The organism is Tatumella sp. JGM91 (assembly GCF_018257575.1).
Lineage (GTDB): Bacteria > Pseudomonadota > Gammaproteobacteria > Enterobacterales > Enterobacteriaceae > Tatumella > Tatumella punctata.
In genome coordinates this window covers 1-115,343 of sequence record NZ_JAERJP010000008.1, presented here as the reverse complement: position 1 = coordinate 115,343, position 115,343 = coordinate 1, and the positions used below count along the sequence as shown (strand labels likewise).

The 115,343-nt window shown below is 50.8% G+C and carries 107 protein-coding genes and 2 tRNA genes (1 of these 109 running past the window's edge); 56 read left to right on the top strand and 53 right to left on the bottom strand.

Annotated features, from left to right (window positions below):
• The 6 genes from mreC to tldD all read left to right on the top strand — a co-directional run.
• Nucleotides 1-817, top strand: the 3' portion of a protein-coding gene (gene mreC, locus JK198_RS07500) for a rod shape-determining protein MreC (RefSeq protein ID WP_212710932.1). The gene continues 194 nt to the left of window position 1, outside the view; the window shows 817 of its 1,011 coding nt (coding positions 195-1,011); its start codon lies beyond the left edge, outside the window; the stop codon is at nt 815-817.
• Nucleotides 818-876: 59 nt separating this feature from the next.
• A complete protein-coding gene (gene mreD, locus JK198_RS07495) occupies nt 877-1,305 on the top strand; it encodes a rod shape-determining protein MreD (RefSeq protein ID WP_249213077.1) in 429 nt (142 codons plus the stop codon).
• 8 nt (nt 1,306-1,313) lie between these two features.
• Nucleotides 1,314-1,907: a nucleoside triphosphate pyrophosphatase gene (locus JK198_RS07490; RefSeq protein ID WP_212710931.1), complete on the top strand. Its 594-nt coding sequence runs from the start codon at nt 1,314-1,316 to the stop codon at nt 1,905-1,907.
• Nucleotides 1,897-3,366: a ribonuclease G gene (gene rng / locus JK198_RS07485; RefSeq protein ID WP_212707591.1), complete on the top strand. Its 1,470-nt coding sequence runs from the start codon at nt 1,897-1,899 to the stop codon at nt 3,364-3,366. The genes JK198_RS07490 and rng overlap by 11 nt, the downstream gene beginning before the upstream one ends.
• Nucleotides 3,367-3,519: 153 nt before the next feature.
• A complete protein-coding gene (gene yhdP / locus JK198_RS07480) occupies nt 3,520-7,338 on the top strand; it encodes an AsmA2 domain-containing protein YhdP (protein WP_212710930.1) in 3,819 nt (1,272 codons plus the stop codon).
• Between the two features lie 68 nt (nt 7,339-7,406).
• A complete protein-coding gene (tldD, locus tag JK198_RS07475) occupies nt 7,407-8,852 on the top strand; it encodes a metalloprotease TldD (protein ID WP_212710929.1) in 1,446 nt (481 codons plus the stop codon).
• Between the two features lie 51 nt (nt 8,853-8,903).
• On the opposite strand, the gene aaeR is transcribed toward tldD, so the two are convergent.
• Entirely contained in the window at nt 8,904-9,824 is a 921-nt protein-coding gene (gene aaeR / locus JK198_RS07470) for an HTH-type transcriptional activator AaeR (RefSeq protein ID WP_212707594.1), read from the bottom strand.
• Between the two features lie 243 nt (nt 9,825-10,067).
• On the opposite strand from aaeR, the gene aaeX reads away from it, so the two are divergent.
• Genes aaeX through aaeB form a run of 3 tightly spaced genes read left to right on the top strand, consistent with a single transcriptional unit; the run spans nt 10,068 to nt 13,178 of the window.
• Nucleotides 10,068-10,271, top strand: a complete 204-nt coding sequence (gene aaeX / locus JK198_RS07465) for a p-hydroxybenzoic acid efflux pump operon protein AaeX (RefSeq protein ID WP_212707595.1) — start codon at nt 10,068-10,070, stop codon at nt 10,269-10,271.
• A 7-nt stretch (nt 10,272-10,278) separates the two neighbouring features.
• Nucleotides 10,279-11,211 carry a p-hydroxybenzoic acid efflux pump subunit AaeA gene (gene aaeA, locus JK198_RS07460; RefSeq protein ID WP_212707596.1) on the top strand — a complete coding sequence of 311 codons (933 nt, stop codon included), beginning with the start codon at nt 10,279-10,281 and terminating at the stop codon, nt 11,209-11,211.
• Nucleotides 11,212-11,222: 11 nt separating this feature from the next.
• Entirely contained in the window at nt 11,223-13,178 is a 1,956-nt protein-coding gene (aaeB, locus tag JK198_RS07455) for a p-hydroxybenzoic acid efflux pump subunit AaeB (RefSeq protein WP_212707597.1), read from the top strand.
• Between the two features lie 362 nt (nt 13,179-13,540).
• Here the strand turns inward: aaeB and JK198_RS07450 are convergent, their stop codons facing one another.
• The 5 genes from JK198_RS07450 to zapG all read right to left on the bottom strand — a co-directional run bounded on the left by JK198_RS07450 (nt 13,541) and on the right by zapG (nt 18,093).
• Nucleotides 13,541-13,804: a YdgH/BhsA/McbA-like domain containing protein gene (locus JK198_RS07450; protein WP_212707598.1), complete on the bottom strand. Its 264-nt coding sequence runs from the start codon at nt 13,802-13,804 to the stop codon at nt 13,541-13,543.
• A gap of 398 nt (nt 13,805-14,202) precedes the next feature.
• The gene (argR, locus tag JK198_RS07445; protein ID WP_212710565.1) at nt 14,203-14,673 is read right to left on the bottom strand and encodes a transcriptional regulator ArgR; all 471 of its coding nucleotides are present in this window, start codon (nt 14,671-14,673) and stop codon (nt 14,203-14,205) included.
• Between the two features lie 384 nt (nt 14,674-15,057).
• Entirely contained in the window at nt 15,058-16,137 is a 1,080-nt protein-coding gene (degS, locus tag JK198_RS07440; protein ID WP_212707600.1) for an outer membrane-stress sensor serine endopeptidase DegS, read from the bottom strand.
• A gap of 93 nt (nt 16,138-16,230) precedes the next feature.
• Complete coding sequence (locus JK198_RS07435; RefSeq protein ID WP_212710564.1) at nt 16,231-17,607, bottom strand: Do family serine endopeptidase; 1,377 nt, start codon at nt 17,605-17,607, stop codon at nt 16,231-16,233.
• 84 nt (nt 17,608-17,691) lie between these two features.
• Nucleotides 17,692-18,093, bottom strand: a complete 402-nt coding sequence (zapG, locus tag JK198_RS07430; protein WP_212707602.1) for a Z-ring associated protein ZapG — start codon at nt 18,091-18,093, stop codon at nt 17,692-17,694.
• A 211-nt stretch (nt 18,094-18,304) separates the two neighbouring features.
• Between zapG and zapE the strand changes: the two genes are divergently transcribed.
• The 5 genes from zapE (at nt 18,305) to sspB (ending at nt 21,968) form a co-directional block, all read left to right on the top strand.
• The gene (gene zapE / locus JK198_RS07425) at nt 18,305-19,438 is read left to right on the top strand and encodes a cell division protein ZapE (protein WP_212710569.1); all 1,134 of its coding nucleotides are present in this window, start codon (nt 18,305-18,307) and stop codon (nt 19,436-19,438) included.
• A 245-nt stretch (nt 19,439-19,683) separates the two neighbouring features.
• The gene (gene rplM / locus JK198_RS07420; RefSeq protein ID WP_038016830.1) at nt 19,684-20,112 is read left to right on the top strand and encodes a 50S ribosomal protein L13; all 429 of its coding nucleotides are present in this window, start codon (nt 19,684-19,686) and stop codon (nt 20,110-20,112) included.
• Between the two features lie 15 nt (nt 20,113-20,127).
• Nucleotides 20,128-20,520: a 30S ribosomal protein S9 gene (gene rpsI, locus JK198_RS07415; RefSeq protein WP_038016832.1), complete on the top strand. Its 393-nt coding sequence runs from the start codon at nt 20,128-20,130 to the stop codon at nt 20,518-20,520.
• A 309-nt stretch (nt 20,521-20,829) separates the two neighbouring features.
• On the top strand, nt 20,830-21,471 hold the full coding sequence (sspA, locus tag JK198_RS07410; protein ID WP_212707604.1) for a stringent starvation protein SspA: 642 nt from the start codon (nt 20,830-20,832) through the stop codon (nt 21,469-21,471).
• Nucleotides 21,472-21,473: 2 nt separating this feature from the next.
• The gene (gene sspB, locus JK198_RS07405) at nt 21,474-21,968 is read left to right on the top strand and encodes a ClpXP protease specificity-enhancing factor (RefSeq protein WP_212710563.1); all 495 of its coding nucleotides are present in this window, start codon (nt 21,474-21,476) and stop codon (nt 21,966-21,968) included.
• 235 nt (nt 21,969-22,203) lie between these two features.
• Here the strand turns inward: sspB and JK198_RS07400 are convergent, their stop codons facing one another.
• Both JK198_RS07400 and gltB read right to left on the bottom strand, forming a co-directional pair.
• A complete protein-coding gene (locus JK198_RS07400) occupies nt 22,204-23,622 on the bottom strand; it encodes a glutamate synthase small subunit (RefSeq protein ID WP_212707606.1) in 1,419 nt (472 codons plus the stop codon).
• A gap of 9 nt (nt 23,623-23,631) precedes the next feature.
• The gene (gltB, locus tag JK198_RS07395; protein WP_212707607.1) at nt 23,632-28,098 is read right to left on the bottom strand and encodes a glutamate synthase large subunit; all 4,467 of its coding nucleotides are present in this window, start codon (nt 28,096-28,098) and stop codon (nt 23,632-23,634) included.
• A 749-nt stretch (nt 28,099-28,847) separates the two neighbouring features.
• Between gltB and arcB the strand changes: the two genes are divergently transcribed.
• Complete coding sequence (gene arcB, locus JK198_RS07390) at nt 28,848-31,184, top strand: aerobic respiration two-component sensor histidine kinase ArcB (protein WP_212710562.1); 2,337 nt, start codon at nt 28,848-28,850, stop codon at nt 31,182-31,184.
• 919 nt (nt 31,185-32,103) lie between these two features.
• Entirely contained in the window at nt 32,104-32,802 is a 699-nt protein-coding gene (gene mtgA / locus JK198_RS07385) for a monofunctional biosynthetic peptidoglycan transglycosylase (RefSeq protein WP_212710568.1), read from the top strand.
• Nucleotides 32,803-32,820: 18 nt separating this feature from the next.
• Here the strand turns inward: mtgA and npr are convergent, their stop codons facing one another.
• The 10 genes from npr to JK198_RS07335 all read right to left on the bottom strand — a co-directional run bounded on the left by npr (nt 32,821) and on the right by JK198_RS07335 (nt 40,600).
• The gene (gene npr, locus JK198_RS07380; RefSeq protein ID WP_212707609.1) at nt 32,821-33,093 is read right to left on the bottom strand and encodes a PTS phosphocarrier protein NPr; all 273 of its coding nucleotides are present in this window, start codon (nt 33,091-33,093) and stop codon (nt 32,821-32,823) included.
• A complete protein-coding gene (rapZ, locus tag JK198_RS07375) occupies nt 33,090-33,944 on the bottom strand; it encodes an RNase adapter RapZ (RefSeq protein ID WP_212707610.1) in 855 nt (284 codons plus the stop codon). The genes npr and rapZ overlap by 4 nt, the downstream gene beginning before the upstream one ends.
• Before the next feature lie 42 nt (nt 33,945-33,986).
• Nucleotides 33,987-34,478, bottom strand: coding sequence for a PTS IIA-like nitrogen regulatory protein PtsN (gene ptsN / locus JK198_RS07370; RefSeq protein WP_212707611.1), 492 nt, complete (start codon nt 34,476-34,478; stop codon nt 33,987-33,989).
• Between the two features lie 252 nt (nt 34,479-34,730).
• The gene (rpoN, locus tag JK198_RS07365; RefSeq protein WP_212710561.1) at nt 34,731-36,164 is read right to left on the bottom strand and encodes an RNA polymerase factor sigma-54; all 1,434 of its coding nucleotides are present in this window, start codon (nt 36,162-36,164) and stop codon (nt 34,731-34,733) included.
• Between the two features lie 51 nt (nt 36,165-36,215).
• Nucleotides 36,216-36,941: an LPS export ABC transporter ATP-binding protein gene (gene lptB / locus JK198_RS07360; protein ID WP_212707613.1), complete on the bottom strand. Its 726-nt coding sequence runs from the start codon at nt 36,939-36,941 to the stop codon at nt 36,216-36,218.
• Nucleotides 36,942-36,946: 5 nt separating this feature from the next.
• Entirely contained in the window at nt 36,947-37,498 is a 552-nt protein-coding gene (lptA, locus tag JK198_RS07355; RefSeq protein ID WP_212707614.1) for a lipopolysaccharide ABC transporter substrate-binding protein LptA, read from the bottom strand.
• Nucleotides 37,473-38,045 carry an LPS export ABC transporter periplasmic protein LptC gene (gene lptC / locus JK198_RS07350; protein WP_212707615.1) on the bottom strand — a complete coding sequence of 191 codons (573 nt, stop codon included), beginning with the start codon at nt 38,043-38,045 and terminating at the stop codon, nt 37,473-37,475. Before lptC ends, lptA begins: the two co-directional genes overlap by 26 nt.
• The gene (kdsC, locus tag JK198_RS07345; RefSeq protein ID WP_212707616.1) at nt 38,042-38,605 is read right to left on the bottom strand and encodes a 3-deoxy-manno-octulosonate-8-phosphatase KdsC; all 564 of its coding nucleotides are present in this window, start codon (nt 38,603-38,605) and stop codon (nt 38,042-38,044) included. The genes lptC and kdsC overlap by 4 nt, the downstream gene beginning before the upstream one ends.
• Nucleotides 38,606-38,618: 13 nt before the next feature.
• Complete coding sequence (kdsD, locus tag JK198_RS07340; RefSeq protein ID WP_212707617.1) at nt 38,619-39,605, bottom strand: arabinose-5-phosphate isomerase KdsD; 987 nt, start codon at nt 39,603-39,605, stop codon at nt 38,619-38,621.
• Nucleotides 39,606-39,619: 14 nt separating this feature from the next.
• Complete coding sequence (locus JK198_RS07335) at nt 39,620-40,600, bottom strand: calcium/sodium antiporter (RefSeq protein ID WP_212707618.1); 981 nt, start codon at nt 40,598-40,600, stop codon at nt 39,620-39,622.
• Between the two features lie 226 nt (nt 40,601-40,826).
• On the opposite strand from JK198_RS07335, the gene mlaF reads away from it, so the two are divergent.
• The 7 genes from mlaF to murA all read left to right on the top strand — a co-directional run bounded on the left by mlaF (nt 40,827) and on the right by murA (nt 45,655).
• Nucleotides 40,827-41,642: a phospholipid ABC transporter ATP-binding protein MlaF gene (mlaF, locus tag JK198_RS07330; protein WP_212707619.1), complete on the top strand. Its 816-nt coding sequence runs from the start codon at nt 40,827-40,829 to the stop codon at nt 41,640-41,642.
• Nucleotides 41,643-41,646: 4 nt separating this feature from the next.
• A complete protein-coding gene (mlaE, locus tag JK198_RS07325) occupies nt 41,647-42,429 on the top strand; it encodes a lipid asymmetry maintenance ABC transporter permease subunit MlaE (protein WP_212707620.1) in 783 nt (260 codons plus the stop codon).
• 4 nt (nt 42,430-42,433) lie between these two features.
• Nucleotides 42,434-42,970: an outer membrane lipid asymmetry maintenance protein MlaD gene (gene mlaD / locus JK198_RS07320; RefSeq protein WP_212707621.1), complete on the top strand. Its 537-nt coding sequence runs from the start codon at nt 42,434-42,436 to the stop codon at nt 42,968-42,970.
• Nucleotides 42,971-42,982: 12 nt separating this feature from the next.
• Nucleotides 42,983-43,630, top strand: coding sequence for a phospholipid-binding protein MlaC (gene mlaC / locus JK198_RS07315; RefSeq protein ID WP_212707622.1), 648 nt, complete (start codon nt 42,983-42,985; stop codon nt 43,628-43,630).
• Nucleotides 43,630-43,935 carry a lipid asymmetry maintenance protein MlaB gene (gene mlaB / locus JK198_RS07310; protein ID WP_212707623.1) on the top strand — a complete coding sequence of 102 codons (306 nt, stop codon included), beginning with the start codon at nt 43,630-43,632 and terminating at the stop codon, nt 43,933-43,935. The genes mlaC and mlaB overlap by 1 nt, the downstream gene beginning before the upstream one ends.
• Before the next feature lie 114 nt (nt 43,936-44,049).
• On the top strand, nt 44,050-44,304 hold the full coding sequence (ibaG, locus tag JK198_RS07305) for a BolA family protein (RefSeq protein ID WP_212707624.1): 255 nt from the start codon (nt 44,050-44,052) through the stop codon (nt 44,302-44,304).
• Nucleotides 44,305-44,374: 70 nt separating this feature from the next.
• Nucleotides 44,375-45,655: a UDP-N-acetylglucosamine 1-carboxyvinyltransferase gene (gene murA / locus JK198_RS07300; RefSeq protein WP_212707625.1), complete on the top strand. Its 1,281-nt coding sequence runs from the start codon at nt 44,375-44,377 to the stop codon at nt 45,653-45,655.
• A gap of 68 nt (nt 45,656-45,723) precedes the next feature.
• Here the strand turns inward: murA and JK198_RS07295 are convergent, their stop codons facing one another.
• Nucleotides 45,724-46,020, bottom strand: coding sequence for a helix-turn-helix domain-containing protein (locus JK198_RS07295; protein ID WP_212707626.1), 297 nt, complete (start codon nt 46,018-46,020; stop codon nt 45,724-45,726).
• A gap of 322 nt (nt 46,021-46,342) precedes the next feature.
• Nucleotides 46,343-47,314 (bottom strand): octaprenyl diphosphate synthase, encoded by a 972-nt coding sequence (gene ispB, locus JK198_RS07290; protein ID WP_212707627.1) that lies wholly within the window; start codon nt 47,312-47,314, stop codon nt 46,343-46,345.
• A gap of 341 nt (nt 47,315-47,655) precedes the next feature.
• Between ispB and rplU the strand changes: the two genes are divergently transcribed.
• The 3 genes from rplU to cgtA all read left to right on the top strand — a co-directional run bounded on the left by rplU (nt 47,656) and on the right by cgtA (nt 49,690).
• Complete coding sequence (gene rplU, locus JK198_RS07285) at nt 47,656-47,967, top strand: 50S ribosomal protein L21 (RefSeq protein WP_038016880.1); 312 nt, start codon at nt 47,656-47,658, stop codon at nt 47,965-47,967.
• 15 nt (nt 47,968-47,982) lie between these two features.
• A complete protein-coding gene (gene rpmA / locus JK198_RS07280) occupies nt 47,983-48,240 on the top strand; it encodes a 50S ribosomal protein L27 (RefSeq protein ID WP_212707628.1) in 258 nt (85 codons plus the stop codon).
• A 271-nt stretch (nt 48,241-48,511) separates the two neighbouring features.
• Nucleotides 48,512-49,690, top strand: a complete 1,179-nt coding sequence (gene cgtA, locus JK198_RS07275) for an Obg family GTPase CgtA (protein ID WP_212707629.1) — start codon at nt 48,512-48,514, stop codon at nt 49,688-49,690.
• Nucleotides 49,691-49,753: 63 nt separating this feature from the next.
• Here the strand turns inward: cgtA and JK198_RS07270 are convergent, their stop codons facing one another.
• From JK198_RS07270 to JK198_RS07250, 5 genes are read right to left on the bottom strand one after another with little or no spacing between them, the layout of a single operon-like run.
• Nucleotides 49,754-50,173: a hotdog fold thioesterase gene (locus JK198_RS07270; protein ID WP_212707630.1), complete on the bottom strand. Its 420-nt coding sequence runs from the start codon at nt 50,171-50,173 to the stop codon at nt 49,754-49,756.
• A gap of 4 nt (nt 50,174-50,177) precedes the next feature.
• Complete coding sequence (dhbA, locus tag JK198_RS07265; protein ID WP_212707631.1) at nt 50,178-50,936, bottom strand: 2,3-dihydro-2,3-dihydroxybenzoate dehydrogenase; 759 nt, start codon at nt 50,934-50,936, stop codon at nt 50,178-50,180.
• Nucleotides 50,933-51,784 (bottom strand): isochorismatase, encoded by an 852-nt coding sequence (locus JK198_RS07260; RefSeq protein ID WP_212707632.1) that lies wholly within the window; start codon nt 51,782-51,784, stop codon nt 50,933-50,935. Before JK198_RS07260 ends, dhbA begins: the two co-directional genes overlap by 4 nt.
• Nucleotides 51,785-51,813: 29 nt before the next feature.
• A complete protein-coding gene (locus tag JK198_RS07255) occupies nt 51,814-53,412 on the bottom strand; it encodes a (2,3-dihydroxybenzoyl)adenylate synthase (protein ID WP_212707633.1) in 1,599 nt (532 codons plus the stop codon).
• 11 nt (nt 53,413-53,423) lie between these two features.
• Nucleotides 53,424-54,605 (bottom strand): isochorismate synthase, encoded by a 1,182-nt coding sequence (locus JK198_RS07250; RefSeq protein WP_212707634.1) that lies wholly within the window; start codon nt 54,603-54,605, stop codon nt 53,424-53,426.
• Between the two features lie 197 nt (nt 54,606-54,802).
• Between JK198_RS07250 and fepB the strand changes: the two genes are divergently transcribed.
• The 4 genes from fepB (at nt 54,803) to JK198_RS07230 (ending at nt 58,608) form a co-directional block, all read left to right on the top strand.
• Nucleotides 54,803-55,729 (top strand): Fe2+-enterobactin ABC transporter substrate-binding protein, encoded by a 927-nt coding sequence (gene fepB / locus JK198_RS07245; RefSeq protein ID WP_249213280.1) that lies wholly within the window; start codon nt 54,803-54,805, stop codon nt 55,727-55,729.
• Nucleotides 55,730-55,829: 100 nt separating this feature from the next.
• Nucleotides 55,830-56,822, top strand: a complete 993-nt coding sequence (fepD, locus tag JK198_RS07240; protein ID WP_212707636.1) for a Fe(3+)-siderophore ABC transporter permease — start codon at nt 55,830-55,832, stop codon at nt 56,820-56,822.
• Nucleotides 56,823-56,866: 44 nt separating this feature from the next.
• On the top strand, nt 56,867-57,805 hold the full coding sequence (gene fepG / locus JK198_RS07235) for an iron-enterobactin ABC transporter permease (RefSeq protein WP_249213081.1): 939 nt from the start codon (nt 56,867-56,869) through the stop codon (nt 57,803-57,805).
• Nucleotides 57,802-58,608 (top strand): ATP-binding cassette domain-containing protein, encoded by an 807-nt coding sequence (locus JK198_RS07230; RefSeq protein WP_212707638.1) that lies wholly within the window; start codon nt 57,802-57,804, stop codon nt 58,606-58,608. Before fepG ends, JK198_RS07230 begins: the two co-directional genes overlap by 4 nt.
• A gap of 48 nt (nt 58,609-58,656) precedes the next feature.
• Here the strand turns inward: JK198_RS07230 and JK198_RS07225 are convergent, their stop codons facing one another.
• From JK198_RS07225 to fes, 3 genes are read right to left on the bottom strand one after another with little or no spacing between them, the layout of a single operon-like run.
• Entirely contained in the window at nt 58,657-62,583 is a 3,927-nt protein-coding gene (locus JK198_RS07225) for an enterobactin synthase subunit F (RefSeq protein ID WP_212710560.1), read from the bottom strand.
• Entirely contained in the window at nt 62,576-62,797 is a 222-nt protein-coding gene (locus JK198_RS07220; RefSeq protein ID WP_212707640.1) for an MbtH family NRPS accessory protein, read from the bottom strand. The genes JK198_RS07225 and JK198_RS07220 overlap by 8 nt, the downstream gene beginning before the upstream one ends.
• A gap of 1 nt (nt 62,798) precedes the next feature.
• Nucleotides 62,799-64,040: an enterochelin esterase gene (gene fes / locus JK198_RS07215; RefSeq protein WP_212710567.1), complete on the bottom strand. Its 1,242-nt coding sequence runs from the start codon at nt 64,038-64,040 to the stop codon at nt 62,799-62,801.
• 255 nt (nt 64,041-64,295) lie between these two features.
• On the opposite strand from fes, the gene JK198_RS07210 reads away from it, so the two are divergent.
• Nucleotides 64,296-66,629, top strand: a complete 2,334-nt coding sequence (locus tag JK198_RS07210; protein ID WP_212710559.1) for a TonB-dependent siderophore receptor — start codon at nt 64,296-64,298, stop codon at nt 66,627-66,629.
• 73 nt (nt 66,630-66,702) lie between these two features.
• Here JK198_RS07210 and dacB read toward each other — a convergent pair whose 3' ends face one another.
• Entirely contained in the window at nt 66,703-68,139 is a 1,437-nt protein-coding gene (gene dacB, locus JK198_RS07205) for a serine-type D-Ala-D-Ala carboxypeptidase (RefSeq protein WP_212707642.1), read from the bottom strand.
• 244 nt (nt 68,140-68,383) lie between these two features.
• Here dacB and greA point away from each other — a divergent pair, with 244 nt between their 5' ends.
• Nucleotides 68,384-68,860, top strand: coding sequence for a transcription elongation factor GreA (gene greA, locus JK198_RS07200; protein WP_212707643.1), 477 nt, complete (start codon nt 68,384-68,386; stop codon nt 68,858-68,860).
• Between the two features lie 224 nt (nt 68,861-69,084).
• On the opposite strand, the gene yhbY is transcribed toward greA, so the two are convergent.
• Nucleotides 69,085-69,378: a ribosome assembly RNA-binding protein YhbY gene (gene yhbY / locus JK198_RS07195; RefSeq protein ID WP_212707644.1), complete on the bottom strand. Its 294-nt coding sequence runs from the start codon at nt 69,376-69,378 to the stop codon at nt 69,085-69,087.
• Between the two features lie 125 nt (nt 69,379-69,503).
• On the opposite strand from yhbY, the gene rlmE reads away from it, so the two are divergent.
• The 16 genes from rlmE (at nt 69,504) to JK198_RS07110 (ending at nt 87,463) form a co-directional block, all read left to right on the top strand.
• The gene (rlmE, locus tag JK198_RS07190; protein ID WP_212707645.1) at nt 69,504-70,133 is read left to right on the top strand and encodes a 23S rRNA (uridine(2552)-2'-O)-methyltransferase RlmE; all 630 of its coding nucleotides are present in this window, start codon (nt 69,504-69,506) and stop codon (nt 70,131-70,133) included.
• A 55-nt stretch (nt 70,134-70,188) separates the two neighbouring features.
• Nucleotides 70,189-72,135 (top strand): ATP-dependent zinc metalloprotease FtsH, encoded by a 1,947-nt coding sequence (gene ftsH / locus JK198_RS07185; protein WP_212707646.1) that lies wholly within the window; start codon nt 70,189-70,191, stop codon nt 72,133-72,135.
• An 80-nt stretch (nt 72,136-72,215) separates the two neighbouring features.
• Complete coding sequence (gene folP, locus JK198_RS07180) at nt 72,216-73,061, top strand: dihydropteroate synthase (protein WP_212707647.1); 846 nt, start codon at nt 72,216-72,218, stop codon at nt 73,059-73,061.
• On the top strand, nt 73,054-74,388 hold the full coding sequence (glmM, locus tag JK198_RS07175; RefSeq protein ID WP_212707648.1) for a phosphoglucosamine mutase: 1,335 nt from the start codon (nt 73,054-73,056) through the stop codon (nt 74,386-74,388). The genes folP and glmM overlap by 8 nt, the downstream gene beginning before the upstream one ends.
• A gap of 266 nt (nt 74,389-74,654) precedes the next feature.
• Nucleotides 74,655-74,990, top strand: coding sequence for a preprotein translocase subunit SecG (secG, locus tag JK198_RS07170; protein ID WP_212707649.1), 336 nt, complete (start codon nt 74,655-74,657; stop codon nt 74,988-74,990).
• A 56-nt stretch (nt 74,991-75,046) separates the two neighbouring features.
• A tRNA-Leu gene (locus tag JK198_RS07165) sits at nt 75,047-75,133 on the top strand.
• A gap of 57 nt (nt 75,134-75,190) precedes the next feature.
• Nucleotides 75,191-75,267, top strand: a tRNA-Met gene (locus JK198_RS07160).
• Between the two features lie 202 nt (nt 75,268-75,469).
• A complete protein-coding gene (rimP, locus tag JK198_RS07155) occupies nt 75,470-75,922 on the top strand; it encodes a ribosome maturation factor RimP (RefSeq protein ID WP_212707650.1) in 453 nt (150 codons plus the stop codon).
• A gap of 24 nt (nt 75,923-75,946) precedes the next feature.
• Nucleotides 75,947-77,452 (top strand): transcription termination factor NusA, encoded by a 1,506-nt coding sequence (nusA, locus tag JK198_RS07150; RefSeq protein WP_212707651.1) that lies wholly within the window; start codon nt 75,947-75,949, stop codon nt 77,450-77,452.
• Between the two features lie 18 nt (nt 77,453-77,470).
• The gene (infB, locus tag JK198_RS07145) at nt 77,471-80,167 is read left to right on the top strand and encodes a translation initiation factor IF-2 (RefSeq protein WP_212707652.1); all 2,697 of its coding nucleotides are present in this window, start codon (nt 77,471-77,473) and stop codon (nt 80,165-80,167) included.
• Nucleotides 80,168-80,233: 66 nt separating this feature from the next.
• A complete protein-coding gene (gene rbfA, locus JK198_RS07140) occupies nt 80,234-80,638 on the top strand; it encodes a 30S ribosome-binding factor RbfA (protein WP_212707653.1) in 405 nt (134 codons plus the stop codon).
• A complete protein-coding gene (truB, locus tag JK198_RS07135) occupies nt 80,638-81,579 on the top strand; it encodes a tRNA pseudouridine(55) synthase TruB (RefSeq protein WP_212707654.1) in 942 nt (313 codons plus the stop codon). The genes rbfA and truB overlap by 1 nt, the downstream gene beginning before the upstream one ends.
• A 106-nt stretch (nt 81,580-81,685) precedes the next feature.
• Nucleotides 81,686-81,955: a 30S ribosomal protein S15 gene (rpsO, locus tag JK198_RS07130; RefSeq protein ID WP_212707655.1), complete on the top strand. Its 270-nt coding sequence runs from the start codon at nt 81,686-81,688 to the stop codon at nt 81,953-81,955.
• A 316-nt stretch (nt 81,956-82,271) separates the two neighbouring features.
• Nucleotides 82,272-84,404, top strand: coding sequence for a polyribonucleotide nucleotidyltransferase (gene pnp / locus JK198_RS07125; protein ID WP_212707656.1), 2,133 nt, complete (start codon nt 82,272-82,274; stop codon nt 84,402-84,404).
• A 131-nt stretch (nt 84,405-84,535) separates the two neighbouring features.
• Nucleotides 84,536-85,420, top strand: a complete 885-nt coding sequence (gene nlpI, locus JK198_RS07120) for a lipoprotein NlpI (protein WP_212707657.1) — start codon at nt 84,536-84,538, stop codon at nt 85,418-85,420.
• A gap of 177 nt (nt 85,421-85,597) precedes the next feature.
• The gene (locus tag JK198_RS07110; protein WP_212707658.1) at nt 85,598-87,463 is read left to right on the top strand and encodes a DEAD/DEAH family ATP-dependent RNA helicase; all 1,866 of its coding nucleotides are present in this window, start codon (nt 85,598-85,600) and stop codon (nt 87,461-87,463) included.
• 112 nt (nt 87,464-87,575) lie between these two features.
• Here the strand turns inward: JK198_RS07110 and JK198_RS07105 are convergent, their stop codons facing one another.
• From JK198_RS07105 to JK198_RS07095, 3 genes are all read right to left on the bottom strand, one after another.
• On the bottom strand, nt 87,576-88,592 hold the full coding sequence (locus tag JK198_RS07105) for a luciferase-like monooxygenase (RefSeq protein WP_212710558.1): 1,017 nt from the start codon (nt 88,590-88,592) through the stop codon (nt 87,576-87,578).
• Between the two features lie 96 nt (nt 88,593-88,688).
• Nucleotides 88,689-89,588 (bottom strand): U32 family peptidase, encoded by a 900-nt coding sequence (locus JK198_RS07100; protein ID WP_212707660.1) that lies wholly within the window; start codon nt 89,586-89,588, stop codon nt 88,689-88,691.
• Nucleotides 89,589-89,597: 9 nt separating this feature from the next.
• Nucleotides 89,598-90,593: a peptidase U32 family protein gene (locus tag JK198_RS07095; protein ID WP_212710557.1), complete on the bottom strand. Its 996-nt coding sequence runs from the start codon at nt 90,591-90,593 to the stop codon at nt 89,598-89,600.
• 155 nt (nt 90,594-90,748) lie between these two features.
• Here JK198_RS07095 and JK198_RS07090 point away from each other — a divergent pair, with 155 nt between their 5' ends.
• Together JK198_RS07090 and JK198_RS07085 are read left to right on the top strand one after the other, a co-directional pair.
• Entirely contained in the window at nt 90,749-91,273 is a 525-nt protein-coding gene (locus JK198_RS07090; RefSeq protein WP_212707662.1) for an SCP2 sterol-binding domain-containing protein, read from the top strand.
• Entirely contained in the window at nt 91,267-91,764 is a 498-nt protein-coding gene (locus tag JK198_RS07085; protein ID WP_212707663.1) for an N-acetyltransferase, read from the top strand. Before JK198_RS07090 ends, JK198_RS07085 begins: the two co-directional genes overlap by 7 nt.
• Here JK198_RS07085 and JK198_RS07080 read toward each other — a convergent pair.
• Nucleotides 91,755-92,042, bottom strand: coding sequence for a GIY-YIG nuclease family protein (locus tag JK198_RS07080; RefSeq protein ID WP_212707664.1), 288 nt, complete (start codon nt 92,040-92,042; stop codon nt 91,755-91,757). The two genes, JK198_RS07085 and JK198_RS07080, sit on opposite strands and share 10 nt — an antisense overlap.
• Before the next feature lie 86 nt (nt 92,043-92,128).
• On the opposite strand from JK198_RS07080, the gene JK198_RS07075 reads away from it, so the two are divergent.
• Together JK198_RS07075 and JK198_RS07070 are read left to right on the top strand one after the other, a co-directional pair.
• Nucleotides 92,129-92,557: a YhbP family protein gene (locus JK198_RS07075; protein ID WP_212710556.1), complete on the top strand. Its 429-nt coding sequence runs from the start codon at nt 92,129-92,131 to the stop codon at nt 92,555-92,557.
• A gap of 398 nt (nt 92,558-92,955) precedes the next feature.
• On the top strand, nt 92,956-94,161 hold the full coding sequence (locus JK198_RS07070; RefSeq protein ID WP_212707666.1) for an acyltransferase: 1,206 nt from the start codon (nt 92,956-92,958) through the stop codon (nt 94,159-94,161).
• A 49-nt stretch (nt 94,162-94,210) separates the two neighbouring features.
• Here the strand turns inward: JK198_RS07070 and nrdG are convergent, their stop codons facing one another.
• From nrdG to argF (JK198_RS07010), 12 genes are all read right to left on the bottom strand, one after another.
• Complete coding sequence (gene nrdG / locus JK198_RS07065) at nt 94,211-94,675, bottom strand: anaerobic ribonucleoside-triphosphate reductase-activating protein (protein ID WP_212707667.1); 465 nt, start codon at nt 94,673-94,675, stop codon at nt 94,211-94,213.
• Nucleotides 94,676-94,685: 10 nt separating this feature from the next.
• Nucleotides 94,686-96,818 (bottom strand): anaerobic ribonucleoside-triphosphate reductase, encoded by a 2,133-nt coding sequence (gene nrdD, locus JK198_RS07060; RefSeq protein ID WP_212710555.1) that lies wholly within the window; start codon nt 96,816-96,818, stop codon nt 94,686-94,688.
• A gap of 183 nt (nt 96,819-97,001) precedes the next feature.
• Entirely contained in the window at nt 97,002-97,388 is a 387-nt protein-coding gene (gene ridA, locus JK198_RS07055; protein WP_212707669.1) for a RidA family protein, read from the bottom strand.
• Nucleotides 97,389-97,467: 79 nt separating this feature from the next.
• Nucleotides 97,468-97,932 carry an aspartate carbamoyltransferase regulatory subunit gene (gene pyrI, locus JK198_RS07050; protein ID WP_212707670.1) on the bottom strand — a complete coding sequence of 155 codons (465 nt, stop codon included), beginning with the start codon at nt 97,930-97,932 and terminating at the stop codon, nt 97,468-97,470.
• Nucleotides 97,933-97,947: 15 nt separating this feature from the next.
• The gene (pyrB, locus tag JK198_RS07045) at nt 97,948-98,883 is read right to left on the bottom strand and encodes an aspartate carbamoyltransferase (protein WP_212707671.1); all 936 of its coding nucleotides are present in this window, start codon (nt 98,881-98,883) and stop codon (nt 97,948-97,950) included.
• Nucleotides 98,876-99,061: a hypothetical protein gene (locus JK198_RS07040; RefSeq protein WP_212707672.1), complete on the bottom strand. Its 186-nt coding sequence runs from the start codon at nt 99,059-99,061 to the stop codon at nt 98,876-98,878. Before JK198_RS07040 ends, pyrB begins: the two co-directional genes overlap by 8 nt.
• A gap of 65 nt (nt 99,062-99,126) precedes the next feature.
• Nucleotides 99,127-99,606: an ArgR family transcriptional regulator gene (locus JK198_RS07035; protein WP_212707673.1), complete on the bottom strand. Its 480-nt coding sequence runs from the start codon at nt 99,604-99,606 to the stop codon at nt 99,127-99,129.
• Between the two features lie 78 nt (nt 99,607-99,684).
• On the bottom strand, nt 99,685-101,088 hold the full coding sequence (locus tag JK198_RS07030; RefSeq protein ID WP_212710554.1) for a YfcC family protein: 1,404 nt from the start codon (nt 101,086-101,088) through the stop codon (nt 99,685-99,687).
• A 47-nt stretch (nt 101,089-101,135) separates the two neighbouring features.
• The gene (argF, locus tag JK198_RS07025) at nt 101,136-102,140 is read right to left on the bottom strand and encodes an ornithine carbamoyltransferase (RefSeq protein ID WP_212707674.1); all 1,005 of its coding nucleotides are present in this window, start codon (nt 102,138-102,140) and stop codon (nt 101,136-101,138) included.
• Nucleotides 102,141-102,218: 78 nt separating this feature from the next.
• Nucleotides 102,219-103,133, bottom strand: a complete 915-nt coding sequence (gene arcC, locus JK198_RS07020) for a carbamate kinase (RefSeq protein WP_212710566.1) — start codon at nt 103,131-103,133, stop codon at nt 102,219-102,221.
• Nucleotides 103,134-103,150: 17 nt separating this feature from the next.
• Nucleotides 103,151-104,371, bottom strand: coding sequence for an arginine deiminase (arcA, locus tag JK198_RS07015; protein WP_212710553.1), 1,221 nt, complete (start codon nt 104,369-104,371; stop codon nt 103,151-103,153).
• 628 nt (nt 104,372-104,999) lie between these two features.
• A complete protein-coding gene (argF, locus tag JK198_RS07010; RefSeq protein ID WP_212707676.1) occupies nt 105,000-106,004 on the bottom strand; it encodes an ornithine carbamoyltransferase in 1,005 nt (334 codons plus the stop codon).
• Between the two features lie 177 nt (nt 106,005-106,181).
• Here argF (JK198_RS07010) and rraB point away from each other — a divergent pair, with 177 nt between their 5' ends.
• From rraB to JK198_RS06990, 4 genes are all read left to right on the top strand, one after another.
• Entirely contained in the window at nt 106,182-106,607 is a 426-nt protein-coding gene (gene rraB / locus JK198_RS07005; RefSeq protein ID WP_212707677.1) for a ribonuclease E inhibitor RraB, read from the top strand.
• Nucleotides 106,608-106,710: 103 nt separating this feature from the next.
• Complete coding sequence (gene miaE / locus JK198_RS07000) at nt 106,711-107,472, top strand: tRNA isopentenyl-2-thiomethyl-A-37 hydroxylase MiaE (RefSeq protein ID WP_212707678.1); 762 nt, start codon at nt 106,711-106,713, stop codon at nt 107,470-107,472.
• A gap of 281 nt (nt 107,473-107,753) precedes the next feature.
• Nucleotides 107,754-107,963 (top strand): YdgH/BhsA/McbA-like domain containing protein, encoded by a 210-nt coding sequence (locus tag JK198_RS06995; RefSeq protein WP_212707679.1) that lies wholly within the window; start codon nt 107,754-107,756, stop codon nt 107,961-107,963.
• A 349-nt stretch (nt 107,964-108,312) separates the two neighbouring features.
• On the top strand, nt 108,313-108,522 hold the full coding sequence (locus tag JK198_RS06990; protein ID WP_212707680.1) for a YdgH/BhsA/McbA-like domain containing protein: 210 nt from the start codon (nt 108,313-108,315) through the stop codon (nt 108,520-108,522).
• 71 nt (nt 108,523-108,593) lie between these two features.
• Here JK198_RS06990 and JK198_RS06985 read toward each other — a convergent pair whose 3' ends face one another.
• The 7 genes from JK198_RS06985 to JK198_RS06955 form a co-directional block, all read right to left on the bottom strand.
• Complete coding sequence (locus JK198_RS06985; RefSeq protein ID WP_212710552.1) at nt 108,594-109,616, bottom strand: C45 family peptidase; 1,023 nt, start codon at nt 109,614-109,616, stop codon at nt 108,594-108,596.
• A gap of 23 nt (nt 109,617-109,639) precedes the next feature.
• Nucleotides 109,640-110,365 carry a glutamine ABC transporter ATP-binding protein GlnQ gene (glnQ, locus tag JK198_RS06980; RefSeq protein ID WP_212707693.1) on the bottom strand — a complete coding sequence of 242 codons (726 nt, stop codon included), beginning with the start codon at nt 110,363-110,365 and terminating at the stop codon, nt 109,640-109,642.
• A 2-nt stretch (nt 110,366-110,367) separates the two neighbouring features.
• Entirely contained in the window at nt 110,368-111,024 is a 657-nt protein-coding gene (glnP, locus tag JK198_RS06975) for a glutamine ABC transporter permease GlnP (protein ID WP_212707682.1), read from the bottom strand.
• A gap of 58 nt (nt 111,025-111,082) precedes the next feature.
• Nucleotides 111,083-111,832, bottom strand: a complete 750-nt coding sequence (gene glnH / locus JK198_RS06970; RefSeq protein ID WP_212707694.1) for a glutamine ABC transporter substrate-binding protein GlnH — start codon at nt 111,830-111,832, stop codon at nt 111,083-111,085.
• Nucleotides 111,833-112,109: 277 nt separating this feature from the next.
• Nucleotides 112,110-112,667, bottom strand: coding sequence for a carboxymuconolactone decarboxylase family protein (locus JK198_RS06965; RefSeq protein WP_212710551.1), 558 nt, complete (start codon nt 112,665-112,667; stop codon nt 112,110-112,112).
• A 3-nt stretch (nt 112,668-112,670) separates the two neighbouring features.
• Entirely contained in the window at nt 112,671-114,008 is a 1,338-nt protein-coding gene (locus JK198_RS06960) for an aspartate aminotransferase family protein (protein WP_212710550.1), read from the bottom strand.
• 134 nt (nt 114,009-114,142) lie between these two features.
• On the bottom strand, nt 114,143-114,997 hold the full coding sequence (locus JK198_RS06955; protein ID WP_212707685.1) for a MurR/RpiR family transcriptional regulator: 855 nt from the start codon (nt 114,995-114,997) through the stop codon (nt 114,143-114,145).
• Nucleotides 114,998-115,343: the final 346 nt, after the last annotated feature.

Sequence of the window (115,343 nt, the reverse complement as noted above, 5' to 3'; positions counted from 1 at the left end):
AACCTTTGCCTCACGGCAAATGCTGGAACAGCAAAATACCGCATTACGCCGGGAACTGATGCTGAAGAATAGCCAGTTGCTGCTGCTGGATCAGTATAAAGAAGAAAATATCCGGCTGCGGGAGCTGCTCGGTTCCCCCTTGCGTCCGGGTGAGCGTAAAATGATTACTCAGGTGATCTCCGCCGGGGCAGATCCTTACAGTGACCAGGTGATCATTGACCGGGGCAGTGATAGCGGGGTTTATGAAGGTCAGCCGGTGATTAGTGATAAAGGCGTCGTCGGTCAGGTGGTCTCTGTCGGAAAATTCAGCAGCCGGGTGATGCTGATTTGCGATGCATCCCATGCTTTACCGGTTCAGGTATTACGTAATGATGTCCGTGCTATCGCCTCCGGGACCGGGTGTTCAGAAAGTCTGCAACTGGAAAATATGTCCGGTACCCCTGATATCCGGGTGGGTGATATGTTAGTCAGCTCCGGGCTGGGCGGGCGTTTTCCTGAAGGGTATCCGGTGGCCGTTGTCTCTTCGGTAACAGTGGACACCAGACAGGCAGCAACAATTATTCAGGCCAGGCCGACGGCCGGGTTACAGCGTCTGCGTTACCTGTTGTTGCTGTGGGGCGCGGGTGATACAGACAGCAATTTAGTAACGCCGGAAGCGGTACATCAGGCGGCGGATCAGCGACTGATGCAAATGATGCCACAGGTACTGCCACCGGCAGGTGAAGCAGGTAAGACGGCCACCAGTGATTATTCAGCCGGCACCGGCAGCACCAGCACCACGCCATCAGCAGATACTGTGCGTGGAGAACGTCCTTGAGCAGCCGTTACCGCAGCCAGGGCCGCTGGGTCATCTGGCTATCTTTTATTATTGCTCTGATGCTGGAAGTGATGCCGTGGCCGGAGCAAATTTATATGTTCCGGCCATCATGGGTACTGCTTATTCTGCTGTACTGGGTACTGGCTTTACCCCACAGAGTGAATGTGGGGACGGGTTTTTTCCTCGGGGCGGTAATGGACCTTATTGTTGGTTCGACCCTCGGTGTCCGTGCACTGGCATTAAGTCTGGTCGCCTATCTGGTGGCTTACAAATTTCAGCTATTCCGTAATCTCGCCCTCTGGCAACAGGCCTGTATGGTGACGGTATTGTCGTTGTTTGTCGATGTCGTGGTGTTCTGGGCAGAATTTATGGTCAGCGATGTTGCCTTTCGTCCGGAAATTTTCTGGGGTGGGCTGGTTAACGGTATTCTCTGGCCGTGGTTATTTTTGCTGATGCGTAAAATTCGTTATCAGTTTGCTGTTCAGTAAGGAACCCTATGCACAGCTTATATCTTGCTTCCGGTTCTCCGCGGCGTCAGGAACTGCTGGCCCTGTCAGGGCTTACTTTTGCTCGTTTAGTGACTGACGTTGAAGAGTGCCGTCATCAGGACGAATCTCCGCAGGATTATGTGTGTCGTTTGTCGGTCGATAAGGCACAAGCCGGTGTCCGTATTGCACCGCAGGACTTACCGGTGATTGGCGCGGATACCATCGTAGTGACTGAAGGCAGAGTGCTGGAAAAGCCACGTGATGAAGTCCATGCCCGACAGATGCTGGCGATGCTTTCTGGAAAAACGCATCAGGTGATAACGGCGGTTACTGTGGCAAACCGGAAATTTTCTCTGACCAGTAAAGTCATTACTGAGGTTACCTTTCGTCAGCTCAGCACGGAAGATATTGATCAGTATATTGCCAGCGGAGAACCGATGGATAAAGCCGGTGCTTATGGCATTCAGGGCAAAGGGGGGCGCTTTGTCCGCTCTATCGCTGGCAGTTATCACGCGGTAGTCGGACTTCCGTTGGTTGAGACGGAAGAATTACTCGGGCAGTTACAAAAGTTAGCGGCGGAAAAGGATAATCATGACGGCTGAATTACTTGTAAATGTGACTCCTTCGGAGACACGGGTTGCCTATATTGATGGCGGTATCCTGCAGGAAATCCATATTGACAGGGAATCCAAACGGGGGATAGCGGGTAATATTTATAAGGGCAGGGTCAGCCGGGTGTTACCTGGTATGCAGGCGGCATTTGTTGATATTGGTCTGGAAAAGGCGGCATTCCTGCACGCGTCGGACATTATGCCCCATACTGAGTGTGTTGCCGGCGAAGAACAGAAAAAATTTAATGTCCGTGATATTGGCGAACTGGTACGCCAGGGACAGGACCTGATGGTACAGGTGGTGAAAGATCCGCTGGGTACCAAGGGTGCACGGCTCACCACGGATATAACCTTACCGTCGCGCTATCTGGTTTTTATGCCAGGGGCTTCTCATGTCGGTGTTTCTCAGCGCATAGAAAGCGAGCAGGAACGGGAGCGGCTGAAAAATGTCGTTGCAGACTATTGTGACGAAAACGGCGGTTTTATTATCCGCACGGCGGCAGAAGGCGTCGGTGAAACAGAGCTGGCGCGGGATGCGGCATTCCTGAAACGGCTGTGGGGTAAAGTGTCTGAGCGCAAAAAAAGGAATCAGACCCGTTCGTTACTTTACGGTGAGCTGGCGCTGGCACAGCGGATCTTGCGCGATTTTGCAGAAGCAGAATTAGATCGTATCCGTATCGACTCGCGTCAGACCTACGAGCTACTGCTGGAATTTACCGCAGAATATATGCCGGAAGTGACTCAGAAACTGGAACTGTACAGCGGTAAGCAGCCAGTATTTGACTTGTATGATGTCGAGAACGAAATCCAGCGGGCGCTGGAGCGTAAAGTGGAGCTGAAGTCCGGCGGTTATCTGATTATCGACCAGACTGAAGCCATGACCACCATCGATATTAATACGGGAGCATTTGTCGGCCACCGTAATCTCGAAGAGACGATTTTTAATACCAATATCGAGGCGACACAGGCTATTGCCCGCCAGCTACGGTTACGTAACCTGGGGGGGATTATTATTATCGACTTTATTGATATGGCAAACAGCGAGCATCGTCGTCGCGTGCTGCACTCCCTGGAGGGGGCTCTGAGCCGTGACCGGGTGAAAACCGGTATTCATGGCTTCTCTGCGCTGGGACTGGTGGAAATGACCCGTAAACGTACCCGCGAAAGCCTTGAGCATGTGCTCTGCGGACAATGTCCCTCCTGTCAGGGGCGAGGTTCCGTCAGAACGATTGAAACCGTGTGTTACGAGATTATGCGTGAAATTGTCCGCGTACATCATGCCTACGATACGGACCGCTTCCTGGTGTATGCTTCACCGGCGGTGGGTGAGGCATTAAAGAGTGAAGAGTCTCACGCACTGGCTGAGCTGGAAATTTTTATCGGCAAACAGGTCAAAATTCATGCCGAACCACTGTACACCCGCGAACAGTTTGATGTGGTTATGATGTAATCTTCCCTGATCTGACGGGGGAAGTATTCTCCGCTGGCGGGGGGATGTTAAGCCGCTGATCGGCTATACTGCAGGACGGGCAGGGATATCTGCCAGCCATATTGGTTGTGTATTGTCGGATTCGTGTACTGAGTGCATCTCAAGGAGAATTGTGTGAGGCGTTTGCCCCGGATATTATCGCTGATCGTTGCTGCGCTGATAGTGATTGTTGCGTTGCTGATCAGCGGATTACGTATCCTGATGCCTTATATGAACGACTACCGGCCCCGTATTATGTCAGTTGTCTCTGCCATCACTGACAGCAACCTGAGCGCCGGTGAACTGACCGGACGCTGGGAAAACTTCGGCCCCGCCATCGAAATCAAAGATCTGCACAGTACCCTTGATGATGGCACCGAACTGGAAGTCTCTCATGTCCGGCTGGCACTTGATGTCTGGCAGTCATTACTCCATGCCCGTCTGCAATTCCGTGACCTGACTTTCTGGCAACTGCAACTGACGCTTCCTGCTTTACCCGCCACCTCCTCTGCCGGCAGCGGGCATCTGGCTTCCGAACAGCTGAATAACCTTTTTTTGCATCAGTTTGACCACTTTATCCTGCGTGACAGCAGCGTTACCTTTCCCGCCCCGTCCGGGCAAATAGTCAAACTGGCCATCCCCAGTCTGACCTGGTTTAATGAGCGTAAACGGCACCGTGCTGAGGGTGAAGTCAGCCTGAGCAGCTTTACCGGACAACATGGTGTGGTGAAAGTCAGGCTGGATCTGCGGGATGTTAAACAGACCATTGATAATGGCCGTATCTGGTTACAGGCGGATGCAGTTGATGTAAAACCCTGGCTGGGGCGCTGGATGCATGACAACACAACACTGCAAACTGCAAAATTCAGCCTGAATGCCTGGGTGACTTTAAAAGATGGCGTTATGGATTCAGGAGATTTACTGCTGAGTAAAGGCAGTGCCCTCTGGCAGGCAGGACCTCAGCAGCATCAGTTAACGGTTGATAATCTGACCGCACATCTGTCCCGGTCCGGTCCTGGCTGGACTCTGGCGATCCCTCAGACGGGGCTGGAAACGGATCAGCAGCGCTGGCCGCAGGGGCTTTTATCCTTATACTGGCAGCCTGAAGGGAACAATCTGCTACCGGCGGCAGATGCCTCTGAAATCAGGTTACGGGCCACGCATCTTGATTTACAGCGTCTCGCACCACTGATGCCACTGGTTTCTCCGCTGGCACCTGAGCTTGCCGAACACTGGCAGGCACTGCAGCCTCAGGGCAGTGTGGATAGACTGGCGGTCGATTTTTCGTTACAGCATCCGCAGCAAAGCCGTTTTCAGGCCAGCTGGCATGATCTGGGGTGGCAGCAATCCCAGTCAGTACCAGCGGTCAGCGGACTATCAGGTAGCGGCAGTGGCAGTTTCGATAATGGCCAGCTGACGATTGCCGGGGGACCTCAGAATATCACGATAGGGGATATGTTCCGCGCACCGCTTGAAATGCAGTCTTTTTCCGGGGATCTGACGTGGGATACCCGGCAGGGGAATTTGTTGCTGGACGGAAAAAATATGAAAGCGGTTGCCCGTTCGGTTAACGCGGGTGGTGATTTTCGTTATCAACAGTCGGCCAAAGGGCAGCCGCGTCTGGATATCCTGGCGGGCATCAGTGTGTCTGATGCCGGAGATGCCTGGCGGTATTTTCCCCATCATCTGATGGGGAAAGGGCTGACCGATTATCTGAGCGGGGCGATTAAAGGGGGGAATACCCGTAATGCGACACTGCTTTTTGCCGGTAATCCCCATGATTTTCCGTTCAGGCATAACGAAGGGATGTTTCAGGTCAGTGTACCGTTACGTGATGCCACCTATGCCTTCCAGCCGGACTGGCCGGCGCTCAAAAACCTGAATATCGACCTTAATTTTTCTAACGACGGTCTGTGGATGAAAGCACCGCGGGCACAGCTCGGTAACGCTGTCGCGACGAATGTCACCGCAGATATTCCGGACTACAGTAAAGAAAAGCTGATTATTAATGGGGATATCTCCGGCAGCGGCAGCGATATCCATGACTATTTTAAACAAACGCCGCTGGAAACATCGCTGGCAGCAGCCTTAGCTCAGTTACAGATTAAAGGTGATGTCAGCGGCCATCTGAATCTGGATATTCCGCTGGACGGAAAAGCGGTGACAGCCACCGGAAATGTGGTATTTAACCACAATGATTTATTTATCCGGCCCCTGAAAACCACCCTGAAGAACCTGCGTGGTAATTTCCGCTATAACAATGGCGCATTAAGCAGTGATCCTGTTCAGGCGACATGGTTTGGGCAGCCAGTGACTTTCAGTTTTTCCACTCAGCAACAAAAAGACGACTTTACCGTCAACGTCGGTCTGCAATCTGTCTGGTCTCCGGCAACATTAACGGTACTGCCGGATGTTCTGCGCTCACGACTCAGAGGACGTTTTCCGTGGCAGGGTAACGTGGATATTCGTTTACCCTATCACGGTGAAGCCAGCTATAAAGTGAATATCAGCGGCGATGCCGGTGGTGTAAGCAGTCACTTACCTGCTCCGCTATCGAAACCAGCTGGCGGTCAGTTCCCGTTTTCGGTTAACGTGACGGGTGACCTGCAGAGTTTTATTCTGAATGGCAGTGCCGGTAACGCTCAGCGTTTCACCAGCCGCTGGCTGCTGGAGCCGGAGCTACGACTTGAGCGCGGAATCTGGAAAAATAATACCACTAAGATCCCTGCGCTACCTGCCACAGGGGCGATGGTACTGAATTTACCGCCACTGGAGGGTGAACAATGGCTGTCATTATTCGGCAGTAATCACCTGTCATCCGCGAAATCAATACCATCTTCAGTGCCAGCTGTCGGACAGCTGAAACTGCCGGGGAATATAGAGTTACATACACAGTCACTGAATCTGGGCGGGCAGTATTGGAATGATCTGACGGTCTCCCTGTCACAGTCAGTTGCGGGGAATACACAGGTTACAGCTTCGGGTAAAGAAATTCGTGGTCAGTTACGGATAAACCAGCGTCAGCCATGGCAGCTGGATCTGAATTATCTGTATTACAATCCGCAGTCAGTATCAGGGGCGCTGTTGAATCGTCAGGATACAGATACCCCGGCACTCAATTTCAGCCAGTGGCCAGCTCTGCAGATGAATTGCCAGCAGTGCTGGTTTGCCGGGCAGAATTTTGGCAGAGTTGCCGGTCGCCTGACCCCCTCAGGAAGCAAGTTAGTACTCACTAATGGCCAGGTAGATTCCGGCCAGGCCCGGCTGAAGATCAGCGGAGAATGGGACAATATTCCGGGGGCTCCGCGTTCGGCCCTTAAAGGTCAGCTGAGCAGTAAGGATATTGGTCAGACCAGTCAGTGGTTTGGTGTGACTACCCCGGTCAGGGAAGCTCCTGTGACTCTTGATTATGATTTACACTGGCGGAATGTCCCCTGGAAACCGGACATTTCAAGCCTGAGCGGTATACTGAAGCTGAACACTGGTAAAGGTGTGGTTGAAAATATCAGCACCGGCAGAGCCGGTCAGTTACTGCGGCTGGTGAGCGTGGATGCATTATTACGTAAACTCAGCTTTGATTTTAAAGATACTTTCAGCAATAAAGGCTTCTACTTTGATTCGGTCTCAGGCACCGCATGGATTGAAAACGGGGTATTACAGACTGACAATTTGCTGATCGACGGGCTGGAAGCGGATATTGCTATGCAGGGCAAAGCTGATTTTGTCAGACGGCGCTTAGACTTTGAAGCGGTGGTTGCGCCTGAACTTTCGACCTCGGTCAGCGTGGCTACTGCATTTGTGATCAATCCGGTGGTTGGCGCGGCGGTATTTGCCGCCAGTAAAGTACTGGCGCCGCTGTGGAATAAAATTTCACTGCTACGCTATCATATTGGTGGCACGATGGACGATCCGCAAATAGAAGAAGTACTGCGTCAGCCACGGTCTGAGAAATGACTCAGATTTGACGACAGAGCAGAATTACAGCAGGCTATATCTAAACGCGATAATACGAGTGAGAAACGATGACACTGAGTCTGGTAAGTGAGCACCTGCTAACTGCTAATAACATTACACAGCAGGATCTATTTTCCCGGTTAGGCCAGCTTTCAGAACGCCGTCTGGATTATGCCGACCTTTACTTTCAGTCGAGTTACCATGAATCCTGGGTACTCGAAGACGGTATTATTAAAGACGGATCGTGGAATATCGATCAGGGTGTGGGCATCCGTGCCATCAGTGGCGAAAAAACCGGTTTTGCTTATGCCGATCAACTGACGCTGAAAGCACTGACCCGGAGTGCAGAAGCTGCGCGCAGTATTGTCCGTGAAGCGGGTAACGGAAAAATAAAAACACTGGCGAAAGTGGATCATACTCCGCGCTATCCGGTACTGAATCCGCTGGATAGCCTGACCCGTGATGATAAAATAGCCTTATTACACCGGGTGGATAAGGTCGCCAGAGTAGCTGATCCGCGGGTACAGGAAGTCAGTGTCAGTCTGACAGGTGTTTATGAACAGGTACTGGTGGCTGCGACTGACGGTACTCTGGCGGCAGATATTCGCCCGCTGGTCAGATTGTCGGTCAGTGTACAGGTCGAGGACCAGGGTAAACGTGAACGTGGTGCCAGTGGTGGTGGTGCGCGTACCGGTTATGACTTTTTCCTTGCCGACGAAGACGGGGATGTCCGTGCCGATGCCTGGGCAAAAGAGGCGGTCCGTATGGCTCTGGTCAACCTCTCGGCAATCGCCGCACCGGCAGGTACCTTGCCGGTAGTACTGGGTGCAGGATGGCCGGGAGTGCTATTGCATGAAGCCGTAGGCCATGGTCTGGAAGGCGACTTTAACCGCCGCGGAACATCGGTTTTTAGCGGGAAACTAGGACAGCAAGTGGCCTCAGAACTCTGCACTATTGTTGATGATGGCACCATGTCCGGACGCCGTGGCTCTCTGGCCATCGATGATGAAGGCGTACCTGGTCAGTATAATGTACTGATTGAAAACGGTATTCTTAAAGGTTATATGCAGGATAAGCTGAATGCCAGGCTAATGGGTGTGTCACCGACCGGTAACGGCCGCCGTGAATCTTATGCGAATTTACCGATGCCACGGATGACCAATACTTACATGCTGGCAGGGAAATCAACGCCACAGGATATTATTGAAAGTGTTGAATTCGGGCTGTATGCGCCAAACTTTGGTGGTGGTCAGGTAGATATTACTTCCGGTAAATTTGTATTCTCGACCTCTGAGGCGTACCTGATCGAAAAAGGAAAGATTACTTCACCTGTCAAAGGGGCGACCCTGATTGGTTCCGGTATCGAAGCGATGCAGCAGGTTTCGATGGTCGGTAATGACCTGGCGCTGGATAAAGGAGTTGGTGTCTGCGGAAAAGACGGGCAGAGCGTACCGGTTGGCGTAGGACAACCGACATTGAAACTGGATAAACTGACCGTCGGCGGGACCGCCTGAGCAGCGTTTGCTCTCTGAGGCTGACCCGTAGTGCTGATAAAGTGATGCGGGTCAGAGTCTGGCACGATATTCCTGATACTTTACTGCCATTTCCCGGAAGTATTCTGTCAGATAATCAATACATACCTGTACTTTCAGGGGTAATTTGTCCCGTTCGGTGAACAGCGCATAAACAGGGCGGGGTTCCGACTGATACCGGGGATACAGGATCTCAATTTCACCGCGTTTGATTTCATCAAGTACCCACATCAGCGGCATATAAGCGATCCCCGAACCGGCTTTCAGCCAGCCAATCAACGTCAGGGGATCATTGGTCGCAAACCGTCCTTTCGGCGACATCTTCAGGTGATGACCGTCGGGGGCTATCAGCCTGAATTGGTTATAAGGCGAAACACTGTATTCCAGCCAGACAAAACGTTCTAATTCTTCGGGGCTGGCCGGTAAATTACGCAGTTCCGGAAAATGTGCGGATGCACAGAGTACCATTGGCATACTTCCCAGCCGTCGTGAGAATAAAGCCGAATTCTCCAGTTTGCCGGCTTTGATCACTAAATCCAGCCCATGAGCAATCAAATCCGGAGAAGGGTTACCGGTGATCAGATTAACGCTCAGTCCCGGGAAGTCATTCAGCAGTTTGGCTGTCATCGGTGACAGTACGTTCCGGGCCATGGTAGTGGTACTGCCGATACGCAGCATACCAATTGGCGTGTTATTAAACGCATAAATTTGCTCATGGACCTGCGATGCCTCGTTTAGCATCCGTTTGCAGCCCTGATAATAAATCCTGCCTGCTTCGGTTAAACCAATACTGCGGGTACTACGGTTGAGTAATTTAACCTGTAAGTCATCTTCCAGTTTCGCGATTGTCTGGCTGACTGAGGAAACACTTTGCCGGAGCTGACGAGCCGCGGCTGTGAAGGACCCCAGGTCGACAACCTTCGCAAAAACTGACATACCTTTTAACCGTTCCATTATTAACTCTGACTTAAAAGTGATTTATGTCACATAATGTAGAAAACTAACTATCAGACACGTTACTATAATGAGATCCGGTCGATAATTTATGTGCTTACCGTAACTTCTGAAATTATACGAATCCATGTGTTCTGACACAGGCTTGTGGTTAACCTGCCATCAGGCAACGTTTGCTCTGATGTTAACGACTATCGGTTACTGGTTGGCCGGGTGTAAGATATTTATTCCAAAGGATTTAAAATGAGTGTGCATCCGGTTTTAGTCGTTTTTGGGCTATCTTTTCCGCCTATTTTTGTCGAGCTGATCCTGTCATTGCTGCTGTTCTGGGTAGTGAAAAGGATCCTCACACCCAGCGGGATCTATGATCTTGTCTGGCATCCTTCTCTTTTTAACACAGCGCTGTATTGCTGTGTCTTTTATTTTGTCTCCAGTTTAATGGTCTGAGGTTTCAGTGAAAACGCTTATAAGAAAAATCGCACGCTATGGGATAACCCTGATTCTGGTGATTGTTGCCATTATTATTGTCTTCAGGGCATGGGTTTATTACACCGAATCCCCCTGGACCAGAGATGCTAAGTTTGCGGCAGACGTGGTGGCGATTTCACCCGATGTCACCGGCCTGATTACGGATGTTAATGTGCGTGATAACCAGTTTGTGAAAAAAGGTGATACGCTATTTATCGTTGACCGTCCGCGCTTTCAGGAAGCCTTAGATGAAGCTCAGGCGAATGTGGATTACTACCAGGCCGTGGTCAGTGAAAAACGCCGTGAGGCCGCACGACGCAATAAAATAGGGACTCTGGCGCTGTCTAAAGAAGCCGTAGAGCAGGCGAATAATGATCTGCAGACCAGTGAGCATCAGCTGGCTCAGGCAACGGCTGCCCGTGATTTGGCGCAGATAGACCTGACGCGTACTGATATCCGGGCGCCCTCTGATGGCTGGGTGACCAACCTGACGGTATACGGTGGTGAATTTATCAGCCGTGGCTCGGTTGCTGTTGCACTGGTGAAAGCTGACTCTTTCTATGTCCTTGCATATATGGAGGAAACCAAGCTGGATGGGGTTAAACCGGGCTACCGCGCCGAGATTACTCCGCTGGGAAGTAATAGTGTACTGCGGGGTACCGTAGACAGTATTGCTGCCGGGGTCACCAATAGCAGCAGTACTGTCGATTCAAAAGGGATGGCAACGGTTGATTCGAACCTTGAATGGGTCAGGCTGGCTCAGCGTGTACCGGTCCGTATCCGTCTGGATAAGCAACCCGGTAATCGTTTTCCTGCAGGAACCACTGCGACAGTCGTTGTGACCGGTGATAAAGATCGTCCCCATGAAAAACCTTCTTTTGTATCAGATATGCTGAACAGATTAAGAGAATTTGGTTGATTGGGGGGGCTATGGTTCAGTATCTGCGTTTCCCGGTTAAGCTGACTTTCGCCATCCTGTTAGCGCTGATGCTGGGCTTCTATTGTAATTTAGAAACCCCGCGCTGGGCGGTAATGACAGCCGGAATTGTGGCCGGCGGACAGGCCTTTGCGGCAGGGGGTGATCCTTATTCAGGAGCCCTGAGACACCGTGGGGTATTGCGGATTATCGGTACTTTTATCGGTTGTATTGCCGCCCTGACCATTATGATTTTTACCGCACAGGCACCGGTGGTGATGCTGATGCTTTGCTGTGCCTGGGCAGGACTCTGTGTCTGGCAGTCATCCCTTATTCGAGCCGAAAATTCTTATGCGCTGGGACTGGCAGGTTATACGACCCTGATTATTGTGGTGACAGTGAATGCCAGCGGTACACTGCAGCTGGTACCGCGTTTCGCCGTAGAACGGTGTTGTGAAATCATTATTGGTATTGTCTGCGCCATCCTGGCGGACATGATCTTTTCTCCCCGTTCGATAAAAAAAGTTATCGACCAGGAAGTGGAGTCATTACTGTTATCTCAGTATCAGTTGCTGCAGTCAGGGGTCAGACATAACAGTAAAGAAGAACTTGATAAGGCATGGAGTACTTTGGTTCGCAGGACCAGTGCTTTCAGCGGTATGCGCAGCCAGTTACGTATGGAATCCAGCCACTGGCAAAATGCCAGCCGGCGAATGAAGATGTTACATACTCTGTCACTGACCATGATTACCCAGGCGGCAGAAACGTTCCTTATTCAGAATACCCGCGAAAACTATATTCCGGCTTCCTTCCGGGAGTTAATCGGGCAGGATGTCAGCAATATTGTCGATCTGCGTAAACAATTAAAAGAGCTCAGGCGTCTGCTGACACTGAATACTAATGCAGATATCCCGGTCACACTCAGCAGCTGGATCGGGGCTGCGTCTGAGTACTTGTTATTAATGAAAGGTATTCAGACCAACGCACGTATTAATAAAATCGAAGAAACCATCCTGCAACGGGAAGGTGAAGTTCACGTACGCTCTGCCGAAACGCATCCGGCGATGATTAACGGTATCCGTACCTTTGTGGCGACGGCCCTTGGGTCATTATTCTGGTTATATTCGGGCTGGAATGCAGGCAGTGCCTGTATGGTGATGCTGGCAGTGGTCACTTCATTAGCGATGCGTTTACCTAACCCGCTGATGCTGGCGAAAGATTTTCTGTACGGGATGTCTGTCGCAGTACCACTCGGGGCGCTGTATTATGTTTTTCTGATGCCGGGTACCCAGCAAAGCCTGTTCTTACTGTGTCTGATTATTGGTGCACTGGCATTTGTCTCGGGTATTTTTATCCAGCGCCGGCAGCTAGGCACCCTCGGGGCTTTTATCGGAACGCTGAATATCATTGTATTGAGTAACCCGATGAGCTTCGGGATTAATACCTTTCTTGATAACGCACTGGGACAGGTGATTGGCTGTTTTCTGGCAATGCTGGTGATACTGTTAATCCGTGATAAATCCAAAGGCCGTACTGGCAGAAAAATACTGAACAGGTTTATGTATGCGGCGGTTTCTGCATTAACAACTAACCCTGACAGACGCAGGGAAAATCATCTTCCCTCACTGTATCAGCAATTATTCCTGCTGCTTAATTTATTTCCCGGGGATATTAATAAATACCGTCTGGCATTAACTCTTATTATTAGTCATCAGAGATTACGTCAGGCTAATATTCCCTGCCAGGAAGAGTTATCAGAATTTCATCGTCGTCTGAGATATACGGGAGACCGGATAATTTCGTCACACGGTGAAGAAAAAAAACGTTACTATTACCAGCGGCTATTGCAGGAGTTTGATATTTATCAGCAGAAGTTACAGCAATATGCAGCACCATTATCTGTCACCGAACCGGTTCGCCGGCTGGTGGACATACTGACCCGCTATCAAAATACGCTGATTAATATCTGATATTATCTTTGCCCCCGGGCTTTACTGGCGGAGATCATTGCAGATTTGAGCATCCGAAAAAGGCCCCCCTGACAAGGGGGCTAATATGACGTTACGATGGTTCTTTATGTAATTCCCGGGGCAGCCCCGAAGAATTAACTTTATTATGATTCTTTACTGATGATTACTATTCTTGCCGACGTTCCCTGTCCGGCTACGATATTGAGGTGTTTTTATATTTACCGAAGGTAATAAATACCCTTCCTCCTGAATATCGTTATTCTATAAACAACATTGCTTACTTTTGACGTATTGATAAACCTGCTCAGTAAGATAATAACTGACGCTATTTCACAGGTGAAAATTTAACATATCTGCTTTTATTATTTGTAGATACTTGCAGTCTCGTGATAATTACCGTTCATATAGGCTTCCGTGATACGGTAGGCCGTTGCTCCCATTGCATCTGCTTTATGACTTAATTGTTCACTGATCTCAGAAGGAGAAGCGTCCAGACCACTGACAGAGATAACACCGATAGACTGCATCGCTTGTGCTTGTTCGCTGGTTACTGATTGTGCAGCAGATACACCAAACGACAGTGCGGAAAGTACACCCATCATAGCCAGACCGGCTTTTATACTCACAATTTATTCCTCGTTGATTTATTCATTTTTGTGATTCAGATCACGAAGCGCATTATAGGTCTGGTAACGTAAGAAATTAATACATTGCTAATAATGTTTTTTCAAATGTAACCGTTTACCTGATATTTTTTATAACAAATTCAACTAAAAGATGACCATGTTTTAAACAATGATGTTATTTTTACATTTAAAACATAGGCATATAACAATTTATCAATTTGTGCTGTTTGGTTGATGTGTAATGCTGGCTTCATAGTTTCCTGAGTGATTATCTCTGCAGAAAGCAGAAAGCAGAAAGCAGAAAGCAGAAAGCAGAAAGCAGAAAGCAGAAAGCAGAAAGCAGAAAGCAGAAAGCCTTTATTCCCCCCGACATCCGGCTGAGGCCGGGGGACAGAGACTCAGAGCTCTTGTTCAAACAACGTCAGAATGGCGTCGTAGAGTTTTTTCACGGTAAAGCTTCTGGAAGGGGTTACGAAAATAGTGTCATCGCCGGCAATGGTACCGAGGATCCCTTCCGCTTTTCCTAATGAATCAAGTAATCTTGCAATCAATTGTGCCGCACCAGGACTGGTATGAATAACAATCAGTGCATCGTTATAATCAATATCTAATACCAGGTTTTTGAGCGGACTGCTGGTGGTCGGTACGCCAAGTTCAGCGGGGAGACAATAGACCATCTCCATTTTTGCATTACGGGTACGTACTGCGCCGAATTTGGTCAGCATCCTTGAGACTTTAGACTGGTTAATGTTAGTAAAGCCATCGTCCTGCAGAGCAACAACAATCTCACCCTGAGAACTAAACTTTTCTTCTTTTAGCAGTGCTTTAAAAGCCCTGATTAAATCTTCTTGTTTAGAGGTGGTTCGCATAGGCTACCATGTTTGTTTAAAGAGGATCCCGCAGAGACAATTACATTATTATGCACCTGGATGAATTTTTATGCAATGCGTGGTGTTGGTATCAAGGGGCGGGATAATACAAGGCGCGGATTCTAACAAATAAAACCCTGAGAGTCCAAATTACTAAATAAGCATTTTTTCGCAGTTTTTTATATTGTAGCTGACCGAAGGATAGCGTATTCGCTCTGCTGTCTGCAGGGCGTTGACAGTGAAAATAATGGACAGTGCCGGCCGGATAAGTGGGGGTTAATCTGGATAAAAAGTCAGACAATGATGAAACAGGTCGCGGATTACCAGGCTGGGACAGAGAGTGCAGCCAGCACAGGGTTGTGACTGGCTGCTATTGAATACTAATTAGTTCACTGCCGGGGTATCTTGCGGAAATTCACGGAGAGTTACCGGGATAGTCAGTTGTTTATCGTTACGCAGCAGCCGGACCTGGACCACTGACCCCGGACGGATCTCAGCCACCTGATCCATCGTCTCCTGGGCAGAAATAGCCGGTTTGCCATTAACACTCAGCAGCAGATCGTTGGCCTGAATACCCGCCAGCTCAGCAGGCCCGCCGGGGGCGACTTTACTTACGATAATTCCTTGTATCTTATCCACTGAGTTTCCGTGACCATTAAGCGCCGGGATCTCCCGCGCCGTAATACCGATAAAGCCACGTATTACACGGCCATAACGGATGAGTTTATCCATAATCTGGGTTGCCAGTGCTGTGGGTATAGCGAAGCCGATGCCTTCGGGCGTTTCTCCGTCACTGCTTTTGTCAAAGGTCAGTGTATTTATCCCCATCAGTTCTCCGCGGGAATTAATTAATGCGCCACCAGAATTTCCCTGATTGATCGATGCATCTGTTTGCAGGAAATTTTGCCGGCCGGAAGAGCTCAGTCCTACCCGTCCTGTGGCACTGATAATGCCCTGGGTGACTGTCTGTCCCAGGTTATAAGGATTGCCGATCGCCATCACGACATCGCCGATATGTGGAATACGCTGCGAATTAATCGGAATAACCGGTAAATTGGTGGCAGAAATTTTCAGTACCGCAAGGTCAGTCATTGCATCGGACCCCACCAGCGTCGCCTCATAAAACCGGCCATCCTGCAATGCTACAATAATCTGGTCAGCATTATTAATCACATGCTTATTCGTCAGGATATAGCCTTTATTGTTCATGATCACCCCGGAACCCAGCGTGGTGATCCCGTGGCTGTTGTCGGTCTGGGTATTACGGTTATAGACATTGACCACTGCCGGAGCTGCACGCCGGACACCCTGACTGAAACTGACGATAGGTTCTTCGGTACTGGTATCTGAATGATTAACTAACGCCAGCAGGCGGCTGCCGACATGGTATTCAGGCATAGCCAGCAGTATTACCACTGCCACAATAAGGCCGATAATCACTGAACGTAATAATTTGAGTAGCATACCGATAGTATAATTGCCGGGAAAGGATGGTTAAGGATAACACGATAACAGCGGGCACAGGTATTCGCTTGTGCCCGCGTCATTTGCGTTTTTCTAACGCATTAACAGATAGATACTCTCTTTACCGCGGATCACATTTAATGCAATCACGTCTGGCTTCGTGTCGAGTACTTTTTTCAGAGCTTCCAGGCTTTGCACACGCTGGTGGTTAATACTGACGATAACATCACCGGGCCGGAACCCCGTCTGTGCCGCAGCACTTTGCGGGCTTACACTCAGTACTTGTATACCTTTCTCTTTGGCCGCTGTTTGTCCGTCGCCGAACTCAGCACCCTGTAAGGCAGGGAGTGATAATTCTTTTGTCACCGGCTGAGACGCTGTGCTCTGGTCCAGAGTTACCACCAGGTTCAGTGGCTTGCCGTCGCGCAGCAGGCCGAGGCGTACCCGTTCCCCGGGGGCACTGGTTGCTACTTTGGCCCTGAGTTCGCCAAAACCGGAAATTGCCTTATCATTGAGTGTTGTGATGATATCACCGGCTTTTATACCGGCTTTTTCGGCCGCCGAACCTGGCAAAACCTGCGCAACAAAGGCTCCGTGATTGACATTAACCCTGAACGCTTTTGCCATATCAGCCGTGAGTTCAGTACCTTTAATGCCCAACTGTCCCCGTTTTACCTGACCATATTTTATTAGTTGGTCGGCGATATTAAGGGCCATATTACCGGGAATCGCAAAGCCAATACCAATGTTACCGCCACCCGAAGCCAGAATTGCCGTATTGATACCGATTAGCTCACCGCGTAGATTCACCAGTGCCCCGCCGGAGTTACCCCGGTTAATGGCGGCATCAGTCTGAATAAAATTCTCCAGTCCTTCGATATTTAACCCGCTACGGCCAAGGGCTGAAATGATCCCGGAAGTTGCCGTCTGACCTAAACCATACGGATTACCGATAGCAACCGCAAAATCGCCTACCTGTAACTGGTCTGAATTACCGGTTTTTATCTGGGTCAGATTTTTCGGGTTGCTTATCTGAATCAGTGCAATATCTGACTGGCTGTCGCTGCCAGTCAGTTTTGCATTGTACTCACTGCCGTCGCTTAATTGCACCGTGATTTTGCTGGCACCGTTAATAACATGGTAGTTGGTCAGAATATAGCCTTTTCCGGCATTAATGATTACCCCTGATCCCAGTCCTTCAAACGGCGTGCCCTGCGGATTTTGCGGGGGTTGCTGACCATAGAATTTTTTCAGGGGGCCGGGTAGCTGAGCTGTAGCTGAAGGGGTCTGGATACCGCTTACTTTTACGCTGACCACTGAGGGTAATACCTGAGCCAGCATCGGTGCCAGTGAAGGAAGCTGCTGTCCCTGAACTTTAACCGGCAGGCTGGCATGTGCAGCAGGGGTCAGGGACAGATTTAGCCCGGCACTTAGCGTCATGGCGAGCAATAGCGGTGATAGTTTTTTCATTATGCAAGTATTCTCACGGTTAAAAGCAAAGACCAGAGGCTGAGAGCAGCAGAAAAAAACCGGGCGCCTGAAGCGCCCGGAGGATTATTTCTGGTTTACCGGGCCGCTTCTGAGTAATCCGGAAGCCCCTTCGGAGTAATCCCGCGGGATTTGTACCGGAGCCTGATCGTTATCCGCTTCAGCTTCGGTTTCCTGCCATGCAAACGGGTTTTGATCTCCGGGCAAATCCGGCAGCAGATCACTGGAACCTTTCGCCATATGCTGATAAAGCTGGCGATAATCATGGGCCATATTGTCCAGTAATTCCGCACTGCGGGCAAAATGTCCGGTCAGTTCCTTGCGATAGTCTTCCAGCTCAGATTTAGATTTTTCCAGCTCATATTGTACGTTACGTTGCTCACGTAATTTTCTGTTACCAAAGCGCATGCCGACGGCACCAATAATCAGGCCGGCAACCAATCCGATTAGCCCGTATTCCCAGGTCATAATAACTCCCCTCATTTCCGTTGTTGTCCAGGGCACAACGGTTTTCTTCTTTATGCCAGTCAGTTAACAACAAGAAGATAACCTACTTCAATACCCGTCACTATACCCGTTAATCTTCCGGAAGTGGAATCCTGCGTCAGCCTGGCGTACTGTATAACGGTTTTTTTTTCGTCAAATAACACCAAACGGACTTTTCCGGACAGCTGAGAAAATACAAATGACATCACCCCTGGCCCTGTATCAGCAAGAGCTTACCCGTGGTAGTTTTCAGCCTGATGACGTACAAAAGGCTGCAATAACCCGACTTGATGAAATTTATCAGTTACTTACAGAAAAAAGTCTTGCCAGTACTCAGCCTAAAAAAGGCGTCTTTAGCCGGTTATCCGGTTTACTGGGTAAAGGAAAAGCAGATCTGCTTGCACCGGTCACAGGATTGTATATGTGGGGCGGAGTAGGACGGGGGAAAACCTGGATTATGGATCTGTTTTTTCAGTCTATTCCGGGTGAACGTAAGCTTCGTTTACACTTCCATCGTTTTATGCAGCGGGTACATCAGCAACTGACCGAATTACAGGGGCAAAGTGACCCTTTACTGATTATTGCTGACCGTTTTAAAACACAGGCCGATATACTGTGCTTTGATGAGTTTTTTGTTTCGGACATTACTGACGCGATGCTGCTTGGTACCCTGATGGAAGCGCTGTTTGAACGGGGGATTACCCTGGTAGCAACTTCAAATATCCCCCCGGACCAGCTTTACCGTAATGGTCTGCAACGGGCGCGTTTTTTACCGGCAATTGAGCAGATCAATCGCCATTGTGAAATTATGAATGTCGATGCGGGGATCGATTACCGTTTACGTACCCTGACTTCTGCACATTTATGGAAAACCCCTCTGAACACACAGACCACGGAAGAGATGGTTTCAATGTTTGGATCACTGGCCGGGTGTGACTATCAGACGGCGGAATCACCGGTACTGGAAGTCAATCATCGTCAGATGCAAACTCTGAAATCGGCACATGGTGTGGTCGCGCTGGACTTTATTACCCTGTGCGGTGAGGGGCGCAGTCAGATGGATTACATTGAGCTTTCCCGCCATTATCACAGTGTATTGTTATTTAATGTACCGGTGATGAATTATGCTCAGGAAGATCAGGCCAGACGATTTTTGGCATTAGTCGATGAGTTTTACGAACGACATGTTAAACTGATCGTCAGTGCAGAAGCAGCGTTGGAAGAGATTTATGCCGGCAACCAGCTGAAATTTGAATACCAGCGTTGCCTTTCACGTTTGCAGGAAATGCAAAGTGAAGAGTTTCTGCGCCGCCCTCATTTGCCCTGAATGCGAATGCCGGGAAGAGGGAGCGCAATTTTATCGCAAAAAGAGTCGACCTTTCGCGGTGACTTCTCTATAATCTTGCGACCCCACGTTACGGCAAATGGTTTTTTTTCCCAAAAACCTTTGTGATCCGGTAACTCTATCCGAAGGGGTAGGCTTGCTGGCAAAATGGTCGTGTGAGCCTCAATCGTTTACTTAAGCGTTTGGGATTTCACCAACGTGTAACTTATATTTGGGTAAGCTTTTCAATGAAAACTTTTACAGCTAAACCAGAAACCGTCCAGCGTGACTGGTATGTTGTTGACGCGACAGGCAAAACTTTAGGTCGTTTAGCGACTGAACTGGCTCGTCGTCTGCGTGGTAAGCATAAAGCGGAATACACTCCGCATGTTGATACCGGTGATTATATTATCGTTCTGAACGCTGATAAAGTTGCTGTTACCGGCAACAAGCGTAGCGATAAAATTTATTACCATCACACCGGCCACATCGGTGGTATCAAGCAAGCGACCTTCGAAGAGATGATTGCTCGCCGTCCTGAGCGTGTGATTGAAATCGCGGTTAAAGGCATGCTGCCAAAAGGCCCGCTGGGTCGTGCTATGTACCGTAAACTGAAAGTTTACGCAGGTAACGAGCACAACCATGCGGCACAGCAACCGCAAGTTCTTGACATTTAATCGGGATTACAGGCAATGGCTGAAACTCAAAACTACGGCACAGGTCGCCGCAAAAGCTCCTCCGCTCGCGTCTTTATCAAGCCGGGAAGCGGTAACATCGTTATCAATCAGCGCTCTTTAGAGCAGTATTTCGGTCGTGAGACTGCACGTATGGTCGTGCGTCAGCCGCTGGAACTGATCGATATGGTTGGAAAATTTGATCTGTACATCACTGTTAAAGGTGGTGGTATCTCTGGTCAGGCTGGTGCGATCCGTCACGGTATCACACGCGCTCTGATGGAGTATGACGAATCTCTGCGTTCAGAACTGCGCAAAGCGGGCTTTGTTACCCGTGATGCACGTAAAGTTGAACGTAAGAAAGTCGGTCTGCGTAAAGCACGTCGTCGTCCACAGTTCTCCAAACGTTAATTGTTTGCTGCTTATGCAGCATCGCAATTGGCATCAAAAACCCGCTTCGGCGGGTTTTTTGTGTTTTTATCCTCTGTTTTTCTGTTGTTTCAGGCATTTTATTGGCAAATCTTTAATCACCCGCCACAAACAGGCGAAGATCTGATAAACTAGCGAACTAATTTATGCTTGTCAGCAGTTAAGCGATGCGCTCAATTCAGGCAACAGTTGAAAACAACGCATCAGCACAGGTTGCAAGCGCCATGTTTACTGGCTAGTCGGCTGTGGTTGACTATTCGCAGTATCTTTTTGAGCAAAGTGGAGGTTTTCATGGCTGTCGCTGCCAACAAACGTTCGGTAATGACACTGTTTTCCGGACTCACTGATATTTTCAGTCACCAGGTACGTATTGTACTGGCTGAAAAAGGCGTTAGTGTGGAGATTGAACAGGTCGATATGGATAACCTTCCACAGGATCTGATTGATCTGAATCCGTATTGTACGGTACCGACTCTTGTTGACCGTGAGCTTACTCTGTACCAGTCCCATATTATCATGGAATATCTGGATGAACGTTTTCCCCACCCGCCATTAATGCCGGTTTACCCGGTGGCCCGTGGTGAAAGCCGTTTAATGATGCACCGTATCGAACAGGACTGGTATAGCCTGATGTTCCGGATCGAAAACGGTACGGCTCAGGAAGCAGATGATGCCCGTAAACAGCTGCGTGAACAGCTGCTGGCCATTGCACCATTATTCTCCCGTACGCCGTTCTTTATGAGTGAAGAATTCAGCCTGGTTGATTGCTATCTTGCGCCGCTGCTGTGGCGTCTGCCGTCCATGGGTGTTGACCTGAGTGGCGCAGGCTCGAAAGAACTTAAAGGTTATATGACCCGCGTATTTGAACGTGATTCTTTCCTGGCTTCCCTGACCGAAGCTGAACGTGAAATGCGCCTGCACTTCCGGGGTTGATTATGGAAATGACAGAAATGACGGCACGTCGTCCTTATCTGCTGCGTGCTTTCTATGACTGGTTACTGGATAACGATCTGACCCCGCATCTGGTGGTTGATATTAATCTGCCGGGAGTGATGGTTCCGCTGGAATATGCAAGGGACGGGCAGATTGTCCTGAATATTGCACCACGTGCGGTCGGTAATCTGGAACTGACTAACGAAGAAGTCCATTTTAATGCCCGCTTCGGCGGGGTGCCGCGTCAGGTAGTGGTACCTATGATTGCTGTTATGGCTATCTACGCACGGGAAAATGGTGCCGGAACGATGTTTGAACCTGAACCGGCTTATGAGTCAGAAGAAGGAGCCGCCTCACAAATGGCTACTGCTGATCCTGTTATGTCTGTCATTGACGGTGATCGGCCGGATGAAACTGTTGAGGCAGACACCGACGACGATAATGAGCCTCCTCAGCCTCCGCGCGGTGGCCGTCCGGCTTTACGGGTCGTGAAATAACCCGCGACATTCTGCTGATATCAACAGATATTCTCTGAAGCCGGCCATATTCCAGTATGGCCGGTTTTTTTATCCGGGCATAAGGACAGGGCTGCTGAGGGAGATGCACGGCTACGGTTCCTCTCTGCCATCTGTACAGCAGTATTTGACAGTAAAAACGGCTATTCAGGACGGGTCACAGGCAATAAAAAAAGGCACATGATTGTGCCTTTTCACATGAATACTCTGTATATGACTACACTTCGAGGAAGTCCATAATACCTTCAGCAGCTTTACGACCTTCTGCGATAGCGGTGACGACCAGGTCAGACCCGCGGACGGCATCGCCCCCGGCAAAGATTTTAGGGTTACTGGTCTGGAAAGGGTTATCACTGCCTTCAGCAGCAATGATCCGTCCCTGAGCATCAAGCTCTACACTGAAATCACTCAGCCATTCCATTTTGTGCGGACGGAAACCGAACGCCATAACTACCGCATCTGCCGGGATGATATGTTCCGAACCTGCGACAATCTCAGCCCGGCGGCGTCCGGCGGCATCCGGCGGTCCCATCTCGGTGCGGGCCATTTTCACGCCACAGACACGGCCATTGCCATTAATCTCCACCCCCAGAGGCTGCAGGTTAAACTGAAACTCTGCACCCTCTTCACGGGCATTTTTAACTTCCCGTTTGGAGCCCGGCATATTTTCTTCATCACGACGATAGGCACAGATGACGTGACTGGCGCCCTGACGAATCGACGTGCGTACACAGTCCATCGCTGTATCACCGCCCCCCAGAACCACCACGCGTTTGCCCTGCATGGAAATATAGGGCTGGTCATCGAGAGCAGCGAAGCCCATGGTATGACGGGTATTGGCAATCAGAAATGGCAGCGCATCATATACTCCGGGGGCAGATTCATTTTCAAGCCCGCCACGCATTGACTGATAGGTTCCCACGCCGAGGAATACTGAATCATACTCGACCATCAGGGTATTCAGGTGAACATCACGGCCGATTTCTGTATTCAGCCGGAATTCAATACCCATCTCAGTGAACAATTCGCGCCGTTTTATCATCACTTCTTTTTCTAATTTAAAAGAAGGGATACCAAACGTCAGCAATCCGCCAATTTCCGGGTGACGATCGTATACCACGGCTTTAACACCGTTACGGGTCAGGACATCAGCACAGGCCAGTCCGGCCGGACCGGCACCGATGATAGCCACACGTTTACCTGTCGGGGTGACGTGTGACATATCCGGCTTCCAGCCCATTTCCATCGCTTTATCATTGATATAACGCTCAATGTTACCGATGGTGACAGCCCCAAACTCATTATTCAGCGTACAGGATCCTTCGCATAGTCTGTCCTGCGGGCATACCCGCCCGCAGACCTCAGGCAGGCTATTAGTCTGGTGTGACAAATCCGCAGCTTCCATGATCCGGCCTTCATTCGCCAGTTTCAGCCAGTCAGGAATATAGTTGTGAACCGGACACTTCCATTCACAATAGGGATTACCACAAGCCAGACAGCGGTCGGCCTGCGCTTTGACCTGGCCCTCAGAAAAGGGTTCGTAAATTTCTACAAACTCAATTTTCCTGATCTTCAGCGGTTTTTTTGGCGGATCAACGCGCTGCAAGTCGATAAATTGATAAACGTTCTGACTCATCGTGACCTCTTACTGCGCCTGAACCCGCAGCTCTGCTGCGGAACGACTGCGGTGACCCAGCAATGCTTTTACATCACTGGACTTAGGTTTTACCAGGGTGAATTTTGAAGACCACTGCGGCCAGTTGGCCAGCATTTCTTCACCACGGACCGATTGTGTGCACTGAACATGTTCAGTGATCAGTCCGCGCAGATGTTCTTCATGGATTGGTAGTTGCTCAACATCCAGCACTTCTACCAACTCTGTATTCACACGCTTGCGAAATTCACCGTCTTCATCGAGAACATACGCGAATCCACCGGTCATCCCGGCCCCAAAGTTGACACCGGTACGGCCCAGCACACAGACAATACCACCGGTCATATATTCGCAGCCGTTATCACCGATCCCTTCAACCACCGTAATTGCCCCGGAGTTACGAACCGCATACCGTTCACCTGCGCGGCCGGCGGCAAATAATTTACCGCCGGTGGCTCCGTACAGGCAGGTATTACCTGCGATGGTGGCCTCGGCACTGCGGAACGCCGATCCCATCGGCGGACGGATTGCCAGCAGACCGCCGGCCATACCTTTACCGACGTAATCGTTAGCGTCGCCTGTCAGGATCATTTCCAGTCCGCCGGCATTCCATACCCCGAAACTTTGTCCGGCAGTCCCGGCAAGGTGCACGCGGACAGGATCAGCAGCCAGGCCTTGATCACCGTGAATACGGGCGATAGCGCCGGATAACATCGCACCTACTGAACGGTCCGTATTGCGGATATCAAAGTAAAAGGTCTTACTTTGTCTCTGTTCAATAAACGGTAATGCCTGTTCCAGTAAGGCCTTATTTAACAACCCCTTATCGAATGGCGGGTTACTCTCAGTACAGTGCACCGCTTTACCGGGCATTGGCTCGGCGATTTTCAGCAGTGATGACAGGTCGAGCTTCTGTTGCTTCGCGGTAAATCCGTCCAGCTCTTTGAGCAGCTCAGTGCGACCAATCAAGTCGGTCAACCGGGTCACTCCCAGTGAAGCCATAATTTCACGGGTCTCACGGGCAATAAATTCAAAGTAATTGGTCACTTTGAACGGCAGGCCGTGATAGTGGTTTTTACGTAGTTTATCATCCTGAGTGGCCACACCCGTCGCACAGTTATTCAGGTGGCAAATACGCAAATATTTACAGCCCAGAGCAACCATCGGGCCGGTACCGAAGCCGAAACTTTCTGCGCCGAGAATCGCCGCTTTAATAATGTCCAGCCCGGTCTTAAGGCCGCCATCTACCTGCAGACGAATTTTATGACGTAAGCCATTCGCGACCAGAGCCTGCTGGGTTTCCACTAATCCCAGCTCCCACGGGCAGCCGGCATACTTCACCGACGTCAGCGGGCTGGCACCGGTACCGCCATCGTAACCGGCAACGGTAATAAGGTCGGCATAGGCTTTGGCGACACCTGTCGCAATGGTACCGACACCAGGCTCTGAAACCAGTTTGACGGAAATCATCGCCTGCGGGTTGACCTGCTTCAAATCGAAAATCAGCTGGGCTAAATCTTCGATTGAATAGATATCGTGATGGGGTGGCGGCGAAATCAGAGTAACACCCGGCACTGAGTAACGCAGTCTGGCAATATAAGGTGTGACCTTATCGCCCGGCAGCTGTCCGCCTTCTCCCGGTTTGGCCCCCTGAGCAACCTTGATCTGAATAACATCTGCATTCACCAGATAAGCGGGGGTGACACCGAAACGTCCGGAAGCTACCTGCTTGATACGTGAGACTTTACCGGTGCCGTAGCGTGCCGGATCTTCGCCACCTTCTCCGGAGTTAGAGAATCCGCCAATACTGTTCATGGCTTCTGCCAGGGATTCATGGGCTTCCGGACTTAATGCGCCAATCGACATTGCGGCAGTATCAAAACGTTTGTACAGCTCGCTGGCCGGTTCAACATCGTCAATGCTCAGTGTACTTGTTCCGGGTTGCAGCTGCAGAAGGTCACGGAAGGTTGCTACCGGGCGGTTATTTACCAGAGCCGAATACTGCTGATAATCGCTATATTCACCACTCTGTACTGCCTGCTGCAGCGTATTCACTACATCAGGATTATAGGCATGGTACTCACCGCCATGAACATATTTCAGCAAACCGCCATGATCCAGCGTTTTACGCTGCAGCCATGCCCGTTTCGCCAGGTTGACCAGGTCCTGTTGGAAGTCATCAAAACTGGCACCGGCAATACGGCTGGTAACATTCTGGAAGCACAGACGTGTCACATCCTGATGTAACCCGACCGCTTCAAAAAGTTTAGAGCAACGATAAGAGGCGATAGTCGAAATGCCCATTTTGGACATAATCTTATACAGCCCTTTATTTATCCCGTTACGATAATTCAGCATTACCGCGCGGTAATCTTTTGCGATCACCCGGCGGTCTGACATCTGTGCCAGAGATTCATAAGCCAGCCACGGGTAGACCGCTGTCGCTCCGAAACCAAACAACACGGCAAAATGGTGGGGGTCACGGGCAGACGCCGTTTCGACGATGATATTGGCATCACAACGCAGATTTTTTTCTACCAGCCGTGTCTGGACTGCACCGACAATCATCGGGGCCGGAACCGGCAGACGACCGGCACTGATCTGACGGTCAGAAAGCACCAGTAATACCGTCCCCTGGCGGACCAGCTCTTCGGCCTGGTCATTCAGCCGGTGAATGGCCTGTTCCAGAGTTTCGGTTTCAGGCTCAAAGGTACAGTCAAGGGTATCTGCACGGTAATATTTACCTTCCAGCGTGGTCAGCTGGGTAAAATCAGAATAGAGCAGGATCGGTGATTTAAAGCTGACCCGGTGCGCCTGGCCTTCTGCTTCACAAAAGACATTCATCTCCTGACCGATACAAGTCGCCAGTGACATCACGTGGTTTTCCCGCAACGGGTCAATCGGCGGGTTAGTGACTTGCGCAAATTGCTGGCGGAAATAGTCATAAATGATCCGCGGACGACTTGAAAGTACGGCAAACGGAGTATCGTCACCCATAGATCCGACGGCTTCCTGGCCATTTTCACCCAGTACCCGCAGTACAGTATCCAGTTCTTCGCTGCTGTAGCCGAATTGCTTGTGATAAGTCGCCAGCATGGCATCAGACAGCTGACGGCTGCCCACCTGTTGTTCAGAAAGCTCTTCGAACGGTACCAGGCGTTTAACGTTTTTCTCCATCCATTCTTTATAAGGATGGCGGCTTTTCAGGTCATTATCCGTTTCAGCGGAATGCAGGATTCGCCCTTCACGGGTATCAATTACCATTAATTCGCCGGGACCGACGCGACCTTTTTCGACCACTTCATCCGGCTGGTAATCCCAAATCCCGACTTCAGAGGCGCAGGTAATCAGTTTATCTTTGGTGATCACATAGCGTGCCGGGCGTAAACCATTGCGGTCCAGGTTACAGGCTGCGTAGCGACCGTCAGACATGACAATCCCTGCCGGGCCATCCCAGGGCTCCATATGCATGGAATTAAAATCGAAAAAGGCACGTAACTCAGGATCCATATCCGGATTATTCTGCCAGGCTGGCGGTACCAGTAAACGCATGGCACGAATCAGGTCCATCCCGCCACTCAGAAACAGTTCCAGCATATTATCCATTGAGCTGGAGTCTGAACCGGTTTCATTGACAAACGGCGCAGCGGCCTGCAAATCCGGGATCAGTGGTGTATTGAATTTATATGCACGCGCCCGAGCCCACTGACGGTTACCGGCAATGGTATTAATTTCGCCGTTATGTGCCATATAACGGAAAGGCTGCGCCAGCGGCCAGCGGGGCACTGTGTTGGTTGAGAAACGCTGATGGAAAAGGCAAATTGCTGATTCCAGACGTAAATCTGCCAAATCCAGATAGAAACGTGGCAGGTCTGCAGGCATGCACAACCCTTTGTAGATATTCACCTGGTTGGAGAAACTACAGACATAGAAATCACTGTCATTCAGTGCTTCAACCCGTTTTTCTATCCGGCGGCGGGCCATATACAGGCGACGTTCCATATCCCGCGGACGCCAGCCTGCAGGGGCGTTAATAAAGACCTGCCGGATATCAGGTAACGAGGAGAGGGCAATTTCACCCAGTACGTCCTGATTGGTCGGTACTTCACGCCAGCCCGCGACAGAAAGCGTTTCGCGAACGAGTTCTTCTTCGACAATTTGACGGGCGGCACTGGCTTTAGCCTCATCGGTGCTGAAAAACAACATTCCGACGGCGTAGTTTTTCGCCAGACGCCAGCCTTTTTCTTCTGCGACGACGCGGAAAAAACGGTCCGGTTTTTGTAATAACAGTCCGCAGCCATCGCCGGTTTTACCGTCAGCCAGGATTGCACCGCGATGCTGCATTCTGGCAAGGGCGTGAATGGCAGTACGTACTACTTTATGGCTGGGTTCACCTTCTATATGGGCGATAAGACCAAAACCACAGTTATCCTTTTCAAGGGATTTATCATACAACATTTAGTGAACCTCCCCGGGCTCTATAGACCCTTATTATTCCGGCATTCAGACAGGCTCAGTGCAGGCGTAATAGTGAATGTGCGGGTTACGCGGACATTCGTTTTTCGCCCTTACAGCCAGGACTGGTTTCGTCGATGTGACAAGTGCCGGGAACTTGCTACAGGGAACCTCTGCTACTGCATAAATATGGCGGACAGTGGATCCGCACAGAAAGCTTCCAGTGGATTTCCAACTTATCGGGAAAGTTAAGTCAGGTCAAATAGTGGCGTTTTTTCAGTACCGGTCACTGATTAATAACTATCGTTATGATTATTATAGATTTATATCAGAGAGCTGTCGGCGGGCTCTGATATTACCAGCCAGTGAAGTGTGAGCTGTCTCACTATAGTGCGCTGCCCCTGAGCCTGCACCATGCTGGTGCCGGGGTAATTCTCAGCATAAAGTGCTGGAATATTAGGTAAACTCATATGATGTATCTGTTTTTTTTTATCAATGTTTTTTTGCATTCCCCCGGGCGGGATATTAATAAAATTAATCAACTCTTTCCTGATTATTGATTCATCAAATATGAATTTATATTTATCTTCGGGGCGGGGCGGTATACCCGGCGGTTGCGGCAAAGTATCAGTATGCCTCCGGAGGCGGCCATAATTAATCGCTAACTGTGATTGATCCCGGGGAATTTTCCGGCGTGTCTCTCAGGGCTGACAATTTAGGATATGATGAAGGTCATTGTCCGGGAGCGCGTTATGAAACAAATAAGACTGTTAGCACAATATTACGTGGATCTTATGGTCAAACTTGGCCTGATCCGTTTTTCATTACTTCTGGCTTCTGCGCTGGTCGTGCTGGCGATGATCGTTCAGATGGCGGTCACGCTGGTATTACAGGGCCGCGTAGAGAGTATCGATGTGGTCCGGTCGGTATTTTTTGGCTTATTAATTACCCCGTGGGCTGTCTACTTTTTATCTGTGGTGGTCGATCAGCTGGAAGACTCGCGTCAGCGCCTGGAAAGGCTGGTGGATAAGCTGGAAGAAATGCGCAAGCGTGACTTACAGCTTAATCAGCAATTGAAAGAAAATATTCAGCAGCTTAATCAGGAAATTAATGATCGTAAAAAAGCTGAGCTGGCCCGTGAACAGGTGATGGACAAACTCAGGGAGGAAATGGCAAGTCGTGAAAAAACCCAGATTGAGCTGGAGCAACAGTCGACTTTTCTGCGATCTTTTCTTGATGCTTCACCGGACCTGGTGTTCTACCGCAATATTGACCGCCAGTTTTCCGGCTGTAACCGTGCTGTGGAACTGCTGACTGGCAGAAACGAAAAGCAGCTGGTGGGACTGTCACCTAAAGATATTTATGATGCAGATACCGCCGAAAAGATACTTGAAACAGACGAGAAAGTGTTTCGTCACAATGTGGCTCTGACGTATGAGCAGTGGATACAATATCCCGACGGCAAAAAAGCCTGTTTTGAAATCCGTAAAGTCCCTTATTACGACCGGGTAGGTAAACGCAGCGGACTGATGGGCTTCGGTCGCGACATTACTGAACGTAAGCGTTATCAGGATGCGCTGGAAAATGCCAGCCGCGAAAAAACCACCTTTATCTCGACGATCAGTCATGAACTGCGGACACCTTTAAATGGCATTGTCGGTCTTAGCCGTATTTTGCTGGATACAGAGCTCAGTCAGGAACAACTTAATTATCTGAAAACTATCCATGTCTCAGCAATCACTCTGGGCAATATTTTTAACGATGTGATTGAAATGGATAAAATTGAACGTCGTAAAGTACAACTGGATAACCAGCCGATTGATTTCACCGGATTTCTCGCTGATCTGGAAAATCTCTCCGGGTTACTGGTTCAGCCGAAAGGGCTGAAATTTGTGATGTCAGCGCAACCTCCGCTACCGCGAACGATTATTGCTGATGGCACCCGGCTGCGACAGATTTTATGGAATCTTATCGGCAATGCGGTGAAATTTACCCGTCAGGGCGAGATTGTGGTCACGGTCGGTTATGACGAGCAACAGCAGCAATTGCGGTTCGACGTACAGGATTCCGGTATTGGTATCCCGCCCGATGAACAGGATAAGATCTTTGCTATGTATTATCAGGTCAAAGATCAGCATGGCGGTAAGCCAGCGACCGGGACCGGTATCGGTCTGGCGATTTCTCACCGTCTCGCTCAGGCGATGGGTGGCGATATCAGAGTACAGAGTGAACCGGGTGAAGGTGCCTGTTTCAGCCTGCAGATTCATGCACCGCAGGTGCTCGCGGCCGCGGAAGACAGTAATGAAGATGATATTTTACCGCTCCCGGCGTTGCATATTTTACTGGTTGAAGATATCGAGCTGAATGTCGTGGTGGCACGTTCGGTACTGGAGAAACTTGGTTGCAGTACCGAAGTCGCAATGACTGGCGCTGAAGCACTGCAAATGTTTGACCCGTCAGAGTTTGATATGGTGCTGTTAGATATCCAGTTACCGGATATGACTGGCCTGCAGGTCGCCCGTACCCTGCATCAGCGCTTCGCGGGGCAGCAGTTACCACCGCTGGTCGCCCTGACGGCGAACGTCCTCAAAGATAAGAAAGAGTACCTGGATGCCGGTATGGATGATGTACTGAGTAAACCGCTGTCAGTTTCGGCGTTAACAGCGGTTATCGGCCGATTCTGGAATCAGCATCAGCCATTAGCTGAACTCCCGGCCGACAACGCTTCTCACGCAGAAGAGGGGCACCTGGATATTGAGATGCTGGAGCAGTATATGGAACTGGTCGGCCCGCAGCTCATTCGCCAGAGCCTGGACATGTTTGAGAAGATGATGCCCGGTTACCTTGATGTACTGGATTCCAACATGATGGCCCGCGATCAGAAAGGAATTGCGGAAGAAGGGCATAAGATCAAAGGTGCTGCAGGTTCTGTCGGTTTAATACATTTGCAGCAGGTGGCTAAACAGATACAGACGCCGGAGTTACCCGCCTGGTGGGATAATGTTCAGGAATGGATTGATGAACTACGGCATGAGTGGCGTCATGAAGTCGCAATGCTCAGGCAATGGGTAAATAGCCGGGGAAAATAATCGCAGGAGCAGATCGCCGGAAAAAATGACCCCGGATAGACCGGGGTGCGCGAATATTGCGCCAACACCAGGGAAACAGTGACTCTGCCGGTTAAAAAGTGATCGTTATCGGGATGTATCCCGGCCGGCAGCAGGTATTGGTTTCTCAGCACCGCTACCTTAACAAAAACTGCGGTCACTTTGCTACAATTCATTAAGATTTGTGAAGTTGAAATGTTCTCATTGTGGATAATCTTACTGTTTACAAATCATCCATTGACGGGAAAATCACCGTGACCCTTGTGGATTTTCACGGTATGTATCTGCCTGCCGAATTACCAGTACAGTAAAAAATAACCAATAAAACCCTATATTTAAAGGTGTTTTTCCTGTTGCCGTTCCTTTTCATACTAAATTGTCTTATTTATACAAAAAAACAATAAGTAAGATAATTACAATCTAAGTATTCTGTGAATACAGATCAGCTTCTGTCACCTATTGGTGCAGTCGTGGCTATCCGGTCCGGTGATAAAAGAAAGGTCTGTAGGAAAATTTATCAGGCTGAAAGCATTTATCTTAAGTATAGTTGTGGCGGCAGGCGGTAATTTCTGTAAAGTCTGCGGATTGTTTTTTTTATGTTAACTATAGTGGTTGTTTGTAAAATTTGATGCAGATCAATACATAAGATAAATTTATACTTTATTTCGTGGTGAATATTAATGGAACCGATTCCTGTAATCACGGAAACACTGATACGGCAAGGGCTGCCACCTGAAAAATATCATTTTCACGTGGGTTTTTATCACGGCAGGCAGCCTAATCCGGACGGCAGACGATTAAAAAATTTATGAAAAAATCTGAATCAGGGCTACTCTGCAGGAGGAATCACTCGCAGAACGTACCCCGGGGACAATAATTGAAAACTCAGCATAATCCTCTAATGGTCAGGGTCAGACGTAAGCTGCTTTTCTTACTGTCAGGGATAATGGTAATTGCTGTCGCGGGGATCCTGCTATTTTCGGTGATACCGGTCCCCTTTTCTGCAGTGATGGCGGAACGCCAGGCCGGCGCATTATTGTCCGGCAACCTGTCTTACCGGGCCCGCTCTTCATGGGTCAGTATGGCGGATATCTCTCCCTGGATGCCACTGGCAGTGATTGCCGGCGAAGACCAAAAGTTCCCGAACCATTGGGGCTTTTATTTCGGCGCCTTGCAGTCGGTGCTGGACAGTTCCGGGCGGGGATCAATGCGCGGAGCATCAACACTTTCTCAGCAAACGGCTAAGAATCTGTTTCTCTGGGATGGGCGCAGCTGGGTGCGTAAAGGGCTTGAAGCCATACTGACGGCGGGTATTGAAACGGTCTGGAGTAAAAAAAGGATACTGACCGTCTATCTGAATATTGCCGAGTTTGGTCCGGGAATTTTTGGTGTTGAAGCGGCTTCGCAGGCGTACTTTCACAAACCGGCCAGTCAGCTCACCCGGCAGCAGGCAGCATTACTGGCGGCAGTATTGCCTAATCCGATTGTCTATCACGTCAGTGCGCCTTCTGCGTACCCCCGTGAACGCCAGCAATGGATTTCACAACAGATGGGACAGTTGGGTGGCCTTGAATTTCTGAACAAATATCATCTGTACTAGTCTGCGGGCCCCCGCGAACTAATCTTCATCAAAACCGGCATTAAATAACTCAATGACAGCCTTAAGGACTTCAGCCTCCCCGGGGCCAGTGGCTTCAACTTCAATTTGCCCGCCCTGGGCGGAATCCAGCATAAGCAGGGCGATGACACTGCTGGCATCAGCTTCAGTACCTGATTCATTACGCAGGATCACTTCGGCATCATAGCTTTGTACCAGTTCGAATAACTTCATTGCCGGGCGGGCATGCATACCCAGCTTATTTCTGATTTCTACTGATTGTCTGACCGTCATGATTTTTTCTTTTCCAGTGTTCGATGGCGTGACTGAACATTTTTTCCCCGTGAACGGAAATAATCAGCCAGCTGTTCGGCAATATAAACAGAACGATGTTTCCCGCCGGTACAACCAATAGCTACCGTCAGATAACTGCGGTTATTGGTTTCCAGCATAGGTAACCATAGTTCAAGATAGCTGCGGGTCTGATAAATAAAATTGTGTACTTCTGTATGGCGATCAAGAAACGCAGCGACCGGGCGGTCCAGTCCTGTCAGAGGACGTAACTTAGGATCCCAGTGCGGGTTTGGCAAAAAGCGGACATCGAAGACATAGTCAGCATCGATAGGGATACCGTATTTAAACCCGAAGGATTCAAATACCATTGTGAGCTCCCGTTCCCGTTTGCCCAATAACCGTGCTCTTAACATTTCTGCCAGTTCATGTACCGACATTTCTGATGTATCGATAATCAGGTCTGCTCTGGTACGCAGGGGTTCCAGCAGATCGCTCTCTTCGTCAATGGCACTTTCCAGGGATAGATTTTTACTGGAAAGGGGGTGCAGGCGGCGGGTATCACTGTAGCGGCGGATCAGAGTATTTCGGTCGGCATCAAGAAACAACAACTGCGGAGAAAATTGTGCTGACAGGCGGTTAAATGCATCTTCAAAAATTTCCGGAGATTCCGGCATATTACGCACATCAATACTGACTGCGGCAGAAATATTGCGTTTCTCCAGCGATTTCGCCAGCTCCGGCAGTAAATCGACAGGTAAATTGTCGACACAATAAAAGCCCATATCTTCCAGGGCCCTGAGTGCAACAGATTTTCCAGACCCTGAACGACCACTTACGATCATCAGTACCATGATCCTTCTCCCGTAATTATCCCTGCAGTACAGGTTAATTTATTATTGTTTTTCGTCCGTATTATCCGGCTGTTCCATGATGATATTAAACAGCTCCTGATCACTCTGTGCGGCCCGTAACCGGCGACAGACAGTTTTGTCGGCCAGGCGTTTAGCGACCTGAGATAACGTATGTAAGTGCGTTTTGCACTGATCTGCCGGCACCAGTAATGCGAACAGCAGGTCTACTGGCTGATTATCGACCGCATCAAACGGAATAGGGTGTTCCAGCCGGATCAGTACACCTATGGTTCTCAGAGTATCTTCTTCCAGCTTACCGTGCGGGATAGCAATACCGTTACCGATACCGGTACTCCCCATTCTTTCGCGGTTGAGGATCGTTTCAAAGATAGCCTGGTGCGGCAGGTTCAGCTGTGTTGCTGCCAGTTCACTGATGATCTCCAGTGCACGCTTTTTACTCTGGCAATCCACATTATTACGGGTGCATTCCGGAGTAAGCACATTACTCAGTTCAAGTATCAGATCACTATTCATATTATTTCGCTTGCCGGTTTATCTGACCATTTTCATGGTGCCTGGCGGTTATTTGTCGCAGGCTGTTAACCCTGAAACGAATGACCGTTACCTTAGGTAGTGAACGAAAGCAGCCGCAGGCTGGCGTTAACTGCTTTCTTTTTATGGATACATCGATATAAAACCTGTCTCGTTTCACATCTGTTGCATGGGCGGGTCAACCGGCGCCGCCAATGACTGTTGTTGCCAGTGCATAAGCCCTGCTTCAGGGCATCAAAGCAACTGTTTCCGCTGGTTTGATGGCGGAATAGATAACGATTCACGATATTTAGCGACGGTACGTCTCGCAACCATAATACCCTGTTCCGATAACATAGAGGTGAGTTTACTGTCACTCAAGGGTTTTACCGGATTTTCTGACGAGATTAATTTTTTTACCAGCGCGCGGATAGCGGTTGATGATGCTTCGCCGCCACCTTCGGTGCTGACATGGCTGGAGAAAAAGTATTTCAGTTCGAAAATACCGCGCGGACTGTGCAGATACTTTTGGGTCGTAACCCGGGAAATCGTTGATTCATGCATCTCCACGGCCCGGGCAATATCAGCCAGAACCATTGGCCGCATATATTCTTCACCCTGCTCGAAAAATGCCTGCTGTTGCTCCACGATACAGCGTGATACCCGCAATAGAGTATCGTTACGGCTTTCAAGGCTTTTGATCAGCCAGCGGGCTTCCTGCAAATTACTGCGGATAAACTGGTTATCGCTGTCATTTCTGGCGCCACCACTCATTGCTGCATAATGCTGATTGATTCTTAGTTTTGGCAGACTGTCCGTATTCAGTTCGACCGCCCAGCGATTGGCAACTTTGCGCACCAGTACATCAGGAATAACGTATTCGGAGTCACCCGTATTAATTGACTGGCCGGGGCGGGGATCCAGAGACTGAATCAGTAACATGGCTTGTTTCAGCACATCATCTTTCAGGCGAGTAACACGCATCAGACTGCGGAAATCGTGACTCGCCAGTAAGTCCAGATGCTGGCTGATAATCAGACGGGCTTCTTCCAGCATCGGTGTATCAGGACTGAATTGTGACAGCTGAACCAGCAGACAGTCTTTTAAATCACGGGCACCTGCACCGACAGGGTCAAAGTGCTGGACCCGTTTCAGAACGGCTTCCACTTCTTCCAGACTGAGTTCGTCATCGCCAATACTCTCGAGAATATCCTCAAGCGGAACTGTCAGGTAACCGGTGTTATCAATGGCATCGATAATCGATGTTGCTATTGCCCGGTCCGTATCACTGAACGGGGTCAGTTCGGCCTGCCACATCAGGTAATCCTGCAGTGACTGGGTGGTTTCACCCTGGTAAACGGGCAGTTCATCATCCTGATAATCGGTGCCGGTACCTGAAGGCGTACCGGCGGTATAAATTTCATCCCAGGTGGCATCCAGAGGTAATTCTTCCGGCATCTCTTTTTGTTCTAATGCTTCGCGGGTATCCAGAGAAGCGGTTTCACCCGACTCCTCAGAATCAACTTCATTAAGTAACTCAGCCTGGTCCAGCAAGGGATTACTTTCCAGCGCGACCTGCAATTCCTGTTGTAACTCATGCGTGGAAAGCTGCAACAGTCGTATCGCCTGTTGCAACTGGGGGGTCATTGCCAGTTGTTGGCTGAGCCTGAATTGCAAACTTTGCTTCATAGTAAGAAGTGCATTTCCCGAAAAAAATTCAATAAGAACACATTAACAGAGTCAGAGCCGGAACTCTTCACCCAGATAAACACGTTTTACATGTTCATCTGCCAGAATTTCACCCGGAGTACCGTGAGCGATCAGTTTACCCTGGCTGACAATATAGGCGCGTTCACAGACTGCAAGGGTTTCACGGACATTATGGTCCGTAATCAGTACCCCGAGGCCGCTGTCCCGCAGGTGCTCAATAATCTTTTTGATATCAATGACCGAAATCGGGTCAACACCGGCAAAAGGTTCATCCAGCAGAATAAACTTAGGGTTTGCTGCCAGAGCTCTGGCAATCTCCACTCTGCGTCGTTCCCCCCCGGAGAGAGCCTGTCCCATACTGTCACGCAAATGTTCAATATGAAATTCTTCCATAAGTTCATTGGCGCGATCAGCCCGTTGTTGTGCATTCAGATCCTTACGGATTTGCAGCACGGCCATCAGGTTATCGTACACACTTAACCGCCGGAAAATAGAAGCTTCCTGTGGCAGGTAACCAATACCGAGCCTCGCGCGGGCATGCAGCGGAAGCAGACTGATATCTTCATTGTCGATAGTAATCTTACCGGCATCACGCGGTACGATCCCAACCACCATGTAAAAAGTGGTGGTTTTACCAGCTCCGTTAGGGCCGAGCAATCCGACAATCTCGCCTGACTTCACTTCCAGGCTGACATCTTCAACGACCCGCCGCCCTTTGTAAGCTTTCGCCAGATTCTGTGCAATTAAAGTCGCCATAACGATTATTGACTCTGTTTAGGATGTGCGGTGGTGTTATTGTTCTGCAACTCAGAAGGCATCAGGGTTGTGGTGACCCGTTTCTGCTGCCCCTGGCTGTAGGCCTGCATTTTCTGTTCTTTCACCAGATAGGTAATTCGATCGCCTTTAATATTACTGTTCAGCTGTTCGATATAGGCATTACCGGTAAGTTCAACCAGGTCTTTTGCCAGGTCGTAATGCAGTTTGCTGGCGCGGCCTTTGACCGGTTTGCCGTTATCCTGCATCTGGTAGAAAGTTGCCGGGGAGCCGAAAGCATCGACCAGTGTCTTCTGACTGTCTCCGCCTGGCCGGGTGACTACGACTTTGTCCGCCGTAATTTTGATGGAGCCCTGAGTGATAATGACATTACCGGTGAACGTGGCGACATTGCCCTGCATATCCATAGACTGGTTTTCTGAGGTAATGTTTACGGGTTTATCCGAGTCACCAGTCAGAGCCAGCGCGGGCAGGCTACAGCTCAGGAGTGTTGCCAGCACCAGCAACCTGAAGCTATTTTTTTTGGTTTTGAATTTCATAATCGGTTTTGACCTTTTCAATTAATTCGGCGGTTTTGGCCCGTAAATTGCCACGTAATTTCATTCCGGTGGACTGGAACCCCTGACCATACAAGGTGACCTGGTCATCAGAGGTAACATCCTGAGTGACCAGATTCACCTGCGCATTATCTGTAATGATACGTTCAATCTTTGCATCTGCATTCAGGGCGTTAACTTCAACATGACCATAAAGATACAGCATCCGGTTTTTAGTTAATTTTGCTTTATCTGCTTTTACCGACCAGGCAGGGGCTTTTTGCTGATCGTAAGTGGTCATCACCGGATTATCGAACCAGCTGACCTGCGGGGTATCAAAATATGACACTTTGTCGGAATCGAGCTTATATGCCAGCCCGCCTTCCGGGTTGTAGGCCACAGTGTCAGAGGTAGCGATGGTATAGGTCGGACTCTGATCGTCCTGCACCACCGAAGAAGGCGGGGTATCCTGGTTTGTCAGGTTCCAGCCAATCAGTACTACCGCAATAATTGCCAGCAGAAGGGTAATCCAGCGCCTGCTTGTACTCATATTGATAACCCTTTGGCATCCTCAAATTTATTTTGTGCCATTAAAATAACATCACAAATCTCACGCACCGCACCACGTCCGCCATTAATACGGGTGACGTAATCGGCACGCTGAATTAACAACGGATGGGCATCAGCGACCGACACACTGAGTCCTGATCTTTCCATTACTGGCCAGTCAATCAGGTCATCCCCGATATAGGCAACCTGTTCCGGACTGAGGGACAGTTTATCCAGAAGGTCGGCAAAGGCCAAAAGCTTATCTGACTGGCCCTGATACAAATGTCTGATGCCGAGCGTCTGGCAGCGGTCTTCCAGAAGTCCGGCTTTTCTGCCGGTGATAATAGCAACTTCAACATTATTGGTTAACAGACAGCGAATACCATAGCCATCACGGACGTTAAATGCTTTCAGCTCTTCACCATTATTTCCCATATAAATCAGGCCATCAGACATTACCCCATCGACATCGCAAATCAGTAATTTTATTTTTTCAGCACTGGCCATGATCTGCGGGCTGACAGGCCCGTAGCATGTATCAATGGGGAGTTTATCTTTCATCTCGCTTTCCCTCTCAGACAACACCGGCACGCAACATATCGTGCATATGTATCACACCCACAAGACGATTGTTATCGGCAACCAGCAGTGAGGTTATGTTTTTGTTTTGCATTATATTTAATGCATCGACAGCCAGAATTGTCGCTGGCACGCGGATCCCGCCGGGTGTCATCACCTCAGCAATCGGGGTGGACTGGAAATTAATATCCATATCAATGACCCGCCGCAGGTCACCATCTGTAAAAATACCGGCAATGGTCATATCGTCTTCCGTAATCACTGTCATACCCAGTTTTTTGCGGGTAATTTCCAGTAAGGCATCGCGCAGGGTCGCATGGCGCGACACACAGGGGATTTCGTCTCCTGAATGCATCACATCACTGACATGCAATAACAGTTTACGCCCCAGAGCTCCGCCGGGATGAGACAACGCAAAATCTTCGGCGGTAAAGCCCCTGGCTTCCAGCAACGCGACGGCCAGGGCATCACCCATCACCAGGGTGGCGGTAGTGCTGGTCGTCGGGGCCAGCCCTAGCGGACAGGCTTCCTCAGGAACTTTGACTGTCAGGTGCAAATCGGCTGCTTTTCCCATCGCACTTTCCGGCCTGCTGCTGATACAAATCAGGGTGATATTGAGGCGCTTAATCACCGGGATCAGTGCCAGAATTTCATGTGACTCACCACTATTGGAAATAGCAATCACCACATCGTCACGGCCGACCATCCCCAGGTCACCGTGACTGGCTTCGGCCGGATGAACGAAGAAAGACGGGGTCCCGGTACTGGCAAAGGTGGCAGCCATTTTGCGGGCAATATGGCCCGACTTGCCCATCCCCATCACGACGACTTTTCCCTGGCACTGGTATAGTATTTCACAGGCACGGGAAAAGTCTGCATTAATGTATTGTTCCAGTTGCGCAAGACCTTCACGCTCGATACGCAGAACTTTCCTGCCTGCTTCCTTAAAATCAAAACCGGTAGTGGGTGATTGATCAGACATTTCAGCGCGTCCTTTTAAAAATCATTAATCATCGGGCAAAACCAGAGTATGGCGACCCAGATAAAAAATCCGCAGAGTAAAACAGCGCCGGTCAGCCTGCCGATAGTCCGGTTTTTCTTCAGGCAAATCAACGCAAAAACAGTACTGACGCCCAGCATAATCCAGTAATCACGGGAGAATGCATTGCTGTCGATACTGCCGGGAGAGACTAATGCCGGCAGCCCTAAGACAATCGCGGTATTATAAATGTTAGCACCCAACAGGTTGCCGACGGCAATATCCCCTTCACCTTTCAGAGTACCGGCAATAACGGTGGCAAGCTCGGGCAGGCTGGTACCGATGGAGATAAAAATTAATGCCATCACTAATTCACTGATCCCCAGATAATCGCCGACCACTGTCGCATTATCGAGGATCATCCCTGTTGCGACCGGTAATAATACCAGAGCGACCCCAAGCCAGAGGAAAGCGACTGTATTACCGGCATCTTCGCCGGGTAATTCTGCGACCTGTTCGCGTGTCAGCTGGTCTCCGGTGGATGCCTGAGTTTTGCCCGCGATACGGAGAATACCCCACAGATAAACCACTGCCATGACTAACAGGCAGGCACCTTCGGTGCGGGTCAGCATATTATCGGCTAATAATAACCCGCTGAGTAATGTGACCAGTAACATCAGTGGCAGTTCACGGCGCAGCAGAGCAGAGTGTATTTTCAGAGGATGGAGTAATGCGGCACCGCCGAGGATCAATAATATATTAGTGATATTTGACCCGAGAGCGATCCCCACGGCAAAATCCCGCTGACCATGCTGTGCGGCGGACAGTGAAAGTATGATTTCCGGTAATGAGGTGCCGATACCGACGACAGTCATCCCGATTATCAGGGGCGGGATCCCCAGCGTCCGGCAAAGAATAGATGCGCTAAAAACAAGACGGTCTGCGCCATAGGCCAGCAACAGTAAGCCGAGAACCAGCAGAACAATAGCGACAAGCATGGGAATTCCTTTGCCAAAAGCCCGTAATACAGCCTGACTGCATCACAGTAAAAAGTAAGATCAACAGTAAACAAACGATGATTTTGACTGCCGAAACGTGAAAAGTAAATTTTATGACGGAATTACACAAAAACAGCCTGTAATTTTCTGTAAAAATGACAAGATGCCCTTCTCCGTACTGGCATCATAGATAACTAAAATTCCCGGTCACCTGTGAGGGGTTAACATGGTCCAGCAACAAAAAGGTTTGGTTGAAATCCGGGGAATGAGCTTTTCCCGCGGATCCCGAAAAATCTTTGATGACATTTCTTTAACGGTGCCTGAAGGAAAAATTACTGCCATTATGGGGCCTTCCGGTATCGGTAAAACCACCTTATTACGTCTTATCGGTGGTCAGTTACAGCCGGATAACGGAGATATTTTCTTTCATAATGAAAATATTCCTAGCCTGTCACGTAGTAAGCTGTATGAAGTCCGCAAGAAAATGAGCATGCTGTTTCAGTCAGGGGCACTCTTCACGGATTTAAGTGTATATGAGAATGTGGCCTGGCCATTGCGGGAACACACCTCTCTGCCGCCGGCACTTCTGCACAGTACCGTGATGATGAAACTGGAAGCTGTCGGGTTACGGGGGGCAGAAAAACTGACTCCGGCTGAACTGTCCGGGGGCATGGCGAGGCGTGTTGCCCTGGCCCGTGCTATTGCTCTTGAGCCGGAACTGATTATGTTCGATGAACCATTTGTCGGTCAGGACCCTATTACTATGGGGGTGTTGGTGAAGCTGATTGATGAACTTAATCATGCTCTGGGGCTGACCTGTATTGTGGTTTCCCATGATGTACCTGAAGTTCTCAGTATTGCGGATTATGCTTATATCGTGGCGGGCCAGCATGTGATTGCCCAGGGAGACGCGGCAGAGTTACGGAAAAATACGGATCCACGTGTTCGGCAGTTTATTGATGGTCATGCGGATGGCCCGGTACCTTTCAGGTATCCGGCCGGTGATTATCTCACCGATTTGCTTAGCCCCGGGAGACATTAAATTCATGTTGTTGAAAGCATTAGCATCATTAGGGCGCTGGGGGATCCAAAGCTGTGCGTCATTCGGACGTGCAGGCGTCATGTTGTTCCATGCCCTGGTGGGGAAACCGGAATTTGCAAAACACAGTCGGCTGGTGGTGAAACAACTCTATAGTGTCGGTGTGCTTTCTCTGTTGATCATCCTGGTATCGGGCCTGTTTATTGGCATGGTGCTGGGGTTACAGGGATACCTGGTCTTGCAAACCTACGGCGCGGAAACCAGTCTCGGTATGCTGGTCGCGTTATCGTTATTACGTGAGCTGGGACCGGTGGTGACGGCGTTATTATTTGCCGGCCGGGCCGGTTCAGCACTGACCGCCGAAGTCGGGCTGATGAAAGCGACCGAACAGCTGTCGAGTATGGAGATGATGGCTGTCGATCCTCTGAGACGGGTAGTGGCACCCCGGTTCTGGGCCGGGGTCATCAGCATGCCGTTGCTGGCGATTATGTTTACGGCGGTAGGGATTGCCGGTGGCGCACTGGTCGGTGTCAGCTGGAAGGGCATTGATGCGGGGTTCTTCTGGTCGGCGATGCAGAGTGCCGTCGATTTCCGTATGGATATTGTTAACTGTGTCATCAAGAGTATTGTTTTCGCGATCGCCGTTTCATGGATAGCACTCTTCAATGGCTATGATGCGGTGCCGACTTCTGAAGGTATCAGTCGTGCGACGACACGAACCGTAGTTCATTCGTCTCTTGCCATCCTTGGGTTAGATTTTGTGCTGACAGCACTGATGTTTGGGAATTAACGCAATGCAAAGTAAAAAAAGTGAAATCTGGGTAGGTATTTTCCTGTTACTGGCGCTGGCCGCGGCGCTGTTTCTTTGTCTGCGTGTCGCTGACCTTAAATCTTTTGGTACCGAGCCGACATGGAAACTGTATGCCACTTTCGACAATATCGGCGGTCTGAAGGTCAGCTCTCCGGTAAAAATTGGCGGGGTAGTTATCGGTCGTGTCACCAATATTTCTCTGGACGACAGTACATTATCCCCGAAAGTTACCATGGCGATTGATGATGCTTATGCCGGAAAAATCCCTGACACCAGTTCGCTGGCTATCCGTACCCAGGGCCTGCTGGGGGAACAATTTCTGGCGCTTAATCTGGGCTTTAATGACCCGGATTTAGGATCTTCGATCCTGAAAAATGGCGATACTTTACGTGATACCAAATCAGCCATCGTACTTGAGGACCTGATCGGCCAGTTCCTGTATAAAAACGGCAACAGTAGTAGTGATAAGAGTTCACCGGCAGGTGCTGACAGTTCGTCTGCAGCAGTACCGGCCCATTAAGAGGATAAGTTTATGTTATTTAAGCGTTTAATTATGGCAGCATTGCTGGTTATTCTGCCTGTTGCGGCATCACAGGCAGCAGATTCTGTCGATCAGAGTAATCCTTACACACTGATGAATCAGGCTGCGGCGAAAACCTTTACCCGTCTGAAAAATGACCAGGCAAAAATCAAACAAAATCCTGACTATCTGCGTGATGTGGTACGTGAAGAGCTGATGCCTTATGTCCAGGTAAAATATGCCGGTGCATTAGTGCTGGGACGTTTCTACAATGAAGCAACCCCTGCACAGCGCGATGCGTATTACAAAGCATTTGGTGATTATCTGGCACAGGCTTACGGGCAGGCGCTGGCGATGTATCACGGTCAGACTTATCAAATCGAGCCGGCACAGCCGCTGGGTAATGCCAATATTGTCGCTATCCGCGTCACTATCATTGACCCGAATGGACGTCCTCCGGTTCGTCTGGATTTCCAATGGCGTAAAAATACCCGTACCGGTGCCTGGCAGGCCTACGATATGGTGGCAGAAGGTATCAGTATGATCACCACTAAGCAGAATGAGTGGGGTGATCTGTTACGGACTCAGGGTATTGACGGATTAACCGCGCGGTTAAAAACCTATGCAGCACAGCCGATTACTCTGGGTCAGCAAAACTGATGAATGCTGAACTCCACTGGCAGCAACAGGCTGCTTCGCTGCGGCTGACCGGAAAACTGGATCATGAAACTTTGCTGCCGTTGTGGGAACAACGCGATACGGTAATGCAGGGGATCAGTGACATTGATCTTTCCGGTCTGGAGCGGGTCGACTCATCCGGACTGGCACTGCTGATCCATTTGCAGGATATTGTCCGCCGCCACGGAGCAGTGCTGACATTCACGGGGATATCTGACAAATTACAGTCATTAATCACTCTGTATAATCTGCAACATATTATTGTTTCTTCTCAGGAAACCCCCTGACCTCAGCCTTTTCCCTCTCAGGCCCCCGGCAGTCACGGGGGCTTTTGTGTATTTAAGATAATGCCACTTTCTAATAAGATATGGGCTGATTATTATTATCGGAAGCTAAAAGCAATGGAAAATAATGAGATTCAGGCAGTCCTGATGCAGGCACTGTCGCTGGACGAAGTACATGTCAGTGGTGATGGCAGCCATTTCCAGGTGATCGCCGTCAGTGATATTTTTGAAACCATGAGCCGTGTGAAAAAGCAACAGACCGTCTATGCTCCGCTGATGGAGTATATCGCGGATAACCGTATTCACGCGGTATCAATTAAGACCTATAGCCCGGCTGAATGGGCCCGGGATCGTAAACTGAGCGGCTTTTGAGCCTGTTAGTCAGGTAAACGCAGGCCGGCAGGTCAGTACCTTTTATAAATGCTAATTGAGATCGGTGTTAATGGATAAATTTCGAGTGCAGGGTCCGACCCGCTTAAGTGGTGAAGTTACCATTTCCGGAGCAAAAAATGCAGCGCTGCCGATTCTGTTCGCAGCTTTACTGGCTGAAGAACCAGTAGAAATCAACAATGTCCCTGAATTGCGTGACATTGATACGACCATGAAATTACTGGGTCAGCTGGGTGTGAAAGCCACACGTAATGGCGCTGTTCATCTGGATGCCAGCGAGGTTAATATTTTCTGTGCTCCTTATGACCTGGTAAAAACCATGCGTGCCTCAATCTGGGCTTTGGGTCCGCTGGTGGCTCGTTTTGGTCAGGGTCAGGTCTCTTTGCCTGGTGGCTGTGCGATTGGTGCCCGTCCGGTCGACCTGCACATCAGCGGACTGGAACAGCTGGGTGCTGAGATCAGACTGGAAGAGGGCTATGTTAAAGCCTCTGTCGAAGGCCGCCTGAAAGGCGCGCATATTGTCATGGATAAAGTCAGTGTCGGCGCGACAGTGACAATTATGACTGCCGCGACCCTGGCGACCGGTACCACCGTGATCGAAAATGCTGCCCGTGAGCCGGAAATTGCCGATACTGCCGGTTTCCTGAATGCCATTGGCGCAAAAATCAGTGGTGCCGGTACCGACAGAATCACCATTGAAGGGGTTGAACGTCTGGGGGGAGGCAGCTATGAAGTAGTTCCTGACCGTATCGAAACCGGCACCTTCCTGGTCGCGGCGGCCATTTCCGGCGGTAAAGTGATTTGCCACAAAACCCGTCCGGACACCATGGATGCGGTACTGGCAAAATTACGGGAAGCCGGTGCGGATATCGCTACCGGTGAGGACTGGATCAGTCTCGATATGCACGGACGTCGTCCGAAAGCGGTGAATATTCGTACTGCACCGCATCCCGGTTTTCCGACGGATATGCAGGCCCAGTTTACCCTGCTCAATCTGGTTGCCGAAGGCACCGGAGTCATTACTGAAACCATTTTTGAAAACCGTTTTATGCACATCCCTGAACTGATTCGGATGGGTGCCCATGCTGAGATTGAAAGTAATACCGCGATTTGTCACGGTACGGATAAACTTTCCGGTGCCCAGGTGATGGCAACAGATTTACGTGCCTCAGCGAGTCTGGTGCTGGCGGGCTGTATCGCCGAAGGTGAAACCCTCGTTGACCGTATTTATCATATTGATCGTGGCTACGAACGTATAGAAGATAAACTGCGTGCGCTGGGTGCAAATATCGAGCGTGTACGCGGCGAAGAAGACGCTTCTCAGGCTGAATAATCCGTTACCGGACCATCAGCTACAAGGCCTGTTGCTTATGCACAGGCCTTTTTTATCGCCGCAGAAAATTACGCTGGCGGGAGATGCGGTTGCTGATTACGTGGCAGACGACGCATCAGTTTTTCTCTGTCCAGTAATTCATGGGTTACCGGATGGTAATAACGGCTGGGCCAGATTTCGGCAGGATGGATGTCAATTGCTTTGGCTATCAGCCATTCGCCTTTAGGCCATGGGCGGGATAAGGCATTAGCCAGTGTTGAAGAACTGAGTCCGGCATTTCGCGAGACAGCGGCCAGAGAGGTACCTTTCTTTCTCAGGGCAGCAATAATATCGGCAGTATGCCAATCCTTTTTCAGCGTATTCATCTTATTCTCCTTTTCAGATGCCGGTAATACTCTCCGGGATATCACACCATTTAACGCGATAAAATTACATTGTTTATGGCAACAGATATAGCAAAAAACGACCAATTATTTCATAAAAATTATCTAAAAAGCGCTAAATTACTACGGTGGTCGCAAATATGAAGAAAAGAACGCTGAAATCATCCGAAAATCAGGCGTCAGGGATCACAGGCAAAGCAGGGTAAGAAAGGATGGAGGCAATATGGGCTTATCGCCGGATCGTTATCCGGCGATATAACACAGAAGGATCCGGCTGCAGAAAAGAGTGATCCGTCGGGGGAGATCAGTGATCGCGCTGTACTGACATGTGTGCCAGAGATTCTAACGCTTCGCGCCACGGGCTGGCAGGCAGCACCTGTAATGCGCGAATCGCCTTATCGGCTTCGGCTTCAGCACGCTGACGGGTCCAGTTTAAGGAACCACATTGCTGCATGGCCTCCTGTACCTGATCTAACAGATGCCGGCCATTACCTTGCTCGATCGCCTGACGGATCATGGCAGATTGTTCAGGAGTACCATGTTGCATCGCATGTAATAATGGCAGGGTAGGTTTCCCTTCACTCAGGTCGTCGCCGACATTTTTACCCAGGGCGATATTGTCAGTACTGTAGTCGAGTAAATCATCGATCAGCTGAAAGGCTGTACCAATATAACGGCCGTAATCGCGCAATGCCTGTTCCTGTCCGGCGGTGGCATCAGCCAGAATTGCAGACGTCTGGGCCGCAGCTTCAAATAAGCGCGCCGTTTTACTGTAAATCACCCGCATATAGCTTTCTTCGGTAATATCCGGATCGTTACAGTTCATTAGCTGCAGAACTTCGCCTTCGGAGATCACATTCACCGCTTCAGACATCAGTGCAAGGATCTTTAACGATCCCAGGCTGGTCATCATCTGAAAAGCACGGGTGTAAATAAAATCGCCGACCAGTACGCTGGCAGCATTACCGAAAGTCGCATTCGCAGTCGCTTTACCACGGCGCATATCTGATTCGTCCACCACATCATCGTGCAGCAGGGTAGCGGTATGGATAAATTCAATCAGTGCTGCGTTCAGCACATGCTGGTCGCCCTGATAATTAAGTGCTCTTGCTGACAGCACTGCAATCATCGGACGAATACGTTTGCCGCCGCCGCTGACGATGTAATGGCCCAGTTGGCTGATAAGCGCAACATCGGAATCAAGCTGGTCAAGAATGGTCTGATTGACGGCCGCCATATCAGCGGAGGTGATTTCTGTAATTTGTTCTAAGTTCATACGTCTGTTCAGTTTTGACTCGGTTTTAGCCATCATATGGCCGTTTAAACAGGAGTGTCCAGATAGTTTGTATCGGCGTATATCTGAATAAATTTCTCTGTCGGCAGTAGCGGCAGCTCCCGGCAAGATCAACAAACGCCAGTGAACTACGAATGAAGCCTATTGTACTGGAAATTTGGTTACAGGAAACACCCGGCTGTGCCCTGTGTTTTTTTTCTGCAATACCCTGCAAAGGAGACTTGTCTTCTGCCTGATATTTGCGTAGAATTCGCGCCCTATTGTGAATATTTATAGCGCCGCCTGATTTAATCATAAGGGCTAGCGCAGAAGCGGAGTTTTATATGTACGCGGTTTTCCAAAGTGGTGGCAAACAACACCGAGTTAGCGAAGGTCAGACCGTTCGCCTGGAAAAGCTTGATATCGCAACCGGTGAAACTATTGAGTTTGACCAGGTTCTGATGATTGCCAACGGCGAAGAAGTTACCATTGGTGCTCCACTGGTTTCAGGTGGTGTTATCAAAGCTGAAGTCGTGGCTCATGGTCGTGGTGAGAAAATTAAAATTGTTAAGTTTCGTCGCCGTAAACACTATCGTAAGCAGCAGGGTCACCGTCAGTGGTTCACTGATGTGAAGATCACTGGCATCAGCGCTTAACAGGAGATTTGACAAATGGCTCATAAAAAGGCTGGCGGCTCCACACGTAACGGTCGCGATTCCAACGCAAAACGTCTGGGCGTTAAACGCTTCGGCGGCGAAACTGTACTGGCAGGCAGCATCATCGTTCGTCAGCGCGGAACCAAATTCCATGCAGGCAACAACGTAGGTTGTGGTCGTGACCACACCCTGTTTGCAACTGCAACTGGTCAGATCAAATTCGAAGTTAAAGGCCCGGACAACCGTAAATACGTCAGCATCGTTGCTGAGTAAGGTTGAAAGGTCCTGACAGTATAATCACTGTCTGACTTAACGAATTAAAGCCCCGCAGCTTGTGCGGGGCTTTTTACATTCTGCTGTCATACCCACACTAAATCCCCGCGTACCTCAGCAGAATGCTGTACACTGGACAGATAAAATACTGAATACTGATATCACTGGCATCCATGCCGGTATTATCCGCCGCCGGTCAGCAGAGTCGACCCTGGCGGGCCCGTTTGCAGGACCGTTGTCTGTGCAGGCGAAAGAGTGACGGAGAAGAGAAATGAAGTTTGTTGATGAAGCGACAATTCTGGTGGTCGCAGGCGATGGCGGTAATGGCTGTGTCAGCTTCCGCCGCGAAAAATATATTCCGCGGGGCGGTCCTGATGGTGGTGACGGTGGCGATGGCGGTGATGTCTGGCTGCTGGCTGACGAAAACCTGAATACCCTGATTGATTACCGCTTCGAAAAAGCCTTCCGCGCCGAACGTGGCCAGAATGGCCAGAGCCGTGACTGTACCGGCAAACGTGGTAAAGATGTCATTGTTAAAGTCCCGGTCGGTACCCGTATTATCGACCAGGATACAGGCGAAACCATGGGTGATATGACTCGCCATGAACAGCGTCTGATGGTCGCGAAAGGCGGCTGGCATGGCCTGGGTAACACCCGCTTTAAATCTTCTGTTAACCGTACACCGCGTCAGAAAACCATGGGTACCGAAGGCGAAAAGCGTGACTTGTTACTGGAGCTGATGCTACTGGCAGATGTCGGTATGCTGGGTCTGCCAAATGCCGGTAAATCAACCTTTATCCGTGCCGTTTCTGCGGCTAAACCCAAAGTCGCTGACTATCCGTTTACCACTCTGGTTCCCAGCCTGGGTGTGGTGCGTATGGATCATGAGCAGAGTTTTGTCGTGGCAGATATTCCGGGACTGATCGAAGGTGCTGCGGACGGCGCCGGTTTAGGGATCCGTTTCCTTAAACACCTTGAACGCTGCCGGGTATTATTACACCTGATCGATCTGGCACCGATCGATGAATCTGATCCGGTAGAGAACGCGCGTATTATTCTGGCTGAGCTGGAAAAATATAGCGATAAGTTATACCAGAAGCCACGCTGGCTGGTATTTAACAAAACCGATCTGCTGGATAAACAGGAAGCTGAAAGCCGTGCTAAAGCCGTTGCCGAAGCACTGGGCTGGGATGATAAGTATTATCTGATTTCTGCGGCCAGCCGTGATGGCGTGAATGCGCTGTGCTGGGACGTGATGAGCTTTATTAACGCGAACCCGAAAGAAGCAGAGAAAGAAGAGCAGAAGCCGGAGAAAGTCGAGTTTATGTGGGACGACTATCACCGTGAAACGCTGGAAAATAATGCTCAGCCAGCAGAAGAAGAAGATGACGATTGGGATGACTGGGACGAAGATGATGATGAAGGTGTGGAGATCATCTATCAGCGTTGATCCTTAAGGATCTTAACCCCTTTTCAGTCATAGCCGGAGCAAGACTCCGGCTTTTTTGTACCTTTAGCCTAACACCGACACTGTCAGCCTGGCAGTACAGCACAGCTTACCTTTACTGTTACGGATCTCGGTCTGCCAGACTTGTAACTGTGCACCAATATGCAGCGGATGACAGTTTGCATACACCAGTCCTTGTGAAACGGCGCGATGGTGGCTGGCATTGACTTCAATACCGACGACGCTTTTCCCTTCTTCGGTGGCGAGATAAGCCGCCACTGAGCCCATCGACTCGGCCAGAACCACCGATGCCCCGCCATGTAATAATCCGAATGGCTGCCGGGTCCGCGGGTCAACAGGCATTGTCGCTTCCAGATGCTGTTCACCGATAACGGTAAACTCGATCCCTAAGTGGCTGACCAGACACTGTTGTCCGAGGGCGTTCAGTTCATCCGGAGTCATTATCCGCTTCCAGAACCGTGACATATTCTCAGGCCCCCAGGGTGGCTCCGCCATCGACGACGATATCCTGTAATACCACATGACTGGCCTTATCGGAGGCCAGGAACAGAATCGTATCGGCTATTTCCTGTGGCCGGGCGATCTTCTTCAATGGGATCCCCAGCTTAAACTGCTCCGGAAAGCCATCAATAGTCTGCTGCTCGGCCTGTGGCGTTTTCCACAGACTGCGCTGCATTTCTGTGTCAGTTGAACCCGGAGAGACGATATTACAGCGCACGCCATAAGGTGCCATTTCCAGACCCACCGTCAGACATAAACTGCGTAATGCCGCTTTAGATGCTCCATAAGCGGACATCCCCAGCCGCGGCGCATGGGCAGAATTAGAGGCTACTGTGACTATCGCGCCCCGCTGTTGTTTGCGGAATACAGGTAATGTCTGCTGAAACAGGTTAAATGCGCCGCCGGCATTAACGCTGAGACACTGTTGCCAGTTTTCAAACGAAATCTCATCTGTTGCACCGGTCCGCAGGATCCCGGCAGCGTTGATCAATATATCCAGTTGTGGCTGTTGATGAAGTAATGCCTGGCAGGTTTGTCTGACCTGTACCGGATCGGCGACGTTCAGTAGCTGGCAGGTAAACGGGTAGTTGTGCTGATCAAATTTAATATCAAAAGCCGTCACCGTGGCACCAGCCTGGTGAAAAGCCAGCGCGGTATGATAACCAATCCCCTGGCCCGCACCGGTTACCCAGACCTGTTTCCCCTGAAATTCCGGTGAGTGGCTCATTGCTGTTCTCCTGCCAGTAATCTCCACCAGCCATCAATAGATGCATTTCTGGCCAGAGCCACAAAATCAATCTCCGGGCGTGCCATTCGCCAGCGTGCAGCCAGTGCCATAACTCTCACGGAGTCCAGGCCGTAGTCTGTCAGGTTCTCATCATCTTCCGGCTGATCGTCATCCTCAAGTAAAGGTAACACCATAGCCCGTAAGGCGGCTTTACTTTCCGGCAATAAAATAAGCTCATTACAGGTAACCACTTTTCCGCAGCGGCCGGCAGTATATTTCAGCGCCATCAGATGTTCTTCCCGGCTGAAGTCCGCCAGTGCATCGGCTACCATAAAGGGTTTTATATTACGCATAAAGGCATCTGTTGCTGTCGTCAGGCAGCCAATATGGGCATATACCCCGGTAATTATCAGCTGATCCCGCCCGGCATTTTTCAGTTGCTGTTCAAGATCTGCACGGTGGAAAGCGCTGTACCGCCATTTGGTCAGCACCTTGTCGTGTTCGCCAGGGGTCAGTGCATCAGTAACTTGCTGTTGTTCAGGATGACGGTTTAAGCCGGGTCCCCACATATCATTCAGCAACGCGCGATCTTCATCACTTTGCTGATCTGGTTGCGCGGTATAAAACACCGGGATCCCGAGGGCATAGCATTGGGCACGTAAACGGGCAATATTGTCCACTACCTGATGAATTAACGGGCTGTCACTGGCCCAGAAATTCAGGAAATAGTTCTGCATATCATGGATTAACAATGCTGCCCGTGCGGGTTCAAATACCCACTGTACTTTATTGTCGGGAAGTTCATCTGCGGCAGGCAGAGCATAGGATTCAAGTTTAGGGATACTCATGGTAACTCCATTGTCCGGTCGTCATTGGGTTATTTGGGCTGCTGGTTCAGCCATTCACGCAGGGCTTTTTTATCCACTTTCCCGACATGGGTTAAGGGCAGTGTGTCCTGCTGTACTATCCGGTCAGGCAGTTTAAATTCGGCGATACCCTGTTCACGCAGATGACGACGTAAATGTGCCGGTTTAACCGGTTGAGTCGCGACAATAAATGCGCAACTTTTCTCTCCCATCAGTTCATCATTCATTGATACCAGAGCAGCATGAATAATCTCCGGGTGACGTTGCAGCAGATTCTCTATCTCTTCGGCTGCGATCTTCTCACCTCCGCGGTTAATCTGATCTTTTTCCCGTCCCTGAACTTTGATGTTTCCTTCTGCGGTGATCTCAATCAGGTCGCCGGAACAGTAAAAGCCTTCGGCATCAAAGCAGGTCGCATTGTGAGCCGGGTTATTGAAATAGCCGCGGAATGTATAAGGCCCGCGTGTCAGCAGGCGGCCGGTAGTCCCCGGCGGTAACAGCCTGCCGTTCTCATCAGCCACCCGCACCTCGTCATCTTCAGACATTGGTCGTCCCTGGGTCGAAACAATAACCTCTTCGGGATCGTCGAGCCGTGTATAGTTCACCAGCCCTTCGGCCATGCCAAATACCTGTTGCAGCTGGCAGCCGATATCAGAAATTATCCGTCGTGCCAGAGATTCACTGAGCCGCGCCCCGCCGACCTGTAACACTTTTAAACAGCGAAGCTGCCGGGCATTTCCCTGATCACTGATCGATTGCAGCCACAGACTGACCGCCGGAGGAACCAGCGCGGTCATGGTGATCTGATGTTTCTCTATCAGCGGAAAGCATTGTGTGGCACTGGGGTCAGATGCCATTACCACGAAACCACCGGCATAAAATACCCCCAGACAGCCCGGAGAACTCATCGGGTAATTATGTGCAGCGGGCAGGGCGCACAGGTAGCGGGTATCCGCGTCGACGGCACAGATATCGTTGCTGGCACGGATACTGTAGTAGTAGTCATTATGGGTACGCGGGATCAGTTTCGGTGTACCGGTACTGCCGCCGGATAACTGGAAAAAAGCGACTTCATCTGCCGCAGTGGGATCAGCAACAAAATGCTCGCCGGGGGTGGTCAGCCAGTCCGTCAGACAGTTATCACCGGTGAGAGCATGGTGCATGACCACGGTTTTCAGTGACGGAACCTGTTGTATAAACTGGTCATCAGCAAACAGACCATGCCGGCGGTCAGCGATTAACAGTGCCGGGGAAATCTGTTCGGCGTAAGACAGTAATTCACTGCGCTGATGGCTGTACAGGGCATTGACCGGAGCCACGCCCAGTTTCAGGAGCGCAAAAAATACCAGGTAAAACTCGCAGTTATTACCCAGCTGTACTAAAGCGGTATCACCTTTCCTGAGTCCGGCCTGTTGCAGTTTTGCTGCCAGACGCGAACTGTAAAGTGCCAGCTGGCGGTAGCTCAGGCGGCTGTCATTATCAATGATGGCGATAGCATCATTATTCTGCTGGCGGTCTGAGATATCACTGAGTGGCCGATCCAGCCAGTACCCTTTACTGCGGTAACGGCTGGCCAGCGCGTCGGGCCAGCGGGTATAAGGGATAGTCATGGGAGTTACCTTTATTGGTCAAGCCCGAAAGCTTTCAGCATTGTTGTCAGTTTAACGCCGGTTTCCTGCCATTCAGCCTCCGGCACTGAAGCCGGTACAATGCCTGCCCCGGCAAACAGGGTGATGTCCTGCTTGTCTACCGTTGCACAGCGGATAGTGACGGCCCATTCACCATTTCCCTGGTCATCGCACCAGCCCACCATCCCGCCAAATAACTGGCGGTCAAAAGGTTCCAGCTGCCGGATTAATGTCAGTGCCTGAGTATGGGGGAAACCACTCAGGGCTGGGGTCGGGTGCAGCAATGCCGCCAGTTCAAGCGCATTTTGCTGCCGGTGGCTGACGGTTCCGTGGATCCGGGTCGCCAGATGCCATAATGTTCCGGTGGTCACCAGTTCCGGTACCGAGGGTACCGACAGTGTCTCGCTTACCGGTTGCAGCGTATTGCGCATCGCATCGGTGACCAGCCGGTGTTCATGGCGGTCCTTTTCTGAATTCATCAGCGTCTGGCCTGACTGCTGATCTGCGGCAGCCTCCGGATAACGGCGTGCTGACCCGGCCAGCGGGCAGGACCAGAAGTCAGTGCCTGCTTTTCTGAGCAACAATTCCGGACTGGCACCCAGTAACGCTGCGCCCGAAGACAGGGGGACATGGAAGTGATAATTATCCGGGTTTTGCTGCACAATCTGTGACATCAGAAGCTGCAGATCCGGTGGCTGCTGGCAGCGGGTCGTCAGTAACCGTGACAGAACGACTTTATCCAGTTCACCGCGTGCCATGGCCCGGACTGCTGAGGCGACCATTGCTGTAAATACGCTTTTTTCCGGTATCTGACGGGCAGGTAATGCTTCAATCCCGCCCCGTGGCGTGGTCTCAGTCACAGCGTTAAGCTGTCGACGATGGAAGAATGTACTTTGTTGCGGAATATACAATTCTGAAGGCTGGCGGGTATCAAAGGGGATAGCCCCGACAACCACCGGTCGCGTAATCCCGGCGGCCCGGGCATCCCTGAACGCCGTATCCAGCTGTTGTGCGATAAGAGACGGTGCGGAGGAGGTGGCGGATAACGGGCCAGACAAACGCCGGAAGCAACCCCGGGTAATCAGGCTTTTCCAGCCTGAGGTAAACAGAAAACGGCCTTGTAAGGAGGGAAATTCCTCAAAACAGGGATTTTCAACCTGTTCCTTTTCTACCATAATCGAGTCCTGGAATGATAAAATATCTAATAATGATTATCATTTGTATTATTTCGTGTAACCTAACCGGATCCTTATAATGTGTCAATGAAATCGTCCTTTACAGGTGAAAATCCGCAGGAAATACGACAATCTCAATCAGTCAACCCCGGGGCTAAGCAATGAAAACAGTATGGTCAGGTTACAGAAGATGGTTAATGGTGCTTTTACTGCCTTTAAGCATACAGGTCAGCGCGATGGATGGCTGGCCGAGACAAATCAAGGCTGAAAACGGCACAGTCACTCTTCAGCAGCCACCTGAGCGTATTGTCTCCACCAGCGTGACTCTGACCGGATCACTGCTGGCGATTGATGCTCCGGTAGTCGGGAGTGGTGCCGGGGCCCCGGGCAGTCGTTTTACCGATGCTCAGGGTTTTTTCCGCCAATGGGGAGATATTGCCCGGCAGCGGAAGGTTAAACCCTTATATATCGGTGAGCCCAATATCGAAAGTATTGCCAGTGAAGCACCGGATCTGATTCTGGTCAGTGCGACAGGAAATGACAGTGCTCTGCGCATGGTCAGCCAGTTATCGGCGATTGCCCCTGTGCTGGTAGTGAATTATGACGATAAAAGCTGGCAGCAACTGGTGACTGTGCTGGGGCAGGTGACCGGTCATGAGGCTCAGGCAGCACAGAAAGTTGCAGAATTTGATCAGCGGGAAAAAGCATTAAAACCCGGGTTACGCCTGCCACCACAGCCAGTCTCTGCCATGGTGTGGAATGGCGGCGGACGTGAAGTCAATCTGTGGACCCGTGAGTCAGCCCAGGGAAAACTGCTGGAACAACTTGGATTTAGCCTGGCGATACCGCCATCCTCTGTCACCGGTAACGTTAGTATGGGGCAGCGTAAAGATATTATTCAGTTATCAGGGGAAAACCTGGCCACGGGGCTGGACGGTAAAAGCTGGCTGTTATTCGCCAGTACTGACAGCACGGTTCCTTCAGTGCTCAGTGACCCGTTTCTCTCACAGACAGAAGCGGTCAGCAATAAAAACGTCTATGGGATGGGGGCTGACAATTTCCGACTGGATTATTATAGTGCCAGCCATCTGCTGACGACCCTGCAAAAACTCTTTGCAGATTAAGCCCCCGTAACCGGGGACAGCCGGTATTTCTCTGTTGCTGACGGTATATTCATTTCCTGCGGGCAGCGAGTATTTTAGTGCGATGAAGGTTCTGAGAGTGATGCGCCAACCGTATTTGCTGATATTGCTGTTACTGTTGTTTATTTTGCTGACCACCCTGAGTCTGATGGCCGGGGCGAAGCTGATCCCGGTGACGGAAAGCTGGCAGGCGCTGGTATCGTCAGGCCCCTGTAGCTCTCAGGACTGTACGATTATCCGTTTTGCAAGACTCCCCCGGACTCTGGCCGGAATTGCCGCCGGTATTTCGCTGGGGGTGGCCGGGGTACTGATGCAAACGCTGACCCGTAACCCGCTGGCCGACCCCGGTCTGCTTGGTATTAACTCCGGTGCGTCTTTTGCCATTGTTCTGGGTATTGCCCTGACCGGGGCTGATACCCCGCAGGCCTGGCTTGGCTTTGCCTTTGGCGGTGCAGTGTTTGCCTTACTGATCGTCGCCCTGACAGGGGCGGCGGCTGGCGGCCGTGTTAATCCGGTCCGGCTGACTCTGGCCGGGGTTGCCCTGGCAGCGGTACTGGAAGGCATCACTAACGGGTTCTCACTGATGAATCCTGATATCTATGATCATCTGCGTTTCTGGCTCAGTGGCTCGCTGGATATCCGTCAGTTCTCTTCTCTGGCCGTTGTTACCCCGGCCATTGTTGTGGCTGTATTACTGGCCTTATTACTTAGTAAATCCCTGAATAATCTCAGTATGGGGGGAGATATGGCAACCACTCTCGGCACCCGGGTGCTGGGTACCCAGCTGAGTGGTCTGCTGGCGGTGGCTCTGCTGGCCGGTTCAGCCACGGCACTGACCGGGCCGATAGCCTTCGTCGGCCTGATTGCGCCTCATCTGGGCCGCTTACTGGCAGGTGCCGATCACCGCCGTTTGTTACCGGTCACGCTGTTACTGACACCTTGTCTGTTGCTGTCAGCCGATATCGCCGGGCGGTTTATGGCTGCCGGAGAACTGCGGGTGTCGATTGTGACAGCATTTATCGGCGCGCCGGTATTGATCTTTCTGATCCGTCGTCAGCCCGCGGGAGGTTTCTGATGGCTGGCCGGACCCTGACAGTATTACTCTGTTTACTGGCCGTTATGATTGCTGTCAGTGTGCTGTCCCTGAGCCGCGGCACTCTGGTACTGAGCAGTAGCCAGCTTTGGCAAGTACTGAATGGCAGTGCACCACGGGCTGTTACGATGATAGTGATGGACTGGCGATTACCGCGGGTAGTGACTGCACTGTTGACCGGTGCCGCACTGGCTCTCAGCGGTGCAATATTTCAGTCACTGTTACGTAATCCGCTTGGCAGTCCGGATGTTCTGGGGTTTAACACCGGCGCATTTTCGGCCGTCTTGCTGGTGATGGTATTTTTACCGGGACAGCCTGCTGTTCTGGCGCTGGCGGCGCTGGCTGGCGGACTGATCACGGCAGTTTTGGTCTATATATTCTCCTGGCGGCGGGGAGTGGATACTTTCCGGCTGATTATTGTCGGCATTGGTGTCCGTGCCTTACTGATGTCTCTGAATAGCTGGCTTATCACTTCAGCTTCACTGGATACGGCATTATCCGCCGGATTATGGAGTGCCGGTTCACTGAATGGCATCAGCTGGCACAGCCTGCCACCGGTTGCCCTGATCCTGTTACTGGCCAGTGTCGCGACCGGATTACTGGCCAGACGTATGCGTTTACTGGAGATGGGGGATGATATGGCAGCTGCGCTGGGGGTTCCGGTTGAGCGCAGCAGGATGCTGTTAATGCTGACGGGAGTCATACTGACCGCGGTATCGACGGCGCTGATTGGTCCGGTTTCTTTTATCGCGCTGGTGGCCCCGCAAATTGCCAGCCGCTTATGCCGTAACGGACACTCCCGGCTGACCGCCAGTGCTTTCTGTGGGGCGATTTTATTGCTGGCAGCAGACTATATTGCCAGCCATCTGTTTGTTCCGTATCAGCTGCCGGTGGGAGTGGTCACGGTGAGTCTGGGCGGGATTTACTTAATGAGTTTACTGGTCAGAGAGGCCCGTCGTAAATGACTGACAGACAATCACCGCTGCTGGGACAGCATCTGACACTCGGTTACGATAACAAGATTGTTGCCCGCGATCTATCCGTGGCTATCCCCCGGGGGGAAGTGACCGTGATTATTGGCCCCAATGCCTGTGGTAAGTCGACCCTGTTGCGGACGATGAGCCGGTTACTGACACCGGTTGCTGGCCATATTGTGCTGAACGGTGCCGATATCAACAGCTATCCGACAAAAGAGGTTGCCAGACGGCTGGGGTTGCTGCCCCAGTCACCGGATGCGCCGGCCGGAATTACGGTCCGTGAACTGGTTTCCCGCGGGCGTTATCCCCATCAGCATCTGTTTGGCCGCTGGCGCGGTGAAGACACCCGTGCAGTCGATGATGCAATGCAGGCTACCCGGGTCGGTCACCTGGCCGGACAAACGGTGGATACTCTGTCGGGAGGACAGCGGCAGCGGGTGTGGATCGCCATGGTACTGGCGCAGCAGACACCGTTGCTGTTGCTGGATGAACCGACCACCTGGCTGGATATAACCCATCAGATCGAACTGATGGAATTAATCCGGGATCTTAACCGGCAACACGGACGCACCCTGGTAGTGGTCTTACATGAACTGAATCATGCCTGTCGTTATGCAACGCACCTGATTGCGATGCGTGATGGTCAGATTATTGCGGAAGGCAAACCCTGCGATATTGTGACCCCGGCGCTGATTGAGCAGGTTTACGGGCTGAAATGTATGATAATCAGTGATCCGGTAGCAGGGACACCGATGATTGTACCGCTGGGCAGAGAACAACCGTCCGTATAACCTGCTGTACCATGCCGGACGATACAATCTTCGTCCGGCATGAACAGTTTATGGTGCAGATGCTTTCAGATACTGATTGATGGCCGGGCCAAGCCGGGTGAATACCTTGTCAGAAAGAATCTCTGAATGAGCGCAGTTCAGCGGAACAATCTGTAATTGCGGGAGATACGGCGCCCAGCATTGCCGGGCATCCATGCCTGGCTGGCGGGTTTTTTCTGCCAGAAACATAACTGCATTACCGCCAAATTTCGCACTGCCAGCCGTTGTGAGTAAGCGTACTGCGCTGGCATAGTTAGCGCTGATAACATCAAACATTTCTGACATTTCTTCGCCTGCCATTGTGCGCTGGCTTTGCATAAACTGCTCTCGCTCACGGTCAACTTCGGCCAGCACTTCCGGATCCAACACATTTTTTCCCTGGCGTTCGTCCCAGTTCTGGGTTTCCGGCGGCCAGGTATCCAGCAGTCCGAGGAAAGCTACCTGCTCACCGGCCGCTTCCAGCCTGGCGGCCACCCCCTGAGCAAGTGTGCCACCCAGTGAATAACCGAGCAGATAATACGGCCCATGGGGCTGGCGCTGGCGGAGGCGTTGTAAATGTGCTTCGCAGACCTCATCAATATGCTGACTATTATTCAGAACCCCTTGTACGGCAGGGGACTGTATACCGGTGATTTGCCAGTGCGGGTCCAGATAACGTCGCAGGATACTGAATTGCCAGGCAAATCCGGAGGCCGGGTGGAAACAGAAAAGTTCTGGTCCGCCAGCTTCGCGTAACGGCAGCAGGTCAGAGAAACCCGCAGCCTCTGTGGTATTTTCTGTCGGCGCGGTCAGCAGCCTGGCAAGAGCTTCAACACCCGGAGCGATCATAATTTGTCCGACGGTCACGGGGATCGCTAAAACCTGGCGTAACCGTGCGGCAAGACGCATCGCCAGCAGTGAATGCCCCCCCAGAGCAAAGAAATCATCGCTGGCATAAACCTGGTCACAACCGAGTATGGCGGCGAACTCTGTCGCCAGTGTGCTTTCCAGTCCCGGCTCAGGCAAACGCTGTATTTTTCCGGCACCGGTCTCCGGCAGGGGTAAGGCTTTTCGATCCAGCTTGCCATTACTGCTCAGCGGGAAATCGTCCACCTGCATAATCACTATCGGTACCATATGGGCCGGCAAATGTGCTGACAACTCTGCACGCAGTTGTTCGCTGTCTGTCGGCTGATCGCTGATGACGTAAGAAATAAGCTGGCGGGCATCTTCCCAGCCCGCTTGGCTGCCATGACGGGGGGGCTGTAAAACACGCGCCACTGTAACTGCCTGACGTATACCTGCCAGTCCCTGTAGTAGATGATCTATTTCGGTCAGTTCGATGCGCTGGCCACGAATTTTCAGTTGATCGTCATTACGGCCGAGGTACTCGATAGCCCCTTTTTCCAGTCGTCGGACGACATCTCCGGTACGATACATACGTTCGCCATGTTTGCCGGGCAGTGCGACAAACCGGGTCGCTGTCAGTCCCGGACGGCCGAGGTAGCCCTCAGCCAGTTGTACACCGCTCAGCCATAGCTCCCCGGCAATACCCGGAGGTACCGGCTGCAGTCTGTTATCCAGAATATGCAGACCCGTATTCCATACGGGAAAACCTATAGGTACGCTGTTGCCAGTGACCGCCGCCAGGGCGTCCCCAAAAGCAGGATACCCGCTGACGTCGACCGCCGCTTCCGTCGGGCCATATAAGTTGTGCAGTTCCGTGCCGCATAAAGTCTGCCACTGGCGGGCAAGAGAAGCCGGTAAGGCTTCGCCGCTGCAAAATACTCTGCGCAGTTGTTTTCCTGTCTGCGCCGCTGTTTCACTGTCCAGTGACGCAGTAAATGCTGCCAGCATGGAGGGGACAAAATGGAGCACAGTGACCTGATAGTCGAGAATTAACTGCAGTAAAATATCCGGTTCGCGGTGTGATTCCGGCGGAGCCATCATCAGCCGGGCCCCGGTGATCAGCGGCCAGAAGAATTCCCAGACAGAGACATCAAAACTGGCCGGTGTTTTTTGCAGCACCACATCACTGGCTGCCAGTGCATAGTGGTTTTGCATCCATAACAGGCGGTTGACTATTGCCTGATGGCCGACCAGTACGCCTTTTGGCCTGCCGGTTGAACCGGAGGTATAGATCAGATAAGCCCCGTCGCCGGGAGCGGGTTCTGTTGCTTTAAGGGGGACGGTTAAAGCAGGTAATAAAGACTGATAGTGATACCTGGCGACATCAGTGATCGCCTGAAAGCGTGCTGCCAGCCCGGCCTCAGTGATCAGCAGTTTCGGACCGGCATCTTCCAGCATTAGTTGCAGCCGGTCATCAGGATAACCCGTATCGAGTGGCAGCCAGATGGCCCCCAACCGGACAATGGCCTGCAGGGCCAGCGACAGATACACGGAACGGGGCAGGGCAACTGCCACAATATCGCCGTGTCTGACACCCGCCGCCAGCAGTTGCTGTGCCAGAGCCAGCACCTGCTGGTGCATTTCCCGGTAATCCAGCTGGCGGTGAATATCAGCCAGAGCAATCGCCTGCGGAGTGGATTGTGCCTGCTGTGCCAGCAGACTGTACAGTGTTTCTGCCGGTAAGCTGTGGTCTGTCTGGTTAATTTCAGCGATTTGCTGCTGTTCATGGCGGTTCAGTATGAGGGCTTCTGAACATTTAAGGCCGGCAGAGCGGCCGAATTGTTCAGCCAGCAGCGGCAGACGTTCCAGGTGTTCCTGTAATTGTCCGGCATCGTAACGTTCGGCATTCGCCAGTAATTCAACGGTCAGCTCACCGTTTTCGCCGGGATACAGGGCTATTTCCAGGTCACGTACCGGTCCGGAAGCCAGATGGCGGGTTTCAGCCGGCAGCCCGTTAAAACACAGCTGATAATCGAACATTTTTACATTAATGACCGGACCGTACAGCGGATCATTATCCCCGTGCCTGCCTGCATCACGCATTACCTGTTCGGCATCATAGCGCTGGTGGCGGCGGTTGCGTTTTACTTCTTTTGTCAGACGGTTTGCCAGCTCAGTCAGAGTCAGGTCCGGATCATAGTCCACCGCCATCGGCAGTACATTGATTACCGGGCCGGTGGCGCATAATGCCGCAGACCCCAGCCGGCGCATAAAAATAAATCCGCAGCTGAAAGGTTGCTGGCCGGTCAGACGGGCCAGCCAGACCGCGATCAGCGCGATGGCTCCGTCTGTCAGAGTCAGCTGTTTCGCTGCCAGTTGTCCGGTAACTGGCTGTAATTCAGCGGCAGATAATGTCAGATGATGGCGCAACAGACGGGTCGCCGGAATTTGTCCGGCCAGCGGCTGTTCTGACAGAGTGACTGCCGGTGGCAGCGCTGCCACTTTCTCCTGCCAGTAGCCTGCATCCCGTTGCCATGCTACGGATTGCCGGTAGTCAAGATATTCACTCACTACTTCGCTGAACGGTATAAAAGGTGAAGGTCCGGCGGGGGCTGACTGACAACAGGCGGTATAGATGTCGGCGATACGTTTGGTCAGAGCGGTAAAACTAAAGCCGTCGATAGCAATATGATGATAACGCTGGTACCAGCGCCAGTGGTGATCCGCGACCTGTAATATCAGATGACGATACAGTGGTTTACCTGCAGCGAGTCGCAGATCACTGTGCAGATCCTGTTGTATCAGAGTATCAGCCGCCAGATACGGATCAGTCTGTTGCCGGAGATCGATATATTCAGGAGCAATCAGTGGCGCATTACCCTGGCCCTGTACTGCCTCCCCCTCGGTTTCCCGGAATACCATATGCAGAGTATCAGCTTCGGTCAGTCCGAGCTTAATTGCGGTGATTAAATGTGCCAGGGAAATATGCCCTGTCAGTTCGACAACGTGGGCAACCGCGTAAGCATTGCTGTGAGGTGACAGCTGATCTGCCATCCAGATACCCGGTTGTGCTGCGATCAGAGGCAGCCAGTTTACTTGCTCAGACATAACGACTTCCGGTATTCGGTGACTCTTCGGGACGGATATCCGTCCAGTGTGTTTCCAGCCACAGCAGGCATTGTTCCTGAGGCTGAGGGCCAGACACCGGCTGCCAGCCCGCGGGAATGGCCAGAAATGCGGGCCAGAAGCTGTACTGACCGGCATGATTTTTCAGGATAAAACCGTAAACATCAGGCTGATCAAAGGGATGAAGATTCTCCATATCATGTTCCTTCCTTTATTGCTTCGGAAACGGGATTAAGTATTGCCTGTAAGCCGTCGAGTAAACCTCCGCGCCAGCATAATGCGTCATGCCCTCCTTCGAACAACTTCAGTGTCGCATCAATATTCTGCTGCTTCAGGGCTCCCAGCATCACACTATTGGCCTGACAGATAATGTGTTCACGACGTCCTGCCTCAAGATAAATTCGTCGCGGTGCTGCAGCAAAAGCCTGCCGGTTAAGCTGTTCAGTCAGCCATCCGTCTGGCTTGCCACGGGCTGGCCACCAGAATGACCCGGATAAGCTGATTGCCGCAGAGAACACCTCTGGCCAGCGCAGGGCTGCATAGACGGCAGAGAGTCCGCCAAAGCTCTGACCCGCCACCAGCGTTCGTTCGGCAGCAGGCTGCCAGCGGGTCCATTGGCTAATCAGTGGTAATAACTCCTGCTGTATCGCCAGCCAGAACTCCGGATTACAGGTCAGCTCACGGGTGCGGTGCTGACGATCGATAATATCGATCATTACGTAAATAGCCGGTGGTAACCGGTGACGGGTGGTGAGGGAATGTAATGGCCCGGCCACCGGCATCTGGTCTGCCCAGAACTGGCCGTCCAGCAGCAGTACCAGAGGACGTGAAGCATCGTCCGGTGATCCTGTCTGGCAGAGATGTATTCTGCGCTGGTTACCCAGCAGAGCACTGTCCCACAGATATTTATCTGTTGGCGCCGCGGGCTGTCGGTCCTGATCCAGCGATTGCCATTCCGGCTGGGGCGGGGCATCGGGCATGTGCAGCGGGGACACAGACATTCCGCGTCCTCCTGACCAGTGGCGTAACGGATTCAGGGGATCGTGTCGGGCAACGGTAAATTTCTGGCGCCACCATTCACGGCGCTGATAAACATCAGCGGCATCATCAGGAGTATCGGTACTGCTATCGGGGATCAGGCAATAGCTGCCACGCCAGTCAGCCGGCAGGGTCGTTTGCCAGAACCAGACGTCGCTGCCGGCAATTCGCTGCAGTGAACGGGGCGGAGTTTTCTGATGGTGGTCAGTGATACCGGTGATGTTTATCCAGACATGCTGACAGGCAGAGGTTTTCTCGCAGCCCTGCGGATCGCGCCACAGGAATGTCACCAGACATTCACCTCCGGCCGGGTCTTCAATCCTGGGTAATCCTTGCTGTTGTTGTTGTTGCCACCAGGATTCACTCCCGGGGTGTTCAGTAAACCATTCAGGGATAGCCATCTGCGGGGTATTCACATCAGCAAAACAGTAATAGTGACTGATAATAGTATTGATAATTATTTCGGTTTGCAATAGTCTGTTTCACCGTCTGTTGTTAGCGCATTTATAACTGCTCACTGTTTCCGGATCTTCTGTAACCCCGCACAGCACAAGCAGTTGTCTGCAGGATCGCAGTCAGACACTGGATAAAAACCTGACTATATAACCGGATCTTCTGCTCCATATTTGCGCGCGGGAGAGGACCAGGATCTTACTATGAAAAAATTATCTCGGTTTTCCACGGCTGTATGCCTTGAGATTGGGGCTACAGCGTTCTTTTTATCCTTCCAGGCGGCGGCCGCAGAACCAGCCCCTGTTGACGGAGCAGTGACCAGCCAGCAAAAGGCATCTGAAACATCTGTCACCAGTAAGACAGACCCGCAAAATGGCACAATTATTGTGACCGCCAGACAGCAAAACTTACAGGCACCGGGTGTCTCGACGATTACTGCCGACGAAATCCGCAAGCATCCGCCGGCCCGCGATGTATCAGAAATTGTCCGGACCATGCCCGGGGTAAACCTTACGGGTAACTCGACCAGTGGCCAGCGCGGCAACAATCGTCAGATTGATATCCGTGGTATGGGGCCGGAAAACACCCTGATTCTGATCGATGGTAAACCGGTATCCAGCCGTAATTCAGTGCGCTTTGGCTGGCGTGGTGAACGTGATACCCGCGGTGATTCCAACTGGGTACCCCCGGAAATGATTGAGCGTATTGAAGTCATCCGTGGTCCGGCAGCAGCCCGCTACGGTAACGGCGCCATGGGCGGAGTGGTGAATATCATAACCAAACAGGCGACCAGCCAGTGGCATGGTTCATGGGATACTTACCTGAATGCACCGCAGCATAAAGCGGAAGGCGCCACCAAACGTACTAACTTCAGCCTGATGGGCCCCGTATCAGACAGCCTGACGCTGAGTATCTGGGGTAACCTGGATAAAACGCAGGCTGACTCTTACGATATCAACAAAGATCATACGACGCCGCGTTCCGGTATTTATACGGGCAGTTACCCGGCAGGGCGCGAAGGGGTAGTGGATAAAGAACTGCACGGTAAACTGAACTGGGAGTTTGCCCGCAACCAGCATCTGGAGTTTGAAGCCGGAACCAGTCGTCAGGGTAACCTGTATGCCGGCGATACTCAGAATACCAATACCTCCGATTATGTGAAGTCGATGTACGGCAAGGAAACCAACCGTATTTATCGCCAGAATTATGCCCTGACCTGGACCGGCGTCTGGGATAACGGGGTCAGCACTAATACTTATGCACAGTATGAAAGAACCCGTAACTCACGACTGGCCGAAGGTCTGGCTGGCGGCACTGAAGGTATTTTTAATACTGATGCCGGTTTTGCTGATATCGACCTGAGCGATGTATTATTGCACAGTGAAATCAGTATCCCGTTTACGGCGCTGGTCAATCAGAACCTGACCCTCGGTACCGAATGGAACCAGCAGAGGATGAAAGACGGTATTTCTACCAGCCAGGCACTGACCGGCAACAAAACGGGCGGAGCGATCGAGGGTGTGACTACCGGCACCCGTGATCCCTATTCCAGTGCTGACATCTTTTCTCTGTTTGCTGAAGATAATATGGATATTACCGACAGCACGGTATTAACGCCGGCACTGCGTTTTGACCACCATTCCATTTCAGGGACTAACTGGAGCCCGTCGCTGAATCTGTCCCAGAACCTGACCGACAATCTGACACTGAAGATGGGTATCGCCCGGGCATATAAAGCGCCTAATCTGTATCAGACCAACAACAACTACATTCTGTACAGTAATGGTCAGGGCTGTTATGGCTACACAGGAACCGGCGCGGGCTGTTATCTGATGGGTAACGATAACCTTAAAGCCGAAACCAGTGTTAACAAAGAGATCGGCCTGGAATACAAAAACGAGACGGGGCTACAGGCAGGAGTGACCTGGTTCCGCAATGATTATCGCAATAAAATTGAGGCCGGTAACAATATTCTGGGCACCAGCAGTACCGGAACGTATATCTATCAGTGGGAAAACGTACCTAAAGCGCTGGTGGAAGGTCTGGAAGGGACACTGAATATTCCGCTGACGGATACAGTCAACTGGAATAACAATATGACCTGGATGCTGCAGAGTAAAAATAAAACCACCGGCGATCGTTTATCGGTTATCCCGCAGTTTACGCTGAACTCCGGACTGACCTGGCAGGCGCGGGATGATCTTTGGCTGGCAACGACCTTCACCTGGTATGGTCGTCAGAAACCTAAACGCCTCGATTACCGCGGTAATGTGGTGGGTTATCCTGATACCCGGGAAGTCAGTCCTTACAGCATTGTCGGTGCCAGCGCGACCTGGGATGCCACCAAAAATGTCAGTATCACGGCGGGTATAGAAAACCTGTTTGATAAACGTCACTTCCGCGAAGGTAACGCTCAGTCAACAGGGACTATCACCTCAACAGGAGCGCTTAACCCGATTACCATCTACGGGGCAGGGGCGAATACCTATAACGAGTCCGGACGGACTTTTTATATGAGTCTTAATACCCACTTCTGATCCGCGGGTTACTTCCGTAAAAAAAGCCGCCTTCAGCAACGAAGGCGGCTTTCTGCTATCAGATGGCCGGTGACTAGTATTGCTGATATAAATCGCGATACAGGCGGCTTTCGAAGCGCACCAGAGGTACGCGGCGCGTGCGCTGGTCCTGCGGTGGTACAGCATATCCGGACAGGTACTGGACAAAAGCGACTTTGCTGCCGCTGGCTGTCGTCAGGAAGCCCGCCAGATTGTATACGCCTTGCAGAGAACCGGTTTTTGCTGACAACTTGCCATCGACCCCGGCCTCATGTAAACCGCCACGATATTGCAGGGTACCGTCATGGCCTGACAGGGGTAACATACTGATAAAGTCCAGGCTGCTGTCATTTTTGCCGATGTACTGCAGAGCCTGCATCATTGTTTCCGGAGAAACCAGATCATGTCGGGATAAACCGGAACCATCCATCTGTACTGTATTACCTAAATCAATACCGGCCTTTTCTTTCAGAATCCTTCTGACAGCGTCTGAGCCTGCGCGGTAGGTACCCGGCACATTAAAGTAATGATGGCCGATGGTACGGAAGATGGTGTCTGCATACATATTGTCGGAAACCTTCAGCATATGATGCAGCAGGTCATGCAAAGGTGCGGAATCGTGGCTGGCAAGTATTGTTCCTGCGGGGGTTGGCTGTGTCTGACGCAGCAGTTGTCCGCTGTAATCGATATCCGCCTGACGCAGTTCATCACGCAGAATTTCTCCGGCCCAGGCCGCGCCATTTTGTACAGCAAAGGCTAAAGGCAGCGGGTCGGCACGTTTGCGCAAGCATCCGGTCAGGGTATAACGGTTTAATTCTCCGGGTACCACATCCAGCTCGCAGTACTGACCTTCTCCGGAGTTCGGTGCGATGGTTTTTACCTCGCTGAACATATGAGCCGGATAGTAAGACGCAATGCGGATATAGGCATTCTGGCCGGGGGTATCGGCACTGTAAAGTGCGACGGAAAAGCAGTTTTTGTCGATGATCGCTGCACCCGGCGGGGCACTGAAACACTGGGTCAGATCATTCCACGGCCAGCCCGGAGCAGCATCGTGGCTGGCAAACACTGATGTATCAATCACCAGATTGCCCTGAATATGAGTGATCCCTTGTTTTTTCAGACTGTTTACCATGACCCGCAGGTCCTGGCGGGTAAAAGTCGGGTCGCCGGCAAACCGGGCAATTAAGTCTCCCTGTAATGTGCCGTTACTGATGTTACCTTTGGTTTCAAATGTGGTCTGAAACCTGAAATCTTTACCCAGCTCCAGTAATGCACTGAGTGCGGTGAATATTTTCATGGTACTGGCGGGGAGCGCCATCTGATGTGCACGGTAATCCACCAGGGGTTCCTGTGAGCCGACTTTTTGTGCCAGGAACGCAAGGCTGGCCCCGTCCGGCAAATATTGTGTATATTGCTCTACAGGGATAGCGGCCTGAGCCTGCAGAGTAAAAGCGAGAGTCAATCCTGATATAAGTCGTAAAAATCGCATAATCTCGGGCTAAGTGACGGAGGAAGCCGCAATACTACGTCCCATTGCAGGGCAAAGTAAACGATGACCCCCGGGGAACTCCGGGGTAAAATACGTATCAAAATGAAAAAATGATCCTTGCCTGTGGTTAATCATGCCCCGGGCAGGGTTGTTTTATGCTGAAATTAATGCGAGGCAGGACGCTATTTTCTGCTGTCATCAGTCAGGATGACACTTGTACACATAAGATAATGAGGAGTTGAAGATGAGTCAGGTTCCTATGACACTACGTGGTGCTGAAAAACTGCGTACAGAACTTGAAGAGCTGAAAACTGTTAAACGTCCGCGCATCATCGCCTCAATCGCGGAAGCACGTGAACACGGTGATCTTAAGGAAAATGCAGAGTATCACGCGGCACGTGAAGAGCAGGGATTCTGTGAAGGACGCATTCAGGAAATTGAAGCGAAATTGTCTAACGCACAGATTATTGATATTACTAAAATGCCGGCCACTGGCCGTGTGATTTTTGGTGCAACAGTGACGGTTTACAATACCAGCACTGATGAAGAAGCGACCTACCGTATTGTGGGTGATGACGAAGCTGATTTTAAGCAAAATCTGATTTCTGTAAATTCGCCAATGGCACGCGGATTAATTTCCAAACAGCAGGATGATGTCGCGATTATCAAAACACCGGGTGGTGATGTGGAATATGAGATCCTGCGGGTGGAATACCTGTAATCTCTTGCTACGCTTAGATAACAGAACTCAGATTTAACAGATAACGTTATTTTATGGCTAAATATCGTAAATCTGTTCAGCAGGTCTGCAATGATGTACTTAGCGTGGTAACATAAATTGTCATGCTGAAATGTAAAAAACAGAAAAGGCCGCTGTGCGGCCTTTTCACCCACAGCAGACCTGTGGCAATTTCTGCTGGCACCGGAGCCGGTACCTGCCGAAATTTAGCGTGGCAAAGAGATTTTATTCTCTTTTGAACGACGATACAGCACCAGTACTTTGCCAATAACCTGAACTTCAGCGGCTTTGGTTTCGCGAACAATGGCATTAACAATCAAAGATTTAGTCTCGCGATCTTCGCCAGCTATTTTTACTTTGATCAGTTCATGGTGTTCGAGTGCATTTTCGATTTCAGCCAGAACACCTTCTGTCAGCCCGTTGTTACCTAACATAACAACCGGTTTCAGGGGATGGGCCAGACCTTTCAGGTGCTGTTTTTGTTTAGTACTCAGATTCATCGTATTATTTACTTACTCAGGGATTGAAAACGGGTCATTCTACCGCCATCTCTGGTATATCGCCAAATCAACGCGACATATACGTGGTGATTTATCGCGACGATATAGAATTAGTTGGAAAAATTATGACCGGTAAAAAGCGTTCGGCCAGTTCCAGCCGCTGGCTTCAGGAACACTTTAGCGACAAATATGTGCAACAGGCACAAAAAAAAGGGTTGCGTTCACGCGCCTGGTTTAAACTGGACGAAATTCAGCAAGGTGACAAATTATTTAAACCTGGTATGACAGTTGTTGACCTTGGTGCGGCACCGGGAGGCTGGTCACAGTATGTGGTACAGCAGATCGGTTCGAAAGGGCGCATTATTGCTTGCGACCTGTTACCGATGGACCCTATTGTAGGGGTAGACTTCCTGCAGGGCGATTTTCGGGATGAAGCGGTATTAGCAGCATTACTGGAACGCGTAGGTGATGAGAAAGTTCAGGTCGTCATGTCTGACATGGCACCGAATATGAGCGGTACTCCGGCAGTGGATATTCCACGTTCGATGTATTTGATAGAGCTGGCGTTGGATATGTGTCGGGATATTCTGGCGCCGGGTGGTAGTTTTGTAGTGAAAGTGTTTCAGGGAGATGGCTTCGATGAATACCTGCGGGAAATTCGCTCCCTGTTTACGAAAGTGAAAATTCGGAAGCCTGACGCTTCACGTTCACGTTCACGTGAAGTGTACATTGTAGCGACTGGGCGCAAACTATAGTACCCTACGCTGTCTGTTAACATCGTTGTAATATGAGGTTAATCCCTTGAGTGACATGGCGAAAAACCTGATTCTCTGGCTAGTCATCGCGGTTGTACTGATGTCGGTATTCCAGAGCTTTGGGCCCAGCGAGTCGAATGGCAAGAGGGTTGATTATTCAACTTTCCTGTCGGAAGTGAACCAGGATCAGGTCCGCGAGGCACGTATTAACGGGCGTGAAATTAACGTTATCAAAAAAGACAGTGGAAAATATACGACCTATATTCCTGTCAACGATCCCAAGTTGCTCGACAATTTGCTGACTAAAAATGTAACCGTAGTAGGTGAGCCACCGGAAGAACCAAGTCTGCTGACTTCTATCTTTATCTCGTGGTTCCCTATGTTGTTGCTGATCGGCGTGTGGATCTTCTTTATGCGTCAGATGCAAGGCGGTGGCGGTAAAGGCGCGATGTCTTTCGGAAAGAGCAAAGCACGTATGCTCACCGAAGATCAGATTAAGACCACCTTTGCCGATGTCGCAGGCTGTGATGAAGCGAAGGAAGAAGTCAGTGAACTGGTGGAATATCTGCGTGAACCGAGTCGTTTCCAGAAACTTGGCGGTAAAATTCCTAAAGGCGTTCTGATGGTCGGCCCTCCGGGTACCGGTAAAACCTTGCTGGCAAAAGCGATTGCCGGTGAAGCGAAAGTACCGTTCTTTACCATCTCCGGTTCTGACTTCGTTGAAATGTTTGTTGGTGTGGGTGCATCCCGTGTTCGTGATATGTTTGAACAGGCTAAAAAAGCCGCGCCCTGCATTATCTTTATCGATGAAATTGATGCCGTCGGTCGTCAGCGTGGTGCCGGTTTAGGTGGTGGTCACGATGAGCGTGAACAGACCCTGAACCAGATGCTGGTCGAAATGGATGGTTTTGAAGGTAACGAAGGTATTATCGTCATTGCCGCCACTAACCGTCCTGATGTACTGGACCCTGCGTTATTGCGTCCGGGCCGTTTTGACCGTCAGGTCGTGGTAGGGTTACCGGATGTGCGTGGCCGTGAGCAAATACTGAAAGTACATATGCGTCGTGTCCCGCTGGCGACAGATATTGATGCGGCGATTATTGCCCGTGGTACACCGGGTTTCTCCGGTGCTGATCTGGCTAACCTGGTTAACGAAGCTGCTCTGTTTGCTGCGCGTGGTAACAAGCGTGTGGTATCGATGGTTGAGTTTGAAAAAGCCAAAGACAAAATCATGATGGGTGCTGAGCGCCGGTCGATGGTGATGACAGAGGCCCAGAAAGAGTCTACGGCATACCACGAAGCAGGACATGCGATTATCGGCCGGCTGGTACCGGAACATGATCCGGTACATAAAGTGACCATTATTCCTCGCGGACGTGCGTTAGGTGTGACTTTCTTCCTGCCGGAAGGAGATGCAATCAGCGCCAGTCGTCAGAAACTCGAAAGTCAGATCTCCACGCTGTATGGTGGCCGTCTGGCAGAAGAGATTATCTATGGCGTTGAACACGTTTCCACCGGGGCATCTAACGATATTAAAGTGGCGACTAACCTGGCACGTAATATGGTTACGCAATGGGGCTTCTCCGACAAGCTGGGACCACTACTGTACGCAGAGGAAGACGGTGAAGTATTCCTCGGCCGTTCGGTTGCCAAAGCGAAACATATGTCTGATGAAACGGCACGTATTATCGACCAGGAAATTAAACACCTGATCGACAGTAATTATCAGCGTGCCCGTACTATCCTTAATGAAAACATGGATATTCTGCATTCCATGAAAGATGCATTAATGAAGTACGAAACTATCGATGCACCACAGATTGATGATCTGATGGCGCGTCGCGAAGTCCGTCCGCCAGCCGGATGGGAAGAACCAAAAAATAATGGTTCTTCTTCAGACAATAACAATGGTACTCCTGCACCGCAGGCGCCTCGTCCGGTCGATGAACCGCGTACTGAGACCCCGGGCAATAACACCATGTCTGAATCATTCGATAAATAAGACGCTTTTACGTTAAAATACAACCCCGGCTTGTCCGGGGTTTTTTATTGCTGTTTTTTACTGCCGGGAGATACCGTCTGATGAAGTTGTACGCCAGGGATTCTGAACTCGACCTTTCATTTCCGCATGTGATGGGGATACTGAATATTACCCCTGATTCATTTTCCGATGGCGGCAGTCATGCGACTTTAACCGATGCTATCACCCATACCAATGAGATGGTGAATGCCGGTGCCACCATTATCGATGTTGGTGGTGAGTCTACCCGGCCAGGGGCTGCGGAAGTCAGTACCGAAGAAGAACTGGAGCGGGTTATCCCGGTAGTGACAGAAATTGCCCGTCGTTTCGACGTGTGGATTTCTGTCGATACCTCCCGGCCGGAAGTCATCCGCGAAGCGGCACAGGCCGGAGCACATATTATTAACGATATTCGTGCACTGCAGATGCCCGGAGCGCTATCTGCGGCGGCTGACACTGGCTTACCGGTCTGCCTGATGCATATGCAGGGCCAGCCAAAAACCATGCAACAGGCTCCTGATTATCAGGACGTAGTCGCAGACGTCGACCGTTTCTTTACTCAGCAGATTACCCGCTGTATTGACGGGGGCATAAAGAAAGAAAATCTGATACTGGATCCCGGCTTCGGTTTTGGCAAAAATCTTGCCCATAACTACCAGCTGCTGGCACATTTACATCATTTTCACCATTTCGGGCTGCCGTTACTGGCTGGTATGTCCCGTAAGTCAATGATCGGCCAGCTACTGAATGTCGGCCCATCACAGCGGCTAAGCGGTAGCCTGGCATGCGCAGTGATTGCCGCTATGCAGGGCGCACAAATTCACCGTGTGCATGATGTAAAAGAAACAGTTGAAGCCATACGGGTCGCTGAGGCCACATTAAGAGCGAAAGGACAACATTATGAGTGAACATAAATATTTTGGCACTGACGGGATCCGTGGCAAAGTCGGAGAGGCACCGATCACCCCTGACTTTGTACTGAAACTGGGCTGGGCCGCCGGTAAAGTGCTGGCCCGCCATGGTTCAAAACAGATCATTATTGGTAAGGATACCCGTATTTCCGGTTATATGCTGGAGTCTGCCCTCGAGGCGGGACTGGCTGCTGCCGGTTTATCTGCCGCCTTTACCGGTCCGATGCCGACCCCGGCGATTGCCTACCTGACCCGCACTTTCCGTGCTGAGGCGGGGATTGTTATTTCGGCGTCTCACAATCCTTTTTATGATAACGGTATTAAGTTCTTCTCTACGGAAGGGACTAAACTGCCGGATGATGTGGAAACGGCTATCGAACGGGAAATGGAAAAAACCATTACCTGTGTGCCTTCTGCTGAACTGGGACGTGCCAGCCGAATCGTGGATGCTGCCGGCCGTTATATCGAGTTCTGTAAGGGCACTTTCCCCAGTGAACTCAGCCTGAACGGGATGAAAATTGTCGTCGATTGTGCCAATGGCGCAACCTACCACATTGCGCCTAATGTGCTGCGCGAACTGGGCGCTGAGGTCATTACCATCGCGGCTCAGCCGGACGGTATGAATATCAATAAAGAGTGCGGCGCGACGGATTTACGGCTATTACAGCAGAGAGTACTGGCTGAGCAGGCACATCTGGGGATCGCGTACGATGGCGATGGCGACCGGATTATGATGGTGGACCATGAGGGGAATAAGGTCGACGGTGACCAGATCCTCTACATCATCGCCCGTGAGAAGCTGCGCCAGGGGAATCTGCGGGGCGGGGTTGTCGGCACCCTGATGAGCAATATGGGGCTGGAGCTGGCCCTGAAGCAGCTGGGTATCCCGTTTGCCAGAGCGAAAGTGGGTGACCGTTATGTGCTGGAAAAATTACAGGAAAAAGGCTGGCAGTTAGGGGCCGAGAATTCAGGTCATGTGATTTTGCTGGATAAAACCACCACCGGTGACGGGATTGTGGCAGGTTTGCAGGTACTGACAGCGATGGTCCGCAATCATATGACACTGCATGACTTGTGCAGCGGTATGAAATTACTGCCACAGATACTGGTCAATGTCCGCTTTAGCGGTGAAACGGATCCACTGTCCGGTAACGCAGTGACGCTGGCGACAGCTGAAGCTGAAGCAGCACTGGCAGGCCGTGGCCGCGTACTGTTACGCAAATCCGGGACTGAACCTCTGATCCGGGTCATGGTGGAAGGTGAAGATCAGCAGCAAGTGACGGCACTGGCAAATAAGATTGCCGATGCTGTAAAAGCTGGCTGACGTTACCACGGTGCGAAGCGCCCGCCACTGTCCGGCGGCACAGCGGGCCCTCAGCCGGATAACCGATGATCGTCATCGCAGGTGGCTGGCGATAAATGCAGCGCTGTGCTGGTTTTATCGCCAAACGAGTGTGGCGGACAAAATTGCTCTTGCAGAGTCTGCGGCCATTGGTTAGTATTCAGACCCGCTTCTGATGGGTAGTGACTATCCGTCAGCGCCAGGTGAAGTTTTAACTGTACGGTAGCGTGCAAGGAAACAGGTTAATTATGTACGAAGCTCTTTTAGTTATTTTCCTTCTGATAGCAGTCAGCCTGGTAGGCATGGTTATGCTGCAGCAAGGTAAAGGCGCTGATATGGGAGCATCTTTTGGTGCTGGTGCGTCAGGAACATTGTTTGGTTCAACAGGGTCTGGTAACTTCATGACTCGTATGACCGGCATTCTGGCTGCGCTGTTCTTTATTATTAGTCTGATCCTTGGCAACCTGAACACCAACAAAAGCGCGAAAGGAAGTGAGTGGGATAATCTGAGTGCACCTGTAAAGTCTGAACAGACTCAGCAGCCTGCAAAACCAGCAGCACCAGGCAGTGACATCCCGCAGTAAGCAGTTCAGCAGTAACCCTACTTTCGGCGAATGACTTCTCTATCGTCTTAAGCAGTACCGAGGTGGTGGAATTGGTAGACACGCTACCTTGAGGTGGTAGTGCCCAATTGGGCTTACGGGTTCAAGTCCCGTCCTCGGTACCAATTCTTTATAACTTGCTTTTTAAGCATGTTCGGCGTAAAATTCGCCACGTTTTCGGACGCGGGGTGGAGCAGCCTGGTAGCTCGTCGGGCTCATAACCCGAAGGTCGTCGGTTCAAATCCGGCCCCCGCAACCACTTTCCCTTAGAGTTATTTTTCAAAATGTCTGCAGGTAACTGCAATCACCTGGTTTTGAAAAGAATTCTTTTGGTATGTGCTTTGTCGTATCACGGCAGACACAGGGTCCAGTGATAAAAAGCCCCGAATTTTCGGGGTTTTTTATTATCAGGTAATAGCAATTTTGGGCGTTAGCCCTTTTTTTATGTCTTGGGGGTGGGCTTGTCCACATTAGAGCAAAAATTAACTGAGTTAGTCACCGCTCCGGTAGAAGCGCTTGGCTACGAACTGGTCGGCATTGAGTTCGTTCGCGGCCGTGTATCGACACTGCGTATCTATATTGATAGTGAGAATGGCATCAACGTTGATGATTGTGCTGATGTCAGCCGCCAGGTCAGTGCAGTAATGGATGTCGAAGATCCGGTCACCGTTGCTTATAATCTTGAAGTTTCATCACCTGGTCTTGAAAGACCGTTGTTTAACGCAGCACACTATCAGCGTTTTACCGGAGATGAGGTAAGTCTGGTGTTGCGGATTGCGGTGCAGAACCGCCGTAAGTGGCAGGGCATCATTAAAGCCGTAGAAGGTGAAATGGTGACCGTGACCGTCGAGGGTAATGATGAAGTGTTCGCGCTGAGTAATATTCAGAAAGCGAATCTGGTCCCCCATTTTTAAACGTCCGGATTGAGGCTAACCAGGATGAACAAAGAAATCTTAGCTGTTGTAGAAGCCGTTTCTAACGAGAAATCCCTGCCGCGCGAAAAAATTTTTGAAGCGCTGGAAAGTGCGCTTGCAACGGCAACAAAGAAAAAATACGAACAGGAAATCGATGTTCGTGTTTGTATTGATCGTAAAAGTGGTGACTTTGATACCTTCCGTCGTTGGCTGATTGTTGATGAAGTGACGCTGCCAACCCGTGAAATCACGCTGGAGGCGGCTCAGTTTGAAGATGAGAACCTTACTCTCGGCGAGTTCGTGGAAGATCAGATCGAATCTGTGGTTTTCGACCGTATCACCACCCAGACAGCGAAACAGGTTATCGTCCAGAAAGTTCGCGAAGCCGAACGTGCGATGGTGGTTGATCAGTTCCGTGAGCAGGAAGGCGAAATCATTACCGGTGTGGTAAAAAAAGTTAACCGTGACAGCATCTCTCTGGAAGTGCGTCCGACCGACGGTTCTGCCACCAGTGCTGAAGCAGTGATCCTCCGTGAAGATATGCTGCCACGTGAAAACTTCCGCCCGGGCGACCGTATCCGCGGTATTCTTTATGCGGTGCGTCCTGAAGCCCGTGGAGCGCAGCTGTTTGTCAGCCGCTCTAAGCCTGAAATGCTGAAAGAGTTATTCCGCATTGAAGTGCCGGAAATCGGTGAAGAAGTTATCGAACTTAAAGGCGCGGCCCGTGATCCGGGATCACGTGCTAAAATTGCTGTAAAAACCAATGACAAACGTATCGATCCCGTAGGTGCCTGTGTAGGTATGCGTGGTGCTCGTGTACAGGCCGTTTCCAGTGAACTGGGCGGTGAGCGTATCGATATTGTGCTGTGGGATGATAATCCGGCACAGTTTGTGATTAATGCCATGGCACCTGCTGATGTCGCATCCATTGTGGTGGATGAAGACAATCACACCATGGATATCGCTGTTGAAGCCGGAAATCTGGCTCAGGCGATCGGCCGTAATGGCCAAAACGTACGTTTAGCCTCTCAGCTGAGTGGCTGGGAACTGAACGTAATGACGGTTGATGACCTGCAGGCGAAGCATCAGGCAGAAGCTCATGCAGCCATCGATATGTTTACGAAATACCTCGATATTGACGAGGAATTCGCTACTGTACTGGTAGAAGAAGGGTTCTCGACTCTCGAAGAACTGGCCTATGTGCCGGTCGATGAGCTGCTGGAAATTGACGGGCTCGAAGAAGAGATGGTAGAGGCTCTGCGTGAACGAGCTAAAAATGCGTTGACCACCCTGGCGTTGGCAAAAGAAGAAAGTCTGGGTAACCAGAAACCTGCAGATGATTTACTGGCTCTGCAGGGAATGGATAAAGACCTGGCCTATCGTCTGGCTGCTAAAGGCGTCAGCACTCTGGAAGAATTAGCTGAACAGGGTATTGATGACCTCACAGATATTGAAGAGCTTTCTGCAGAGAAAGCCGGCGAGCTGATTATGGCTGCACGTAATATCTGCTGGTTTGGCGGTGACGCATAACTAACAGGAAGGAACAGCATGACTGATGTAACTGTAAAATCGCTGGCTGCAGAAATTGAAACTCCTGTTGATCGTCTGGTACAGCAACTGGCTGATGCAGGCATCACTAAGTCTGAAAACGACTCTGTGACTGAACAGGAAAAACAAAGTTTACTGTCATACCTGAACCGTGAGCACGGTACTACGGATTCAGGTAAACTCACTTTGCAACGTAAAACACGCAGTACCTTGAATATTCCCGGCACCGGGGGTAAAAGTAAATCTGTGCAAATTGAAGTCCGCAAAAAGCGTACCTATGTGAAAGATGATGCCGAGGCGGAACGCCAGGCAGAAGCTGAAGCACAGGCACAGCGTGAAGCGGAAGAGGCAGCACGCCGTGAGGCAGAAGAAAAAGCCAGACGCGTTGCTGAAGAACAAGCGAAACGTGAAGCCGAAGATAAAGCTAAGCGTGAGGCAGAAGAAAAAGCCAGACGTGAAGCTGCGGAAACAAAAACTGTGACGAATCAACAAAAGAACGATATGACCCAGGCAGCACCATCAGAAAAAGCCCGTCGCGAAGCGGAAGCCGCTGAACTTAAGCGTAAAACCGAAGAAGAAGCACGCCGTAAGCTGGAAGCAGAAGCAAAGCGTGTTGCTGAAGAAGCCCGTAAACTGGCTGAAGAGAAAGGCGAAGAGTGGCAGAAGCCGGTGGAAACCGAAGACGCTTCTGACTACCACGTGACTACATCAACTCACGCCCGTCAGGCTGAAGACGAGAACGATCGTCAGGTTGAAGGTGGCCGTGGCCGTACCCGCACTGCGACCAAAAGCCCGCGTGCAAAGAAAAGTAACAAACACTCTGAAGCGAAAACTGACCGTGAAGAAGCACGTGCAGCTGTTCGCGGCGGTAAAGGCGGTAAACATCGTAAGGGCAGCGCTCTGCAGCAAGGCTTTAACAAGCCGGCGCAGGTGGTTAACCGTGATGTAGTGATCGGTGAAACGGTGACAGTCGCTGAACTGGCGAACAAAATGGCAGTGAAAGGTTCTCAGGTCATCAAAGTAATGATGAAACTGGGTGCCATGGCGACCATCAACCAGGTTATCGATCAGGAAACTGCTCAGCTGGTTGCCGAAGAAATGGGTCACAAAGTGATCCTGCGTCGTGAAAACGAGCTGGAAGAAGCGGTAATGAGTGACCGTGATATCGGCGGACATACAGAAGCTGAATCACGTGCGCCGGTGGTAACTATCATGGGTCACGTTGACCACGGTAAAACCTCGCTGCTGGATTATATCCGTTCTGCAAAAATTGCTTCCGGTGAAGCCGGTGGTATTACCCAGCATATCGGTGCTTACCACGTTGAAACCGGTAACGGCATGATCACTTTCCTGGATACTCCTGGCCACGCCGCGTTTACCGCAATGCGTGCCCGTGGTGCTCAGGCAACGGATATCGTTATCCTGGTAGTCGCAGCGGATGATGGTGTGATGCCTCAGACCGTAGAAGCTATCCAGCATGCTAAAGCGGCCAATGTACCGGTGGTGGTTGCAGTTAACAAAATCGATAAACCAGATTCTGATCCGGATCGGGTTAAAAATGAACTGACCCAGTACGGAATTATTCCGGAAGAGTGGGGCGGCGAAAACATGTTCGTCAATGTCTCTGCGAAAGCAGGTACCGGTGTTGATGACCTGTTACAGGCAATCCTGCTGCAGGCAGAAGTTCTGGAACTGAGAGCGGTACGCAGTGGTATGGCAAGCGGTGTGGTTATCGAATCCTTCCTTGATAAAGGCCGTGGTCCGGTTGCTACCGTACTGGTACGTGCCGGTACCCTGAACAAAGGCGATATCGTCCTTTGTGGCTTCGAATATGGCCGTGTCCGTGCGATGCGTAACGAACTGGGACGGGAAGTTCTGGAAGCCGGTCCGTCAATCCCGGTCGAAATTCTCGGTCTGTCAGGTGTACCTGCTGCCGGTGATGAAGCGACTGTGGTACGTGATGAGAAGAAAGCACGCGAAGTTGCTCTGTATCGTCAGGGTAAATTCCGTGAAGTTAAACTGGCTCGTCAGCAGAAATCTAAACTGGAAAACATGTTTGCTAACATGACAGAAGGTGACGTTTCTGAACTGAATATCGTACTGAAGGCAGACGTACAGGGCTCGGTTGAAGCTATTTCAGATTCATTACTGAAACTGTCTACCGATGAAGTTAAAGTGAAAATTGTCGGTTCCGGTGTCGGTGGTATTACCGAAACTGATGCCACTCTGGCAGCGGCATCTAATGCTATCGTGCTGGGCTTTAACGTTCGTGCTGATGCATCAGCGCGCCGTGTTATTGAAGCTGAAAGCCTGGATCTGCGTTACTACTCGGTTATCTATAACCTGATCGACGAAGTAAAAGCAGCAATGAGCGGTATGCTGGCACCGGAATACAAACAGCAGATCATTGGTCTGGCTGAAGTCCGTGATGTATTTAAATCACCGAAATTTGGTGCCATTGCCGGTTGTATGGTTACTGAAGGTGTGGTTAAACGTCATAATCCTATCCGTGTCCTGCGTGAGAACGTGGTTATTTATGAAGGCGAGCTGGAATCTCTGCGCCGCTTCAAAGATGACGTCAACGAAGTCCGTAATGGTATGGAATGTGGTATCGGTGTGAAGAACTATAATGATGTTCGCGCCGGCGATTCTATCGAAGTGTTTGAAGTTATTGAAATCAAACGTACTATCGATTAATCGTTACCAGGTTATGACTATTTGGGAGGCCGCTGGCCTCCCGAATTATTTGAAAGGAGCAAAAAGATGGCAAAAGAATTCGGTCGTTCTCAGCGTGTTGCTCAGGAATTGCAAAAAGAAATTGCCCTGATTATTCAGCGCGAAATCAAAGATCCCCGTCTCGGTATGATGGTAACCGTATCCAGTGTCGAAGTGTCACGCGACCTGGCCTATGCCAAAGTATTTGTCACATTCCTGAATGATAAAGACGAAGATGCAGTAAAAGCAGGGGTTAAAGCATTACAGGATGCTTCCGGCTTTATCCGTACTCTGCTGGGTAAAGCGATGCGCTTGCGTATTGTCCCGGAACTGACGTTTTTCTATGATAATTCCCTGGTCGAAGGTATGCGTATGTCTAACCTGGTATCCAATGTAGTTAAGCGGGATAACGAACGTCGCGGCGATAAGCCTGAAGAGCACGAGGAGGACTGATGGGACGTCCCCGTCGCCGTGGGCGTGATATCCACGGGGTATTACTGCTGGATAAGCCCACGGGTATATCCTCCAATGATTTGCTGCAAAAAGTAAAACGTATTTATAACGCGAACAGGGCCGGCCATACGGGCGCGCTGGATCCGCTGGCAACGGGCATGCTGCCCATTTGCCTCGGTGAAGCGACCAAATTTTCCCGTTACCTGCTCGACTCTGATAAACGTTACCGTGTTATCGCCCGGCTCGGCCAGCGTACCGATACCTCCGATGCGGATGGTAATGTGGTTGAAGAACGTCCGGTCCGTTTTACTGCCGCTGAGCTTGCTCAGGCGCTGGACAGTTTTCGCGGGCAAACCCTGCAAGTGCCTTCTATGTTTTCGGCACTGAAACATCAGGGACGCCCGTTATATGAATATGCCCGTCAGGGTATCACTGTTGAACGGGAACCCCGGCCGATCACTGTCCATGAGTTACAGTTTATCCGTCATCAGGATGATGAACTGGAGCTGGAAATTCATTGTTCAAAAGGCACCTATATCCGGACCATTATTGATGATCTGGGTGAAAAGCTTGGCTGCGGTGCTCATGTCACCATGCTGCGCCGTGTACAGGTCGCCCGTTATCCGATGGATAAAATGGTCACCCTGGAGCAGTTACAAACACTGGCCGCGCCGGACCCACAGGGACACACCGATCTGGCGGCCCTGGATGCGTTACTGATGCCAATGGACAGCCCTGCGGAAGACTATCCGCTGGTGAATTTGCCGGAATCCGTCAGTCACTGGTTTAAACTCGGTCAGCCGGTACAAATTGCCGGTGCGCCAGCCAATGGCCTGGTGCGCGTCAGTGAAGGCGACAGTCAGAAGTTTATCGGTATGGCAGAAATCGACGATCAGGGGCGTGTTGCACCGCGCCGACTGGTGGTTGAATATTTCGACTGAGTTATTTGCACTCATGTCGGCCGCAGAGTAGAATGACGCGGCTTTAAAGTGGGGAGCTGAATTAGAGATCGGCAACCTGAAATCAACACATATATTGGAGTTTATTATGTCTCTAAGCGTAGAAGCTAAAGCAGAGATCGTTGCTAAATTCGGTCGTGGTACCAATGACAGTGGTTCAACTGAAGTTCAGGTTGCTCTGCTGACTGCACAGATTAACCACCTGCAGGGTCACTTTTCTGAGCACAAAAAAGACCACCACAGCCGTCGCGGTCTGCTGCGTATGGTTTCCCAGCGTCGTAAGCTGCTGGATTACCTGAAGCGTAAAGATGTTGCACGTTACTCGAGCCTGATCGAAGCTCTGGGTCTGCGTCGCTAAGTCTGAAGAGTTTTTTCAATGGTCTGTACGTTGCGTTATCAGCCGTGCTGTTCCGGCGAAAAAATTTGAGCGAGTTTCGCGAAAAGGGGCCTGTATGGCCCCTTTTTTCGGGGGACTGGCAGTATTTCTGCTAAAACTCATGTATTGTTACCGTGAGTGATCTTTATTTGCACGATTCGCGCGGCTAATGAGAAACCTTATCCCACCGGCAGTACGGAAAGATTTGTCATTAGTCGCGAGGATGCTGGAAGATCAAAACCCATGATACAGAGAGCCTGAAAAAGGCTATCTGATTAAAAATTAAAGGATCTAAACTTTGCTGAATCCGATTGTACGTAAATTCCAGTATGGCCAGCATACCGTCACTCTGGAAACAGGAATGATGGCCCGTCAGGCGACTGCTGCTGTGATGGCAAGCATTGATGATACCTGTGTATTCGTGACCGTTGTCGGTCAGAAGAAAGCGAAACCAGGCCAGGACTTTTTCCCGTTAACGGTTAACTATCAGGAGCGTACTTACGCTGCCGGCCGTATCCCGGGAAGCTTCTTCCGTCGTGAAGGTCGTCCGAGTGAAGGTGAAACACTGATTGCGCGTCTGATTGACCGTCCGGTGCGTCCGCTGTTCCCTGAAGGTTTTGTCAATGAAGTACAGGTTATTGCAACTGTTGTTTCTGTTAACCCACAGGTTAACCCGGACATCGTGGCAATGATTGGTGCGTCAGCGGCCCTTTCTTTATCTGGTATTCCGTTCAATGGTCCCATCGGTGCAGCCCGTGTTGGTTACATCAATGATCAGTATGTTCTGAACCCGACCACTGAAGAGATGGCTAACACCCGTCTGGATCTGGTGGTGGCCGGTACCGAGAATGCGGTACTGATGGTTGAGTCAGAAGCTGATGTACTGAGCGAAGAACAAATGCTGGGTGCGGTGGTCTTTGGCCATGAGCAACAGCAGGTTGTGATCGAAAATATTAAATCTCTGGTTGCTGAAGCAGGCAAACCACGCTGGGACTGGCAGCCGGAAGCGGCAAATGAAGCTCTGAATTCACGTATTGCTGCACTGGCTGAAGCTCGTCTGAGTGACGCTTACCGCATTACAGAGAAACAGCAACGCTATGAGCAGGTTAACCTGATCAAAAGCGAAACTATTGCTGCACTGAAAGCAGAAGATGAAGCACTGGATGAAGGCGAAATCAGTGACCTGCTGCACGCCATCGAGAAAAACGTTGTCCGTGCACGTATTCTGAACGGCGAACCGCGTATCGATGGACGTGAAAAAGATATGGTTCGTGGTCTGGACGTTCGTACTGGTGTTCTGCCGCGTACCCACGGTTCAGCACTGTTTACCCGTGGTGAAACTCAGGCACTGGTTACGGCAACACTGGGTACCACCCGTGATGCGCAGAACCTGGATGAGCTGATGGGCGAAAGAACCGACAGCTTCCTGTTCCACTACAACTTCCCTCCGTACTCTGTGGGCGAAACCGGTATGGTGGGTTCACCAAAACGCCGTGAAATCGGCCACGGTCGTCTGGCGAAGCGCGGCGTGCTGGCGATGATGCCAAAAGCCGATGTCTTCCCGTACACTGTACGTGTGGTATCAGAAATCACCGAATCTAACGGTTCATCATCTATGGCATCAGTCTGTGGTGCTTCTCTGGCACTGATGGATGCCGGGGTGCCTATCAAAGCCGCAGTAGCGGGTATTGCGATGGGTCTGGTGAAAGACGGCGAACGTTATGTTGTCCTGTCTGATATCCTGGGCGACGAAGATCACCTGGGTGATATGGACTTTAAAGTTGCCGGTAGCCGCGACGGTGTGACTGCACTGCAGATGGACATCAAAATCGAAGGTATTACCCGCGAAATTATGCAGGTTGCATTGAACCAGGCGAAAGGTGCGCGTTTGCATATCCTGGGTACCATGGAACAGGCAATCAGCACCCCGCGTATCGAAATATCTGAATTTGCACCACGTATTCATACTATTCGTATCAATCCGGACAAAATCAAAGATGTTATCGGTAAGGGGGGGGCAGTTATCCGTGCTCTGACCGAAGAGACCGGTACCACTATCGAAATCGAAGATGACGGTACCGTAAAAATTGCGGCTACTGATGGTGACAAAGCGAAAGAAGCTATCCGCCGTATCGAAGAAATCACCGCAGAAATCGAAGTGGGCCGTATTTATAACGGTAAAGTCACCCGTATCGTTGATTTCGGAGCATTCGTTGCCATTGGTGGCGGTAAAGAAGGTCTGGTACATATTTCTCAGATCGCTGAAAAGCGTGTAGAAAAAGTGACAGACTATCTGCAGATGGGCCAGGAAGTTCCGGTTAAAGTACTGGAAGTCGACCGTCAGGGTCGTGTACGCCTGAGCATCAAAGAAGCGGCTGAAAAACCGCAGGCAGAAGAAACCGCAGCGACGAATCCGTCCGACGCCGGTTAAGCGTTCGATGATTTTCCTGCTCTCCGGACACCCGGAGAGCAGGATTTCTGTTATCGCGAGGGCAGGATTCCTTTGCACGGCAGGCGGATGACAGGATATTCATCCTAATGTTTGTATTCGGGAGTGGGATAATGAAGCCTTATTTGCGCTGGGGTTTTGTTGCGACAGCTTTATTGCTGGCAGGATGCAGCAGCTCTAATTGGCGTCAGAACGAAGTTCTTGCCGTGCCTTTGCAGCCAACGTTGCAGCAGGAAGTCATCCTGGCACGTATGGAACAAATTCTTGCCAGTCGTGCTCTCACCGATGATGAACGCGCACAGCTGTTATATGAGCGCGGAGTGTTGTATGATAGTTTAGGTTTGCGGGCACTCGCACGGAACGATTTTTCCCAAGCGTTGTCTATCAGACCAGATATGCCAGAAGTATTTAACTATCTTGGTATATACTTAACGCAGGCAGGTAATTTTGATTCTGCCTATGAAGCGTTTGATTCTGTACTTGAGCTTGATCCAACTTACAATTATGCGCATTTAAACCGTGGTATCGCGCTGTATTACGGCGGTCGATACAAGTTAGCGCAAGATGATCTGCTGGCGTTTTATCAGGACGATCCTAATGATCCTTTTCGTACGCTTTGGCTCTATCTCGACGAACGTGAGATAAATGCAGACAAAGCGAAAGTCGCGCTCAGGCAGCGTTATGACTCGGCGAACAGAGATCAATGGGGATGGAATATTGTCGAATTCTACCTGGGCGATATCAGTGAAAAAACACTGATGGCGCGTTTACAGGCGGATGCTACGGATAACACCTCGCTCGCTGAACATCTCAGTGAAACCAACTTCTATTTAGGTAAGTATTACCTAAGTCTGGGGGAGAAGGATAACGCGGAAGCGTTATTCAAACTGGCGGTTGCCAACAATGTGAATAACTTTGTTGAACACCGATACGCATTGTTGGAACTGGCGGAACTTGGCCAGGCACAAGACGATTTATCAGAATCCGACCAGCAATAGCTGACGACATTTAACGCCCTTTGTTTATGTATCCTGTCATCCTTCGGGGTGAGGGGTGTTTTATTCGTCAAAAACTTCTAATTTGAGCCGGTTCACACTTTTCAATGAAAATAACTGAAAGTTTTCATGACGAGTTATGTAGACTGGCCGCCGTTATCTAAGAGGCACGTGTACTACATGACTGATATTCAAACCACTTTTTCCGATCTGGGCCTTAACGAATCCATTTTGTCTGCACTGAATGACATGGGATACGTTAAACCATCGCCAATCCAGGCTGCCTGTATTCCTCATCTGCTGGAAGGCCGTGATGTTCTGGGTATGGCTCAGACCGGAAGTGGTAAAACAGCGGCATTCTCTTTGCCATTGCTGAACAACATTGATCCTTCTCTGAAAGCACCACAAATTCTGGTGCTGGCACCGACCCGTGAGTTGGCGGTACAGGTAGGTGAAGCTGCTACTGAGTTTTCTAAACATATGCGCGGCGTTAACGTTCTGGCCCTGTACGGTGGTCAGCGTTACGACGTACAGCTGCGCGCCCTGCGTCAGGGACCACAGATTGTTGTCGGTACTCCCGGCCGTCTGCTGGATCACCTGAAACGCGGTACTCTGGACCTGTCTAACCTGCGTGGTCTGGTGCTGGACGAAGCTGATGAAATGCTGCGTATGGGCTTCATCGAAGACGTTGAAACCATTATGGCGCAGATCCCTGAAGGGCATCAGACAGCGCTGTTCTCTGCGACTATGCCGGAAGCAATCCGTCGTATTACCCGTCGCTTTATGAAAGATCCACAGGAAGTGCGCATTCAGTCCAGCATCACTACCCGTCCGGACATCAGCCAGTCTTACTGGACTGCTTACGGCCGTAAGAGCGATGCACTGGTACGTTTCCTGGAAGCAGAAGATTTTGATGCGGCGATTATCTTCGTTCGTACCAAAAATGCCACCCTGGAAGTTGCTGAAACTCTGGAGCGCAGTGGTTACAGCAGTGCAGCACTGAACGGTGACATGAACCAGTCACTGCGTGAACAGACTCTGGAACGCCTGAAAGATGGTCGTCTGGATATTCTGATTGCCACCGACGTTGCCGCACGTGGTCTGGACGTTGAACGTATCAGCCTGGTGGTAAACTACGACATCCCTCTGGATGCAGAATCTTACGTACACCGTATTGGCCGTACTGGCCGTGCGGGTCGTGCGGGGCGTGCTTTACTGTTCGTGGAGAACCGTGAGCGTCGTCTGCTACGCAACATCGAACGCACCATGAAGCTGACGATTCCGGAAGTTGAACTGCCAAATGCAGAACTGCTGAGCAGCCGTCGTCAGGCGAAATTTGCTGAGCGCGTACAGCAGCAACTGGAAAGCAGCGATCTGGATCAGTATCGTGCACTGCTGGAGAAATTATCGCCGCAGGAAGATCTGGATATGGAAACTCTGGCTGCCGCTCTGCTGAAAATGGCCCAGGGTGAACGTCCGTTAATCGTCCCTGCTGATGCACCTCGTCCTGCACGCCGTGAGTTCCGTGACCGTGATGAGCGTGGCAGCCGTGATGATCGTCGTGGTAACCGTGAAGGTGGCCGTGATGGTGATCGTCCGCGTCGTGAGCGTCGCGATGTCGGCGAAATGCAGATGTACCGCATTGAAGTTGGCCGTGATGATGGTGTTGAAGTGCGTCATATCGTTGGTGCTATCGCTAACGAAGGTGATATCAGCAGCCGCTATATCGGTAACATCAAATTGTTTGGTACCCACTCAACAATTGAATTACCAAAAGGTATGCCGGGTGAAGTTCTGCAGCACTTTACGAAAACTCGTATTCTGAACAAGCCGATGAATATGCAACTGATTGGTGATGCACCGCAGTCACGTGAGCCACGTCGTGGTGGCCGTGAAGGTGGTCGTGAGGGCGGCGGTCGTCGTTTTTCGGATCGTCGTGAAGGTGGTCGTGAAGGCGGTCGTGGTTTCGGTGGAAACCGTGAAGGTCATCGTGGTCAGCGTCGTGAAGATGGTGCCGCACCGGCTGCCCGTCGTCGCGAATATTAATCGTTAGTCATTACTGCCGGCGGGAACAGCATCGCTGTTTGCGCCGGGTCAGAAAATAAAAAAGCGATGGTGAAAACCATCGCTTTTTTTATATCTGCTGGCCGGTGGCAGATCAGTGTTTCAGCGATTCTGCCGCGGCCATGGCCAGGGAGAACGAATAAATCCGTGCCTCATTATCAAAAATCTGCCCGTTAATCATCAGTTCATCTGGCTGGTATTGCTGCTGCAAAGATGCCAGTCCCTGGGTGACAGAGGCCTGGTCTCCGACCAGCGATATCCCCAGCGCCCGGTCAACACCATATTTTTCGGCCGGCGACCAGACCGTATCCATATTTTCGACCGGGGCAGGTAACGGCCCGGGCATACCACGACGCAGGTTAATAAACTGCTGTTGTTGTGAAGTAAACAGAAAGCGCGCTCTGGCTTTACTTTCGGCGGCAATCACATTCACACCAATCATCACATAAGGTGCTGCCAGCCGGTCGGAAGGACGGAAATTTTCGCGGTAAAGAGTCACTGCCTGCGACAGCATATCCGGTGCAAAATGAGAAGCGAAGGCGAAAGGTAACCCCATCCGCGCCGCAAGCTGTGCACTGTACAGGCTGGAACCCAGCAGCCATACCGGAACCCGTAGCCCGGTGCCCGGAACCGGCTGAACATCAAAAGCGGTACCTGCCGGAGCATCAAACCAGCGGATCAGCTGTTCAATGTCCTGCGGGAAGTTGTCTTCGGCATTGCCACTCATATGACGGCGCAGTGCCATCATGGTCCGCTGGTCAGAGCCCGGTGCACGGCCAATACCCAGATCAATCCTGTCAGGATACAGAGTGGCGAGAGTACCAAATTGTTCCGCAATCACCAGCGGGGCATGGTTAGGCAGCATAACACCGCCTGATCCCAGACGCAGATGGCGGGTATTTGCGGCCAGGTAGCCAATCAGCACCGACGTAGCGGCACTGGCAATCCCGGTCATATTATGGTGCTCAGCCAGCCAGTAACGATGATACCCGGCGGATTCGGCGTATTTTGCCAGTGCCAGTGAATTGCTAAAAGCAGTTCGCGGGTCAGAGTGTTCAGGGACCGGGGAAAGATCCAGTACTGAAAGTTTGAAGGGCTTGAGCTCAGACATAGTCATACCTTTATCACACCGAAATCTCTGACGGATTACCGGCAGAGTGACGCAGAACACGTCACTCTCAATGTATCGGGTTTTGTTTAGGATCACCTAAGCCGATTGTGCCCCTGGCGGGTTATCCAGCGCCATCCCTTCAATATTGCGCCAGTAACCGTTGCAGTGGTCGATTGGTACTAAATCAAAGGGAGCCTCACCGTTCTGGTTGTTACGTAACTGTCGTATCAGCGCCGGTGTCTGTAAATCTGACGGTGATACACGGAAAACATCTACCAGCCCGTGCATCCCTTTCTGTGCATTGCCGAGGTGATAACAGTATCCGCTCATGGTCTGAATTCCGTTCAGTACAAACACCTGCTGCCCTTCCTGTGACAGTACCTTGCGGCCCTGCGGGTAACGGATACAGCAAGTCTCACAATGGTCTTTATCACGATTTTCCGAGCGGGCGGTAAAACAGCGTGCGGATAATGCCAGCGGCAGATATCCGTAACCAAACACTTCCACTTCAAACTGATCGCGAAATCCGGCGTCTTCGCACGCTTTCAGCAACTCTGACAGCCAGTCCCGCGACAGTTCCACCGGCATACACCAGCGTATCATTCCCTGTCTGAGGAGTATTTTCAGGGCCGGTGCGTTGTAGATATTCAGTGCATGTCCGGCAACAAAAGGCAGCCCATGCTCAGCGGCAAGATTGACGGTGCCCATATCGCTGGCCTCGATCATAAACTCACCGTTGCTGATATAGCGTTTTAATTCTTTCAGTTCGGAAGGGGACTGTAGCAGGGATAAGGTACTCAACACCACCTGCTTACCGGCTGTCGCCAGCGGGCGGGCCAGTTCCATCCATTGTCCGAAGGAGGTGGCACGGCGTTTGCTGCATACTGCCTCACCGAGATAAATAATATCTGCGGTACTGCTGGCCGCCTGCTGATAAAACGCATCTAATTTTTCTGTTGGCCAGTACCACAGTACCGGCCCGAGGGCGTATTTCATCGGCTATCCTTATTGCCATTGGCGGTGCAGCGCACCCAGTGTGGTTTGTGTGCCTTCCGCCAGCTCACCAAGTTGTTGCATCCAGCGCGGATCCACCCCGAAGTTACCGTCGGCATTCTGGCAATGATCAATTGCCTGTCGCCAGACTGAAGTTACCTGCCGTACATACGCAGGGCTGCGTTGCCGGCCTTCAATCTTCACTGAAACAATGCCCATCCGCTGCAGTTCCGGCAGCAGTGCCAGGGTATTCAGGCTGGTGGGTTCTTCAAGGACGTGATAGCGCTGCCCGTCGACCAGGTAGCGGCCTTTACACAGGGTCGGGTAACCGGCGTTTTCATCCAGCCGGAAACGGTCAATAAGCACGTTATTCAGCCGCGAATCCATACCCTGGCCTGTGGTCTGCCAGCGGACAAATTTGGCCGGAGAACAGGCTCCCGCCGTATTCGGAGATTCACCGGTCATCCAGGAAGACAGATAACAGCGCCCCTCCGCCATAATGCACAGGCTGCCGAAAGCAAATACTTCCAGCGGCACTGTCGTTTCCCGGGCCAGTTGCCGTACCTGATGTAATGACAGCACCCTTGGCAGCACCACCCGATGGACAGCAAATTCGCGCTGGTAGAAACGTATCGCTTCTGTATTCGTCGCAGAAGCCTGAACCGATAAATGCCGTTCCGTCCGGGGATAACGTGACGAAGCGTACTCCAGCAGTGCCGGATCGGCGAGGATCAGTGCATCAGCACCACTGTTTACTGCAACATCAATCGCCTGTTTCCAGCGGTTAAAACCGGCCGGATGAGCAAAGGTATTGATAGCAACATGCAACTTTCTCTGGTGCTGATGCAGATATTTTGCCGCCTGTTCCAGACGTTCAGGGGTAAAATTCAGCCCGGTGAAATGCCGTGCATTAGTATCATCTTTCAGGCCGACATACACTGCATCTGCCCCCTGTTCCACTGCAGTTTTCAGGGCGGGAAGATTACCTGCCGGACATAACAGTTCCATACGTCTCTCCACAGAATTTACAGGGAAGAAAGTGTAGGGAAATTTATCCGCCAGAAAGTTGATTCAGGGCAGAGTATTACCGGATAGTCACGAAGATCACCGGATCTACAGATAAAATGGCGTTTTTGTTCTGATGTCAGATTAAGGAAGATACCATGCTGCAGCGCTTACATTATCAACTGGTTAACAGGATGCCGGGATTACTGGCCACCCCTCTGGGCAGGGTGCCGTTGTTCTGCAAAAAAATGTGTCTCCGACAGCTGATCAACTGGCAGTACCAGCAATTGATTGCTGACGGTGAAATTGATTTTCTGCAACAACGCAGGCTGGGTATTGATATCAGTGATCTGCGCTGGAAATGGGTGATGACTCTGGAGGCAGGGCGGATTATCGTGACTGATGATTCAGTGGCGGATGTCTGGTTCCGGGCAGGAATTAATGATCTGATTTTACTCGCGGCAGGTCGTAAAGACCCGGATATGTTATTCTTCCAGCGCCGGCTGATTGTGGAAGGTGATACAGAATTGGGGCTTGCGGTAAAAAACCTGATGGATGCTATCGAACCCGAAGCAATGCCGGCGTTATTATATAACGGGTTGCAGCATCTTGCTGCATTTACAGAAGCAGGAATGACACAGGACGCCAGCGTTATTACGGTGCGCGAAGAGAACTCATGCTAATTCGGACTGAGATTGGTATTGATGCACCAGGCATCGACCGTTTATTAAAACACTGTTTTGGCTCAGAGCATGAAGCGAAACGGGTCAGAATGCTGCGCGAACAGGGGCTGCTTACTCTGGGTGTGGTTGCGACAGATGATGAAGGGCAGGTACTGGGTTATGCGGCGTTCAGTCCGGTAACTTCAGGCGGTGAAGATCATGGCTGGGTGGTGTTATATCCGCTGGCAGTGAACAGTGACCAGCCTGCGGGGCTGGATGAAAAACTGGTCTGTGAAGCCCTGGATACCCTGAATGAGTTTGGCTACAGTGCAGTGATCGCCGAAAATCAGACTGCCTGCCTGCCACGGGTCGGTTTTACTGTCGCTGATGGTTTGGAATACCAGTGCCCGGCCGGTCATACGCAACAGGCCCTGCTTATCTATCCGCTGGCAAATGGTCCGACAGAAACGGGCCACGGAACACTGACATTCTCAGCGCCTTTTTACGGATGATCTTTAAACCAGAGTAACAGGTTATCGGGTTGCTGAGCGACCAGTAACAGTTTATCCCTGCGGGATCGTTGCTTAAGCTGATATTCAAGTTTTGACGCCAGCGAACGATCACCGGCAGGGCATTGAAACACTAAGCTTAACGGACCTTTGCCGCGCAAAGCTTTAGCACCGTTACCCTGCTGATGGCGCATAAAGCGCCGTGCAACATCTGTAGTGATGCCCGTATATAAGGCACCTGATGCGGTACGCACCATATAAAGGGACCAGCACTTTTCCATCAGTATCTTTTTCCTGTCCTGATTTTTGCAGGCAGTGTAGCCTGCAGTTTCTCGTGATGCCATTGGGTAATGGCTAAGGTCTGAATATGTTTGATTTAACACATTGTATTAATTACCTTAAAAAACATCATGTACTGACCCTGTGTACCGGCAGCGGTGAAAGCCTGTGGGCTGCGAATTGCTTTTATGTGTTTGATGAACAGGAAATAGCTTTCTGGCTGATGACAGAAGAAAGTACCCGTCATGGTCAGCTGATGTTGAAAAACAACCGGGTGGCAGGTACCGTGACGACCCCGACAGAGTCAGTGATGAAAATTAAAGGCATTCAGTACACCGGTGAAATTTTTCGACCGCAGGGTGAGCGGCTACAGCAGGCAGTCGCCTGTTACCAGCGGCAGTTTCCGGTTGCCAGAGCGATGAAAGCCCCTTTGTGGGAAATCCGTCCTGATCAACTCAAAATGACCGATAATACACTCGGTTTTGGCAAAAAAATCCACTGGTCACGTTCGGCCTGAATGTTATTTGGCGGTACTGACGCAGGGAGGCGGGCAGCCCCTTTGCGATCCTCTGGCGTACAGGATACTGCGCCTGCGCCGCTTCCCCTTCTCCTTCCTTGATCTGTTGCCATGTACAAAAAGTCACAATAAATAAAATCAGGTTATTCATAAAGATAACTTTTATTTATTAATTTCCTTTGCAATCATCTCTGATGTTATCTATTAGTTAATGCCTGATGTGTTCATCGTAAATACATTATCGGTAACTTTACTTTATTTATAAATCATTTTTCCGGAGCTGAAACCAGGCTCTGTGAGCATTTCACCTGCATACAGTCATACAGTCACTTTTTCTCATTGTGTAATATTTTTTATCAATGAGTTGTCCGGTATATCTGTTTTCAGTGGGGGAGTCTATGCAAAACAGTAAAGCTTCAGAACCTCAGTCCTGGTCGCCGACGGCGCACCATATTGTCCGGCGTAATGAGAAAGGAATGTTACCTAATCTGACCTCGCTGAACGGCATTCGCTTTATCGCGGCGATCAGTGTGTTTCTGTTTCACTCGACCCTGGGTCCGATTCTGGCACCGTTTTCTGATCCTCAGGTCAGTCACTGGTATTACGTGATCTTCAGTAAAAGCGGCTGGGTCAGTGTATCTATGTTCTTTATCCTGAGCGGTTTTGTGATGGGATGGTCGTCCCGCCCGGTCGATCACCCGCTGCGCTTTTATAAACGTCGCTTTGCAAAGATCTACCCGGTAAATGTGGTGGTTATGGTGATTGTGGTCGCGACCGGGGTGATCAGTTTCCGGCGGCCGGATATCTGGTTACCTAACTTATTTCTGGTTCAGAGCTGGATCCCGCGGGCAGAGAATTATATTGGCGGGAATACACCCAGCTGGTTTTTATGCGCTATCATTTTGTTTTATATTATTTTTCCTTTTGTTTTCCGCTGGGTGAAAGCCCTCCCCGCAGATAAACTGTGGACCACCATCTTTATCTGCTATCTCGGCATGATCATCAGTCAGGTCATTATTTTCTATGCGACCCGTCATGAAACACCGCTGCCCGGCTGGCCTTTTAAAGTCGGTGAAATCGAGTGGTGGCTGTCTTACACTTTCCCGCTGACCAGGGTATTTGAATTCGTTATCGGGCTGGTACTTTCCCGTATTATTCTCGAAGGTTACTTTATCCGCATCAGTACTGTTACCAGTACTCTGCTGGTGGCCGCCAGCTACATTATTGATGTGAATTTACCTTTTCAGTTCAGTTATAACCTGATTACGTTATATCCGCTGGTTTTCCTGCTGGGATCTCTGACTGTCGGTGATATCCGGGGAAAAAAATCATTCCTGAATTTACCGGTAATGCAGTGGCTGGGTAATATTTCTTTCGGCTTCTATATGATCCATTTCACTATCTTAATCCTGCTGAAACGCTGGGCAGGGGGCGAGAAATTTAATCTCCCTGACGGGATTTTGATACTGGTATTCGCGGCAGTCGTCAGTGTGCTCCTGGGCTGGATCCTGTATAAATTTGTGGAAATTCCCTGCGGAAATTACCTGAATTCCAGGTCCGGATCTAAAAAACAGACTGCCAATGCGCAGCAGGCCCGCGAGTGACAGCAATGCTGTTCTGAGTCCTGATGATGCAGTCTTGTCGGGTCAGGGCTCAGCGCAGATACCAGATACGCTGATTTCTGCTACCGCGCCATTTCAGGGTCAGATCTTTCTGGCTATCGATAAATTTACCGTCGATCAGTACATTAATACGAGCCACTATTTTGCGCTGTTCATTGGTGAGCCACTGAAAGCGGTAACCGCTCCACAGCCAGATATCTTTGCCGGGACACTCAGCATTTATCCGGCTGACCAACCGTAATATTGTGCTGATATTGGCCGGATACAGTGGATCTCCGCCAGACAATGATAGTCCCTGGCGGGGAATGCGGCTGTCGTTAAGGTCGGTGATAATCTGATCTTCCAGGTCCGGAGTGAACGGATACCCTGAGTCCGGCCGCCAGGTTGACTGGTTGTAGCATCCCCGGCAGTGATGTTCACAACCGGAGACAAACAACGTACAGCGGGTACCCGGACCGTTTACCACGTCCAGAGGATAATAGCGGTGGTAATTCATATACCGGGCCTTATATACCGTTCGGCATATGTTTTACGCGACGCGTTACTTCTTCCTGCTTACCGGCGTTGAAAGGTCTGGCATCGGGGCTGCCAAGATAGCCGCATACCCGCCTGGTGACTGACACCCGGGCCGGATCATGATTTCCGCACTGCGGACAGGTAAATCCCTTACTGGTACAACTGAATTCACCTTTAAAGCCACAGTTATAACATTCATCAATGGGCGTATTGGTGCCATAGTAAGGAATACGTGAATAGCTGTAATCCCAGACATCTTCGAGAGCTTTCAGATTATGTTGCAGATTCGGGTACTCGCCGTAGCAAATAAAACCGCCATTAGCGATTTGCGGATAAGGCGCTTCAAAATCAATCTTATCGTAGGGGTTAGCGGCTTTTTCGACATCCAGGTGGAAGCTGTTGGTGTAATAGCCTTTATCGGTTACTCCGGCGACAAGCCCGAACTCTGCAGCATCCAGCCGGCAGAAACGGTCACACAGGTTTTCACTGGGAGTACTGTACAGACTGAACCCATAGCCAGTTTCGGTTTTCCACTGATCTGTTGCCTGCCGCAGCCGGGTGACAATCGCCAGCGCTTTTTCCTGCAATTCCGCCGAATCAAACAGGTGCTGCCGGTTACCTGTCAGGGCATTGATGGTTTCATGCAGGCCGATATATCCCAGAGACACGGATGCCCGGCCGTTACGGAAAATTTTGCCGACTTTTTCATCGGCCTGCAAACGTACCCCGCAGGCACCTTCCATATAGAGTATGGGGGCAACCCTGGCACAGGTATTTTCCAGACGGCTGATTCGGCTCATCAGTGCCTGTTTCGCCGTATCCAGCCGCTGTTCCAGCAATGACCAGAAACGGGTTTCATCACCGCCGGCTTGCAGGGCTATACGGGGTAAATTCAGGCTGACCACCCCGATATTATTACGTCCTTCATGGATCTGCCGGCCATCTTCTTCATATACGCCGAGGAAACTGCGACAGCCCATCGGGGTTTTAAACGACCCGGTCACTTTTACGACCTGATCATAATTCAGAATATCCGGATACATCCGCTGGCTGGCACATTCCAGTGCCAGTTGCTTGATATCATAATTAATGTCTTCGGGACGGCGGTTTACTCCCTCGCGGATAGCAAACACCAGCTTCGGAAATACGGCCGTTTTACGGTTTTTTCCCAGTCCGGCAAGGCGGTTTTTCAGGACAGAGATCTGAATCAGCCGTGAAGCACGTGACGTTCCCAGCCCGAAGCCAAAGGTGACAAAAGGGGTCTGGCCATTAGCGGTATGCAGGGTATTTACCTCATACTCCAGCGACTGAAAAGCATCGAAACACTCTTTACGGGTACGTGCATCCGCATAGCCTTCCACATCCTTAATCTGCCATTCACGGGCAATCTCCCGATGGCGTTGCAGGCTGGCATCAACGAACGGGGCCAGTACTTCATCAATACGGTTAATCGTTGTACCGCCATAAATATGGCTGGCGACCTGCGCGATAATCTGGGCGGTGACTGCGGTTGCGGTGGCTATAGATTTTGGCGGAGTAATTTCAGCGTTACCCATTTTAAACCCGTGGGTCAGCATGCCCTGTAAATCAATCAGCATACAGTTAAACATCGGAAAGAAAGGGGCATAATCGAGATCGTGGTAATGGATCTCGCCGCGATCATGCGCCTGCATCACCGCCGGCGGTAAAATATGCTGTCGTGCGTAATGTTTAGCCACAATCCCTGCCAGTAAGTCGCGCTGTGTAGGGATCACTTTACTGTCTTTGTTGGCGTTCTCATTCAGCAGAGCGGCATTGGTTTGTTCCACCAACCCCTGAATTTCCTGGTGTAAACGGCTGTGCTGTTCGCGTATTTTGTCGCGATCATGGCGATATTCAATATAACAACGGGCGACTTCCGGAAAACGGCCTGCCATTAATTTGTTTTCGACCGTCTGTTGTATCAGGCTGATATCCAGTACAGGCTGTCGCTGTAATTCGGTACAGATAACGGTGGTCATGGCTTCACAATAATTTTTATCTGTGACCCCCGCAGCTTCAGCTGCCGCAGTAATGGCATGCATAATGCGCTGGCGGCAGAAAGCGACCTTGCAGCCATCCCGTTTAATCACCAGATGATCCATGATTATTTCCTGTATATTGTGTTTTGGTGATTTTAAAACACAATATGTAGTGAATTAAGCGAAATAGTTGCAGAGAGTTTGATTAAAAACAAAGAAGCGGAGAGGAGGCTATCGTGGAAAAATGACACGGGCAGTATCTGAAACGATACTGTTCCCGGAATGTTCCGGGAACAGACAGACTGATTAGCGGCGTACAGCGATTGCTTCAATCTCAATTTTTACGTCTTTCGGCAGCCGGGCGACTTCAACGCAGGAGCGAGCAGGGAAACCGGCGTTATTTTCAGTAAAAAAAGCTTCGTAAGTCGCATTGACCGTGGCAAAGTCATTCAGGTCTTTCACAAAAACCGTTGTTTTTACAATATCACCGACACTCAGGCCGGCCTGCTCAATGATTGCCTGCACATTTGCCAGTGACTGACGGGTCTGCGCTGCAACATCATCTGCAACTTCACCGGTTTTCGGGTCCACAGGGATCTGGCCGGAAGTGATAACCATATTCCCGAGATCGACAGCCTGTACATAAGGGCCGATAGCGGCAGGTGCTTTTTCGGTACTGATGACGCGAGACATAAATTCCCCTTAATGATAATTCAGAAGGCGGTGGCGCCTTCTGCCAGATGTTTTCCCATTATAGAAGCGCCGGTGTTGATTACCAGTGTCCTATAACAACATGATGTGCAAATTCTTTTTCACAGTATTTGCATCTCAGTGAGATATCTCCGGCACGCTGGCGTACCGTAAATACCGAGTGAACCGGCTCATTATGGCTGATGCAATTACTATTGGGGCAGGTCAGCACCCGTTCAATTCGTTCCGGCATTGCCGGGATACTCTTGGCCACCACATCATAGTTATCAATCCGGTTAACGGTGGCATGGGGGGCATAAATTGCCAGCTGATTAATCTGATCATCCGTAAGAAAGGTATTCTCAATTTTGATCAAATCCTTACGCTGCATTTCACCGGAAGGCAGATTCAGCCCGATAGTAATGCGCTGGTCTGTTTCGGTCAGCCGGAATAGCGACAGCAGACGGAAGCCGACACGGGCCGGAATATGGTCGATAACCGTACCGCATTTAATCGCTTCTACCTGTAATTTAGTATCCTGAGTCATGATTATCTCTCCCCGTTATGCCGTCAGTTGTTCGTTTAATACCAGCGCCAGTAATGCCTGGCGGGCATAAATCCCGTTTCCGGCCTGACGGAAATACCAGGCGTGGGGGGTACTGTCGACATCCGTATCAATTTCATCGACCCGTGGCAGGGGGTGTAATACTTTCATGCTATCACGGGCACCGGCTAAATCGGCGGCCCTTAACACGAACTGTGCTTTGACGTTGGCGTATTCTGACGGGTCGAGGCGCTCTTTCTGTACCCGTGTCATATATAAAATATCTGTCTGCGGCATCACCTCTTCAATAGAGGTATGGCGCGACCAGACAATCCCTTTTTCATCCAGTAAATCGGTGATATAAGCGGGCATTGCCAGCGCATCCGGTGCGATAAAAAAGAAACGGTTATTGCTGAATTTAGCCAGTGCCTGGGTCAGTGAATGCACGGTCCGGCCATATTTTAAATCACCGACCATCGCGATATTCAGGTTATCCAGCCGTTGCTGGGTCTCACTGATGGTAAACAGGTCCAGCAGCGTCTGGGTCGGGTGCTGATTGGCACCATCACCGGCATTCAGGATCGGTATATCACCGGAGAATTCTGTTGCCAGCCGTGCCGCGCCTTCCTGCGGATGTCGCATCACGATGGCATCGACATAGGTACTGATCACTGAAATCGTATCTGCCAGGGTCTCGCCTTTTTTCCCCAGCGAGGTATTACCACTGTCAGAAAAGCCAACCACTGAGGCTCCCAGCCGGTGGATGGCAGTTTCAAACGATAACCGGGTACGGGTGGAGGCTTCGAAGAAACAACTGGCGATCACTTTATGCTGCAGCAGTTCCGGCTGCGGTGAGGCTTTCAGCCGGGCGGCAGTGTCTAACACTAACTCCAGCTCTTCACGGCTGAGGTCATTGATAGAGATAATATGCTTTCGATAGAGAGGGTTAGCCATTATTGATGTCCTCGGCACGAGCAGATGGCGGGCAAAAAAAAGCCCCTGAAACAGGGGCTTTAACAGAATAGGTAGTAATGCCGGAGAAAAAAGGGCTATCGCCCGCAGCAAAGCGGATACGGGTATCAGAGTGTGTCATCATCTGTGCCATGCTTTCTCCCGGAAAATTTTCGCGCATTATACCGGCCCTGAAATTTCTGACAAGCATTGTCCGCCGGGAAAAAGGGATACCCGGAACAGGTATTATCCGGCATTCAGCAGATGGCGCACCTGTTGGTACAGAGAGCTTATCTGCCGGCTGTGTCTGGGAGCAATCCAGACATTATCGCTGCCGGCAACGACGCCTATCGTCTGGGTCAGTTGCTGGCAGTCAAGAATGCGGGCGATGGCCCGTCCATAACCGGCAGCGGTATGTACCAGAATAAACTCATTATTATGAACGACATCGACGACCATTTCAGCAATCGGACGGCTGGCCTGAGGTAACGGCTGCGCCAGCGGGCTGAGGGTATAAATCCGTTGCCCGCGGCTATTACGGATTTTGATCACCCCGAGGTTTTTAAGTAACCGTGAAATGGTTGACTGGCTGATCATCGGATAGCCATAGCGCTGGAGATCCTTGCGCAGAGCTTCCTGAGAAATATAGCTGTTTTGCAGGATCAGCCGCTGGCAGAGTGCCAGCTGTTGCAGTTCTCTGCTGGTGGCTGGCGAGGTAATAGGCATAAATGACATCTCCGTTGTCGGACCTGACAGAAACTGCCCGGATACCTTACATCCTCGTATCAGGCCGTCCGCTGGTCATCATAGTAGCGCAGAGACACTCAGCATAACTATGTTCATAATCACAAGAATAGCCAGTAGCGGAGCCACCCATTTCAGGTAACGGATATAAGGGATTCTGGCAATCGCCAGACCGCCCATTACCACACCGGAGGTTGGAGTAATCAGATTCACCAGCCCGGAAGCCGACTGGTACACTGTGACGACCAGATCCCGTCCGATACTGGCAAAATCGGCCAGTGGTGCCAGTACCGGCATACTGAGAACCGCCAGTCCGGAAGAAGAAGGGATCAGGAATGACAGCACGATCTCAATCAGCCAGGTCACATTAATAAACACTACCGGCGGTAACCCCGTGACCAATTGCTCAGCCATATTGAGCAGTGTATGGGTGATCATTCCGTTATCCATCACCACTACGATCCCGCGGGCAATACCGATGATCAATGCCACACCGAGCAGATCCCGCGCACCGTCGATAAATGCCGTGGTAAAGTCTTCCTCACTTATCCGGGCTATCAGTCCGGTGATAATGGCTGCGCCCAGGAACATGGCGGAAATTTCGCCCATCCACCAGCCTTTCACTGCCACACCATAAATCATCATCACAAAGGCCGCAGCAAACAGCAGCAGGATAATTTTACGTACCGGGGTAAAGGCTAAAGGTTCATCCCCTTGCTGAGCCAGAAAGTAACGACGGTTCTCTTCTGCTTTATCGGCCAGTACGGATAAATCAGGGTGATTACGGATACGGATAGCATAGCGGCGGACCCACCAGACGCAGGTCAGCCAGCCACTGATCAGGATAATGATCCGCAACAGCATACCGTCGGTAAACGGAATCCCGGCGGCATTGGCCGCAATCACCGTGGAAAACGGATTAATCGTCGATCCGAGGGTACCGATACCGGCCCCCAGTAATACGGTGGCGGCAGCAACCATAGGATCAAAGCGGGCAGCGATCATCACCGGCACCAGCAGTGAATAAAACGGCAGTGACTCTTCTGCCATCCCGTAAATGGTGCCACCAAGGGCAAATACGCCCATCAGTATCGGGATCATCCACTCTTCTTTACCTTTCAGTTTTAAGGTAACCCGCTGGATCCCCGCATCAATGGCACCGGTTCTGTTGGTCACACCGAGGAACCCGCCGATAATCAGAATAAACAGCGCCACATCAATCGCCCCGGCATTACCCGTACGGTGATCCCACAGGCCATCGATGGGAGCCAGTAAAATATCGCTGATCCCCTGAGGATTAGGATCGACGGCCTGCCAGGTACCTGCCACCGGCACGGTTTTACCCAGGGTGTCATTCATTACCATCTGATACTGCCCGGCGGGGATCAGCCAGCTCAGTGCGGCGACCAGAATAATCAGCATAAACAGAATGGTATAGGCGGAGGGGAATTTAAAGGTCTTCATTGTTATTTCTCCCTGACAGGTACGCCGCCAGGCGTACCTGTGGTCGGTTAGTCTGCCAGGGTTGCGACCATGACTGCCTTGATGGTGTGCATCCTGTTTTCTGCTTCATCAAACACAATCGAACAGGATGACTCAAACACCTCATCAGTGACTTCCAGGCCCTTCAGGCCATAAGTCTCTTCGATTTCACGGCCTACAGAGGTGTGCTCATTATGGAAAGCGGGCAGGCAATGCATAAATTTCACACCGGGATTCCCGGTTGCCGCGATCACTTGCTGGTTTACCTGATAAGGCTGCATCAGGCTGACGCGCTCTGCCCAGGCCGCTTTGGCTTCTCCCATTGACACCCAGACATCGGTATACAGAAAATCCACCCCCCGCACCCCGTCACTGACCGATTCGGTCAGGAGAATCCGGGCACCGCTGTCCGCCGCAATAGCCTGACATTGTTGTACCAGGGTCTCTTGCGGCCAGAAATCACGCGGTGCTACCAGCCGGATATCCATACCGATAATGGCAGCGGCGACCATCAGTGAATTACCCATGTTGTTGCGGGCATCCCCCAGGTAAGCAATGCTCAGGGATGAGAGCGCTCTGTCTGGTGCATGCTCCTGCATAGTCATTAAATCAGCCAGAATCTGGGTCGGATGAAACTCATCAGTCAGTCCGTTCCAGACCGGTACACCGGCGAATTCCGCCAGCTGTTCGACAATTGGCTGACCAAAGCCACGGTATTGAATGCCGTCGTACATCCGGCCCAGTACCCGGGCGGTATCTTTCATTGATTCTTTATGGCCAATCTGTGAACCCGATGGCCCGAGATACGTAACCCTTGCCCCCTGATCGAAAGCCGCGACTTCGAAAGCACAGCGGGTGCGGGTGGAACTCTTCTCGAAGATCAGCGCAATATTCTTACCGGTTAACCGGGGATGCTCTTCGCCGCGCTGTTTATCCTGTTTCAACTGACGGGCGAGTGTCAGCAGGTAATCAATTTCTTCCGCTGTGTAATCCAGCAGTTTCAGAAAATGGCGGTGTTTCAGGTTAACTGACATATAAAATCCTTATCTGAATTATCCTTTTCCGGCTCCCGAAGAAGCCGGTGTTGAGTAACAGCACCGGCTGGCTGGCCGTTATCCGGCAACAATCAGTGTGCCTTTTTTCCCGGAAAGAATGCTGCAGCCGTCCTGCAGAGCACCAATCCCGGCAATTCCGTGGCACTGCCTGACAAACCGGCAGCAGGCCGACACTTTTGGTCCCATCGATCCGGCATCAAACCTCAGTTCTTCCAGTGAACTGGCGGTTGTCTGAGCAATGGCTTCCTGTGACGGGGTATTCCAGTTCAGGTACACGGCATCTGCATCGGTGAGGATCAGTAACGCATCCGCATTCAGCTGGCGCGCCAACAGGGCGGCAGACTGATCTTTATCAATCACGGCCTCCACTCCCTGTAACCCGTTTTCACCTTCTGTGACCGGAATTCCGCCCCCGCCGTTACAGATCACCAGATGATCATCGGCCAGCAATGTGATGATCGCCGCGCTCTCGACAGTACTGACCGGCAGAGGTGAGGGCACCACCCGGCGAAAACCGTATCCGTCGGCTTTTATCTGCCACGGGTTGTCTGCCGGTAATGCAGCCAGCTGATCGGCTGAATACAGCGGACCGATAAACTTACAGGGATCCTGAAATGCCGGATCCAGCGTATCGACCTTCACCTGTGTCAGAAGGGTGGTAATATGGGTATCCGGCAGACAGTTTTTCAGGGCCTGCTGCAGCATATAGCCAATCATTCCCTGGGTTTCGGCCCCCAGCACATCCAGCGGGTAGGGGTTGACGGAGGTATAAGCAGCATTCTGTAGTGCCAGCAGCCCGACCTGAGGCCCGTTACCATGCACCAGTACCACCCGCCATTGTGCGGTCAGTCCGGCAATCACGCTGGCGGCAATCAGGATATTTTTTTGCTGAATACCGGCTTCCAGAGGGTCGCCGCGTTTCAGCAGCGCATTGCCTCCCAGAGCAACGACCAGTATCGGTTTTTTGTCCATATTATTTGTCCCGCTCATTAAATACCGTCCCTTTCCAGCGGACAGCTCATGCACCTTGCACCACCGCGTCCTCTGCCCAGTTCATCACCGGCGATGGGGAGTACGGTGATCCCGGCTTTATCGTATTTTTCGTTAGTCCGGAGATTGCGTTCGTAGCCAATCACCACCCCCGGCCGGATGGTCAGCACATTGTTGGCATCGTTCCATTGCTCGCGCTCTGCTTCGAAACGATCACCTCCGGTTGTGATCAGGCGGATATGGTCAATATCCAGAGCCAGCTCAAGAGCTTTGGTAAAACCACTTTCTTCCGTACGTCGCAGACCGCCATAACCATCCGGAGTCAGTGTCCAGCAAGGGATATGCTGGTTAATGATCTGCGGGTAGATAGAAAAAGTATTGATATCCAGGTGTGTCATCACGGTATCAAGATGCATACAGGAGCGTTGCTGAGGTAATTCCAGCACGATAACGCGGCTGGCCTGCTGATGTTTAAACAAGGCGCTGGCAAGAAATTCTATTCCCTGGGCGGTGGTACGTTCCGACAAACCGATAACTACCGTGCCGCGGCCAATAACCAGCACATCGCCACCCTCGAGGGTGGCATTATCATAGTTAAGATCGTCATCCCCGTAATAGCGGATAAAATCACCGTCATTAAAGGCCGGGTGCCAGCGGTAGATAGCCCGCAGGTTATGGGTTTCCCGCTGGCGGGCTATTTTTGCCATCGGGTTAATACTGACCCCCTGATAAATCCAGCATGAGGTGTCGCGGGTAAATAAATGGTTGGGTAACGGACGGGTAATAAAGTCGTCCTGATCACTCTGACGTCCGGCAATATTACGTATTTCCGCAGGTAATTCATCGCAGGTTAAGCCTCCGGTGAAATGACTGGCCAGCAGGCGGTGTGGCATTTGATCCAGCCAGCTACGGATATCGGCCGCAAAACGTGGCCCGAGGCGATAATCAGAAATTTGCGTTTCCAGCAGCCAGTGTTTTGCCGCCGGAACATCCAGCGTCCGGGTCAGTAAATCTGACAGTAGCAGTACCTCAATCCCCTGCTGTCGCAGGGTATCGGCAAACTGATCGTGCTCTTCTCCTGCCCGTTCAACAGATAATACATCGTCGAACAGCAGATCCTGGCAATTGCCAGGCGTCAGCCTTTTCAGGCTCAGATGAGGGCGATGGAGTAATACGCTGCGTAATGTACCAATTTCAGAACCAACATAATGCTTTTCCATAGATGCTCCTTATCGGTGGAATAAACAGTATCTGCTGAATTAAACAACAGACACTGTTCCTGATAACTCGCCTGAAAATAACGAATTACCAGCACTAAGAACTGTGACTATATTCAAGGAGTTGTTGGTTATTGTCAGGGGGTTGCCGCTTTATGAGAGGGATCATTATTTAGGATTTTATTTTTTTATATAAAATGAAAATATACCCGAATAATCAGCGTGGTTATTTCAACTAGCGTAGTCTGTAACGCTATTTTAAAAAGCACAAAAATAAATATGAAATTGATATTTAACGACAAATTTATCGTGTTGAATTTTTATACATTATACAAGGTGATTATTTAATACGCCGAACTGGCCGGGGAATAGTTATTCACAGAAGTGGCAGGAAATGAAAAGTTATATTTATGAACTGATTCTTGTTTTTTATTATTATTCTCTGATAACAGTCAGTTATATACATCACTGCCGGCGATCGGATACCAGATATGCAGTTATAATGAATGTTATTTCCTTTTGTCTGCTTGCCAGACGACGGATTTTAAAATAACTATGCCACAGGCGATGGCTGCGCAGAAAAGAGCATGCAGTGACAGACAGCACTATCACTGCAAAATCGCGGGACTGATTACGGGCTGAGAGTCGCAACCATGACCGCTTTAATGGTATGCATCCGGTTTTCTGCCTGATCAAACACAATGCTGTGAGGTGACTCAAAAACGTCATTAGTCACTTCAATACCCTCAGTAAAGCCATATTGTTCGGCCATCTGTTTGCCCAGAGTGGTTTGATCGTCGTGGAACGCCGGCAGGCAGTGGAGGAACTTCACCTGTGGATTACCGGTAAGCGCCAGCATATGGTTGTTTACCTGGTACGGACGCAGCAGGGCAATCCGTTCGGCCCAGGCTTCTTTTGCTTCACCCATCGACACCCAGACATCCGTATAAATAAAGTCTGCGCCTTTTACTCCATCAGTAACGGATTCCGTCAGGGTTATTTTCCCGCCGGTCTGCCGGGCGACGGCCAGGCACTCTTCCACCAGCTCTGCATCCGGCCAGCATGCTTTCGGCGCGACCAGCCGTAAATCAAGTCCGGTCAGTGCTGCCGCTTCCAGCATCGAATTTCCCATGTTATTACGGGCATCGCCTGCATACACCAGGGTTATCTGGTTCCAGGACTTACCCGGTAAGTGCTCCCGCATAGTCAGCAAATCGGCCAGTAACTGGGTCGGATGAAACTCCGTCGTCAGACCATTCCAGACCGGTACCCCGGCATATTCAGCCAGCGTCTCGACAATACTCTGTTCATATCCGCGGTACTGGATACCGTCATACATCCTTCCCAGTACCCGTGCTGTATCTTTGATTGATTCTTTATGGCCGATCTGGTTACCACTGGCACCCAGCCAGGTCACCCTGGCCCCCTGATCGTAAGCGGCAACTTCGAAAGAGCAACGGGTTCGGGTCGAATCTTTTTCGAAGATGAGCGCAATATTTTTTCCTTGCAGGGCAGGGGATTCCTCACCTTGTTTTTTATCCTGTTTCAGGCTGGCGGCCAGACTCAGTAACTGTTCAAGTTCAGCAGAGGTAAAATCCAAGAGTCTCAGGAAATTACGCTGGTAAAGCTTACTCATATATCGCTCCGGAGATAAAAATCATATGAATTAATATTCAATCTATATGTATGAATATTCATTTTCAACCTTATTTTCAGTTATCCTGCGCTTTAGAGTAGTGCCGCGCCTGTGGCTGTGGGAAAATAGCCGCTGATGCGGGGGAATGCCCCTGAGCGCACCTGAGGAATAATCCCTATGACATTTGAATCCTTTATGGAAGAACAGCGCGAAGAAACACGCGAAATCATTGAAGAATTACTGGAAGATGGCAGCGATCCTGATGCGCTCTATACCATAGAGCATCATTTATCCTGCGACAGTTTTGATGCGCTGGAAAAAGCCGCTGTTGATGCATTCAAACTGGGCTATGAAGTGACTGATCCGGAAGAGCTGGAACTGGAAGACGGCACCACAGTTATGTGTGTCGATATTATCAGCGAAGTGGCACTGAAGGATGAACTGATTAATGCTCAGATCGAACAACTGGTGAAAATGGCCGGTAAGCACAATGTGGATTACGACGGCTGGGGAACTTACTTTGAAGATCCTGATGCCGAAGATGAAGACGAAGAGGATGATGAAGACGGTTCTGACTCCCATGACAACGGTGTGCGTCACTAATTAGTTGTCAGTTTTCGTCGTAAGCCCGTCCCCTGGTCTGATGATAACGGATGGCCGGGGCAGCGTTCACCTGCAGATTTTTTTGTCTGATATCCACTGAATTATGAATGACTCAGCCCTGATAGCCCCCCTGTTACAGTTTTTACATTGCCGGACACCCCGGTCATGGCTTGATGAAGCCGCCAGACCAGAAAATCTGCCATTACTATTAATCGATCACCTGACCTGTGAACTGAAAGCCGCACAGACCGCGGCCTGGCTGCTCCGTAAATATGCAGCGGATAAACCCGGTAGTGAAACCCTTAATCACTGGTTGTTGCCTTACGAAAATTTTATCTACCGTGAATGTCCTGACAGTGATTTTATTGAGGCTCACCGCAGTCTGGGTAACCGGATTACACGGCGGGCAGAGTGTCCCCGCGCTGATGATCTGATTGATAAAATGGTGCTGTTGATAAAAGAAGAATTGCACCATTTTTATCAGGTCTGGGAAATTATGCAGTCCCGGGGGGTGGCCTACCATAAAATTACCGCCAGCCGTTATGCCAGAGGACTACTGCGCGAGGTGACCACCCATGAACCCGACACGCTGGTGGATAAACTAATCTGTGGTGCATATATCGAAGCACGTTCCTGTGAACGTTTTGCCGCACTGGCCCCGTACCTTGATCCTGAACTGGCAAAATTCTACCGTTCGTTATTACGTTCTGAAGCCCGTCATTATCAGGACTATCTGACCCTTGCACGACAGATTTCCCCCGGTGATATCAGTGCACGGATCCGGAAAATAGGCGAAACGGAAGCAGCATTAATTACCGGACCGGACACGGAGTTACGTTTCCATAGCGGTCCGCTATCACATTAGAGAAACCTTTTGATAACATTATGGTTTTTGTTTTAATGGCAAATCATTCGGGTGTTTATTCCATGTAGTGTAATCATTAAAGCCTAATGATCTGCATGTTATCTAATATTTAGCAGTAACGACTGCATTTTTGGCTTTATCCGGTTGGTTTGTCATTATCATTCATTTATTTTGAATAAGATAAGCAATTTGTTCAGCTTTCGTGCAACCGGACACAGGGCTATGATTCACCGCATCAAGGCAATACGGCCTTCAGACAAAAATAAATTAAGGTGACCCTCATGAAATCCATCAAAACTTTAGTTGCAGTTGCAGTCCTTTCCCTGATTTCTTTCGGTAGCTTTGCTCAGAGCGTTACCGCCTGTGCAAGTACTCTTGATGCCGCTGAAGCACAGATTGCAGCTCAGGCCCACAAAGCCGGCGCTTCTTATAAAATTACCGAAGCAAATTACAACAATGGCGTGCATATGACCGCCGAACTGAATAAGTAACAGAGACAGAAGGCTCCCCGGCGGAAAATATCCCCGGGGGAGTCTTTCCTGTAATATTCCCCCGCCACCTGTCTGCGCCTGTATTTTCAGGCTCCTCACTCAGTTATCTGCTGTGTTATATAAAATCCGGCCCGGACAGACGGATATTTTATCCGCGGAACAGAACCTGAATTCACCGGATAATTGCCGGTTGAATAGCTGAACAACTGCGCTACAGTCGGGACTGAAGTCACCGGCGATATGTGTGCCCTGTCCCGTCAGGCGACTGACGACATCTGACAGGCCTGGCGGTCATGTCATCAGGGGAATCATCATCCGGCCAGTGACCCAACCGTTAAAGGAAGCGACCATGAATACAATAAAAACCGTACTGGCGGTGAGTCTGGTGTCTTTACTTTCATTCAGTAGTTTTGCGGAAAGTGTGACTGCAACGGCAGATAATCTGGATGATGCGGAGGCGAAAATCGCGGCGCAGGCCAAAAAAGCCGGAAAATCGTATACCATCATTGAAGCCACTATGAATAATGGTGTGCATATGACGGCAGAGCTGCATAAATAAATCTGCCATCAAAAAAAACAGCTATCTGCGTCTGCGGATAGCTGTTTTTTTACGGATCCGGCCGCTGACTCTTATAGCAGATTTTTTTCCCCGCAGAGTGCGACTGCCGGGCGATCAAGTCCATACAACGACCAGTCAACGCCGTCAGCATTCAGCCGGAAAATGACGGTTGCCAGTGTATTCTCCTGATCCGGATCGTCTTTCGCCAGCCGGTAGACAGGCAGTTTTCCGTCAGTATCAGACAGAATAGTCAGCATCTGTTCGGCTGACAGTGCGGTTTCCGCGGATAACAGCTGATCGATCCTGTGCTGGCGTGCGGCTGAACTTCCGGTAATCACTTGTTCGCAGGCCGACAATTGCGGGTGTATCAGATGATTAGCGTGGCCACTGTTACCCGTCAGCATGGTCACACTGTTGCCCTGACCGGTCGCTTCTACGCTGAACAGGCGCGGATCACCGGCCTGCCCCAGCGTGTGATGAAATGCGCCTGCCCGTGCCGTCGCCGTCAGTATCAGGACGGCATCGTCAAGACTGGTAGCATTCAGTGCCGCTCTTGCCAGTATCTGACGAGGTAAACCCGCCGGACGTTGTACTGCCCTGATATTATTGACGGTATTCACAACGCCGTGCTGATTTACCGCAAAGGTGTGCCCGCACAGAGACCCGGGATAGGCGAAGCTGACAAAAGCACTACCCTGCAATGGCCTGATATCGGCGATAAAACAGTCATCCCGCAATTGCGGAAAGCCATCCTCATTATGGGCAATAAAACACTGACCGGCACTGTCACGACCCGCCAGAGTGGTGCAGCCATCTGAGGTTGAACGTACCAGATCACCGCGGCAATTCCAGGCAAAAACCGCGTCCAGCGGGGCATCTAATCCGCAGGCCATCCCCTGCAGTTCCTGCCATATCAGCGGATACTCGCGTTGCACAGCCTCAGCCATTGCCCGTGCCTGTGGTGAATCTTTCAGGCGAATAACCGTTTGCCACAGCGTGGTTTCCGGCAGCTTATTATGCCATGCCGCCTTACCCGCGCGGCCCAGTTGTTCGCCAATGGAAAAAGCACCACCACGGAGCGTGATTATGTTCATATACGGAGTATCTCAGTTTTAACTCAGGAAACGTGCTGCAGGAATTCCTGCAAACGGGCGCAGCCATTACCGCCCTCAATCAGCCCGGCGGGCGAACCATCTTCAGCAATGGTACCGCCATCGATAAAGATCAACCGTGAGGCAACATCCCGGGCAAAACCGATTTCGTGGGTCACAATGACCATTGTCATCCCCTCTTCAGCCAGAGAACGCATAACCTGTAATACTTCGTGGCGCAGTTCCGGATCCAGCGCGGAGGTAGGTTCATCAAACAGCATCATCTGTGGCTTGACGGCCAGTGCCCTGGCGATGGCAACACGCTGCTGCTGTCCGCCGGAAAGCTCTGAAGGGTAATGGTCAGCACGTGCTGCCAGACCGACCCGTGTCAGTAAATCCATCGCCTGTTTACGTGCATCTGCTTTACTGGCATGGCGAACCTTAAGTGGTCCGAACATGACATTTTCCAGGGCTGTCAGATGAGGGAACAGATGAAACTGCTGAAAGACCATTCCGGCTTCACGGCGGATATCCTGCTCATTAACATGCGGATCGGTCAGGTGCATACCTGCCACTATCAGAGCCCCGGAAGAAATTTCTTCCAGTTTATTAATACAGCGTAACAGGGTGGATTTACCGGATCCGGAAGGGCCGATAATAACGACTACTTCACCGGCATCAATTTTCAGATTGATATCATGCAGCACCTGCGTTGAGCCAAAATTTTTCGAGACATTTTGAAATTCAACCATACTCATAAAATATGCATCCTTTTTTCCAGAGTTTTAAGCAGGAAGCTCAGACACAGAGTAACAATCAGATACAGTGCTGCAACTGCGGTCCATACTTCGAGTGCGCGGAAGTTACCGGCGATAATTTCCTGTCCCTGACGGGTCAGTTCGGCAACCCCAATCACAATAAATAATGAGGTATCTTTGATACTAATGATCCACTGGTTACCCAGTGCTGGGATCATACGGCGTAATGCCAGCGGCATAATGATGTACCAGAGCGTTGCCCGTGAAGACAGACCCATTGCCAGTCCGGCTTCTTTAAAACCTTTATTAATTGATAGCAACGCACCACGGGTAATTTCGGCAATATAGGCGCCGGAATTTATCATAATGGTCACAACCGCAGCGGTAATCGGATCAATACGTACCGGTAAAGCGAGTGGCAGGGCGAAGTAGATAAACATCACCTGCACCATAATCGGCGTTCCGCGGATAAGCTCGACGAAAATCAATGACACCGTCTTTGAAAATCTGCCGCCTAATGCGCGACAGACACCGGCGATCAGCCCGATGACAAACCCTCCCAGTAACCCGACTACTGAAATGAACAGGGTCAGTTTGAGCCCCTGTAATAATATTGGCACGGCTTGCCAGACATAACTGATATCAAAATTCATAATCTTATCCGCATGGTCAAATAGACAGCGGGCCAGCCATAACTGGCCCGAAAAACAATTACTTAGGTTCTTTGTCGAACCATTTTACGTAGATTTTGTTATAGGTACCGTCAGCGCGTAACTCTTTCAGCGCTTCGTCAACACGTCTGGTGTAAGGGCTGTTTTTCTGCAGCGCAAAACCGTACTGCTGTGGCAGCACGCTATCGTTTTCACCGGTCGCTTTGATTTTTCCGTTACCGGCAGTTTTTACGTAATACAACACGTTCGGCGAGTCATGAACGACCGCATCAATATTGCCGGCCTGCAGATCGAGATAGGCGTTATCGATGTTCGGGAACTCGACATAATCAGCTTTTACATTGGCTTTCATATAGGTTGCAGCGGCCGTACCCTGCTTCAGGCCCACTTTCTTACCCGCCAGATCGCTGAACTTATTAATACCGGTAGCTGAGCTTTTTACCGCCATCAGCAAGTCAGCGTTGTAGTATGGGGCGCTGAAATCAACAACCTGTGCACGTACCGGCGTAATAGTGATCCCAGCCATAGCGACATCAATATTACGTGACTGCAGACCAGGGATCAGACCACTGAAATCCATAGGTTGCAGGGTATAGTCGACATCCATTTTTTTAGCGATGGCATTCCACAGATCAATATCAAAACCAACATATTTGTTGTCTTGTTTGAATTCGAATGGAACAAATGCGGTATCAACACCGACCGTCAGTGTATCTTTAGCAACAGCATTAAAGCTGAATGCACTTGCCAGTAAGGCCAGTGAAACACCTACAGTATTAATTGTTTTCAGCATAACGAGTCCTTTTTATAAGATCGGATGATGTGTGTCAGTCATACTCAAAAAAGCAATAACCATGCCAGAATTAAAAAACAAATAACCCGGGGAAATAAATTATATAACCAAATGATTTAAAAGTGTTTTATATGTTATTTGGTTGTTAACTTTCAGCATTCTGGCTGTGGCGCGGGTAATCAGTTTTTCTTATAAAGGCGGCGAAAGAGTTTGCACTTCTTTGGTGCCCCCGGCGGAGCGGGGGAGCACCATTTTAGTGCGATAGCGGGCGGAGTCAGAAGCCTGTGGGTGTATGCTGCGCCGGGGTTCGGGCAACATTCATAACCATTGCCAGTAAGCTGTAATAGCCATTGATGCCGATCAGATCCATGACCGCTGCTTCACCGAACTGTGCCACGGACTGCTGCCAGATATCGTCACTGACATGCTTTTGCTGATGTAACTGCTGGCAGAACTGATATACCAGCCATTCATCCTGTTGCAGAGCTGTATCAGCAGGCCGTTGCTGATGCTGTATCGCGTCAATTGCCTGTTCTGAAATCCCCTGTCCGCGGGCAATGGGCGCATGAATCTCCCATTCGACCGGCTGACCCCAGTAACGAGCTGTCACTAAAATAGCCAGTTCAGATAACCGCAGGCCGATTGCACTACGGTAGCGCAGGTACTCACCCAATCGTTGTGCATGAGCCATTAGTTCAGGGCTACGCAATAATGCCTGAAACGGAGGCAGTAATGCTCCGCGTGGCCCCTGAATCACTTCTTCGGCCAGTGTCCGCTGTTCATCGCTCCAGTCCTCTGGTGCCAGCGGTGGCAGGCGGTTAGTTATGGTCATCGGTCAGGCACCTGCTGCGTTGTGTGTTTCGCGGATGATCACCTGTTTCAGGGTATCGACCACCACATCCAGTTGCTGCTGAGTCACAATAAATGGCGGTGCAATCAGGATATGGTCACCCTGCTGTCCGTCAATCGTGCCACCCATCGGATACACCATCAGCCCCTGTTCAAGGCAGCCGCGTTTAATGGCGGCGTGCAGCTTCAGCGCCGGGTCAAAAGGGGCTTTGCTCTGTTTGTCTCTCACCAGTTCAATCCCGGCAAATAAGCCGCGTCCCCGGGTGTTACCGACAAATTCCAGTCCGGCAATCTCATTGTCTAATTGTTGTAGTAAATAATTTCCCTGGTGCTGCACATGACTTAATAAATTATCCCGCACAATTACTTGCTGTACAGCCAGTGCGGCGGCGGCAGCGGTCGGATGGCAAATATAGGTATGGCCATGCTGAAACAGTCCGCTGCCCTGACGTAGCGGTTCAATCACCTTATCGCTGACCAGCACGGCACCAATAGGCTGATAGCCGCCACCCAGTCCTTTTGCGACAGTGACAATATCCGGTACCACGCCATCCTGTTCGAAAGAATGCAGAGTTCCGGTACGGCCCATACCACACATCACTTCATCGGCAATATACAGCACACCGTATTTATCACAGAGCCTGCGCACTCCGGCAAAATACCCCTTCACAGGAGGGACAGCACCGGTGGTGGCACCACTGACAGTTTCGGCGATAAAGCCAATAATTTTTTCCGGGCCGGTCTCAACGATGGTTTGTTCGAGTTCATTCAGTAACCGTTCGGTATATTGCTGTTCGGTTTCATCGTGGCGCTGATCACGGTAGGCATTACAGGCCGATACCCGCGCGACATCCATCAGTAACGGTGAAAATTGTTTACGCCACCATTCATTACCGCCTACCGCCAGTGCACCCAGAGTATTACCGTGGTAGCTCTGACGACGGCCAATAAAAGTGGTTTTTTCCGGCTGTCCGGTTTCCACACAATACTGACGGGCCAGTTTCAGGGCGGTCTCGACCGCTTCAGAACCGCCGGAAACAAAATAGACGGAATTCAGATCCCCGGGAGCGCTGCCTGCCAGCTGATCAGCCAGCTTTTCTGCCGCATCACTGGTGAAAAATCCCGTATGGGCGTAGGCGAGTGTATCGATCTGCCGGTGCATTGCTGCCAGCACATCCGGATGAGCATGGCCCAGGCAGGATACTGCCGCACCGCCACTGGCATCCAGGTAACGTTTACCTGAAGCATCGGTAATATAAGCACCCTGTGCCGAGGTAGCGATCGGCGGAGTAAAATGAAGACTGCGGTGAATAATATGGCTCATTGATCATCCCGTTACTGGTACGGCAGGGGAAACCCCGGATAAGAGATATACTCTCAGATACAATTGGATCATTCAATATAATAATGATTCATTTGTATCATTTCGGGTGTTGCGGATCAGCGCCGGGTGGGAGACTATTTACCGGGGAATATATAGGCCCCGGAATCAAACAGATAGCGCTCAGCACTCTCTATCCGGCGGATAGCCTCGTCACCATGTCTGGCGACCAGGGCGGCCATCAGGCATTCGGCAATTCCCATCCCTGAAACCACGGAAGGAAAAAAAGACGGACTGCTGACCGGAAACAGCAGGTTACAGGTGGCGGCTTGTGCCAGAGGGGACAGAGGAGAATCAGTGATAGCAATCAGAGTGGCACCGGCGGCCCGGGCATATTCGGTAATTTGCAGAGTCTCCCGTGAATAGGGGGCAAACCCGACGACAACAACCAGGTCGCGGCAAGTAATCTCACGGGTAAAAATCTCCTGATTGCTGGCCAGCCCGTCAATCAGAGACACCTGACGGTGGAACAGGCGATAGATATAGTAGAGTGACCATGCGACCGGAAAACTTGCCCTGAAACCGCAGATATAGACCTGGTCAGCGCTATCCAGCAGGCTGACCGCCTGTTCCAGACTGTGACGGTTATTTTCCTGAGTTTGCTGTAAATTGGCCGCAAAGGCTGAAAAAACTTCGTCATATAATGCCGGATGCTGCTGCTTATTTTGCAGATCGCTGGCACGGGCAGCGTAGCTGTCATCCGCCAGCCCCATGCAACGGATAAAGGCATCTTTCAGCTCTCCCCAGCCATTGAACCCCAGCCGTTTCGCCAGCCTCAGCAGGGTGGCGGGTCTGACTCCGGCGTTTCCGGCAAACGCCCGCATTGATAACACTACCAGTTCATTATTGTGTTCCAGTATGAACTCTGCGGCTTTTTGCAGCTCCGGCGTCAGGGCCGGGTAATGTTCAACAATAATTTTACGCGGGTCCATAAGGGGAGGTCTCCGGGGGTTATTGGTTCAGGGGGGATGATAGCGTGCCTTTAGGGATTTGTATGTATTCACTCAGGAGCAGAGGGCGCAATGGCCGCGCCCTCTGCACACCGGGCCTGTGCGGCAGATCGTTCCGCCGCTGCGCGGTACCTTCGTTCANNGGCTCGCCCTGGCCACACTCATTCACTCAGCGGCCCGGATGCCGCCTCCGGTAACCTGCCTCAGCTATCGATAACGCTGATTGCAGAAAAACTTTTTCAGCGATAAAGGTATCTGATTAATTTCGATTTATTACCGGGGCGGTACTGTAACGCTGATGCGGGTATGCCGCATATCAATCCGGCGG

Bases quoted from the DNA above. Each gene is read 5' to 3' on its own strand.
- mreD (WP_249213077.1), top strand. From the start codon at position 877: ATGCTGGAAGTGATGCCGTGGCCGGAGCAAATTTATATGTTCCGGCCA.
- JK198_RS07490 (WP_212710931.1), top strand. From the start codon at position 1,314: ATGCACAGCTTATATCTTGCTTCCGGTTCTCCGCGGCGTCAGGAACTG.
- rng (WP_212707591.1), top strand. From the start codon at position 1,897: ATGACGGCTGAATTACTTGTAAATGTGACTCCTTCGGAGACACGGGTT.
- tldD (WP_212710929.1), top strand. From the start codon at position 7,407: ATGACACTGAGTCTGGTAAGTGAGCACCTGCTAACTGCTAATAACATT.
- aaeR (WP_212707594.1), bottom strand. From the start codon at position 9,824: ATGGAACGGTTAAAAGGTATGTCAGTTTTTGCGAAGGTTGTCGACCTG.
- aaeX (WP_212707595.1), top strand. From the start codon at position 10,068: ATGAGTGTGCATCCGGTTTTAGTCGTTTTTGGGCTATCTTTTCCGCCT.
- aaeB (WP_212707597.1), top strand. From the start codon at position 11,223: ATGGTTCAGTATCTGCGTTTCCCGGTTAAGCTGACTTTCGCCATCCTG.
- argR (WP_212710565.1), bottom strand. From the start codon at position 14,673: ATGCGAACCACCTCTAAACAAGAAGATTTAATCAGGGCTTTTAAAGCA.
- degS (WP_212707600.1), bottom strand. From the start codon at position 16,137: ATGCTACTCAAATTATTACGTTCAGTGATTATCGGCCTTATTGTGGCA.
- JK198_RS07435 (WP_212710564.1), bottom strand. From the start codon at position 17,607: ATGAAAAAACTATCACCGCTATTGCTCGCCATGACGCTAAGTGCCGGG.
- zapG (WP_212707602.1), bottom strand. From the start codon at position 18,093: ATGACCTGGGAATACGGGCTAATCGGATTGGTTGCCGGCCTGATTATT.
- rplM (WP_038016830.1), top strand. From the start codon at position 19,684: ATGAAAACTTTTACAGCTAAACCAGAAACCGTCCAGCGTGACTGGTAT.
- rpsI (WP_038016832.1), top strand. From the start codon at position 20,128: ATGGCTGAAACTCAAAACTACGGCACAGGTCGCCGCAAAAGCTCCTCC.
- sspA (WP_212707604.1), top strand. From the start codon at position 20,830: ATGGCTGTCGCTGCCAACAAACGTTCGGTAATGACACTGTTTTCCGGA.
- sspB (WP_212710563.1), top strand. From the start codon at position 21,474: ATGGAAATGACAGAAATGACGGCACGTCGTCCTTATCTGCTGCGTGCT.
- JK198_RS07400 (WP_212707606.1), bottom strand. From the start codon at position 23,622: ATGAGTCAGAACGTTTATCAATTTATCGACTTGCAGCGCGTTGATCCG.
- gltB (WP_212707607.1), bottom strand. From the start codon at position 28,098: ATGTTGTATGATAAATCCCTTGAAAAGGATAACTGTGGTTTTGGTCTT.
- arcB (WP_212710562.1), top strand. From the start codon at position 28,848: ATGAAACAAATAAGACTGTTAGCACAATATTACGTGGATCTTATGGTC.
- mtgA (WP_212710568.1), top strand. From the start codon at position 32,104: ATGGTCAGGGTCAGACGTAAGCTGCTTTTCTTACTGTCAGGGATAATG.
- npr (WP_212707609.1), bottom strand. From the start codon at position 33,093: ATGACGGTCAGACAATCAGTAGAAATCAGAAATAAGCTGGGTATGCAT.
- rapZ (WP_212707610.1), bottom strand. From the start codon at position 33,944: ATGGTACTGATGATCGTAAGTGGTCGTTCAGGGTCTGGAAAATCTGTT.
- ptsN (WP_212707611.1), bottom strand. From the start codon at position 34,478: ATGAATAGTGATCTGATACTTGAACTGAGTAATGTGCTTACTCCGGAA.
- rpoN (WP_212710561.1), bottom strand. From the start codon at position 36,164: ATGAAGCAAAGTTTGCAATTCAGGCTCAGCCAACAACTGGCAATGACC.
- lptB (WP_212707613.1), bottom strand. From the start codon at position 36,941: ATGGCGACTTTAATTGCACAGAATCTGGCGAAAGCTTACAAAGGGCGG.
- lptA (WP_212707614.1), bottom strand. From the start codon at position 37,498: ATGAAATTCAAAACCAAAAAAAATAGCTTCAGGTTGCTGGTGCTGGCA.
- lptC (WP_212707615.1), bottom strand. From the start codon at position 38,045: ATGAGTACAAGCAGGCGCTGGATTACCCTTCTGCTGGCAATTATTGCG.
- kdsC (WP_212707616.1), bottom strand. From the start codon at position 38,605: ATGAAAGATAAACTCCCCATTGATACATGCTACGGGCCTGTCAGCCCG.
- kdsD (WP_212707617.1), bottom strand. From the start codon at position 39,605: ATGTCTGATCAATCACCCACTACCGGTTTTGATTTTAAGGAAGCAGGC.
- JK198_RS07335 (WP_212707618.1), bottom strand. From the start codon at position 40,600: ATGCTTGTCGCTATTGTTCTGCTGGTTCTCGGCTTACTGTTGCTGGCC.
- mlaF (WP_212707619.1), top strand. From the start codon at position 40,827: ATGGTCCAGCAACAAAAAGGTTTGGTTGAAATCCGGGGAATGAGCTTT.
- mlaE (WP_212707620.1), top strand. From the start codon at position 41,647: ATGTTGTTGAAAGCATTAGCATCATTAGGGCGCTGGGGGATCCAAAGC.
- mlaD (WP_212707621.1), top strand. From the start codon at position 42,434: ATGCAAAGTAAAAAAAGTGAAATCTGGGTAGGTATTTTCCTGTTACTG.
- mlaC (WP_212707622.1), top strand. From the start codon at position 42,983: ATGTTATTTAAGCGTTTAATTATGGCAGCATTGCTGGTTATTCTGCCT.
- mlaB (WP_212707623.1), top strand. From the start codon at position 43,630: ATGAATGCTGAACTCCACTGGCAGCAACAGGCTGCTTCGCTGCGGCTG.
- ibaG (WP_212707624.1), top strand. From the start codon at position 44,050: ATGGAAAATAATGAGATTCAGGCAGTCCTGATGCAGGCACTGTCGCTG.
- murA (WP_212707625.1), top strand. From the start codon at position 44,375: ATGGATAAATTTCGAGTGCAGGGTCCGACCCGCTTAAGTGGTGAAGTT.
- JK198_RS07295 (WP_212707626.1), bottom strand. From the start codon at position 46,020: ATGAATACGCTGAAAAAGGATTGGCATACTGCCGATATTATTGCTGCC.
- ispB (WP_212707627.1), bottom strand. From the start codon at position 47,314: ATGAACTTAGAACAAATTACAGAAATCACCTCCGCTGATATGGCGGCC.
- rplU (WP_038016880.1), top strand. From the start codon at position 47,656: ATGTACGCGGTTTTCCAAAGTGGTGGCAAACAACACCGAGTTAGCGAA.
- rpmA (WP_212707628.1), top strand. From the start codon at position 47,983: ATGGCTCATAAAAAGGCTGGCGGCTCCACACGTAACGGTCGCGATTCC.
- cgtA (WP_212707629.1), top strand. From the start codon at position 48,512: ATGAAGTTTGTTGATGAAGCGACAATTCTGGTGGTCGCAGGCGATGGC.
- JK198_RS07270 (WP_212707630.1), bottom strand. From the start codon at position 50,173: ATGTCACGGTTCTGGAAGCGGATAATGACTCCGGATGAACTGAACGCC.
- dhbA (WP_212707631.1), bottom strand. From the start codon at position 50,936: ATGAGCCACTCACCGGAATTTCAGGGGAAACAGGTCTGGGTAACCGGT.
- JK198_RS07260 (WP_212707632.1), bottom strand. From the start codon at position 51,784: ATGAGTATCCCTAAACTTGAATCCTATGCTCTGCCTGCCGCAGATGAA.
- JK198_RS07255 (WP_212707633.1), bottom strand. From the start codon at position 53,412: ATGACTATCCCTTATACCCGCTGGCCCGACGCGCTGGCCAGCCGTTAC.
- JK198_RS07250 (WP_212707634.1), bottom strand. From the start codon at position 54,605: ATGGTAGAAAAGGAACAGGTTGAAAATCCCTGTTTTGAGGAATTTCCC.
- fepB (WP_249213280.1), top strand. From the start codon at position 54,803: ATGGTGCTTTTACTGCCTTTAAGCATACAGGTCAGCGCGATGGATGGC.
- fepD (WP_212707636.1), top strand. From the start codon at position 55,830: ATGCGCCAACCGTATTTGCTGATATTGCTGTTACTGTTGTTTATTTTG.
- fepG (WP_249213081.1), top strand. From the start codon at position 56,867: ATGATTGCTGTCAGTGTGCTGTCCCTGAGCCGCGGCACTCTGGTACTG.
- JK198_RS07230 (WP_212707638.1), top strand. From the start codon at position 57,802: ATGACTGACAGACAATCACCGCTGCTGGGACAGCATCTGACACTCGGT.
- JK198_RS07225 (WP_212710560.1), bottom strand. From the start codon at position 62,583: ATGTCTGAGCAAGTAAACTGGCTGCCTCTGATCGCAGCACAACCGGGT.
- JK198_RS07220 (WP_212707640.1), bottom strand. From the start codon at position 62,797: ATGGAGAATCTTCATCCCTTTGATCAGCCTGATGTTTACGGTTTTATC.
- fes (WP_212710567.1), bottom strand. From the start codon at position 64,040: ATGGCTATCCCTGAATGGTTTACTGAACACCCCGGGAGTGAATCCTGG.
- JK198_RS07210 (WP_212710559.1), top strand. From the start codon at position 64,296: ATGAAAAAATTATCTCGGTTTTCCACGGCTGTATGCCTTGAGATTGGG.
- dacB (WP_212707642.1), bottom strand. From the start codon at position 68,139: ATGCGATTTTTACGACTTATATCAGGATTGACTCTCGCTTTTACTCTG.
- greA (WP_212707643.1), top strand. From the start codon at position 68,384: ATGAGTCAGGTTCCTATGACACTACGTGGTGCTGAAAAACTGCGTACA.
- yhbY (WP_212707644.1), bottom strand. From the start codon at position 69,378: ATGAATCTGAGTACTAAACAAAAACAGCACCTGAAAGGTCTGGCCCAT.
- rlmE (WP_212707645.1), top strand. From the start codon at position 69,504: ATGACCGGTAAAAAGCGTTCGGCCAGTTCCAGCCGCTGGCTTCAGGAA.
- ftsH (WP_212707646.1), top strand. From the start codon at position 70,189: ATGGCGAAAAACCTGATTCTCTGGCTAGTCATCGCGGTTGTACTGATG.
- folP (WP_212707647.1), top strand. From the start codon at position 72,216: ATGAAGTTGTACGCCAGGGATTCTGAACTCGACCTTTCATTTCCGCAT.
- glmM (WP_212707648.1), top strand. From the start codon at position 73,054: ATGAGTGAACATAAATATTTTGGCACTGACGGGATCCGTGGCAAAGTC.
- secG (WP_212707649.1), top strand. From the start codon at position 74,655: ATGTACGAAGCTCTTTTAGTTATTTTCCTTCTGATAGCAGTCAGCCTG.
- nusA (WP_212707651.1), top strand. From the start codon at position 75,947: ATGAACAAAGAAATCTTAGCTGTTGTAGAAGCCGTTTCTAACGAGAAA.
- infB (WP_212707652.1), top strand. From the start codon at position 77,471: ATGACTGATGTAACTGTAAAATCGCTGGCTGCAGAAATTGAAACTCCT.
- rbfA (WP_212707653.1), top strand. From the start codon at position 80,234: ATGGCAAAAGAATTCGGTCGTTCTCAGCGTGTTGCTCAGGAATTGCAA.
- truB (WP_212707654.1), top strand. From the start codon at position 80,638: ATGGGACGTCCCCGTCGCCGTGGGCGTGATATCCACGGGGTATTACTG.
- rpsO (WP_212707655.1), top strand. From the start codon at position 81,686: ATGTCTCTAAGCGTAGAAGCTAAAGCAGAGATCGTTGCTAAATTCGGT.
- nlpI (WP_212707657.1), top strand. From the start codon at position 84,536: ATGAAGCCTTATTTGCGCTGGGGTTTTGTTGCGACAGCTTTATTGCTG.
- JK198_RS07110 (WP_212707658.1), top strand. From the start codon at position 85,598: ATGACTGATATTCAAACCACTTTTTCCGATCTGGGCCTTAACGAATCC.
- JK198_RS07105 (WP_212710558.1), bottom strand. From the start codon at position 88,592: ATGTCTGAGCTCAAGCCCTTCAAACTTTCAGTACTGGATCTTTCCCCG.
- JK198_RS07100 (WP_212707660.1), bottom strand. From the start codon at position 89,588: ATGAAATACGCCCTCGGGCCGGTACTGTGGTACTGGCCAACAGAAAAA.
- JK198_RS07095 (WP_212710557.1), bottom strand. From the start codon at position 90,593: ATGGAACTGTTATGTCCGGCAGGTAATCTTCCCGCCCTGAAAACTGCA.
- JK198_RS07090 (WP_212707662.1), top strand. From the start codon at position 90,749: ATGCTGCAGCGCTTACATTATCAACTGGTTAACAGGATGCCGGGATTA.
- JK198_RS07085 (WP_212707663.1), top strand. From the start codon at position 91,267: ATGCTAATTCGGACTGAGATTGGTATTGATGCACCAGGCATCGACCGT.
- JK198_RS07080 (WP_212707664.1), bottom strand. From the start codon at position 92,042: ATGGAAAAGTGCTGGTCCCTTTATATGGTGCGTACCGCATCAGGTGCC.
- JK198_RS07075 (WP_212710556.1), top strand. From the start codon at position 92,129: ATGTTTGATTTAACACATTGTATTAATTACCTTAAAAAACATCATGTA.
- JK198_RS07070 (WP_212707666.1), top strand. From the start codon at position 92,956: ATGCAAAACAGTAAAGCTTCAGAACCTCAGTCCTGGTCGCCGACGGCG.
- nrdG (WP_212707667.1), bottom strand. From the start codon at position 94,675: ATGAATTACCACCGCTATTATCCTCTGGACGTGGTAAACGGTCCGGGT.
- nrdD (WP_212710555.1), bottom strand. From the start codon at position 96,818: ATGGATCATCTGGTGATTAAACGGGATGGCTGCAAGGTCGCTTTCTGC.
- ridA (WP_212707669.1), bottom strand. From the start codon at position 97,388: ATGTCTCGCGTCATCAGTACCGAAAAAGCACCTGCCGCTATCGGCCCT.
- pyrI (WP_212707670.1), bottom strand. From the start codon at position 97,932: ATGACTCAGGATACTAAATTACAGGTAGAAGCGATTAAATGCGGTACG.
- pyrB (WP_212707671.1), bottom strand. From the start codon at position 98,883: ATGGCTAACCCTCTCTATCGAAAGCATATTATCTCTATCAATGACCTC.
- JK198_RS07040 (WP_212707672.1), bottom strand. From the start codon at position 99,061: ATGCGCGAAAATTTTCCGGGAGAAAGCATGGCACAGATGATGACACAC.
- JK198_RS07035 (WP_212707673.1), bottom strand. From the start codon at position 99,606: ATGCCTATTACCTCGCCAGCCACCAGCAGAGAACTGCAACAGCTGGCA.
- JK198_RS07030 (WP_212710554.1), bottom strand. From the start codon at position 101,088: ATGAAGACCTTTAAATTCCCCTCCGCCTATACCATTCTGTTTATGCTG.
- argF (WP_212707674.1), bottom strand. From the start codon at position 102,140: ATGTCAGTTAACCTGAAACACCGCCATTTTCTGAAACTGCTGGATTAC.
- arcC (WP_212710566.1), bottom strand. From the start codon at position 103,133: ATGGACAAAAAACCGATACTGGTCGTTGCTCTGGGAGGCAATGCGCTG.
- arcA (WP_212710553.1), bottom strand. From the start codon at position 104,371: ATGGAAAAGCATTATGTTGGTTCTGAAATTGGTACATTACGCAGCGTA.
- argF (WP_212707676.1), bottom strand. From the start codon at position 106,004: ATGAGTAAGCTTTACCAGCGTAATTTCCTGAGACTCTTGGATTTTACC.
- rraB (WP_212707677.1), top strand. From the start codon at position 106,182: ATGACATTTGAATCCTTTATGGAAGAACAGCGCGAAGAAACACGCGAA.
- miaE (WP_212707678.1), top strand. From the start codon at position 106,711: ATGAATGACTCAGCCCTGATAGCCCCCCTGTTACAGTTTTTACATTGC.
- JK198_RS06995 (WP_212707679.1), top strand. From the start codon at position 107,754: ATGAAATCCATCAAAACTTTAGTTGCAGTTGCAGTCCTTTCCCTGATT.
- JK198_RS06990 (WP_212707680.1), top strand. From the start codon at position 108,313: ATGAATACAATAAAAACCGTACTGGCGGTGAGTCTGGTGTCTTTACTT.
- JK198_RS06985 (WP_212710552.1), bottom strand. From the start codon at position 109,616: ATGAACATAATCACGCTCCGTGGTGGTGCTTTTTCCATTGGCGAACAA.
- glnQ (WP_212707693.1), bottom strand. From the start codon at position 110,365: ATGGTTGAATTTCAAAATGTCTCGAAAAATTTTGGCTCAACGCAGGTG.
- glnP (WP_212707682.1), bottom strand. From the start codon at position 111,024: ATGAATTTTGATATCAGTTATGTCTGGCAAGCCGTGCCAATATTATTA.
- JK198_RS06965 (WP_212710551.1), bottom strand. From the start codon at position 112,667: ATGACCATAACTAACCGCCTGCCACCGCTGGCACCAGAGGACTGGAGC.
- JK198_RS06960 (WP_212710550.1), bottom strand. From the start codon at position 114,008: ATGAGCCATATTATTCACCGCAGTCTTCATTTTACTCCGCCGATCGCT.
- JK198_RS06955 (WP_212707685.1), bottom strand. From the start codon at position 114,997: ATGGACCCGCGTAAAATTATTGTTGAACATTACCCGGCCCTGACGCCG.